Annotated in this window: 99 protein-coding genes, 2 tRNA genes, 3 pseudogenes and 1 riboswitch; of the genes and pseudogenes, 51 read left to right on the forward strand and 53 right to left on the reverse strand. The window is 64.8% G+C overall.

What is annotated here, in order from left to right:
- Both H1B27_RS26090 and H1B27_RS26095 read right to left on the reverse strand, forming a co-directional pair.
- On the reverse strand, nucleotides 1–393 hold a 393-nt coding region (locus H1B27_RS26090), incomplete at its 3' end, for an NUDIX hydrolase (protein WP_197968016.1).
- Between the two features lie 9 nt (nucleotides 394–402).
- Nucleotides 403–912 (reverse strand): hypothetical protein, encoded by a 510-nt coding sequence (locus tag H1B27_RS26095; protein WP_061878457.1) that lies wholly within the window; start codon nucleotides 910–912, stop codon nucleotides 403–405.
- A 63-nt stretch (nucleotides 913–975) separates the two neighbouring features.
- Between H1B27_RS26095 and H1B27_RS26100 the strand changes: the two genes are divergently transcribed.
- Entirely contained in the window at nucleotides 976–1,734 is a 759-nt protein-coding gene (locus H1B27_RS26100; RefSeq protein WP_197968017.1) for an SOS response-associated peptidase, read from the forward strand.
- A gap of 196 nt (nucleotides 1,735–1,930) precedes the next feature.
- Here H1B27_RS26100 and H1B27_RS26105 read toward each other — a convergent pair whose 3' ends face one another.
- The 6 genes from H1B27_RS26105 to H1B27_RS26130 form a co-directional block, all read right to left on the reverse strand.
- Nucleotides 1,931–3,124, reverse strand: coding sequence for a CaiB/BaiF CoA transferase family protein (locus H1B27_RS26105; RefSeq protein ID WP_197968018.1), 1,194 nt, complete (start codon nucleotides 3,122–3,124; stop codon nucleotides 1,931–1,933).
- 35 nt (nucleotides 3,125–3,159) lie between these two features.
- Nucleotides 3,160–4,089, reverse strand: coding sequence for a glycine reductase (locus H1B27_RS26110; protein ID WP_197968019.1), 930 nt, complete (start codon nucleotides 4,087–4,089; stop codon nucleotides 3,160–3,162).
- Nucleotides 4,090–4,339: 250 nt separating this feature from the next.
- Nucleotides 4,340–4,921, reverse strand: coding sequence for an NUDIX hydrolase (locus H1B27_RS26115; protein WP_197968020.1), 582 nt, complete (start codon nucleotides 4,919–4,921; stop codon nucleotides 4,340–4,342).
- Nucleotides 4,922–4,930: 9 nt separating this feature from the next.
- Entirely contained in the window at nucleotides 4,931–5,386 is a 456-nt protein-coding gene (locus tag H1B27_RS26120) for a GNAT family acetyltransferase (protein ID WP_197968021.1), read from the reverse strand.
- Complete coding sequence (locus H1B27_RS26125; RefSeq protein ID WP_197968022.1) at nucleotides 5,383–6,810, reverse strand: FAD-binding oxidoreductase; 1,428 nt, start codon at nucleotides 6,808–6,810, stop codon at nucleotides 5,383–5,385. The genes H1B27_RS26120 and H1B27_RS26125 overlap by 4 nt, the downstream gene beginning before the upstream one ends.
- A gap of 23 nt (nucleotides 6,811–6,833) precedes the next feature.
- Nucleotides 6,834–7,823, reverse strand: coding sequence for an L-threonylcarbamoyladenylate synthase (locus H1B27_RS26130; RefSeq protein WP_197968023.1), 990 nt, complete (start codon nucleotides 7,821–7,823; stop codon nucleotides 6,834–6,836).
- 68 nt (nucleotides 7,824–7,891) lie between these two features.
- On the opposite strand from H1B27_RS26130, the gene H1B27_RS26135 reads away from it, so the two are divergent.
- Together H1B27_RS26135 and H1B27_RS26140 are read left to right on the forward strand one after the other, a co-directional pair.
- Nucleotides 7,892–7,968: transfer RNA gene (locus H1B27_RS26135), tRNA-Pro, on the forward strand.
- A 387-nt stretch (nucleotides 7,969–8,355) separates the two neighbouring features.
- Nucleotides 8,356–8,625 (forward strand): annotated as a pseudogene (locus tag H1B27_RS26140) (DUF5131 family protein); the annotation flags it as partial.
- Nucleotides 8,626–8,658: 33 nt separating this feature from the next.
- On the opposite strand, the gene H1B27_RS26145 reads toward H1B27_RS26140, so the two are convergent.
- Together H1B27_RS26145 and H1B27_RS26150 are read right to left on the reverse strand one after the other, a co-directional pair.
- Complete coding sequence (locus tag H1B27_RS26145; protein WP_197968024.1) at nucleotides 8,659–8,985, reverse strand: hypothetical protein; 327 nt, start codon at nucleotides 8,983–8,985, stop codon at nucleotides 8,659–8,661.
- 173 nt (nucleotides 8,986–9,158) lie between these two features.
- On the reverse strand, nucleotides 9,159–9,383 hold the full coding sequence (locus tag H1B27_RS26150; protein ID WP_061878448.1) for a hypothetical protein: 225 nt from the start codon (nucleotides 9,381–9,383) through the stop codon (nucleotides 9,159–9,161).
- 262 nt (nucleotides 9,384–9,645) lie between these two features.
- Between H1B27_RS26150 and H1B27_RS26155 the strand changes: the two genes are divergently transcribed.
- The 4 genes from H1B27_RS26155 (at nucleotide 9,646) to H1B27_RS26170 (ending at nucleotide 14,066) form a co-directional block, all read left to right on the forward strand.
- Entirely contained in the window at nucleotides 9,646–10,605 is a 960-nt protein-coding gene (locus tag H1B27_RS26155) for an N-carbamoyl-D-amino-acid hydrolase (RefSeq protein ID WP_197968025.1), read from the forward strand.
- 1,112 nt (nucleotides 10,606–11,717) lie between these two features.
- Nucleotides 11,718–12,335 carry a TetR/AcrR family transcriptional regulator gene (locus H1B27_RS26160; RefSeq protein ID WP_197968026.1) on the forward strand — a complete coding sequence of 206 codons (618 nt, stop codon included), beginning with the start codon at nucleotides 11,718–11,720 and terminating at the stop codon, nucleotides 12,333–12,335.
- Between the two features lie 56 nt (nucleotides 12,336–12,391).
- Nucleotides 12,392–13,585, forward strand: a complete 1,194-nt coding sequence (locus tag H1B27_RS26165) for an MFS transporter (protein ID WP_061878445.1) — start codon at nucleotides 12,392–12,394, stop codon at nucleotides 13,583–13,585.
- Between the two features lie 283 nt (nucleotides 13,586–13,868).
- On the forward strand, nucleotides 13,869–14,066 hold the full coding sequence (locus H1B27_RS26170) for a hypothetical protein (protein ID WP_061878444.1): 198 nt from the start codon (nucleotides 13,869–13,871) through the stop codon (nucleotides 14,064–14,066).
- A gap of 242 nt (nucleotides 14,067–14,308) precedes the next feature.
- Here H1B27_RS26170 and H1B27_RS26175 read toward each other — a convergent pair whose 3' ends face one another.
- A complete protein-coding gene (locus H1B27_RS26175) occupies nucleotides 14,309–15,286 on the reverse strand; it encodes a LysR family transcriptional regulator (protein ID WP_197968027.1) in 978 nt (325 codons plus the stop codon).
- 120 nt (nucleotides 15,287–15,406) lie between these two features.
- On the opposite strand from H1B27_RS26175, the gene H1B27_RS26180 reads away from it, so the two are divergent.
- The 9 genes from H1B27_RS26180 to H1B27_RS26220 all read left to right on the forward strand — a co-directional run bounded on the left by H1B27_RS26180 (nucleotide 15,407) and on the right by H1B27_RS26220 (nucleotide 24,532).
- On the forward strand, nucleotides 15,407–16,444 hold the full coding sequence (locus H1B27_RS26180; RefSeq protein WP_197968028.1) for a class 1 fructose-bisphosphatase: 1,038 nt from the start codon (nucleotides 15,407–15,409) through the stop codon (nucleotides 16,442–16,444).
- Between the two features lie 12 nt (nucleotides 16,445–16,456).
- On the forward strand, nucleotides 16,457–17,332 hold the full coding sequence (locus tag H1B27_RS26185) for a phosphoribulokinase (RefSeq protein WP_061878441.1): 876 nt from the start codon (nucleotides 16,457–16,459) through the stop codon (nucleotides 17,330–17,332).
- Nucleotides 17,333–17,348: 16 nt separating this feature from the next.
- A complete protein-coding gene (tkt, locus tag H1B27_RS26190; RefSeq protein ID WP_197968029.1) occupies nucleotides 17,349–19,367 on the forward strand; it encodes a transketolase in 2,019 nt (672 codons plus the stop codon).
- A gap of 12 nt (nucleotides 19,368–19,379) precedes the next feature.
- Nucleotides 19,380–20,465 carry a class II fructose-bisphosphate aldolase gene (fba, locus tag H1B27_RS26195; RefSeq protein WP_197968030.1) on the forward strand — a complete coding sequence of 362 codons (1,086 nt, stop codon included), beginning with the start codon at nucleotides 19,380–19,382 and terminating at the stop codon, nucleotides 20,463–20,465.
- 38 nt (nucleotides 20,466–20,503) lie between these two features.
- Entirely contained in the window at nucleotides 20,504–21,964 is a 1,461-nt protein-coding gene (locus tag H1B27_RS26200) for a form I ribulose bisphosphate carboxylase large subunit (RefSeq protein ID WP_197968031.1), read from the forward strand.
- An 11-nt stretch (nucleotides 21,965–21,975) separates the two neighbouring features.
- Nucleotides 21,976–22,383 (forward strand): ribulose bisphosphate carboxylase small subunit, encoded by a 408-nt coding sequence (locus H1B27_RS26205; RefSeq protein WP_197968032.1) that lies wholly within the window; start codon nucleotides 21,976–21,978, stop codon nucleotides 22,381–22,383.
- Between the two features lie 96 nt (nucleotides 22,384–22,479).
- Nucleotides 22,480–23,412 (forward strand): CbbX protein, encoded by a 933-nt coding sequence (gene cbbX, locus H1B27_RS26210; protein ID WP_061878710.1) that lies wholly within the window; start codon nucleotides 22,480–22,482, stop codon nucleotides 23,410–23,412.
- On the forward strand, nucleotides 23,409–24,146 hold the full coding sequence (rpe, locus tag H1B27_RS26215) for a ribulose-phosphate 3-epimerase (RefSeq protein ID WP_061878436.1): 738 nt from the start codon (nucleotides 23,409–23,411) through the stop codon (nucleotides 24,144–24,146). Before cbbX ends, rpe begins: the two co-directional genes overlap by 4 nt.
- A 173-nt stretch (nucleotides 24,147–24,319) precedes the next feature.
- Nucleotides 24,320–24,532: a hypothetical protein gene (locus H1B27_RS26220; RefSeq protein ID WP_061878435.1), complete on the forward strand. Its 213-nt coding sequence runs from the start codon at nucleotides 24,320–24,322 to the stop codon at nucleotides 24,530–24,532.
- Nucleotides 24,533–24,552: 20 nt separating this feature from the next.
- On the opposite strand, the gene H1B27_RS26225 is transcribed toward H1B27_RS26220, so the two are convergent.
- Nucleotides 24,553–25,389 (reverse strand): universal stress protein, encoded by an 837-nt coding sequence (locus H1B27_RS26225; RefSeq protein ID WP_061878434.1) that lies wholly within the window; start codon nucleotides 25,387–25,389, stop codon nucleotides 24,553–24,555.
- A 206-nt stretch (nucleotides 25,390–25,595) separates the two neighbouring features.
- Here H1B27_RS26225 and H1B27_RS26230 point away from each other — a divergent pair, with 206 nt between their 5' ends.
- Nucleotides 25,596–27,143, forward strand: coding sequence for a Do family serine endopeptidase (locus H1B27_RS26230; protein WP_197968033.1), 1,548 nt, complete (start codon nucleotides 25,596–25,598; stop codon nucleotides 27,141–27,143).
- A gap of 268 nt (nucleotides 27,144–27,411) precedes the next feature.
- Complete coding sequence (locus tag H1B27_RS26235; protein ID WP_061878709.1) at nucleotides 27,412–27,774, forward strand: hypothetical protein; 363 nt, start codon at nucleotides 27,412–27,414, stop codon at nucleotides 27,772–27,774.
- Nucleotides 27,775–27,786: 12 nt separating this feature from the next.
- Here H1B27_RS26235 and H1B27_RS26240 read toward each other — a convergent pair whose 3' ends face one another.
- Entirely contained in the window at nucleotides 27,787–28,080 is a 294-nt protein-coding gene (locus H1B27_RS26240) for a DUF6496 domain-containing protein (RefSeq protein ID WP_061878432.1), read from the reverse strand.
- A gap of 84 nt (nucleotides 28,081–28,164) precedes the next feature.
- On the reverse strand, nucleotides 28,165–28,359 hold the full coding sequence (locus tag H1B27_RS26245; protein ID WP_197968034.1) for a DUF3072 domain-containing protein: 195 nt from the start codon (nucleotides 28,357–28,359) through the stop codon (nucleotides 28,165–28,167).
- Nucleotides 28,360–28,474: 115 nt separating this feature from the next.
- Between H1B27_RS26245 and H1B27_RS26250 the strand changes: the two genes are divergently transcribed.
- Nucleotides 28,475–28,693 (forward strand): hypothetical protein, encoded by a 219-nt coding sequence (locus H1B27_RS26250; RefSeq protein ID WP_197968035.1) that lies wholly within the window; start codon nucleotides 28,475–28,477, stop codon nucleotides 28,691–28,693.
- Nucleotides 28,694–28,813: 120 nt separating this feature from the next.
- Here the strand turns inward: H1B27_RS26250 and H1B27_RS26255 are convergent, their stop codons facing one another.
- Nucleotides 28,814–29,056: a hypothetical protein gene (locus H1B27_RS26255; RefSeq protein ID WP_028176958.1), complete on the reverse strand. Its 243-nt coding sequence runs from the start codon at nucleotides 29,054–29,056 to the stop codon at nucleotides 28,814–28,816.
- A 94-nt stretch (nucleotides 29,057–29,150) separates the two neighbouring features.
- Nucleotides 29,151–29,408, reverse strand: a complete 258-nt coding sequence (locus H1B27_RS26260) for a hypothetical protein (RefSeq protein WP_061878430.1) — start codon at nucleotides 29,406–29,408, stop codon at nucleotides 29,151–29,153.
- 140 nt (nucleotides 29,409–29,548) lie between these two features.
- On the opposite strand from H1B27_RS26260, the gene H1B27_RS26265 reads away from it, so the two are divergent.
- Nucleotides 29,549–29,770 carry a hypothetical protein gene (locus H1B27_RS26265; protein ID WP_197968036.1) on the forward strand — a complete coding sequence of 74 codons (222 nt, stop codon included), beginning with the start codon at nucleotides 29,549–29,551 and terminating at the stop codon, nucleotides 29,768–29,770.
- Here the strand turns inward: H1B27_RS26265 and H1B27_RS26270 are convergent.
- The 3 genes from H1B27_RS26270 to H1B27_RS26280 form a co-directional block, all read right to left on the reverse strand.
- Nucleotides 29,767–31,254 carry an HWE histidine kinase domain-containing protein gene (locus H1B27_RS26270; protein WP_197968037.1) on the reverse strand — a complete coding sequence of 496 codons (1,488 nt, stop codon included), beginning with the start codon at nucleotides 31,252–31,254 and terminating at the stop codon, nucleotides 29,767–29,769. The genes H1B27_RS26265 and H1B27_RS26270 overlap by 4 nt on opposite strands.
- A gap of 13 nt (nucleotides 31,255–31,267) precedes the next feature.
- Complete coding sequence (locus H1B27_RS26275) at nucleotides 31,268–37,564, reverse strand: HAMP domain-containing protein (protein ID WP_061878429.1); 6,297 nt, start codon at nucleotides 37,562–37,564, stop codon at nucleotides 31,268–31,270.
- A gap of 424 nt (nucleotides 37,565–37,988) precedes the next feature.
- Nucleotides 37,989–38,501 carry a DUF4142 domain-containing protein gene (locus H1B27_RS26280; RefSeq protein WP_061878428.1) on the reverse strand — a complete coding sequence of 171 codons (513 nt, stop codon included), beginning with the start codon at nucleotides 38,499–38,501 and terminating at the stop codon, nucleotides 37,989–37,991.
- Nucleotides 38,502–38,594: 93 nt separating this feature from the next.
- Here H1B27_RS26280 and H1B27_RS26285 point away from each other — a divergent pair, with 93 nt between their 5' ends.
- The 3 genes from H1B27_RS26285 to H1B27_RS26290 all read left to right on the forward strand — a co-directional run bounded on the left by H1B27_RS26285 (nucleotide 38,595) and on the right by H1B27_RS26290 (nucleotide 39,313).
- Entirely contained in the window at nucleotides 38,595–38,789 is a 195-nt protein-coding gene (locus H1B27_RS26285) for a hypothetical protein (RefSeq protein WP_061878427.1), read from the forward strand.
- Between the two features lie 117 nt (nucleotides 38,790–38,906).
- Nucleotides 38,907–39,038, forward strand: a complete 132-nt coding sequence (locus H1B27_RS40865) for a hypothetical protein (protein WP_256439311.1) — start codon at nucleotides 38,907–38,909, stop codon at nucleotides 39,036–39,038.
- Between the two features lie 71 nt (nucleotides 39,039–39,109).
- Nucleotides 39,110–39,313, forward strand: a complete 204-nt coding sequence (locus H1B27_RS26290) for a hypothetical protein (RefSeq protein ID WP_061878426.1) — start codon at nucleotides 39,110–39,112, stop codon at nucleotides 39,311–39,313.
- 132 nt (nucleotides 39,314–39,445) lie between these two features.
- On the opposite strand, the gene H1B27_RS26295 is transcribed toward H1B27_RS26290, so the two are convergent.
- The gene (locus tag H1B27_RS26295) at nucleotides 39,446–39,694 is read right to left on the reverse strand and encodes a hypothetical protein (protein ID WP_061878425.1); all 249 of its coding nucleotides are present in this window, start codon (nucleotides 39,692–39,694) and stop codon (nucleotides 39,446–39,448) included.
- 174 nt (nucleotides 39,695–39,868) lie between these two features.
- Here H1B27_RS26295 and H1B27_RS26300 point away from each other — a divergent pair, with 174 nt between their 5' ends.
- Nucleotides 39,869–40,048: a hypothetical protein gene (locus H1B27_RS26300; RefSeq protein ID WP_197968038.1), complete on the forward strand. Its 180-nt coding sequence runs from the start codon at nucleotides 39,869–39,871 to the stop codon at nucleotides 40,046–40,048.
- Nucleotides 40,049–40,058: 10 nt separating this feature from the next.
- On the opposite strand, the gene H1B27_RS26305 is transcribed toward H1B27_RS26300, so the two are convergent.
- From H1B27_RS26305 to H1B27_RS26330, 6 genes are all read right to left on the reverse strand, one after another.
- A complete protein-coding gene (locus H1B27_RS26305) occupies nucleotides 40,059–40,538 on the reverse strand; it encodes a DUF3147 family protein (protein ID WP_197968039.1) in 480 nt (159 codons plus the stop codon).
- Nucleotides 40,538–40,885: a DUF3147 family protein gene (locus H1B27_RS26310; RefSeq protein WP_197968040.1), complete on the reverse strand. Its 348-nt coding sequence runs from the start codon at nucleotides 40,883–40,885 to the stop codon at nucleotides 40,538–40,540. The genes H1B27_RS26305 and H1B27_RS26310 overlap by 1 nt, the downstream gene beginning before the upstream one ends.
- Nucleotides 40,882–41,469 carry a phosphatase PAP2 family protein gene (locus H1B27_RS26315; RefSeq protein ID WP_197968041.1) on the reverse strand — a complete coding sequence of 196 codons (588 nt, stop codon included), beginning with the start codon at nucleotides 41,467–41,469 and terminating at the stop codon, nucleotides 40,882–40,884. The genes H1B27_RS26310 and H1B27_RS26315 overlap by 4 nt, the downstream gene beginning before the upstream one ends.
- A 138-nt stretch (nucleotides 41,470–41,607) precedes the next feature.
- Complete coding sequence (locus H1B27_RS26320; RefSeq protein ID WP_061878706.1) at nucleotides 41,608–42,159, reverse strand: DUF4142 domain-containing protein; 552 nt, start codon at nucleotides 42,157–42,159, stop codon at nucleotides 41,608–41,610.
- Nucleotides 42,160–42,241: 82 nt separating this feature from the next.
- On the reverse strand, nucleotides 42,242–42,472 hold the full coding sequence (locus H1B27_RS26325) for a hypothetical protein (protein ID WP_061878420.1): 231 nt from the start codon (nucleotides 42,470–42,472) through the stop codon (nucleotides 42,242–42,244).
- A gap of 8 nt (nucleotides 42,473–42,480) precedes the next feature.
- Complete coding sequence (locus H1B27_RS26330) at nucleotides 42,481–44,268, reverse strand: thiamine pyrophosphate-requiring protein (protein WP_197968042.1); 1,788 nt, start codon at nucleotides 44,266–44,268, stop codon at nucleotides 42,481–42,483.
- 145 nt (nucleotides 44,269–44,413) lie between these two features.
- Here H1B27_RS26330 and H1B27_RS26335 point away from each other — a divergent pair, with 145 nt between their 5' ends.
- Both H1B27_RS26335 and H1B27_RS26340 read left to right on the forward strand, forming a co-directional pair.
- Entirely contained in the window at nucleotides 44,414–44,788 is a 375-nt protein-coding gene (locus H1B27_RS26335; RefSeq protein ID WP_061878418.1) for a PRC-barrel domain-containing protein, read from the forward strand.
- Between the two features lie 17 nt (nucleotides 44,789–44,805).
- Nucleotides 44,806–44,967, forward strand: coding sequence for a hypothetical protein (locus H1B27_RS26340; protein ID WP_197968091.1), 162 nt, complete (start codon nucleotides 44,806–44,808; stop codon nucleotides 44,965–44,967).
- 167 nt (nucleotides 44,968–45,134) lie between these two features.
- Here H1B27_RS26340 and H1B27_RS40330 read toward each other — a convergent pair.
- Nucleotides 45,135–45,245 (reverse strand): annotated as a pseudogene (locus tag H1B27_RS40330) (winged helix-turn-helix transcriptional regulator); the annotation flags it as partial.
- A gap of 123 nt (nucleotides 45,246–45,368) precedes the next feature.
- Between H1B27_RS40330 and H1B27_RS26345 the strand changes: the two are divergent.
- The 4 genes from H1B27_RS26345 (at nucleotide 45,369) to H1B27_RS26360 (ending at nucleotide 49,539) form a co-directional block, all read left to right on the forward strand.
- A complete protein-coding gene (locus H1B27_RS26345; protein ID WP_197968043.1) occupies nucleotides 45,369–46,370 on the forward strand; it encodes an NAD(P)H-dependent flavin oxidoreductase in 1,002 nt (333 codons plus the stop codon).
- Nucleotides 46,371–46,479: 109 nt separating this feature from the next.
- Nucleotides 46,480–46,899: a hypothetical protein gene (locus tag H1B27_RS26350; protein WP_197968044.1), complete on the forward strand. Its 420-nt coding sequence runs from the start codon at nucleotides 46,480–46,482 to the stop codon at nucleotides 46,897–46,899.
- A gap of 118 nt (nucleotides 46,900–47,017) precedes the next feature.
- The gene (locus H1B27_RS26355) at nucleotides 47,018–48,574 is read left to right on the forward strand and encodes an alkaline phosphatase D family protein (RefSeq protein WP_197968045.1); all 1,557 of its coding nucleotides are present in this window, start codon (nucleotides 47,018–47,020) and stop codon (nucleotides 48,572–48,574) included.
- Nucleotides 48,575–48,720: 146 nt separating this feature from the next.
- A complete protein-coding gene (locus H1B27_RS26360) occupies nucleotides 48,721–49,539 on the forward strand; it encodes an aldo/keto reductase (RefSeq protein WP_197968048.1) in 819 nt (272 codons plus the stop codon).
- 60 nt (nucleotides 49,540–49,599) lie between these two features.
- Here the strand turns inward: H1B27_RS26360 and H1B27_RS26365 are convergent, their stop codons facing one another.
- Nucleotides 49,600–49,830 carry a hypothetical protein gene (locus tag H1B27_RS26365; protein ID WP_197968049.1) on the reverse strand — a complete coding sequence of 77 codons (231 nt, stop codon included), beginning with the start codon at nucleotides 49,828–49,830 and terminating at the stop codon, nucleotides 49,600–49,602.
- 173 nt (nucleotides 49,831–50,003) lie between these two features.
- The gene (locus H1B27_RS26370) at nucleotides 50,004–50,453 is read right to left on the reverse strand and encodes a hypothetical protein (RefSeq protein ID WP_246515723.1); all 450 of its coding nucleotides are present in this window, start codon (nucleotides 50,451–50,453) and stop codon (nucleotides 50,004–50,006) included.
- A gap of 161 nt (nucleotides 50,454–50,614) precedes the next feature.
- Here H1B27_RS26370 and H1B27_RS26375 point away from each other — a divergent pair, with 161 nt between their 5' ends.
- Complete coding sequence (locus H1B27_RS26375; protein ID WP_061878412.1) at nucleotides 50,615–50,887, forward strand: helix-turn-helix domain-containing protein; 273 nt, start codon at nucleotides 50,615–50,617, stop codon at nucleotides 50,885–50,887.
- A 2-nt stretch (nucleotides 50,888–50,889) separates the two neighbouring features.
- On the opposite strand, the gene H1B27_RS26380 is transcribed toward H1B27_RS26375, so the two are convergent.
- Both H1B27_RS26380 and H1B27_RS26385 read right to left on the reverse strand, forming a co-directional pair.
- Nucleotides 50,890–52,122, reverse strand: a complete 1,233-nt coding sequence (locus H1B27_RS26380; RefSeq protein ID WP_197968051.1) for an aminotransferase-like domain-containing protein — start codon at nucleotides 52,120–52,122, stop codon at nucleotides 50,890–50,892.
- Nucleotides 52,123–52,174: 52 nt separating this feature from the next.
- The gene (locus tag H1B27_RS26385) at nucleotides 52,175–52,702 is read right to left on the reverse strand and encodes a DUF3124 domain-containing protein (protein WP_197968053.1); all 528 of its coding nucleotides are present in this window, start codon (nucleotides 52,700–52,702) and stop codon (nucleotides 52,175–52,177) included.
- 67 nt (nucleotides 52,703–52,769) lie between these two features.
- Between H1B27_RS26385 and H1B27_RS26390 the strand changes: the two genes are divergently transcribed.
- From H1B27_RS26390 to H1B27_RS26405, 4 genes are all read left to right on the forward strand, one after another.
- Nucleotides 52,770–54,500 (forward strand): cation:proton antiporter, encoded by a 1,731-nt coding sequence (locus H1B27_RS26390; RefSeq protein ID WP_197968059.1) that lies wholly within the window; start codon nucleotides 52,770–52,772, stop codon nucleotides 54,498–54,500.
- Nucleotides 54,501–54,689: 189 nt separating this feature from the next.
- Entirely contained in the window at nucleotides 54,690–55,766 is a 1,077-nt protein-coding gene (gene ribB / locus H1B27_RS26395) for a 3,4-dihydroxy-2-butanone-4-phosphate synthase (protein ID WP_197968061.1), read from the forward strand.
- Between the two features lie 131 nt (nucleotides 55,767–55,897).
- Nucleotides 55,898–57,112 carry an acyl-CoA dehydrogenase gene (locus H1B27_RS26400; protein ID WP_028135001.1) on the forward strand — a complete coding sequence of 405 codons (1,215 nt, stop codon included), beginning with the start codon at nucleotides 55,898–55,900 and terminating at the stop codon, nucleotides 57,110–57,112.
- Nucleotides 57,113–57,248: 136 nt separating this feature from the next.
- The gene (locus tag H1B27_RS26405) at nucleotides 57,249–58,166 is read left to right on the forward strand and encodes an MBL fold metallo-hydrolase (RefSeq protein ID WP_197968062.1); all 918 of its coding nucleotides are present in this window, start codon (nucleotides 57,249–57,251) and stop codon (nucleotides 58,164–58,166) included.
- 60 nt (nucleotides 58,167–58,226) lie between these two features.
- Here H1B27_RS26405 and H1B27_RS26410 read toward each other — a convergent pair whose 3' ends face one another.
- Both H1B27_RS26410 and H1B27_RS26415 read right to left on the reverse strand, forming a co-directional pair.
- Nucleotides 58,227–59,081 (reverse strand): DUF1499 domain-containing protein, encoded by an 855-nt coding sequence (locus H1B27_RS26410; protein WP_197968064.1) that lies wholly within the window; start codon nucleotides 59,079–59,081, stop codon nucleotides 58,227–58,229.
- Nucleotides 59,082–59,329: 248 nt separating this feature from the next.
- On the reverse strand, nucleotides 59,330–60,958 hold the full coding sequence (locus H1B27_RS26415) for a fatty-acid--CoA ligase (RefSeq protein ID WP_061878405.1): 1,629 nt from the start codon (nucleotides 60,956–60,958) through the stop codon (nucleotides 59,330–59,332).
- A gap of 64 nt (nucleotides 60,959–61,022) precedes the next feature.
- Between H1B27_RS26415 and H1B27_RS26420 the strand changes: the two genes are divergently transcribed.
- Nucleotides 61,023–62,105 (forward strand): extensin family protein, encoded by a 1,083-nt coding sequence (locus tag H1B27_RS26420; RefSeq protein ID WP_197968065.1) that lies wholly within the window; start codon nucleotides 61,023–61,025, stop codon nucleotides 62,103–62,105.
- Between the two features lie 36 nt (nucleotides 62,106–62,141).
- Here the strand turns inward: H1B27_RS26420 and H1B27_RS26425 are convergent, their stop codons facing one another.
- A complete protein-coding gene (locus tag H1B27_RS26425) occupies nucleotides 62,142–62,828 on the reverse strand; it encodes a L,D-transpeptidase (protein ID WP_061878403.1) in 687 nt (228 codons plus the stop codon).
- 331 nt (nucleotides 62,829–63,159) lie between these two features.
- Between H1B27_RS26425 and H1B27_RS26430 the strand changes: the two genes are divergently transcribed.
- Both H1B27_RS26430 and H1B27_RS26435 read left to right on the forward strand, forming a co-directional pair.
- Nucleotides 63,160–64,137: a magnesium transporter CorA family protein gene (locus H1B27_RS26430; protein WP_061878401.1), complete on the forward strand. Its 978-nt coding sequence runs from the start codon at nucleotides 63,160–63,162 to the stop codon at nucleotides 64,135–64,137.
- A gap of 205 nt (nucleotides 64,138–64,342) precedes the next feature.
- Nucleotides 64,343–64,561, forward strand: a complete 219-nt coding sequence (locus H1B27_RS26435; RefSeq protein ID WP_061878400.1) for a hypothetical protein — start codon at nucleotides 64,343–64,345, stop codon at nucleotides 64,559–64,561.
- An 85-nt stretch (nucleotides 64,562–64,646) separates the two neighbouring features.
- On the opposite strand, the gene H1B27_RS26440 is transcribed toward H1B27_RS26435, so the two are convergent.
- Genes H1B27_RS26440 through pdxH form a run of 3 tightly spaced genes read right to left on the reverse strand, consistent with a single transcriptional unit; the run spans nucleotide 64,647 to nucleotide 66,778 of the window.
- On the reverse strand, nucleotides 64,647–65,318 hold the full coding sequence (locus H1B27_RS26440; RefSeq protein WP_197968066.1) for a class I SAM-dependent methyltransferase: 672 nt from the start codon (nucleotides 65,316–65,318) through the stop codon (nucleotides 64,647–64,649).
- Nucleotides 65,319–65,333: 15 nt separating this feature from the next.
- On the reverse strand, nucleotides 65,334–66,086 hold the full coding sequence (locus H1B27_RS26445) for an SDR family NAD(P)-dependent oxidoreductase (protein WP_197968068.1): 753 nt from the start codon (nucleotides 66,084–66,086) through the stop codon (nucleotides 65,334–65,336).
- A gap of 50 nt (nucleotides 66,087–66,136) precedes the next feature.
- Nucleotides 66,137–66,778, reverse strand: a complete 642-nt coding sequence (pdxH, locus tag H1B27_RS26450) for a pyridoxamine 5'-phosphate oxidase (RefSeq protein ID WP_197968069.1) — start codon at nucleotides 66,776–66,778, stop codon at nucleotides 66,137–66,139.
- A 119-nt stretch (nucleotides 66,779–66,897) separates the two neighbouring features.
- On the opposite strand from pdxH, the gene H1B27_RS26455 reads away from it, so the two are divergent.
- Both H1B27_RS26455 and H1B27_RS26460 read left to right on the forward strand, forming a co-directional pair.
- On the forward strand, nucleotides 66,898–67,299 hold the full coding sequence (locus H1B27_RS26455; RefSeq protein WP_210343504.1) for an RT0821/Lpp0805 family surface protein: 402 nt from the start codon (nucleotides 66,898–66,900) through the stop codon (nucleotides 67,297–67,299).
- Nucleotides 67,300–67,405: 106 nt separating this feature from the next.
- Nucleotides 67,406–68,371 (forward strand): DnaJ C-terminal domain-containing protein, encoded by a 966-nt coding sequence (locus tag H1B27_RS26460; RefSeq protein ID WP_197968071.1) that lies wholly within the window; start codon nucleotides 67,406–67,408, stop codon nucleotides 68,369–68,371.
- 318 nt (nucleotides 68,372–68,689) lie between these two features.
- Here H1B27_RS26460 and H1B27_RS26465 read toward each other — a convergent pair whose 3' ends face one another.
- The gene (locus H1B27_RS26465) at nucleotides 68,690–69,460 is read right to left on the reverse strand and encodes an anti-sigma factor family protein (RefSeq protein WP_197968072.1); all 771 of its coding nucleotides are present in this window, start codon (nucleotides 69,458–69,460) and stop codon (nucleotides 68,690–68,692) included.
- Nucleotides 69,461–69,565: 105 nt separating this feature from the next.
- Entirely contained in the window at nucleotides 69,566–70,054 is a 489-nt protein-coding gene (locus tag H1B27_RS26470) for a sigma-70 family RNA polymerase sigma factor (RefSeq protein ID WP_028180365.1), read from the reverse strand.
- 172 nt (nucleotides 70,055–70,226) lie between these two features.
- Here H1B27_RS26470 and fabI point away from each other — a divergent pair, with 172 nt between their 5' ends.
- The 4 genes from fabI (at nucleotide 70,227) to H1B27_RS26490 (ending at nucleotide 74,253) form a co-directional block, all read left to right on the forward strand.
- The gene (fabI, locus tag H1B27_RS26475) at nucleotides 70,227–71,042 is read left to right on the forward strand and encodes an enoyl-ACP reductase FabI (protein WP_028180364.1); all 816 of its coding nucleotides are present in this window, start codon (nucleotides 70,227–70,229) and stop codon (nucleotides 71,040–71,042) included.
- 12 nt (nucleotides 71,043–71,054) lie between these two features.
- Nucleotides 71,055–71,654 (forward strand): histidine phosphatase family protein, encoded by a 600-nt coding sequence (locus H1B27_RS26480; protein ID WP_197968074.1) that lies wholly within the window; start codon nucleotides 71,055–71,057, stop codon nucleotides 71,652–71,654.
- Between the two features lie 205 nt (nucleotides 71,655–71,859).
- Nucleotides 71,860–72,948 (forward strand): chorismate synthase, encoded by a 1,089-nt coding sequence (aroC, locus tag H1B27_RS26485; protein WP_061878393.1) that lies wholly within the window; start codon nucleotides 71,860–71,862, stop codon nucleotides 72,946–72,948.
- Nucleotides 72,949–73,062: 114 nt separating this feature from the next.
- Entirely contained in the window at nucleotides 73,063–74,253 is a 1,191-nt protein-coding gene (locus tag H1B27_RS26490) for an adenylate/guanylate cyclase domain-containing protein (RefSeq protein WP_197968076.1), read from the forward strand.
- Nucleotides 74,254–74,257: 4 nt separating this feature from the next.
- Here the strand turns inward: H1B27_RS26490 and clpS are convergent, their stop codons facing one another.
- From clpS to H1B27_RS26505, 3 genes are all read right to left on the reverse strand, one after another.
- Nucleotides 74,258–74,563 carry an ATP-dependent Clp protease adapter ClpS gene (gene clpS / locus H1B27_RS26495; protein WP_061878702.1) on the reverse strand — a complete coding sequence of 102 codons (306 nt, stop codon included), beginning with the start codon at nucleotides 74,561–74,563 and terminating at the stop codon, nucleotides 74,258–74,260.
- Between the two features lie 135 nt (nucleotides 74,564–74,698).
- Nucleotides 74,699–75,082, reverse strand: a complete 384-nt coding sequence (gene crcB / locus H1B27_RS26500; RefSeq protein ID WP_197968078.1) for a fluoride efflux transporter CrcB — start codon at nucleotides 75,080–75,082, stop codon at nucleotides 74,699–74,701.
- Between the two features lie 28 nt (nucleotides 75,083–75,110).
- On the reverse strand, nucleotides 75,111–76,313 hold the full coding sequence (locus H1B27_RS26505) for an MFS transporter (protein ID WP_197968089.1): 1,203 nt from the start codon (nucleotides 76,311–76,313) through the stop codon (nucleotides 75,111–75,113).
- Between the two features lie 122 nt (nucleotides 76,314–76,435).
- Nucleotides 76,436–76,513: riboswitch (Fluoride riboswitch) on the reverse strand.
- Nucleotides 76,514–76,841: 328 nt separating this feature from the next.
- Between H1B27_RS26505 and H1B27_RS26510 the strand changes: the two genes are divergently transcribed.
- Nucleotides 76,842–77,711, forward strand: a complete 870-nt coding sequence (locus tag H1B27_RS26510; RefSeq protein WP_061878390.1) for a DUF1194 domain-containing protein — start codon at nucleotides 76,842–76,844, stop codon at nucleotides 77,709–77,711.
- Between the two features lie 164 nt (nucleotides 77,712–77,875).
- Nucleotides 77,876–78,511: a hypothetical protein gene (locus tag H1B27_RS26515; protein ID WP_061878389.1), complete on the forward strand. Its 636-nt coding sequence runs from the start codon at nucleotides 77,876–77,878 to the stop codon at nucleotides 78,509–78,511.
- A 4-nt stretch (nucleotides 78,512–78,515) separates the two neighbouring features.
- Here the strand turns inward: H1B27_RS26515 and H1B27_RS26520 are convergent, their stop codons facing one another.
- Nucleotides 78,516–79,361 (reverse strand): nucleotidyltransferase domain-containing protein, encoded by an 846-nt coding sequence (locus H1B27_RS26520; protein ID WP_061878700.1) that lies wholly within the window; start codon nucleotides 79,359–79,361, stop codon nucleotides 78,516–78,518.
- Between the two features lie 108 nt (nucleotides 79,362–79,469).
- Here H1B27_RS26520 and H1B27_RS26525 point away from each other — a divergent pair, with 108 nt between their 5' ends.
- The gene (locus H1B27_RS26525; protein ID WP_197968080.1) at nucleotides 79,470–80,069 is read left to right on the forward strand and encodes a hypothetical protein; all 600 of its coding nucleotides are present in this window, start codon (nucleotides 79,470–79,472) and stop codon (nucleotides 80,067–80,069) included.
- Here H1B27_RS26525 and H1B27_RS26530 read toward each other — a convergent pair.
- From H1B27_RS26530 to H1B27_RS26565, 8 genes are all read right to left on the reverse strand, one after another.
- A complete protein-coding gene (locus H1B27_RS26530) occupies nucleotides 80,066–81,145 on the reverse strand; it encodes an Acg family FMN-binding oxidoreductase (RefSeq protein WP_311976990.1) in 1,080 nt (359 codons plus the stop codon). The genes H1B27_RS26525 and H1B27_RS26530 overlap by 4 nt on opposite strands.
- 104 nt (nucleotides 81,146–81,249) lie before the next feature.
- A complete protein-coding gene (locus H1B27_RS26535) occupies nucleotides 81,250–82,497 on the reverse strand; it encodes a class I SAM-dependent RNA methyltransferase (protein ID WP_197968081.1) in 1,248 nt (415 codons plus the stop codon).
- Nucleotides 82,490–83,224, reverse strand: coding sequence for a TlyA family RNA methyltransferase (locus tag H1B27_RS26540; protein ID WP_197968082.1), 735 nt, complete (start codon nucleotides 83,222–83,224; stop codon nucleotides 82,490–82,492). The genes H1B27_RS26535 and H1B27_RS26540 overlap by 8 nt, the downstream gene beginning before the upstream one ends.
- 27 nt (nucleotides 83,225–83,251) lie before the next feature.
- A complete protein-coding gene (locus tag H1B27_RS26545) occupies nucleotides 83,252–83,806 on the reverse strand; it encodes a nucleoside 2-deoxyribosyltransferase (RefSeq protein ID WP_197968083.1) in 555 nt (184 codons plus the stop codon).
- Nucleotides 83,807–83,991: 185 nt separating this feature from the next.
- Nucleotides 83,992–85,920: a 1-deoxy-D-xylulose-5-phosphate synthase gene (dxs, locus tag H1B27_RS26550; RefSeq protein ID WP_061878697.1), complete on the reverse strand. Its 1,929-nt coding sequence runs from the start codon at nucleotides 85,918–85,920 to the stop codon at nucleotides 83,992–83,994.
- A gap of 615 nt (nucleotides 85,921–86,535) precedes the next feature.
- A complete protein-coding gene (locus H1B27_RS26555; RefSeq protein WP_008132970.1) occupies nucleotides 86,536–86,787 on the reverse strand; it encodes an exodeoxyribonuclease VII small subunit in 252 nt (83 codons plus the stop codon).
- A gap of 74 nt (nucleotides 86,788–86,861) precedes the next feature.
- A complete protein-coding gene (locus H1B27_RS26560) occupies nucleotides 86,862–87,791 on the reverse strand; it encodes a histone deacetylase family protein (RefSeq protein WP_061878385.1) in 930 nt (309 codons plus the stop codon).
- A 122-nt stretch (nucleotides 87,792–87,913) separates the two neighbouring features.
- On the reverse strand, nucleotides 87,914–89,563 hold the full coding sequence (locus H1B27_RS26565) for a bifunctional metallophosphatase/5'-nucleotidase (RefSeq protein ID WP_197968084.1): 1,650 nt from the start codon (nucleotides 89,561–89,563) through the stop codon (nucleotides 87,914–87,916).
- A gap of 354 nt (nucleotides 89,564–89,917) precedes the next feature.
- On the opposite strand from H1B27_RS26565, the gene H1B27_RS26570 reads away from it, so the two are divergent.
- The gene (locus tag H1B27_RS26570) at nucleotides 89,918–91,144 is read left to right on the forward strand and encodes an MFS transporter (protein WP_197968085.1); all 1,227 of its coding nucleotides are present in this window, start codon (nucleotides 89,918–89,920) and stop codon (nucleotides 91,142–91,144) included.
- Between the two features lie 74 nt (nucleotides 91,145–91,218).
- Here the strand turns inward: H1B27_RS26570 and H1B27_RS26575 are convergent, their stop codons facing one another.
- Entirely contained in the window at nucleotides 91,219–92,997 is a 1,779-nt protein-coding gene (locus H1B27_RS26575; RefSeq protein ID WP_197968086.1) for an acyl-CoA dehydrogenase family protein, read from the reverse strand.
- Between the two features lie 254 nt (nucleotides 92,998–93,251).
- Between H1B27_RS26575 and H1B27_RS26580 the strand changes: the two genes are divergently transcribed.
- The 3 genes and pseudogenes from H1B27_RS26580 to H1B27_RS41255 all read left to right on the forward strand — a co-directional run bounded on the left by H1B27_RS26580 (nucleotide 93,252) and on the right by H1B27_RS41255 (nucleotide 94,242).
- Nucleotides 93,252–93,326, forward strand: a tRNA-Gln gene (locus H1B27_RS26580).
- A gap of 159 nt (nucleotides 93,327–93,485) precedes the next feature.
- Nucleotides 93,486–93,653: pseudogene (locus tag H1B27_RS41395) on the forward strand (IS256 family transposase); the annotation flags it as partial.
- 292 nt (nucleotides 93,654–93,945) lie between these two features.
- Nucleotides 93,946–94,242, forward strand: coding sequence for a hypothetical protein (locus H1B27_RS41255; RefSeq protein WP_376709000.1), 297 nt, complete (start codon nucleotides 93,946–93,948; stop codon nucleotides 94,240–94,242).
- A gap of 84 nt (nucleotides 94,243–94,326) precedes the next feature.
- Here H1B27_RS41255 and H1B27_RS26595 read toward each other — a convergent pair.
- On the reverse strand, nucleotides 94,327–94,611 hold a 285-nt coding region (locus H1B27_RS26595; protein WP_197965649.1), incomplete at its 5' end, for a transposase.

Consider the following 94,611-nt stretch of genomic DNA (forward strand, 5'->3'; position numbering starts at 1 on the left):
CAGCCCGCCGGTCAGCTTGAGGTCGCCGAGGCTCGCCAGGGCGTCCGGCGCGATCCAGCGGTAATCGTCGAGCTCATCGTTCAAGGCCGGTTTCCCGGCCGCCCAGCGGGCGGCAAAGGACATGATCAGGTAATGGCCGGCGCCGGGCGCGGCCGGCAGTACCTCGCGCCAGCCGGCGAGGCCAATGATCTCGATACGAAGGCCGGTCTCTTCGTCAACCTCGCGGCTCAGGGCCTGATGCAGCGATTCGCCGAATTCGACCCGGCCGCCGGGAAGCGAATAGAACCCCTTGGCAGGCGAACGGGCGCGTCGGACCAGCAGCACCTTGCCGTCGCGGAAGATGGCTGCGCTGACGGCGAGCTGGGGGTGGGTGGGCTGGACGACCGCGGGCAATCTCGTCACCTATCCGGCCGAGTTCGCCATGATGGTGTCGACGTCGGCTTCCGCGCCGCCATTGATGATCCCGCCGCAAGCCGCGATCAGCGGCTTGACCCAGAGGGTGGCCTGCTCGGCGAGGCGGACGCGGGTGGTGTCCTTCTCGACGTCGCGCATGGCCGAGCCGACCGCGGTCAGGATCGATGTCATGGTGTCCGTGATGTGGTCGAACTGGGCGCGCACGTTGGGATCTGCCTTCTCATAGGCCTCGATGGCCAAATCCCGTGCCTTGAAATTCGACGCCGTGAAATGCTCGGCATAGGACAGCGGCGTCCAGGTCAGGAAGTCGTCGGCGCATTCCGGCATGTCCGGGACCATTTCGAGCAGCATCACGGCTTCATTGAAATGGTTGAGATAGTCGGTGGCAAGCCCGGTCCGCGGGTTGATATTGGCCACGCGCAGGCGCTCGGCCCAGGCCTCGGCCTCGGGGCCCGTCTGTACATGCGTCCGCGCGGGTTGGGAGGCCGTTGAGCTCATCTGCCGCAGTGTTAGCATTCTGGGTTAAAAGGACCTGAACGGACCTTATATAGACGCGCAGGCATGTGTGGACGCTTCGTCATAACTTCGGCCCCCGCGGCTTTGCGGCAACTGTTCGGCTATGTCGAGCAGCCGAATTTCCCGCCCCGGTACAATGTCGCCCCGACGCAACCGATTCCGGTCGTGTTGGTCGAGAACGGCGCGCGGCATTTCCGGCTGATGCGTTGGGGCCTGTTGCCGGGCTGGGTCAAGGATCCCCGCGGATTTGCGCTCCTGATCAACGCGCGTGCCGAGACGGTGCTGGAGAAGCCCGCCTTCAAGAAGGCGATTCGCCGCCGGCGCGGCCTGATTCCGGCCGATGGCTATTACGAGTGGAAGACGGAAGGCGGCCGCAAGCAGCCGTTCTTCATCCACCGTGCCGACGGCGAGCCGCTCGGCTTCGCCGCGGTGTTCGAGACCTGGGTCGGGCCGAACGGCGAGGAGCTCGACACGGTCGCGATCGTCACGGCGGCAGCAGGCGAGGACCTCGCCGCGCTGCATGACCGCGTGCCCGTCACCATCAGCCCGCGCGATTTCGAGCGCTGGCTCGACATCGGAGGCGACGAGGTTGACGCGATCCTGCCGCTGATGACCGCCCCACGCATCGGCGAATTCGCCTGGCACCCCGTTTCCACCCGCGTCAACCGCGTCGCCAATGACGACGAGCAGCTCGTGCTGCCGATCAGCGCGGAGGAGATCGAGGCGGAGGCGGTGAAGCCGAAAAAGGCGGCGCGGAAGATTGCTGCTGCGCCGGCAGATGACGGGCAGGGCTCGTTGTTCTAATCTAGCCAAACACTCCGTTGTCGTCCCGGACAAGCGCGCCCGAAGCGCGCGCCGATCCGGGACCCATAATCACAGGGAGCAGCTTGGCGCGAGCTGGCAACTGCGAGTCATCGCAAAACATCGCCCTGTGGGTATGGGTCCCGGATCAGCGCTGACGCTTGTCCGGGACGACGATCGAGTGTGTAGCTACCAGCCGTCACACAACCTCCCGTGCCCGCAGCCGCGCGACCTCCGCCGCATCGAATCCCAGCTCGCCCAGCACCGCATCCGTATCCGCGCCCAGCTCCGGCGCCATCCGGTCCAGCCTGCCGCCGCCGTGTGCCAGCTTGAAGCCGCTGCCGGCGAAGCGGAGCCTGCCGTAGGGCGTGTCCAATTGCTGGATAGCACCTCGCGCGGCAATCTGCGGATGGTCGATGACCTCCTCAATCTTCCAGATGCTGGCACAGGGCGCGCCGGCGTCTTCCAAAATGGTCTCCCATTCACGCGCCGGCCTTTTCGCCAGCGCCGCCTCGATGATGGCGCGGAGCGCGCCCTCGTTGTCGTTGCGCGCGAACCAGTCGGCAAAGCGCGGGTCGGTGAGCGTGTCCTCGCGGCCGAGCGCGCCCATCAGCGCGCGGTACTGCTTCTCGTTGTTGACGGCGAGCAGGATGTAGCCGTCGCCGCATTTGAACAGGTTGGCGGTGGCCCTTCGGCTCACCGCCTGGTTGCCCGACAGCTGCTGGCGATGGCCGGCGACAGACCAGTCCGCGATCTGCCCTGAGAGAAACGCCAGCGTCGCCTCCAGCATGGAGACGTCGATCAGTTGCCCCTTGCCGGTGCCGTCGCGCTGGTAGAGCGCGCTCGAAACGCCGAACGCGGCCGTCGCGCCCGAGAGCACGTCGCACACCGCAAAGCCCGCGCGCGTCGGCCCCGTCTCGGGGTGCCCGGTGATCGCCATGATGCCCGACAGCGCCTGCATCTTGCCGTCATAGCCGGGCCGCAGGCGGTCCGGGCCGGTCTGGCCGAAGCCGGAGACCGCGCAATAGATCAGCCTTGGGTTGATCGCGGACAGCGCCTCGTAGCCGATGCCGAGCTTGTCCATCACGCCCGGGCGAAAATTCTCCATGACGACGTCGACCTGGCTCGCGAGCCTCTTCACGATCGCGATCGCGTCCGGCTTCTGCAAATCGAGCGTGAGGCTGCGCTTGTTGCCGTTGACGGCCTGGAACGCCGGCGCCAGCCCGCGCTCGGCCCATTCGCGGGAAAGCGGCGTACGGCGCATGTCCTCGCCCTCGCGCCGCTCGACCTTGATGACGTCCGCGCCCAAGAGCGCGAGCTGGTAGCTTGCATAAGGGCCGGCCAGCACTTGCGTGAAGTCCAGGATCTTCACGCCTTCGAACGGGCGCGTCACGTCTCTCTCCCTTTATTTGTTGTTGTCGGAGGACGTCAGGCGGCGCGGTTGCCGCGCGCGATCTCCTTCTGCTTGTCGAATTCGGCGCGCCGCCGCGCCAGCTCTTCAGGGCTGAGCTGCGCGACGTTGTTGTAGTCGAGCTTCCAGGAGGCGTCCTCGCTCCAGCGCAGCGGCGACTGCATCGTGGTCTGCGGACCGCTTGCAGTCTCCAGCAGCTTGAGCGCGAGCTCCAGCGTCTGCGCCTGCGAGGCGATGTCATGCGGCTTGCCGGCGGAATTGCCGAGCGGGAAGTCGCTGAACAAGAAGCGCGGCACCGCCGCGTGCTCGATGATGTCCTTGGCGCAGCCCATGATCACGGTCGCAATGCCGTTCCGCTCCAGATGCCGCGCCACCAGCGCCGTGGTCTGGTGACAGACCGGGCAGTTCGGCACCAGCACGGCGACGTCGACCGCATCAGCGATGCAGCGCGAAAGAATTTCCGGCGCGTCGGTATCGAGCGTGACGCGATGGCTGCGGTTGGTCGGCGCGCCGAAGAAGCGCGGCGCGACTTCGCCGATGCGTCCTGCGGCGCTGGCCTTCAGGAGCTGCGGCAGCGGAAACCAGGTGCCGCTGTCGGTGGCCGAGGTGTGCTTGCGGTCGTAGCCGATGTGCGAGATGCGCAGATCGTGCTGTTTCGACGTGTCGCCGTCATAGACCTGGTAGAATTTCGCACCGCCATTATACGCTGCGCCAGGGCCCTGGTCGCCCTTGGCCGGATCGAACGGCGCGGCCGTGGTGATGATGGTGACGCGCGACTGCGCCAGCGGCTTCTTCAGCGGCTGGAACGGCGCCGCGGTGTGATGCGCCCAGCGATACGGCGTGGTGTAGCCGATCGCCGCGTAATAGTCCCGCGTCCGCTGCATGTAGGGGACGGGGGAGTCGTAGTCGGGCGCAAAGCCGAATTCGTCGTCGCGCGGAGCGGACATGGGCGCGTCTCCTGGTTCTTGGTTGGGGCCAGACTAGAGATAGTTTTGGGGTTGCTCAACGGGGAGCGGAAGGACGCAGGACAGAATTGCAGCGCACGATAGCTCGCCCCGCTTGCGGGGAGAGGGTTGGGGTGAGGGGGAGTCTCGGCGAGGGCGCTGACAGTGAGACTCGCGGAGGCTCCCCCTCACCCGGAATTTGCTTTGCAAATTCCGGCCTCTCCCCGCACGCGGGGAGAGGCGAAGAAATCACCTACCTGAACAGATGCAGCGCCGCGTATTGCAGCAGCATGATCGCCTTGGCGTCGATGATGCGGCCGTCGGTGATCATCGCCAGCGCCTCGTCGATGGAAAGCTCCAGCACCTCGATGTCCTCGCCCTCGTGTTCGAGGCCACCGCCGTCGCTGACCCGCATCTCGGGCTCGTATTCGGCGACGAAGAAATGCAGCTTCTCGGTGATGGCGCCGGGGCTCATGAAGGCCTCGAAAACCTTGTGGACGTGGTGCAGGCGGTAGCCGGTCTCTTCCTCCGCCTCGGCGCGGATGCGCTCCTCGGGCTCGGCGTTGTCGAGCACGCCGGCGGCGGCCTCGATCAGGAGATCGTCGTAGCCGCGGATGAACGCCGGCAAGCGGAACTGGCGCACCAGGATCACCGTGCGCCGGGCGCGGTTGTAGGGCAGCACGGCAGCGGCATTGTCGCGCTCATAGGTCTCGCGGTGCTGCGTCTGCCACGCGCCATTGGCGCGCCGGTACTCGAAGGTCGTGGTCTTCAGCGTGGTCCAGCCGTCCGAGAGCACGCGGACGTCCTTGATGCGGACGCGGTCGGAAATGGTCATGGCTCGCTCTCAGTTGCTTGGCGTGGTGGTGCGGCCGTCGAGCCACTTCTGGAACATCACGGACGTCGATAGCTCGAAGCCCAGCGAGTCATAGAACGCATTGGCCTGCGCGTTCTCGCGGCGGACCAGGAGCTGGAGCTTTGCGATATCCGCACGCCGCAGCCAGTTCTCGGCGGCTGCCATGATCTCGCGGCCGTAGCCGCGCTTCTGGCAATCAGGATCGACCGCGACGTAATAGACCCAGCCGCGATGGCCGTCATGGCCGACCATCACGGTGGCGACGATCGCGCCGTTGTCGCGGCCGACCAGCACGGTGGAATTGTCGCGCCGCCGCGCTAGCGCGATGTCGGCATGCGGATCGTTCCAGGGCCGCGTCAGGCCGCAGCGCTGCCACAGCGCGACGACCTTCTCGACGTCGGCATCCGCGATCGCGCTGATCGCGAGCGCAGCAGGGGCCACGCTCACAGCACCTTCCCCGGATTCATGATGCCGAGCGGATCGAGCATCGCCTTGATGGAGCGCATCAGCTCGATCGCGGTCCTGTCCTTCACCTCCGGCAGCTCGTCGCGCTTGAGCACGCCGATGCCGTGCTCGGCCGAGATCGAGCCGCCCATGCGCAGCACGATCTCGAACACCACGGCGTTCATCTCGTGCCAACGCGCCAGGAAATCCGCCGTATCGGCGCCGATCGGCTGGCTGACATTGTAGTGCAGGTTGCCGTCGCCGAGATGGCCGAACGGCACCGGCCGCGCGCCGGGGATCAGCTTCACCACGGCGGCGTCGGCCTCGGCGATGAAGGCGGGCACCGCCGCGACGGGCACGGAGATGTCGTGCTTGATCGAGCCGCCCTCTGGCTTCTGCGCCGCGGACATCTCGTCACGCAGCTTCCAGAACGCACCGCGCTGGGTGAGGTTGGCGGCGATCACGGCGTCGTCGACGATCTCATCCTCCATGGCCCGGGTCAGGATCGTCTCCAGCGGCGTGCGGGCGTCCTCGCTCGGCGAAGACAATTCCATCAGCACGTACCAGGGATGCTTCGCCTGAAGCGGATCGCGCACGTCGATGCCGTGCCGCACCGAGAAATCGACCGCCATCTCCGACAGCAGCTCGAAGCTCGTCAGCGCATTGGCGGCTTCTCCTTGCGCGATCGTCAGCAGCTTCAGCGCCGCCGCCGGCGATTTCAGCCCGACGAAGGCGGTCTCGACCGCCCGCGGCTTCGGAAACAGCCTCAAGGTCGCCGCCGTGATGATGCCGAGCGTGCCTTCGGCGCCGATGAAGAGGTTGTGCAGATTGTAGCCGGTGTTGTCCTTCTTCAGCTTCGAGAGAGAATTGAGCACGCGCCCGTCGGCGAGCACCACCTCGAGGCCCAGCGCCATCTCGCGCGCGACGCCATAGGCGAGCGCCGCGGTGCCGCCGGCATTGGTCGAGAGATTGCCGCCGATGGTGCAGCTGCCCTCGGCGCCGAGCGAGAGCGGAAACAGCCGGTCCACCTCCGCCGCCTTCGCTTGCGCGATCTGCAGCACCACGCCGGCCTCGCAGGTCATGGTGTTGGAGGCGGTGTCGACCTCGCGGATCTTGTCGAGCCGGCGCAGCGACACCACCACCTCGCCATTGTGCGGCGTCTGCCCGCCGACCAGCCCGGTGTTGCCGCCCTGCGGCACCAGCGCGATGCTGTGCGCGGAGGCGAGCTTGCAGATTGCGGAGACCTCGGCCGTCGAGCCCGGGCGCAGCACCAGCGGCGAGCGGCCGTGGAACAGGTTGCGCTCCTCGGTGACGTAAGGCTCGATGTCGGTCGCATCGGTGATGGCGTGGCGGTCGCCGACGATCTTGCGGAATTGGGCGATCAGCTCGGGCGCAAGCGGCGGGGTGGCGGATTTATCGACGTTCATTCTCGTGTCTCTTCTCAGGCTTCTTATCGGGCAAACGCAGCCCGGCGCAGCCGGTCATTGATCGCCTCGCCAAGTCCCTGTTCGGGGATCGCCATCACCGCGATCGCGCGTGGCGCCCGGGCATCGAGGCTACGAAGATAGCCGAACAGATTGGCGGCGGCTTCATCGAGATCGCCGGTGGGCGACAGATTCATGACGGCCGCGGCAGCATCGACGCCCGGCAGCCGCGCGGGGCCGAACGCCAGCAGCGCTTCGCCCGGCGCGACCTCGCGCGCATTGAGCCGCACATGGGCGCGCGGCGCGTAATGCGAGGCCAGCATGCCTGGCGCCAGCGGCTGGCTGTCGCTGAGCTCGGCCTCCACGGGCGGCCGCGCCAGCGGCGCGCCCAGCACCGCCTCGATCCGTTCGCGTGACAGTCCGCCGGGGCGGAGCAGCATTGGCGCCTCGAAGCAGCCGACAATGGTCGATTCGACCCCGACCGCAACGGGCCCGCCGTCGACGATCAGGTCGATCCGCCCGGCGAGGTCGCTTTCGACATGGGCGGCCAGCGTCGGCGAGACGTGGCCGGAGATGTTGGCGGACGGCGCCACCACGGCGCCGCCGAACGCACGCAGGATCGCCTGCGCCACCTTGTGGGCGGGGATGCGAATCGCGACGGTATCGAGGCCCGCGGTGGCGAGATCCGCCACCGGGCAATCGTCCGTCTTCGGCACCACCAGCGTCAGCGGCCCCGGCCAGAACGCTTCCGCGAGCTTCAGCGCGCGCGCATCGAACCGCCCGATCCGCCGCGCGGCCGCGATATCGGCGACGTGCGCGATCAGCGGATTGAACGCCGGCCGCCCCTTGGCGGCGTAGAGATGGGCGATCGCCGTGGCGTTGGCGGCGTCGGCGCCGAGCCCGTAGACCGTCTCGGTCGGAAACGCGACCAGCCCGCCGGCGGCCAAGGCCCTGGCGGCGGCTTCCGCGCCGGCCTCGCCGGCCGGCAAAATCAGCGTTTCAAGACCCGTTTTCACTAGGGCAAAATTCCTCGGCTCGGCCGCTTGCAGTGCGTCAAACCCGACGCTATAAGCCGCCTTCTTGTCGGAGTGTGGCTCAGCCCGGTAGAGCACTGCGTTCGGGACGCAGGGGTCGCAGGTTCGAATCCTGCCACTCCGACCATTCTTCCAAAAGTCGACGTTTTCCAGAGACTTGGCGGACCGGCCGCCCGCGCCCCGTGGGCGCCTTTTAGCAACGATCTTCGCGGCGGGTCCACGGCCGATTTGGCGGGGCAGGGGCGCTTGCCGCGGCGGCATGGCTCTTCATTTGAAGCAGCAGCGGCGGGAATTAGGCGTTCATTCGTCATCCGCATTGTCTTTCAACCCGCAGTAGTGCGATGGTGCCGTCTCCTCTGGGGGGAGTGGTGTCGTGGCGAAGGTGGAGAATGATCCCGATGATCATCTGATGGTCGACGTCGTCGGGCCTTGGGTGACCGAAAAGCATCAACGGTTGAGTGAATACATCAAGCTGGCGCGCGGCGCTCGGGCCAACTTCGTGCCGCCCAAGGGGATAACGGCTGCCGTGCGCTTTATTTCATTCGAGCCGCTATTGGGGTCGGTAGCTGGCGCCAATCTCGCAGGGATTCAGTGGGTGATTGTGGGGGGAGAGAGCGGACCGCATGCACGGCCAATGGTCGAGGAATGGGTGGACGAGATCGAGGCTGCGTGTCGCAAAGCCAACACAGCATTCTTCTTCAAACAATGGGGCGGCGTTCGAAAGAAGGCGACCGGGAGGACCTATCGGGACTCCACTTTCGACGAAATGCCTGTCGTGGCCTAAGCACAGGGCGTGTTTTCAATCCTGGCGCCGAGACTACCTTCGCGCCACCAGCACACCCACCAGAAACGCCACCATCAGCGACGGCAGCGGGGCCTCGCGCACCATGCCGCGCACGACGTCTTGCCAGCGCTGCTCGGGGACCAGCCTCGGCGATCGCACGTTGGGCGCCGGTTCGATGCCCCAGCTTGATGCGAGCTCGGCGATCTCGCTTTGCGCCAGACGTACATCGTCACGGACCCGGAAGACGGCGGCCTCGGATCGCTCGCGCGGCGCGAGCAGCATCAAGGTCTCGACGGCCGTGCGCAGCGTCATCTCGCCGTAGCCCTGCAGCCGCACCGACTCCTCGGGGTCCGATGTCATGCGAAATCCCTTACAGCGCCAGATTCTTCATAACGCAAAGTCGCGTGCGATGGTGAAGGCGGCGGCCGCGCGCGAGACGGGCTTGCCTGCTCATGATCTGCCTCCATGCTCTGCATGGAAATGGCGGCGGCGGAACTTGGTTCCCTGCGCGCGATGCGAATCGCGGGCGCCAGCTACTTCCGCAACAGCTCGCTCAACGCCGCCGTGGCCTCGGCGCAGCGGATGTCGTCGATCTCGCGCGACAGGCTGAGCGCGATCGCCCTCAGCTCTTCCAGCGTCCCGCTATCCGAATGCTGGTTTTCGAGCTGGCCGAGACGCTTGTTCAGATCGTCCAGTCTCGATTGAAGCTGCCCGATGCTGGCGGCTCCATTCACTTTCCAAACGCGTTGTGCACGCATCGTCGTTCCCCTGATAGTCTCACGGCCTTGTGAGAGCGGTTCGTGGCCGGAATGGGAGTTTGTTTTGTCCGGCTTCAGATCGCGGGGAACCGTTGCAGATCAGCAACGAAGTTCCGGAACTAAGGCGCGCGCTCGCCCGGCGCCCCGCACGATGATACCCGCAGGCATGGAATTTGATTGTGCCATCAGGATGATGGGCCGAGGCGGCCCGCGTGGGCGGAGGCTCGAGCCCGACGCACCCGGAAAAACGAAGGAATGACGCGTGGCGAGATTTGTGACGATTGCAGCCGGCCAGCTCGGCCCGATCGCGAGGAGCGAGACCAGGACCGCGGTGATGGCGCGGCTGATGGCCCTGATGCGCCAGGCCCGGGCCTGCGGCTGCGACCTGATCGTCTATCCCGAGCTGGCGCTGACCACGTTCTTTCCGCGCTGGTATTTCGAGGATCAGGCCGAGATCGACAGTTTCTTCGAGCGCGAGATGCCGGGCCCGGAAACGCAGGAGCTGTTCGATCTCGCGCGCGAGCTCGGGATCGGCTTTTGCCTCGGCTATGCCGAGCTGGCGGTCGAGGCCGGACTTGTCAGGCGCTACAACACCTCCATTCTCGTCGACAAGAGCGGCGCGATCGTCCTGAAGTATCGCAAGGTGCATCTGCCCGGCCATGCCGAGCACGAGCCGTGGCGCGAGTTTCAGCATCTGGAGAAGCGCTATTTCGAGCCGGGCAGCGGCTTCGGCGTGACGGAAGCCTTCGGCGGCGTGATGGGCATGGCGATCTGCAACGATCGCCGCTGGAGCGAGACCTATCGGGTCATGGGCCTGCAGGGCGTCGAGATGGTGCTGATCGGCTACAACACGCCGGTGCACAATCCGCCCGCGCCCGAGCATGACGATCTCTCGCTGTTTCACAATCATCTGGTAATGCAGGCCGGCGCCTACCAGAACGGCACCTTCGTGGTCGGCGTCGCCAAGGCCGGCATCGAGGAGGGCGTCGACCACATCGGCGGCAGCTGCATCATCGCGCCCTCGGGCGAGATCATGGCCGCCTGCACCACCAAGGGCGACGAGATCGCGCTGGCGCGCTGCGATCTCGATCTCTGCAACTCCTACAAGCGCACCACCTTCAATTTCGATGTCCACCGCCAGCCGCGGGCCTACGGAATGATCGTGGAGCGGAAGGGCGTGACCACCATGGCGGATGGGACGCCGGTGCCGCGCAAGGGGTGATCGTTGTCTCGCCCGTCATTCCGGGGCGATGCGCAGCATCGAGCCCGGAATGACGCCGGGAAGCTCGGTGTTTCGCTCCCGTGTCAATCCTATCGCGCGAAAATATTCCACTTTACCGAAATTCGGAAATTGCGTATGTGTCGCCCATCCCGGCTCATTCTTGAGGGGCGATCATGAGGTCGTCATTGTCGCGAGCCGGGCTTGCGGTGGACGCGGCAGCGTCGGGCGCGAAAGGTGCGGGCAGGGAGGGTAGTCCCCGGTGAGCCCGTGGCCGCGCGCGGACGAACGGCGCTGCCAGGCTTCGTCTCGCCTGTAAGTTTCCGGCTCCGTCGACTGGGCTGGGAAAACTGCGGCGAAATGGCGGGCCGTGCGTACGGCAAAACCGTGTGGTCCTGGCCGTCGTTGCTACGGTCAAGCTCTTGCGGATGCGGCAGTCGCGTCAACCGGCGCGGCGCCGGTGAATTTCGCGAGGGTGAGGGAGGCCAGAGGGAATTCGGCTCCCAGGAGAGCGCGGCATAAGCCGTCCGACCATCGCGCAGGGAAGGCCGAGTGATTGGCACCACCTGTATGCTGCTGTGCGGTCTCTTTGCGCTACATCTTCGCGCAGCGGACCGCGGGTGCGAGGTCAGCACCCGGTCTTCCCTGCGCCCTCTTGGTTCGAGAGGGTGGAGCGACGAAGCAAAGCTCGGGCGAATTCCGCCGCGAGAACGGGAAAACGTGTCCGCAAGCGAGATGTAGCCGAAGAGCGTGCTGTTGCGTCGTACTCCGTCATTGCGAGCGGAGCGAAGCAATCCAGAATCTCTCCTCGGAGCAACTCTGGATTGCTTCGTCGCAAGGGCTCCTCGCAATGACGCGGAGGAGAGAGCGTGCGCCAAACTCCATTCTCGTGCCCCGGACGCAGCGCAGCGTCTCTTCGACGGTGCGCTGCTGAGCCGGGGCCCATGCTGAGGCATCGTGCTCTGGGTCCCGGCGCTGCGCCGCAACGCTGTCGCGTTGCAGCTTGTCCGGGACACGAGCGAGAGCCGCATCGCCAGAACCTTCGAATCCTGCTCCTCGACCCGCTCACAACCACGTGTCTTTATTCGGGAACAATCATTCCCTATTATGCCGCGATGCAAAAGACTGCCCGCCGATCCCGGTCTGCCCGTCGTCCCGGCCGCCCCCGGGAGTTCGACATGGACACCGCGCTCGACCGCGCCGTGCGCGTGTTTCGCGAGCGGGGTTACCATGCCACCTCAATCGGCGACCTCACCGCGGCGATGCGGCTCGCCACCGGCAGCGTGTACAAGGCATTTCGCGACAAACATGCGGTGTTCCTCGCCGCCTTCGAGCGCTACACGGCGCTGCGCCAGGAGCAGACCCGCAGCGCGGCGGCGCGGGGCGCAAACGGCCGCGAGCAGATCCGCAACGTGCTGCTGTCCTATGTCGAACACTCCCAGGGCGTCGAGGGACGGCGCGGCTGTCTCGTGGTCGGCAGCGCCGTCGAGCTGTCCGCGCATGACGCGATGGTCGCGGCCCGCGTCAGTACGCAGCTTGCGACCAACGAAAACTTCATCGCCGGCCTCATCCGTGACGGGCAGGCCGACGGCTCGATCCCCCGCCATGTCGCAGCTGACGACACCGCGCGGCTGATGCTCTGCATCACGCAAGGAATGCGCGTCGTCGGCAAGGCGCGCCTGCCGCTCGACGGGATACGCCTCGTCGGCGTCGCGATGAAGCTGCTCGCCTGAATTTTTTGTCATAATAGGGAATGGTCATTCCCTAAACCTATCTGGAGTCCATGCGAATGACGATGAATGCCACGATCGAGACCGCACCCGAACCGGGTGCGGTGTCGCAGCGCCTGACCTTCGTGCTTGCCGCGGCCTGTGGCATGATCGCCGCCAACATCTACTATGCGCAGCCGCTGATCGCCCCGATCAGCGCCGCGCTCGGCCTGTCGCATGCCGCGGCGGGACTGATCGTCACCATGACGCAGATCGGCTACGGCACCGGGCTGCTGCTGATCGTGCCGCTCGGCGATCTCGTCGAGAACCGCGCGCTGATCTGCTCAGTGATCACGCTCGGCGCCGCAGCACTGCTCGCCGCCGCGTTCGCCACCCATGCGCTGCCGTTCCTGATCGCCGCGCTGTTCATCGGCCTCGGCTCGGTGGCTGTGCAGATCATCATTCCCTATGCGGCGCATCTGGCGCCTGCAGCCATCCGCGGCCGCGTCGTCGGCAACGTCTCGACCGGCCTGATGCTCGGCATCATGCTGGCGCGTCCGGTGTCGAGCTTCGTCACCGCGGCGCTGTCGTGGCACGCGGTGTTCTTCTGCTCCGCCGCGCTGATGATCGTGCTCGCGATCGCGCTCTGGATGACGCTGCCGAAGCGCAAGCCGGTGACGCGGATGCACTACGGCGAATTGCTGCTGTCGATGCCGCATCTGGTGCGGGCCACGCCGCTGCTGCGGCGCCGCGCGCTCTATCAGGCGAGCCTGTTCGGCGCCTTCACCCTGTTCTGGACGGTGGCGCCGCTCCAGCTCGCCGGCGAGTTCGGCTTCTCCCAGCGCGGCATCGCGCTGTTTGCGCTGGCCGGCGTCGCCGGCGTGTTCGCCGCCCCGATCGCCGGCCGCCTCGCCGACCACGGCCATAGCCGCGTCGCGACGCTGGTCGCGATGCTGCTCGCGGCCGGCGGCTTCCTCGTGACCTATGTCGGCGCGCCCGGCTCGATGCTGAACCTCGCCTGTCTGGTGGTGGCCGCGATCGCCATCGATATCGGCGTCCAGGGCAATGTCGTGCTCGGCTTCCGCGCCATCTTCGCGCTCGGGCACGAGCACCGCAGCCGCCTCAACGGCCTCTACATGGCGACGTTCTTCGCAGCCGGCGCGGCCGGCTCCGCGGTCGGAGCCTTCGCGTTCGCGCAAGGTGGCTGGGCACTCGCATCGGCCATTGGCCTTGCGTTGCCCGTCATGGGACTGATCTATGCGGCGACCGAATAGAAGCCGGCACGGCCCACAATGGAATGGTGCGATGCGGCCTGTTTACCAACCCCGCGCCGACGCAATCTGCAGTGCGACGGTGACGATCGTCAGAAGTGGCGGGCTGAATTTTTCGGACGAGAGCGCGGCAACGAATTCGCAATAAATCGGCCTGGCAGGACCGCGCGCGTTGCGGACGGGCAACAGTCCGGCAACCATCCGCGAACTTGCCGCGCGCCGCTAACTTTTCGAAAAAGATTTGGCCGCAGTTTCTCCCGCGGGATTGACGAGGGAGTTTTCGGACATGAACGGTCACGCCATCTTGGAGAACGTGCGCCGCTACCGCGGCATCGCATCGCTCTATCGCCAGACCGCAGCATTCCGCCCGGGCCAGAGCTGGTCGCTGCTGGAGCAGGCGAGGGAGTGGGAAGCGCGGGCGCTGTCGGAGCTGGAGGCCTATTTCGCGGCACGCACGGACCGCACCGCCCAGCTCGCGGCCTGATCGCCGGCCATCGGCGCGGCCGGCAACCGGCTCGCCGAAGGTGCGATCGCCCACGGGACAATTACGGAGTTGTCTCCGCATCCTTGTGTGCTAGCAACGGGCCGATCGAGATCTCCTTCACGTCGGCCGGGGCAAGCGATGACCACCTTCAACCGCATCTTCACGACCGAGCGTCTGCTCCAGATCATTGTGATTCTGGCGGCGACCGTCGCCATGAAGCTGATGAGCTGAGCGCCGGCCTTCTATCGCCCGCCGAGTTCGGGCACGTCGGGCAGATAGTTCGACCCTTCCGACCCCAGAAAATCGAACATCGCCTGCGCGGGCGGCAGCAGCACCTTGTCGCTGCGGCGGATCACGTACCATTGCCGCACGATCGGCAGGCCCGCGACATCAAGCACGACGAGCCGGCCCTCGGCGAGCTCATGCGCCACGGTGTGGGCCGAGATGAAGGCGATGCCCAGCCCGGCGATGACCGCCTGCTTGATGGTCTCGTTGCTGCTCATCTCCATGCCGATGATCGGCTCGAGATCCGACTTCTGGAACAGGCCCTCCATCAGCGTCCGCGTGCCCGAGCCGGGCTCACGGGTGAGGAAGGTCTCGTGCACGAGGTCGGTGAGGTTGAGGCCGGAATCCTTCTCCAACCAGTGGCCCTTGCGCGCGACGATGATGTGCGGATTGCGCCCGAGCTGGCGGACGTCGACGGTGACGTCGGCCGGTGGCCGACCCATCACCGCGAAGTCGAGGTCATAGCCGTGCATGGCCTCGCGGATCTCCTCGCGATTGCCGATGGTCAGCTTGATCTCGATCTTGGGGTAGCGCTTGGAGAACGCCGCGATTGCATGCGGCACGAAATATTTCGCGGTCGAGACCGCGCCGAGCTTCACGGTGCCTCCGGTCCGCCCCGCGAGCAGGTCGAGCGCGCCCTGGCAATCCGTGATCGCGGCCTCGACCCGTTCGGCCAGCGCCAGAACCTCCTTGCCCGCTTCCGTCAGCAGCATGCCGTCGCCGGTCCGCTGCACCAGCGGCAGGCCGGCGAGGTCCTGCAGTTGCCGGAGCTGCTGGGTCACGGCCGGCTGGGTCAGCCCGAGATGGCTGGATGCCGCCGTCACGCTGCCCTTGGCCGAAAGCGCCGCAAGCGAGCGCAGCTGCCGGATCGTCAGATGCCGGAACTGGGCCGCTGCATGGCCGGGGCCATTATAAGAACATTCTTTGAGGCTCATTATAAATAGAAATTTTCCTTATTAACTCGCCCCTGTCAATCTCCTGATGCCGGGACTGACCGCACCGACCTCCAGCGGGGAGGAAACTGGATGCGGCGCCGACGGAGGGGATGGACGCAGATGACCGGGCAACTCAGGCTGGACGACCACCTTCAACGGTATTCGGAGACCGCACCCCACGCGCTGGCGGTGGCGGGTGCGGTGGATGCCATCGCGGCAGCGGCGATCGAGATTGCCGATCTCATCGCATCCGGCGATCTCGCCGACGCCTCGGGCCTGACCACGGGCCGCAACAGCGATGGCGATCTCCAGCGCGATCTCGACGTCCAGGCGGACGCGATCCTGCGCCGCTGCCTCAGCCGGCTGCCGATCGCGGCGCTGGCGTCGGAGGAGATGCGCGAGGCTCAGATCGTTGATCGTCAGGGGCGCATCTGCATCGCGATCGATCCCCTCGACGGCTCCTCCAACATCGACATCAACATGACCGTCGGCACGATCTTCTCGATCCTGCCGGCGCCCGATGACCTCTCGCTCGCCTTCCATCAGCGCGGCTCGGCGCAACTCGCTGCCGGCTTCGTCACCTACGGCCCGCAGACCTCGCTGGTGCTGACGCTCGGCGACGGCGTCGACATCTTCACGCTCGACCGCAAATCCGGCTGTTTCCGCCTCGCGCGCAGCGTGGTGCAGATCCCGGAGGCCTGCGAGGAGTTCGCGATCAACGCGTCGAATCGCCGGCACTGGGATCCGCCGGTGCGCGCCTTCGTCGACGAGTGCCTCGCCGGCGTCGACGGGCCGGCCAACCACGATTTCAACATGCGCTGGATCGGCTCGCTGGTCGCGGAAGCCTATCGCATCCTCACCCGCGGCGGCGTGTTCCTGTATCCTTCCGATGCGCGCCCCGGCTATGGCGACGGCCGCCTGCGCCTCACCTACGAGGCGCATCCGATGGCCATGATCATCGAGCAGGCCGGCGGCTCGGCCTCGACCGGGCGCGAGCGCATCCTCGAACTGTCTGCGCAGAGCCTGCACCAGCGCGTCCCGCTGATCATGGGCTCGAGCAACGAGGTCCGGCGCGTCGAGGAACTGCATTGCGATCCGCTGCTGGTCGCCAGCGTCTCCGCGCCGCTGTTCGCGCGCCGCGGCTTCTTCCGGCTCTGAGCGAGGCGCGCCATGTCCAGGAAGCATCCGATCATCTCCATCACCGGCTCCTCCGGCGCCGGCACCACCTCGGTCAAGAAGACCTTCGAGCAGATCTTCTTCCGCGAGAAGGTCAACGCCGCCTACATCGAGGGCGACGCCTTCCATCGCTACGACCGCGCCGAGATGCGCGCGCAGATGGCCAAGGAGGCCGAGCGCGGCAACAAGCATTTCAGCCATTTCAGCCCCGAGACCAATTTGTTCGAGGAGCTGGAGCGCGCATTCCGCGATTACGGCGAGACCGGCACCGCGGTGACGCGGCACTACGTCCACGATGCCGAGGAATCGGCGCTGCACGGCGCGGCACCCGGCACCTTCACCGACTGGAAGCAGCTGCCGGAGAACTCCGACCTGCTGTTCTACGAAGGCCTGCACGGCGCCGTGGTCACGGACAAGGTGAATGTCGCGCGCTATGCCGATCTGAAGATCGGCGTCGTGCCTGTCATCAATCTCGAATGGATCCAGAAGCTGCACCGCGATCGCAGCGCGCGCGGCTATTCCACAGAGGCCGTTACCGACACCATCCTGCGGCGGATGCCGGACTACATCCACTACATCTGCCCGCAATTCACCGAGACCGACATCAACTTCCAGCGCGTGCCGACGGTGGACACCTCCAATCCGTTCATCGCGCGCTGGATCCCGACGCCGGACGAATCGATGGTGGTGATCCGCTTCAAAAACCCGCGCGGCATCGACTTCCCCTATCTGCTCTCGATGCTGCCGCAGAGCTGGATGTCGCGCGCCAATTCGATCGTGTGTCCGGGCGCCAAGCTCGACCTCGCGATGCAGCTGATCCTGACGCCGCTGATCATGCAGCTGATCGAGCGCAAGCGAAACCTGAAGTGAACGAGGAGAGAATCCGATGAACATCTCCGTCCACGCCGAAGCCGACGTCACGGCGGTCACGCACCACGATCTCGCCAACGCTGTCCGCTTCCTCGCGGTGGACGCCATCGAGACCTCGCAGTCCGGCCATCCCGGGCTGCCCATGGGCATGGCCGATGTCGCGACCGTGCTGTTTTCGCGCTTCCTGAAATTCGATTCGGCGCATCCCAATTGGCCGGACCGCGATCGTTTCGTGCTCTCGGCGGGCCACGGATCGATGCTGCTCTATGCGCTGCTGCATCTGACCGGCGGAGACGTCAGCCTCGACGACATCAAGGCCTTCAGGCAGTGGGGCTCGAAGACGCCGGGCCACCCCGAATATGGTCACACGCCCGGCGTCGAGACCACGACGGGCCCATTGGGGCAGGGCATTGCAACCGCGGTCGGCATGGCACTCGCCGAGCGCATGGCCAATGCGCGGCATGGCGATGGGCTCGTTGACCACTTCACCTATGTCATCGCGGGCGACGGCTGCCTGATGGAAGGCATCAGCCAGGAGGCGATCTCGCTTGCCGGCCATCTCGGGCTCGGCCGGCTGATCGTGCTGTTCGACGACAACGGCATCTCCATCGACGGTCCGACCTCGCTCGCGACGTCGGACGATCAGCTCGCGCGCTTCGCCGCCTCCGGCTGGTCGGTGCGCCGCGTCGACGGCCATGATCCCGAAGCGGTGGCACAGGCGATAGCGGAGGAGCGGGAGACCCCGAAGCCGTCGCTGATCGCCTGCCGCACCATCATCGGTTATGGCGCGCCTGATAGGCAGGGCACGGAGAAGGCGCATGGCGCGCCGCTCGGCACCGAGCAGACGGCGGCGGCGCGCCGGAATCTGGGTTGGGACTACCAGCCCTTCGTGGTGCCGCTCCCGATTCAGAAGGCCTGGCGGATGATCGGGCAACGCGGGCAGGTCGACCGGCTCGCCTGGCTCGATCGCTATGAGCGTGCGACGCCGGAGCAGCGCGACCTGTTCGTTGAGGGCAAGGCCGTCGCTTTGCCCGCTGCCTATGCACTGGCCGCCGCAAAATTACGCGAGCGTTTCGCATCCGAGCGTCCGAAGCTCGCGACGCGGCAGGCCTCGCAACAGGTGCTCGACGGCATCGCCGGGACCATCCCCGGCCTGGTCGGCGGCTCCGCGGACCTCACGCATTCGAACCTCACGCATGCCAAGGCGCAGGCTCCCGTCAAGCGAGGAGCGTTCGGCGGCGATTACATCCACTACGGCATTCGCGAGCACGGCATGGCCGCTGCGATGAACGGTCTCGCATTGCATGGCGGCTTCATTCCCTATGGGGGCACGTTCCTGGCCTTCTCCGATTACAGCCGGCCCGCGATCCGCCTTGCCGCGCTGATGCGCGTGCGGGCCATCCATGTGATGACCCACGATTCCATCGGCCTCGGCGAGGACGGCCCGACGCATCAGCCGGTCGAGCATCTGGCGGCGTTGCGCGTGATTCCGAACCTCCTGGTGTTCCGTCCCGCGGACGCCGTGGAGACGCTGGAGGCCTGGGACTGCGCGCTCAGCTCCGAGAACCGTCCATCCGTGCTGTGCCTGTCGCGCCAGGCGCTGCCGACCTTTCGCAGCGATGCGCGCGGCAGAAACCGTGTCTCACGCGGTGCCTATCTCGTCGTCTCGCCGGAGGGCGGGCGCGACGTGACGCTGATCGCAACCGGCTCGGAAGTGGCGATAGCCCTGGACGCCGCCCGCCTGCTCGCGACCGAACACATCCGTGCGGCCGTGGTGTCGGCGCCGTGCTTCGCCCTGTTCGAGGAACAGCTGGACGATTACCGCGCCGCCATCCTCGGCACCGCGCCGCGCGTCGGCATCGAGGCGGCGGTGCTGGGCGACTGGCCACGCTGGATCGGCACCGACGGCGAGTTCGTCGGCATGCGCGGCTTCGGCGCCTCGGCGCCGGCACCAGTGTTGTACCGCGAATTCGGCATCACGCCGCAGAGCATTGCGGAAGCCGCCCGCCGGGCGATTGCCCGCAAGAGACAATAAGGAGGACGTCCCGTGGCCCGTATCACACTTCGCCAGCTGCTCGATCATGCCGCCAGCCACGGCTATGCCGTGCCGGCATTCAACATCAATAACATGGAGCAGGGCATCGCGATCATGCAGGCGGCGGCCGAGGTCGATGCGCCCGTCATCATCCAGGCCTCACGCGGCGCGCGCAGCTATGCCGGCGATCTCATGCTCTCGCACATGATCGACGCGCTGGAGCGGACTTATCCCGACATCCCGCTCTGCATGCACCAGGACCACGGCAATGACGAGGCGACCTGCGCCTCCGCGATCGCCCACGGCTTCACGTCGGTGATGATGGACGGCTCGCTCAAGGCCGACGCAAAGACGGCGGCCGACTACGACTACAACGTCGCGATCACCCGCCGCGTCGTCGATCTCGCGCATTGGGTCGGCGCGTCCGTCGAAGGCGAGCTCGGCGTGCTCGGCTCGCTGGAGCACGGCGGCGGCGAGCAGGAAGACGGCCACGGCGTCGAGGGCAAGGTCAGCCACGACCAACTGTTGACCGATCCTGATCAGGCCGTCGATTTCGTCCGCGCAACGAAGGTCGACGCCCTGGCGATCGCGATGGGCACCTCCCACGGCGCCTACAAGTTCAGCCGCAAGCCCGATGGCGACATCCTGGCGATGCGCGTGGTCGAGGAGATCCATCGCCGGCTGCCGAACACCCATCTGGTCATGCACGGATCCTCCTCGGTGCCGCAGTCGCTCCAAGACATGTTCAACCAGTTCGGCGGCGAGATGCCGCAGACCTGGGGCGTGCCGGTGGACGAGATCGTCCGCGGCATCAAGAGCGGCGTGCGCAAGGTCAATATCGACACCGACTGTCGGCTGGCGATGACTGCGGTGTTTCGCAAGGTGGCGGCGCAAAGCCGCAGTGAGTTCGATCCACGCAAATTCCTCAAGCCCGCGATGGACGCGATGCGCGAGCTCTGCCGCGAGCGCTTCGAGCAGTTCGGCACCGCAGGTCACGCGAGCAAGATCAAGGTGGTTCCCTTGAACGAGATGGCGCGGCGCTACCGCGCCGGCGAGCTCGATCCGCGCGTCGACGCCCGCGAGTCCGTGGCGGCCTAGTTAATCGGAAAGAGCAGAGAAAAGAGCAGGAGAGAGACATGAACGCACATGCAGGCACGGTCCGCGGCAAAGAGCGCTATCGCTCCGGCGTGATGGAATACAAGCGCATGGGCTATTGGGAGCCCGATTACACGCCAAAGGACACGGATGTCATCGCGCTGTTTCGCGTCACGCCACAGGAGGGCGTCGATCCGATCGAGGCCTCGGCTGCGGTGGCCGGCGAATCCTCGACCGCGACCTGGACCGTGGTGTGGACCGATCGCCTCACCGCCGCGGAGAAATATCGCGCCAAGTGCTATCGCGTCGATCCGGTCCCGGGCTCGCACGGCTCGTATTTCGCTTATATCGCCTATGACCTCGACCTGTTCGAGCCGGGCTCGATCGCAAACCTGTCGGCCTCGATCATCGGCAATGTGTTCGGCTTCAAGCCGCTGAAGGCGCTGCGCCTGGAAGACATGCGCTTCCCCGTCGCCTATGTGAAGACGTTCCAGGGGCCGGCGACCGGCATCGTGGTCGAGCGCGAACGCCTCGACAAGTTCGGTCGGCCGCTGCTGGGCGCAACGGTGAAGCCGAAGCTCGGTCTATCCGGGCGCAACTATGGCCGCGTGGTCTATGAGGCGCTGAAGGGCGGGCTCGACTTCACCAAGGACGACGAGAACATCAACTCGCAGCCCTTCATGCACTGGCGCGACCGTTTCCTCTACTGCATGGAGGCGGTGAACCGCGCGCAGGCCGCCTCGGGCGAGGTGAAGGGCACCTACCTGAACATCACCGCGGGCACGATGGAGGACATGTACGAGCGCGCGGAGTTCGCGAAGGAACTCGGGTCGTGCATCGTCATGATCGACCTCGTGATCGGCTACACCGCGATCCAGTCGATGGCGAAGTGGGCGCGCCGCAACGACATGATCCTGCATCTGCACCGCGCCGGTCACTCGACCTATACGCGGCAGAAGAGCCATGGCGTATCGTTCCGCGTCATCGCCAAATGGATGCGCCTTGCCGGTGTCGACCACATCCATGCCGGCACGGTGGTCGGCAAGCTCGAAGGCGATCCCAACACCACGCGTGGCTACTACGATGTCTGCCGCGAGGACTTCAACCCGACCAAGCTCGAGCACGGCCTGTTCTTCGACCAGTTCTGGGCGAGCCTCAACAAGGTGATGCCGGTCGCCTCCGGTGGTATCCACGCCGGCCAGATGCATCAGCTGCTCGACCTCCTGGGCGAAGACGTCGTGCTGCAGTTCGGCGGCGGCACCATCGGCCATCCCATGGGCATTGCCGCCGGCGCGATCGCCAACCGCGTGGCGCTGGAAGCCATGATCCTCGCCCGCAACGAGGGCCGCGACTACATCCACGAGGGCCCGGAGATCCTGGCCAGGGCGGCCGAGACCTGCACGCCGCTGAAGGCGGCGCTCGAAGTCTGGAAGGACGTGACCTTCAATTATCAATCGACCGACACGCCGGACTTCGTGCCGACCGCGCTCGAAACCGTTTGAGGAGATTTGACATGAAGCTGACTCAAGGCTGCTTCTCGTTCCTGCCCGATCTCACCGACGATCAGATCACCAAGCAGGTGCAATATTGTCTGACCAAGGGTTGGGCGGTGAACATCGAGTTCACCGACGATCCGCATCCCCGCAACACCTATTGGGAGATGTGGGGGCTGCCGATGTTCGACCTTCAGGACGCCGCCGGCGTGATGATGGAGCTCGCCGAATGCCGCAGGGTGTACGGCGACCGCTACATCCGCATCAGCGGCTTCGATTCCAGCCATGGCTGGGAATCGGTGCGGATCTCCTTCCTCGTCAACCGGCCGCCGAAGGAAGCCGAGTTCGAGCTGGTGCGGCAGGAAGTCGGCGGCCGCGCGATCCGTTACACCACGATGCGCAAGCCGGCCCCCCACGCCGCTCAATAACCATTCTCCTCCGCGCGGAGCTCTCCCTGCTCCGCATCCTTGGCGGACCACTGCTTCGCCGCTCCCGGCGGCGAAGCTCTTTTCTTCGAGGTGCCGATGCTCGATGTTCCCCATGCAACGACGACTGAACAGAACGAGACTCGTTTCGATCTCCGCAAGGAGGCCGAAGCGGCCGGGATCACCGATACGCTGCAACAGCTCGATCAAGAGCTGATCGGGCTCAAGCCGGTGAAGGACCGCGTGCGCCAGATCGCCTCGCTGCTGCTGGTCGAACGTATCCGGCAGCGGGCGGGACTGGCCTCCGCGCCGCCGACGCTGCACATGTCGTTCACGGGCAATCCCGGCACGGGCAAGACGACCGTGGCGCTACGCATGGCCAAGATCCTGCACGGCCTCGGCTTCGTGCGGCGCGGTCAGGTGATCTCCGTGACGCGCGACGACCTCGTCGGCCAGTATATCGGCCACACCGCGCCGAAGACCAAGGAGATCCTGAAGAAGGCGATGGGCGGCGTGTTGTTCATCGACGAGGCCTATTACCTGCATCGTCCCGACAACGAGCGCGACTATGGCCAGGAATCGATCGAGATCCTGCTCCAGGTGATGGAGAACCAGCGCGAAGACCTCGTGGTGATCCTTGCCGGCTATGGCGAGCGGATGACGAGCTTCTTCGCCTCCAATCCCGGCTTCCGCTCGCGCATCGCCCATCACATCGAATTTCCTGACTATGCCGAGGCCGAACTGCTCGTCATCGCCGAGCTGATGCTGAAGGAGCGCGGCTATCGCTTCTCGGCGGCCGCGCGCGAGGCTTTCGAGAAGTACATCGAATTTCGCCGGACCCAGCCGTTCTTCTCCAACGCCCGTTCGATCCGCAACGCCGTCGACCGCATTCGTCTGCGGCAGGCCGATCGCCTGGTGTCCGATCTCGACCGTATGCTCGATGTCGCCGACCTCGAGACCATTGATCCCGCGGACGTCCTTGCGAGCCGCGTCTTCAGCGGCGGCACTGAAGCGCGGAGTGCAAAGCCATGAGCGGAGACATCCTTATCGCCCCCTCGATCCTGGCCGCGGATTTCGCCCGTCTCGGCGAGGAGGTCGCGGCGATCGATGCGGCCGGGGCCGACTGGATCCATTGCGACGTCATGGACGGGCATTTCGTGCCGAACATCAGTTTCGGTGCTGACGTCATCAAGGCGATCCGGCCGTTGACGAACAAGGTCTTCGACGTGCATTTGATGATCGCGCCGACCGATGCCTATCTCGAGGCGTTCGCGAGAGGCGGAGCGGACCTCATCACGGTGCACGCCGAAGCCGGCCCGCATCTCGACCGCTCGCTCCAGGCGATCCGCTCGCTCGGCAGGAAGGCTGGCGTCAGCCTGTGTCCGTCGACGCCGGAGGCGACGATCGAATACGTGCTCGACCGTATCGATCTCGTGCTGGTGATGACGGTCAATCCGGGCTTTGGTGGCCAATCATTCATCGGGTCGCAGATCGAGAAGATCAAGCGGATCAGGACCATGATCGGCGAGCGGCCGATCCGTCTCGAAGTCGATGGCGGCGTCACGCGCGACAATGCCGCTGCCGTGGCTGCAGCGGGCGCCGATACGCTGGTCGCGGGTTCCGCCGTGTTTCGCGGCAGGGGCGCTGCCGATTATGCCGCCAATATTGAAGCCATTCGCGCCGCCGCCGAGGCCGGCCGAGTTCCGCACCTGCAAAACAGTTCTGCGCAGCGGATGCGTGTGAGCGAGGGAGGCCTCATCCGGTAGACTACAGGAGACCGAGGTCCCCCTTGGCGCCATTTGGAACTTGACCCGCGTACGCATTTTCCAAGAACGAGCCGAGATCAGGCGCGGGCGGGGCGCAGCAAATCTTTTGCACAATCGCCATCGGCCTGACGTAAATTAAGACAATAACCTCGGCAGATGCGAGGGAGGGTCTCATGGAGAACGTACGTCGCTACCGGGCGCTGGCGTCCCTCTGTCGTCAGCAGGCGGCCTACCGGCCGCTCCAGACTTGGGAACTCCTCGGCCAGGCCGAACATTTCGAACACCTCGCCGAAGTCGAACTCAAGGCGCATTTCGACGCGTGCAATGTGCAACGCGACGGGGACGCTGCCGCATCCCCGCCCTGGGAGGCTCCCGTCGCGGCGTAATGGCGCCAAGCCGGCTCGGCTCAATGCGACATCAGCGTCGGCACTGTCATGGCTTCCAGCATGGCGCGGGTGACGCCGCCGAGAATGCGCTCCTGCAACCGCGAATGGCCATAGCCGCCCATCACCAGGAGATCGAGGCTCTCGTCGGCCGCCAGCGACAGGATGGTCGGCTGAATGTCGGCGCGCGTCGCCGACAGGCTGACCGTGCGGGTCGGCAGTCCGCGCCGGCCGAGATGTTTTGCCAGACTGCTCGCTGAAGCTTCGCCGGAGACGGCGTCGGCCTCGTTGATGGTGATGATCACGATCTCTGCGGCGCGCGCCAGGAACGTCGCTGCGTCGCGCACGGCGCGGGCAGCGAGGCGGCTGCCGTCCCAGCAGATGCCGATCCGGTTCGCCTTGAAGGCTCCACGGAAGGTGTAGGGCAGGAACAGCACCGGGCCGCCCGCCTGAAACAGGATCTCGCTCGGCACGTCGTTGTCGAACGCGCCCTGAGCCGGATCCGGCTGGAGTACGATGCTGAGGTCGTGCAGTCGCGCCATCTCGCCGAGCGAGACGGCTGCATCCGCCGGGATCGCGCCGAGCGCGTGGCAGGCATAGGAGATGCCGGCGTTCGCCGCTTCGCTCCTGAACACCGCGAGCGCGGCCTCGGCCCGCTCCACGGCCCGCTCGCGCTCCAGTTCGAACACGGCCGCCACCGCCGCGCCGCCCTCCATCACGTAAGCTGCACTGGTTGCGACATAGCCGACCGCGACCGCGTCGAGATGAGCGTTGAGGTGCGCCGCGAGCGAGATCGAACCCTCGATCGCGGACCGCATGGGACGTTCGGTGGGAATGTGGACGAGAATGTCTTTGTACATGGCGCGCCTCCGGTGGACCTCATAGGCGCAGTTTTTCACTGCGCGAAGCGCCCGTGTTGAGCTGCATCAAATGGGCGGCGACGATCTGCCTGCTGCACCTGCTCTCCCGTTCTTTGCCGAGATTTAATCGGATGGACGGGACGCCGTAAGGTGGAAGCGACCATGTTGGGGGCAAGGCGACACCAGCTCAACATGGATATTTCGACATGAACGATCGCGTCAATTCCGACACCACCACGTCCCGCAAGATCTTGAGGCCGCGCCGGCTCGCGCTGCTCGGCACCGTGGCCGCGCTGGGCGTGGCCGCCCTGTCAATGGCGCCAGGCTCCGCGCCGTTCGGTACGAACTCCTTCATTGCGCCGGCTCACGCTGCGGAAGCCGCCGTGACGCCGCCGGGCTTCGGCGATCTGGTCAGCAAGGTCAAACCCGCGGTGATCTCGGTGCGGGTGAAGATCGACCAGGACAGCGACAAGACCGCGATGCTGCAGCAGAACCGGATGGACTCGGACGAGAATACGCCGTTCGACCAATTCTCGCGACAGTTCGGCTTCCGCTTCCCGGGCGGCATGAACGGCATGCCGCGCCAGCGCCATCAGGTGATCACGGGCGAAGGCTCCGGATTCTTCATTTCCGCCGACGGCTATGCCGTGACCAACAACCACGTCGTCGACCACGCCGAGTCCGTGCAGGTGACGATGGATGACGGCACGACCTACACTGCGAAAGTCGTCGGCACCGATCCGAAGACCGATCTCGCGCTGATCAAGGTCGATGGCAAGAAGGACTTTCCGTTCGTCAAATTCTCCGACCAGAAGCCGCGCATCGGCGATTGGGTGGTCGCCGTCGGCAATCCCTTCGGTCTTGGCGGCACTGTGACCGCGGGCATCGTCTCGGCCAGCGGCCGTGATATCGGCAATGGTCCCTATGACGACTTCATCCAGATCGATGCGCCCATCAACAAGGGCAATTCCGGCGGCCCGGCCTTCGACATGAACGGCAACGTGATCGGCGTGAACACTGCGATCTTCTCGCCCTCGGGCGGCTCGGTCGGCATCGGCTTCGACATTCCGGCCTCGACCGCCAAGCTCGTCGTCGCCCAATTGAAGGACAAGGGCGTGGTCACCCGAGGCTGGCTCGGCGTGCAGGTGCAGCCCGTGACATCGGATATTGCCGACAGCCTCGGCCTCAAGGAGGCGCGCGGGGCGATCGTCGACAATCCGCAGGACGGCAGCCCGGCGGCGAAGGCCGGCATCGAGGCGGGGGACGTCATCACCGCCGTCAACGGCACCACGATCAAGGACTCCCGCGACCTCGCCCGCACCATCGCCACCTTGGCGCCGGGCACGTCCGTGAAGCTCGATGTCTTCCGCAAGGGCGACAGCAAAACGGTGACCCTCGCGCTCGGCGAGCTGCCGAACGAGCGGCAAGCCAAAGGAAATGGCAATTCCGACGAGGGCAAAGGGCAGCCGAATGCCGGCACGCCGCGCCTCGGCCTCAGCTTGGCGCCGGCAGGTGACGTCCAGGGCGCGGGCCAGAAGGGTGTCGTCGTCACCGAGGTCGATCCGCAAGGGCCGGCGGCACAACGCGGCATTCAGACCGGCGACGTCATCCTCAATGTCGGCGGCAAGGCGGTCGCCAATGTCGGCGACGTCCGTTCGGAGCTGGCGCAGGCCAAATCGTCGGGCAAGCGCAGCGTGCTGTTGCAGGTCAGAAGCGCGGAGGCGACGAGATTCGTCGCAGTTCCGCTAGCGTAGAGTCGCGCGCATCGATCGACCCACGTCAAAAAAGGCGGCCCTCGGGCCGCCTTTCCTGTTCAGCCTCGAAATTCCCGTTGGGCTATTGATAACATTCTCGTTAACCACAGGAATGGTGACGCAGTTCGTCCGAAAAAGCCGTGTTCGTTCATCACAGTTCCAACATCTGCGGCAAGGAGGCCGCAAAGGTGGATTGCAGGCGTGGAACTTCGAGCCTGCCGCCGCTTTGTGGAACTTGCTGGCGGTTCGCATTTTGATCGGTGCCGACATGGTTCGATTGAAGCTCTCGCGGAGGAGTGCACTGCTCGCAGCGTCATTGGTGCTCTGGGGCGGAAACGCGCTCGGGCGAGATGACGGCCGCTACGCGAACTCACCCCTGAAGCCATGGTTCGACAGTCTGCGCAGCCAGCTCGGCCCGTGCTGCTCGGATGCGGATGGATTTGCCGTCGCCGATCCCGACTGGGAGTCGCACAACGGGCGTTACCGCGTGCGTCTGGACGGGCAGTGGATAGATGTGCCGGACGAAGCCGTCATCACCGAGCCGAACCGGGCCGGCCGCACCATGGTGTGGCCGGTGAAGACGGCGTTCGGGATTTCGATCCGCTGCTTCATGCCGGGCAGCATGACCTGAGACGGGTCAGCGTCAGCGCTTGCTGGATTTGCGCTTGGACGACTTCTTTGACGACTTGCTTGACTTAGACGATTTTCTCGACGTCTTCTTGGCGCTGTTCCGCTTCGATGCCTTCTTCGGGACCTTCTTGCCCTTCTTGCGTGCCTTCGACAGTCCGATCGCGATTGCCTGCTTGCGGCTCTTCACGCGGCCGCCGCGTCCTCCGCGCCCGCTCTTCGCGGTACCCTTTTTGTAGCGCCGCATCTCGCTTTCGACATCGCTGCCGGAGCTGCGCGAGTAGCGACGTTTCTTTGCCTTGCGTGCCATGCATGCTCTCCCTTGGCGAGGAGAACCATTCGGCTCAGCCATGGTTCCGGCAGCGCATACACAACGTGCAGGCGCGCGCCGCAGTTAGAAGGAGTTCGCCAAGTCGATCTCCGCCTCCAGCGCCTGGATGCGCCGTGCGGCCTCACCGAAGGACAGGTCCCGTGCAAATTGGGCGGGTTGATAGGCCTCTTCGCTCAGCCGCTTCAGCCTGAGACCCTGTGCCCGCGTCATCTGCTCGCCGAGAAGAACCCTGGCGTCGTATTTACCTTGAACCTGCATCCGCGTTCTCCGTTCTGAAATCGTGACTTGACTATATGTTCTTATTTTGTTCTAACAAGCCATGGACAACAGAATTAATGAAATTCGACGTAAAATCAGAGTCTTGAGGCTCGAAATGGCCGACGTCGAGGCGTCGGTGCGCGATCTCGTCGAGCGCGGCTGCGATTGCACGGAAAGGGCCCTGGCGCAGATGGATCTGCGCCGGAGAATCAACCTCCTGATCGGCGAATGGAAGGCAGCTGGCGGCAGCGACGTTCTGCCTGACGTCCGCGACCGGGTCCGCCTTCGTCCCGCGAAGACGGGCAATCCTGCGCGCGCGAGCGGGCCCCGCTGAAATCGGGGAGCGCGCGGTGGAGAAGGGACCCGGACGCGTACCGGATTTGAAACTGCGCACGAGCCCCAAGAGAAAGGGCCCCGCAACGGGCGGGGCCCTCGATGGATTCCAGGGAGTGGCCTATTTGGTGTTGGTCATGCCGCCTTTGTTCGTCATGGTGCCGCCCTGATCGGAGCCGGGGCCGGAGCCGCCTTGGCCGGAAGGATCAGCGCCCTTGGAAGACTTGGTGTTGGCGCCGGTGGTCTGTGACGATGACATCGAGGATCCATGCTTGGCCTTGTGTGACTTGGCCTGCACGGCGAACGGCGCGGCGGCAAGGCCGGTTGCCAACATTACGGCGAGAGCGAGCTTGGTCGTCTTCATGCGGGAAACTCCCTGAGTTAATTTGACGCAGGCAGCCAACCGTTCTTCGCCGCAGGAGTTCCCGACAAAGCACCTCCCGCGGGTCACGCGCGCTTCAAGTTTGCTTGTCCTCCTCAATGATGAACACGACGCCGGTGAGCGTCGCACCGATCGCGAACGTCGTCACCAAGGTGAGAGTGAAGACCAGAATGGCCTGGCTTCCGCCGTTATTGAGCAGGTTGGCCACGGCTGGATTGGACAGGACGAGCGTAAGGCTGAAGGTGAGGCCGAGGGCCGCGCCCATCATTGCATGCGTCATCAGCTTTATAAGTCCGCTGGCAGAGATCAGGTCAGACGACTTCTTCGTGCGCATGGGAGTGCATCCCGAATTGGCATGCAAACACCCGCGCGGTTGTCTGGTTCCATTCGGTTGAAATAATTGTCATCGCCCGCTTCATCCGACGTTCATGCCGGGCTTGCAAGGATGAGCGCCATCAAAACGGGAACATGGATATGGGTAAGGTAGTCTTTCTTTACCGCTCGCTGGCCTATCGCAACGCGGCTGCAGACATCCTGCGCAAGGCCCGCAGGCTGCCGCGCGGAGCAGAGCGAAGCGCGGCGCGTCGCTACGCCAGGGCCCTGCGCGATCTCGCCCGAACGGAAGCCTGGCTGGAAGGGCGAGTCCCGCGCGAACCGCGGGTGGCTCAGCGCATGACGAGCGCAGCCTCCGGTTAGCCGGACGCGCGCTGCAACTCTGCGGAGCCGCCGGTGTCGAACTTGCCGGGTCCGGCGGTGGCCGTCCGGCGCTTCAGCGGCACCTCCAGGCGGCACAACAGGCCTTCAGCGCGCCAATCGAACTGCGCCTGTCCGCCAAGCTGGGACTCGACGCTCGCAAGCAGGCTTCGCGTTCCAAAGCCGCGAGATTTCGGTGTCATGACCAGCGGACCGCCGGATTCCTCCCAGCTCAGCGTGAGCAGCTCGTCCTCGACCCGCCAATCGATCGCGAGCCGCCCCGATCGAGTCGAGAGCGCGCCATACTTGGCCGAGTTGGTGAAGAGCTCGTGCAGCGCGAGCGCCAGCGTCTGGGCCGTCGCCGGCAGCAACTGAACTTCGGGACCGGCCAATCTGATCTGGTCGCCGAGCGAATAGGGCGCAAGCTCCTCGTCAATCAGCCTGGAGAGCTCGGCGCCCTCCCAGCTCGACAGCGACAGGATGGTGTGCACGCGCGCCAGTGCATTGATACGTCCCTCGACGGCGTTGACATAGTCCTTGACCTCGTCCGCCCGGGTGAGGCGCACGATCGATTGCGCCAGTGCCAGCGCGTTCTTGGCGCGATGATCGACTTCTCGCGCCAGGAGATTCTGCCGCTCCTCGGCACGCTTGCGCTCGGTGATATCGACGGTGACGCCGCTGACGCGCACCACGCGCCCGCTCTCGTCGACCGTCGCCGCCGCCGTGCCGACGCACCAGCGCACCTCGCCGTCGGGCCGCACGATGCGGAACTCAGTTTCATAGGCGCGCGTGCCCTTGTTGAATTCGGCGATCGCCTTGCGCAACTGATCGACGTCATCGGGATGCAGCAGCGCCTGGACGTTGGCCGGATTGACTTCGAAGCTCTCGGGGCCGACGCCGAAGATTCGGTATTGCCCCTCGTCCCACATCCAATCGCCGCTGATCCAGTCCCAGTCCCAGGATCCCATCTTGCCGGCAGCGATCGCCATGCTGCGCCGCTGCTCGCTCTCGCGCAGCTTCGCGGTGGAGCTCTCCAGTTCCGCAGTGCGTGCGCGGACGCGGTCCTCGAGCTCGTGGTTCAGCCGTTCGAGCTCGCGCGTCTTGCGGTAGAGCTCGGCAAATACCCTGATCTTGGCGCGCAGCACTTCCGGCACGACCGGCACCGGCACGTAGTCGACCGCGCCCATCTCGTAGCCGCGCAACCGGTCGATGTCGCTGACCTGGATGGCCGAGATGAAGATCATGGCGGTCTTCTGGAAACGCGGATGCTCGCGGATCATCGCGGCGAGCTCGAAGCCGTCGAGTTCGGGCATACAGACGTCGACCAGGATCACCGCGATCTCGGTCTTGAGCAGCACCTCCAGCGCCTCGCGTCCCGAGGAGGCGATCACGAGGTTCTCGCCGAGATCCTTCAGGATCACCTCATAGGCGAGCAGCTTGGCCGGCTGGTCGTCGACGAGCAGGATGTTGACCTTTTCCTGGTCCATACGCGGGCCCAACTCAGCGGTGCAGCCACATGCGGATCGCAAGCAGCAATTGGTCGGTGTTGACCGGCTTGGCGAGATAGTCGGACGCGCCGGCTTCGAGGCATTTCTCCCGATCGCCCTTCATCGCCTTGGCGGTCAGCGCGATGATCGGAAGACGGGCGAAGGCCGGGTTCTCGCGGATCACGCCGATGGTCTGATAGCCATCCATCTGCGGCATCATGATGTCCATCAGCACGATCGCGATCTCCGGATTGGATTCGACCAGTGTCACAGCCTCGCTGCCGGTCGTCGCCGTCAGCACTTTCATGCCGCGCCGTTCCAGCACGCTCGACAGGGCGAATATGTTGCGGGCATCGTCGTCAACGAGCAGGGCTGTCTTGCCGATCAAGTCCTCGTCGGAACTGTTCAGCTTCTCCAGCATACGCTGCTTCTCGATCGGCAGCTCCGTGATCACGCGGTGCAGGAACAGTGCGGTTTCGTCGAGCAGGCGTTCCGGCGATTCCACGCCCTTGACCACGATGCTGCGCGCCATGGTGTGGAGTTCCGCGTCCTCCTCCGCCGAAAGCTCGCGGCCGGTGAAGACCACGACCGGGATGTTCGACAGTCGCTCGTCGTTGCGGATCTGGTCCAGCACCTCGAAGCCGCTCATGTCGGGCAGCCGGAGATCGAGTACCACGCAGTCACACGGCTGCTCGCGCAGCGTCGAAAGTGCCGCCGCGCCGGTGGCCGTCGACACGATCTCGATGTCGTCGTGGTACAGCAGCTCGCGGATCGAAAGCTGCTCGGCTTCGTTGTCCTCGACGATCAGCAGCCGCTTGCGCCGCGGCCGCGCATATTCCTTGATTTGCGTCAGCGCGGCTGAGACGCCTTCAGGCGTGGTCGGCTTGTTGACGAATGAGAACGCGCCACGCGCCAGCGCATGCTGGCGGTCCTCATCGAGCGTGATGATCTGCACGGGGATGTGGCGGGTCAACGGATTGTGCTTGAGCTGGCTCAGCACGGTCCAGCCGAGCATGTCGGGCAGGAACACGTCGAGCGAGACTGCTCTCGGCTGATACTGCTTGGCGAGCTCCAGCGCCTCCGCGCCCCGCGCGGCGACCAGAACCTTGAAGCCCTTGTCGCGCGCGAGGTCGACCAGCACACGCGCGTAATGCGGGTCGTCCTCGACGATCAGGAGGATGCTGTCGCCAGGCTCGAGGTTCAAGCGGTCGTCGGGAAGCTGCTCGATGACGCGCTGCTGCTCCGGCGCGGCCGGCTGCAGCGCAGGCGGCTGGCTGTATTGCTGCGGCGCCGGCGCGGCCCGCGGCGCGAGCGTCGGGCCGGAATATTTCAAGGGCAGATAGAGCGTGAAGGACGAGCCCTTGCCCGGTGTGCTGCGGAGATGGATCTCGCCTCCGAGCAGGCTCGCGAGTTCGCGGCTGATCGCGAGCCCGAGGCCGGTGCCGCCGTATTTCCGGCTGGTGCCGGCATCCGCCTGCTGGAACGCCTCGAAGATCAGCTTCTGCTTCTCCAGGGGAATGCCGATGCCGGTATCGGACACTTCGAACGCGATCACGGCCGGCGCGGAGTTCAGCACCGGGTGATCCGTCCCCCAGCCGCCGATCGCGCCGGCGACCTTCAGGCGCACTTCGCCTTCGGCGGTGAACTTGAAGGCGTTGGAGAGCAGGTTTTTCAGGACCTGTTGCAGGCGCTTGGAGTCGGTGACGATGCTGCGTGGCAGGTTCGGATCGACGTCGATCTTGAACGACAGGTTGCGGTTGTCCGCCTCGTGCCGGAATGGGCGGCCGACGGTCTCGAGCAGGTTCGCGGTCAGGATCTCCTCGGCGTCGACCGTGACCGTGCCGGACTCGATCTTGGAGAGATCGAGAATGTCGCTGATGAGGTTGAGCAGGTCGGTGCCGGCGCCGTGGATGGTGCGGGCAAATTCGACCTGCTTGGCCGAGAGATTGCCGTCCGGATTGTCGGTGAGCTGCTGGCCCAGAATCAGGATCGAATTCAGCGGCGTACGCAGCTCGTGGCTCATATTAGCGAGGAACTCGGACTTGTATTTCGAGGTCAGCGCAAGCTCGGTCGCCTTCTCCTCGAGCGCGCGGCGAGCCTGCTCGATCTCCTGGTTCTTGCGTTCCACCTCGACGTTGCGTTCGGCGAGCTGCTGCGCCTTCTGCTCGAGCTGGTCGTTGGTCTGCTGCAATTCGCGCTGCTGGGTCTGCAGCTCGCCGGCGAGCTGCTGCGACTGCTTGAGCAGGCCTTCGGTCTGCATCGTCGCCTCGATCGAGTTCAGAACGATGCCGATGGAGTCGGTGAGCTGTTCCAGGAACGTCATCTGCGACGTCGTGAAGGAGACGAGGGAGGCGAGCTCGATCACCGCCTTGACCTGGCCTTCGAACAGGACAGGCAGCACGACGAGGTTTTTCGGTGCGACGCGGAACAGCGCCGAGTTGATCGGCACCACGTCGGATGGAATGTCGGAGACCATGCGCGGCCGCTTGTCGAGGGCGCACTGGCCGATCAGGCCTTCGCCGAACTGGAGCACGCGCTGATAGGGATAGATGCCGTCGCTGGCGTAGGATGCGAGCAGCAGCAGCTGGGAATTGTCCTCGTTCTCGACCTGGTAAATCACGCCGGTATGGGCGTTCACCAGCGGCGACAGCTCGGTGAGCAGCAGCCGGCCGACCGTGGTGAGATCGCGCTGGCCCTGGAGCATGTTGGTGAACTTGGCGAGGTTGGTCTTCAGCCAGTCCTGCTCGGTGTTCACGTCCGTCGTCAGACGGAGATTCGTGATCATCGTGTTGATGTTGTCCTTCAGCTCCGCGACTTCGCCGCGGGCGTCGACCTGGATCGATCGCGTCAGGTCGCCCTTGGTCACGGCAGTCGCCACTTCCGCGATGGCGCGCACCTGAGAGGTGAGGTTGGCAGCCAGAAGGTTCACGTTGCCGGTGAGATCCTTCCAGGTGCCGGCAGCACCGGGCACGTTGGCCTGGCCGCCGAGCCGGCCTTCGACGCCGACCTCGCGTGCAACCGACGTCACCTGGTCGGCGAAGGTCGCGAGCGTCTCGGTCATGTTGTTGATGGTGTCGGCGAGAGCGGCGACCTCGCCGCGCGACTTCATCGTCAGGTTCTGCTTGAGATCGCCGTTGGCGACCGCAGTCACCACCTTGACGATGCCGCGCACCTGCTCGGTCAGGTTCGCAGCCATCAGGTTCACGGTGTCGGTGAGGTCCTTCCAGGTGCCGGCGACGCCGGGCACTGCAGCCTGGCCGCCGAGCTTGCCCTCGGTGCCGACCTCGCGGGCGACGCGTGTGACTTCGCCGGCGAAGGCGTTGAGCTGATCCACCATCGTGTTGATGGTGTTCTTCAGCTCGAGGATTTCGCCCTTGACGTCGACGGTGATCTTGCGGGAGAGGTCGCCGCGCGCCACGGCCGTGGTCACTTCGGCGATGTTGCGGACCTGCGTGGTGAGGTTCGCCGCCAGGAGGTTGACGTTATCGGTGAGATCCTTCCAGGTGCCGCCGACGCCGGGCACGACGGCCTGACCGCCGAGCCGGCCTTCGGTGCCGACCTCGCGCGCCACGCGCGTGACTTCGGCGGCGAAGGAGCGGAGCTGCTCGACCATGGTGTTCAGCGTGTCCTTCAGGAGAAGGATCTCGCCGCGCACGTCCACCGTGATCTTCTTCGAGAGGTCGCCGCCGGCGATCGCGGTCGCGACCTCGGCGATGTTGCGGACCTGGGCCGTTAGGTTCGAGGCCATGAAGTTGACATTGTCCGTGAGGTCCTTCCAGGTGCCGGCGACGCCGGGCACTTCGGCCTGGCCGCCCAGCTTGCCTTCGGTGCCGACCTCGCGCGCCACGCGCGTGACCTCGCCGGCGAAGGCGTTGAGCTGGTCCACCATGGTGTTGATCGTGTTCTTCAGCTCGAGGATTTCGCCCTTGACGTCGACGGTGATCTTGCGGGAGAGGTCGCCGCGCGCCACGGCGGTCGTCACTTCCGCGATGTTGCGGACCTGGGCGGTGAGGTTGCCCGCCATCGAATTGACGCTGTCGGTGAGATCCTTCCAGGTGCCGGCGACGCCGGGCACGTTGGCCTGACCGCCGAGGCGCCCTTCGGTGCCGACCTCGCGCGCCACGCGCGTCACCTCGCCCGCGAAACGGTTGAGCTGATCGACCATCGTGTTGAGCGTTTCCTTCAGCTGCAGGATTTCGCCGCGGACGTCGACCGTGATCTTGCGCGACAGGTCGCCGCCGGCGATTGCGGTCGCGACCTCGGCGATGTTGCGGACCTGGGCGGTCAAATTGCCGGCCATCGAGTTCACGGAGTCGGTCAGGTCCTTCCAGGTGCCGGCGACGCCGGTGACCTGGGCCTGACCACCGAGCTTGCCGTCGGTGCCGACCTCGCGCGCGACGCGCGTGACTTCGCCGGCGAAGGCGTTGAGCTGGTCGACCATGGTGTTGAGCGTCTCCTTCAGCTGAAGGATTTCGCCTGAGACGTTCACCGTGATCTTCTTGGACAAGTCACCTTTCGCCACCGCGGTTGCGACCTCGGCGATGTTGCGGACCTGGCCGGTGAGGTTCGAGGCCATCGAGTTGACGCTGTCGGTGAGATCCTTCCAGGTGCCGCCGACGCCGCGCACGACGGCCTGGCCGCCGAGCTTGCCTTCGGTGCCGACCTCGCGCGCCACGCGCGTCACTTCGCCGGCGAAGGCGTTGAGCTGGTCCACCATGGTGTTGATGGTGTCTTTCAGCTCCAGAATCTCGCCGCGCACGTCCACGGTGATCTTTTTCGAGAGGTCGCCGCCGGCGACCGCCGTCGTCACCTCCGCGATGTTGCGGACCTGCGCTGTCAGGTTGGAAGCCATCGAGTTGACGCTTTCGGTCAGGTCCTTCCAGGTGCCGGCGACGCCGAGCACGTTGGCCTGGCCGCCGAGCCGCCCTTCGGTGCCGACCTCGCGCGCGACGCGTGTCACCTCGCCGGCAAAGGCGTTGAGCTGGTCGACCATGGTGTTGAGCGTCTCCTTCAGCTGAAGGATCTCGCCGGAGACGTTCACCGTGATCTTCTTCGAGAGGTCGCCGCTCGCGATGGCGGTGGCGACGTCGGCGATGTTGCGGACCTGCGCCGTCAGGTTCGAGGCCATGAAGTTGACGTTGTCGGTGAGGTCCTTCCAGGTGCCGGCAACGCCAGGCACCTGGGCCTGGCCGCCCAGCTTGCCCTCGGTGCCGACCTCGCGGGCGACGCGCGTCACTTCCGAGGCGAACGAGTTGAGCTGGTCCACCATCGTGTTGATGGTGTCCTTCAGCTCCAGGATCTCGCCGCGGACGTCTACGGTGATCTTGCGGGAAAGGTCGCCGCGCGCCACGGCGGTGGTGACGTTGGCGATGTTGCGCACCTGAGCGGTCAGGTTGCCGCACATGGCGTTGACGCTGTCGGTCAGGTCCTTCCAGGTGCCGGCGACGCCCGGCACGATCGCCTGGCCGCCGAGCTTGCCGTCGGTGCCGACCTCGCGCGCGACGCGCGTCACTTCCGAGGCGAAGGAGCGGAGCTGGTCCACCATCGTGTTGATGGCTTCCTTGAGCTGCAGGATCTCGCCGCGGACGTCGACCGTGATCTTCTTCGACAAATCGCCGTTGGCGACCGCGATCGTCACCTCGGCGATGTTGCGAACCTGGTTGGTCAGGTTGTTCGCCATCGAGTTGACGCTCTCGGTCAGGTCCTTCCAGACGCCGGTCACCTCGGGCACCTGGGCCTGACCACCGAGCTTGCCCTCGGTGCCGACCTCGCGCGCCACGCGCGTCACCTCGGAGGTGAACACGCCGAGCTGCTTGATCATGGTGTTGACGATGTTCGCCGACTGCAAGAACTCGCCGCCGAGCGGACGGCCATCGACGTCGAGCTTGACGGTCTGGAGCAGGTCGCCTTGTGCGACGGCGGCGACCGCGCGCGTCACCTCGCGCGTCGGCCACAGCAGGTCGTCGATCAGAATGTTGACCGAACCTTCCATGTCGGCCCAGGAGCCTGACGCGAGGCCGAACTTGACGCGCTGGCGGGTCTTGCCTTCGCGCCCCACCACCTGGCCGACCAGCTCGAGTTGGTGCGCCATGCGCTGGTTGGCGGCGATGATTTCGTTGAGCGTGTCGGCGATCTTGCCGTCGATACCGAGGTAGTCGCCGCTCATGCGCACCGAAAAGTCACCGCTGCGCATCGCCTGCAAGGCGAGCAACAGTTCCGCCCGGGAATCCGACTCCGACGTACCGTTGGTTTTGGGCTTTGGGACGCGACGACCGGAGCCTGATGCAGTTCCGGGATCGAGGTCGCTCATACTGATTCCCCCGCAGGCGTTCGCCGAATCCGCGGCACGACGCGTTTGGTCGAAATGAAATAGAGCGTCAGCCAAATTCGAAATCAAGCGCCAAGGTGCGGCGCGAGGAATTGGAACCCGCTTTGCTCAGCCCGACTGAACTAACGAGGGTCCCCGGAATTGGTTCCATGCTTTTCAGAACGATCGTGGGGCCGCCGCTTTGCTCGTCCCGCGCCCGGCATTCATCCTTTGGCACGGAGCCAGCCCACGCGCGGAAACACCGACCACCGGAACGGCCAGCCGGTCCAATCCGAGCGGCAGCGGCACGTCATCTTCGGGCGGCAAGGACGACAATGGCGAGGCTGGTCGTGACAAGATGCCGGAGAGCGATCGCACCGTGCGGTCGCAGAGCCAGCAACGTCATCCCAACGACAAGTAGAAGCGGCTACTTGTCCGCCATGGTACGCTCGGCGTCCCTGACCTGCGAGCGCAACATCGGGAGCTGTTCGCGCGCGAACGCTGCGAGCGCTGCATTGTCGGGCGCCTTCAGATAGCGCTCGAGCAGTCCGATGACCGATTCATACTCGGGAATCTGCGCGGCATAGAAGCTCCTGACGTAGGTCGGACCATCCGACATCTCGGGCTCGACCAGGCTCGCGGTTGAGGATGTTGCCTTGCCGACGCGCGGCTCTGCGCCAATGGCCTCCTGGACCTTCTTCAGGCTCTTGTCGCGCTTGGCCGCTTCCTCGGCGCGCAGGGCGGCGAGGTTCTTGACCTCTGCATTGCCCTTGAGGTCGGTATTCTCGAGAAGACCCTGTTGAAATCGGCTGAAATTGTAGACGCCGCTGATAACCTCGATCGCGGTCGGTGGCCGTTCGCCGGGCTTTCGCTCGCCGGTGCTGTCGGCAAGCGCCGCAGTGTTGATGAACGCCAGGATGAGGACGGCAAGAACTCGCATCGGTATCAATGATGAACACCGTGCGAAGTTCCCTGACCATTACGATCCGGTAAGCGGGTTGCGGCGCGAGAGTTCCGTCCCCACGTCCTCCACATGAAACAGTCTGACATCTACAGGGATAACGCCGACAATTGTCTCCAGCTTGCCGAGCGAGCCGAGGGACAACCCGCCCATAAGCGCTATTCGCGCATGGCCGACGCCTGGACGGCGCTCGCCAACGAGCAGGATTGGCTCGACGGCGAAGTCCCGCCCGTTGCGGTCCGCGCTCCTCCAAAGCGGAAGGCGTGAGCCGCTCGTTCTCGTGAATCTGCGTGTGAGACCGCTCACGGAAGGCAAGCGATAGATTTGCGATCATCCGGGAACATTCGATCGCGTCGATTTCCAGTTCAGAAGGAGGTTTTGGCGATGGCTCCACGTCTGGCTCTTCTCTCCCTCATTCTCGCCTTTGGCGTCTCGGTCGCGTTCGCGACGGTGACGACGTTGCGGCAGGTGCATCTCGAGAACGCATCTGCTGCGGTCCACGCGGTGCGCAGTTAGCACTGCGCCGGAACATTCGACGTCGCGGTGCGTAAGCGTTCCAAGACACGAGAACAAGCGAGAGCCCCATCATGGCCCATCCCGACCAAGGCATCGTCAAGGACAAGCGCGGGGAGGAGCAGCCGCGTGACAAGGAGCGTGCACAGTCCGTGCACAAGACGAACCAGAAAGGCTCGCCTTCGCGTGAAGCGACGCGCGACCCCAAGCTGAACGACAATAGCAAGACGCCAGGCTCCGGCGTGATGCCGGATGGCTCGAGCGACGCGACAGGCTAGTTCTCACGAGGAACGAATCCGCGCGGGAAGAGTCGAAGGATTGCTTCCGGTTGTCATGCCCCCGGTGCGCCGGAAGCAATCTCCAAGGACGGCCCTGGCACGCACCGTGCCAGGGCCGTTTGCTTATGTGCGTCAGCCGCCGGTGCCACTCTCTGGATCGCCCTGAGTATGTCCGTCAGGTCCGCGGCCGAACACGCCAAAGCTGCTTGACTTCACGCCCACGGCGGCATCGACGCCGGCGGCGGCCAGTCCGAACCTGAGGAGTTCGCGGACTGCGGCTGCCCGCGTCGGCATTCGGTGCTTGAACCGGAAATCGTCAATGGCAGCCAACTCTTCCGGCGAGAGCATGACCTGAAGGCGCTCGGCGCGAAGGTCGTTCATGGCGATCACGCAAATTGAGTAGTTTGAGTAGTTTACTCAACGAACCAACTTGGCGGGAGTTCCGCCAGAGTCGACAAAGCCTCTCAATGAGTAAAAATACTCAATAAAATCAATACGTTAATTTTGGAAACATATCCTGCCATGGCGCATTCTTCTCGAAAGGGAGGAGAGGTCATGACGGTCGAAGTCAGGTTACCTCGCAAGCTTTCCGAAGAGCCGGAAGCGTCCAAGGAAGCGTCCAAGCCAGTGCGGCCAAGCCACCAGAAGATCATCGATCAGGTCGAGCGCTGGGCCAACAGCCCGGGGCTCCAGCCGCCGCAATCGCAGACGTCGACGACGTCGAACGCGGGCTAGTTCAAGGGCTTCACGAAGCGGGAGCCCTCTGCCGATGGCGAGTGGAGTGGGCACTGCGATTGTGCGAGACGATGCGAAGCTTGCGCCTGAGCCACCAGGCCGTCACGGAAACGCTGGCCCAGACCGTCAAGGCGGCGATGAAACCGAGTGCGACACTTGCACCGATGGTGGCATGGAAGACGACAGCGAACGCCACGAGGCCGATGCCGCCGAGTGCTGCACCTGCGGCATCGAGCGCTGCGGCCTGCTGCCCGCGACGCCGCCCGCTCAGCCCGGCCTTCTCCTTGGCGTGACGCTCGTGGCTTTCGATCAGGGTCGCGCTCGCACAGAAGATGGCCGGGAGTGCAAGAAAGAGCCCGCCGACAGAAACGCCGAAATGCGCGCCGATGACTCCCGCGAGCACCGTCGCGCAGCCGCCGAGCAGGAAGCGAACGGCGTATTCGTACCACCGCGTCTGTTTCAGCGCCGATGACGACAGCTTCACCAGCATCAGGCGGAACCTCCCAGACCCGCGAGCAGACCGAAGGCAACCCCGAGCCATACGACAAAGGCAAGGACCGTCGCGGGGAGCGCGCCGAGACGGATCCTCATCAGGAGATGGCAGACGACGAGGCTGTAGCAGGCGAGCGCGATCGCGCCATAGATCATCGTCCAGCTCGCGGACGCGGCATATTGCGGGCCGTGCTGGACCACGGCGATGCCAAGGGTGGCCAGCGCGACCGACGGTGCCGCGCCGAGAAGCCCGGCAAAGCTCTTTGGCCGCAGCATGTCACCGAGGATTGCGAAGATGGATACGATCAGCCCGCCGGCGACGAAGCGCACGAGATATTCCGTCATGGCCGTACCCGCGAGGCTTCGGTCCGCTGCTGCGGTGATTTCGCCAGCGTGAGCGGCCTGAACAGTCGCTCGACGACGATGCCGAGCGTGAAGCCTGCCACCACGTCGCTGATCCAGTGCGCCAGCAGCGCCACGCGCGTCAGCGACAATGCCACGGCGAGTGAGCGTGCCACGCGGCGCGAGGCCGGCGGCAACAGGCCGGCCGCCGAGGCGAGGGCGCCCATATGCATGGCGTGACCGGAGGGAAACGCGTCGTGGGGGCGTCCTGAATAGGGAATACCGTGCCGGTGGCCGCTCACGGTGAGCCGGTCAGGCCTCGTCTGGTCGAATACGGATTTCAAGAGATGCGGCACTATCGCCGTGACCAGCGATACCATCAGGACGTGATCGGCAACGGGACGCCGCTGCGGATGCCGGAGGCAGGTGTAGAGCCATCCGGCAGCAGCGAGCGCGAGCAGCACATGCTCGTCGGCGCCCCAGGTCATTGCCTGGGTGGCATGCTCAAGGCCTGGGTTGGCATTGCGTGCGATCTCGTTGGCGATCGCCGTATCGATCCGGGTGGGTTTCACCGTTACGAGCGCCATCGGTCCGCCGGCGAGTTTTCCTCCATGACAGTTCTGTAAAGCCCGGAGACAAAGAAGGTTCCTGAACCTCAATGCGCGGAGACGGTCGTCGTTGCCAAGTGAAGGACGCCGGACGCGCCGGCGTCCTTCAGCAATGTGTTACTTGGTTTGACCGACGCTCGGCGCCTTGCCGAGCTCCTTGGCCATGTCGAGGTGGTGCTTCAGTGCCGGCAGGGTCTTGCCGGCCCAGTCCTTGAGCGCGGCATTGTCGCCGCCCTTGGCATAGCGTTCGAACAGGGAGACGGCATCCTCATGGGCGCTGACCTGATAGGAATTGTAGTCCGAGCTGAAGTCCTTGCCGGTCGCGCTCTTGAGCTTGTCGAGCTTGCTCTGATGGGAGCTGTCGAGCGCGGTCGGTAGCGTCGCCTGCACCTTGCTGCCGTTGACAAGCCCCTTGAGCTCGGTGCTGGTCTTGGTGTGATCGGTCACCATCTGTTGCGCGAAGCTCTTTTCCTGCGCGTTGCCCTTTTGCTGGGCGAGCTTGCTCGATTCGATCTCGAACATGTCGCTGATCGCCACCTGCTTGACGAAGTCGGCAGTGGATGGCGCGACGCCGAGCGCCGAGTTGACGCCGGTCTTTTCGCCGAGCGACTGGGCGAGCGCGGGGCCCGCGAGAGCCACGCAGGCAAGTGCGATGATGGTTCGCTTCATGGTCAGATACCTCCGATAGGTCGCGGGCCGTTTGCCGGCGAATGTGCGCCGACCAACACGTCGCAACAGCCGAGGTTCCTAATCACCGGCCCGCAGGACGGCGACCGGTGCGCGGATTGAGCGGATCGGTCGCCTTTCGCCGCAGCCGCTCCGGAAGGAAAGGCTCCGCCGGCGTGGGGGTCGCATCAGCGCGTACGTCCGCGTGGTGCTGCGCCCGCTCATGCGGCGTGCGGTTGTCGTTGATCTGCCGCTTGACGTCGAGGCCTCCGACCGGATCGTTGACGCCGTGCTGGATGTCGCGGAAGTCACTCATTGTTCACCTCATTGCCTCCCGGGCAGGATCGATTCGAACATCTGGCGCGCCGCTCCCTTGATCATCCCGCTTTCGTTCGGATCGCCCTTCATCAGGGCGAGCGAGAAATTCTTCGCCTGCTGGAGCGTGATGTGCGGCGGCAGCGGCGGCACCTCGGGATCGGTTTTCACCTCCAGCACGACCGGCATCTCGCTCGCCAGCGCCTGCTCCCAGGCCGGGCCGAGCAGCTCTGGGCTGTCGACGAAGATGCCGGTGAGGCCGATCAGCTCGGCGAAACGCGAATAGGAGACATCGGGAATGCGCTGCGAAGCCTCGAATTTGGGATCGCCGTTGATGATGCGCTGCTCCCAGGTGACCTGGTTGAGGTCTTCGTTGTTGAAGACGCAGACGATGAAGCGCGGATCCCGCCACGTGCGCCAGTATTTCGCAGCCGTGATCAGTTCGGCCATGTTGTTCATCTGCATCGCGCCATCGCCGACCAGCGCGATCACCGGCCGGTCCGGCTGGGCGTATTTCGCGGCGAGCGCATAAGGAACCGCGGCGCCCATCGAGGCAAGACCGCCGGACAGCGAAGCCGTCATGCCGCGCCGCATCTTCAGGTCCCGCGCGAACCAGTTGGCACACGATCCGGAATCGCTGGTGATGACGGCGCGGTCGGGCAGGCGCGGGGACAGTTCCCAGGTGACGAGCTGCGGGTTGACGGGCGCCGCGGGCTGATGTGCGCGGTCGTCCAGCGTCTTCCACCATCTCGCAACATCGTCCTCAATGCCGCGGCGCCAGGCGTCGTCAGCCTTGGGCGCGAGTCGCGCCAGCAATGCGCGCAGCGTCTCGGCGGCGTCGCCGACGAGACCGACCTCCATGGGAAAGCGGATCGACAGCATGCTGGCGTCGATATCGATTTGAACGCCGCGCGCGCTGCCTTCCTTGGGCAGGAATTCGGCGTAGGGAAAGGCCGAGCCCACCATCAGTAGCGTGTCGCATTCCATCATCATGTTGTAGCTGGGCTCGGTGCCGAGCAGGCCGATCGAGCCTGTGACCCACGGCAGGTCGTCGGGCAACGCGGCCTTGCCGAGCAGTGCCTTGGCGCAGCCGGCCGACAGCCGCTCGGCAACCGCGATCACCTCGTCGGTGGCGTGAAGCGCGCCGGCGCCGACGAGCATCGCGACCTTCTTGCCGGCGTTGAGCACCTCCGCGGCGCGGTCGAGATCGGCCTCACGCGGCGTGATGCTGGGTGGGCTGTAGCCAATGCCGGAATGCAGCGTGCCGTGTTCACGGGGCGGATCCTCGTAAGGCTCCTCCTGCAAATCGTTGGGCAGGATGATCACGGTCGGGGTCCGCCGCGCCAGCGCAATCCGCACCGCGCGGTCGATCAGGTGTCGCACTTGCGCAGGCGAGGATGCCTGCATGACGTAGGCGCCGGCAACGTCCTTGAACATCGAGAGAAGATCGAGTTCCTGCTGATAGTGGCCGCCGAGGGCGTTGCGCGCCTGCTGGCCGACAATCGCCAGCACCGGCTGGTGATCGAGCAGCGCATCGTAGAGCCCGGTGACGAGATGCGAGGCGCCGGGGCCGGAGGTCGCGATGCAGACGCCGAGTTCGCCCGAGAATTTTGCGTAAGCGGTCGCCATGAACGCTGCCATTTCCTCATGCCGCGCCTGCACGAAGCCGATCTTGCCGCCGGCCCGGTTCATCGCACCGAACACGCCGTTGATGCCGTCGCCGGGATAGCCGAAGATGTGGCGCACGCCCCATTGATGCAGACGCTGGACGATGAAGTCGGAGACGGTCTGGGACATTGCGCGTGGCCCTTGGTTTGTCTGGTGCATGAAACTCAGAGAACGGCTCGTTTGGTGCGATGTTCCTGACCGCTCGCGGAACATGCAACGGAACGATCCCGTGCCTATCCGGTTGGTTTTGCACGTGGCCGAGTGGAGAATTGCGATGTTGAACCAAGACGAACTGGATCGCAGTGAGACGGGCCGTTTGATCGGCAGCGACAAGGTCGAGGGAACATCGGTCTATGGCGCCGATCGCAACCGGATCGGTTCGATCGAACGCGTGATGATCGACAAGATCAGTGGCCAGGTTTCCTACGCCGTGCTCGGTTTTGGTGGATTCCTGGGATTAGGCAACGACCACTATCCGTTGCCCTGGCAGTCGCTGAAATACGACACCGAGCTCGGCGGTTATGTCACCGGCATCACCACCAAGGAGCTGGAAGGCGCGCCCAAATATGGCTCACGAAGCGATTGGAACTGGAGTGATGACGCCGCCGTGCGTGGTATCAACTCCTATTACGGCGTCCCCTTCGCTTGAAGTTTCAGGAAAGTGAGATGATGAGCAAGGAACGGCCCAACGACGATCCCCGGCAGCAGAACGACTGGGGTTCGCATCGACAGACGGACAAGCCCTGGAAGGGCAACCCCGAGAAGGAGCAGGGATCGGACGAGGTCAAACCCGATCTTGAGAAGTGGCACGAGGCCAAGACGCACTGAAGGTGCGTGTGCCCATGGCGACCTCTTGAGCAAGCGCGGCGTCCATGGTGCCGCGTTGCTCCTTTGAGCGGTGCGTTCACGAATGACAGCGCTGCTGTTGCAGGGGCCGGGGAACGCTGGCGCAGACTATCTGGCGCAGCGCCAGCAATTTCACCAGAGCCGCCTGCTCACCCCACCGTTTGGTCCCGCCCCGGCCCCGCATGCACATGCACCTGCCTGGCGTCCAGCGGCTCGCCGCATTCCGGGCACACCATCACGGGATCGAACACCTTGCCGCAGCAGCCTAAGGGCGCCTGGACCTTCGAGATGGAGATCCGCCCGTTCGGAGAGAAATGGTGACCGCGGCGCAATAGTCCGGCTAGACTGATCTGAACATCAAGCAAATTCCGGGAGGACCTTAAGTGAAGACCGCGATCACCGAACTGTTCGGCATCGAGCACCCCATCATTCAGGGCGGCATGCATTTCGTCGGCTTTGCCGAACTGGCCGCCGCCGTCTCCAATGCCGGCGGGCTCGGCATCATCACCGGTCTCACGCAGAAGACGCCGGAATTGCTCGCCAAGGAGATCGCGCGCTGCCGCGACATGACCGACAAGCCGTTCGGCGTGAACCTCACCTTCCTGCCGTCCTTCTCGGCGCCGCCCTACCCCGAATACATTGCGGCCATCGTCGAAGGTGGCATCAAGGCGGTGGAGACCGCAGGCCGCAGCCCGGAAGCCTACATGCCGGCCCTGAAGGCGGCCGGCATCAAGGTCATCCACAAATGCACATCGGTGCGTCACTCCCTGAAAGCCGAACGCATCGGCTGCGACGCCGTCAGCGTCGACGGCTTCGAGTGCGGCGGCCATCCCGGCGAGGACGACATTCCCAACATGATCCTGCTGCCGCGTGCGGCGGAAGAGTTGAAGATCCCGTTCGTCGCCTCCGGCGGCATGGTCGATGGGCGCAGCCTGGTCGCGGCGCTCGCGCTGGGCGCGGCGGGCATGAACATGGGCACGCGTTTCATCGCCACCAGGGAAGCGCCGGTGCATCAGAACGTGAAGAATGCACTCGTTGCTGCGACCGAGCTCGACACCCGCCTGATCATGCGGAGCTTGCGCAACACCGAGCGCGTGCTGAAGAACGCCAATGTCGACCGTCTGCTCGAGATCGAGCGCGATAAGGGCGACAAGCTCACGATCGACGACATCCACGACCAAGTCGCGGGCGTCTATCCCAGGATCATGCTGGACGGCCAGATGGACGCCGGCGCCTGGAGCTGCGGCATGGTCGCAGGCCTGATCCACGACATCCCATCCTGCAAGGAGCTCATTGATCGCATCATGGCAGAGGCGGAGACCATCATCCGCAACCGCCTGCTAGGGTTCCTGGACGGGACGGGAGCGACACGAAAGGTCGCCTGACACCGTCAAACTTCTTAACCACGGCGGCATTTGACCGCTGGAATTGCGCGCGGCGCCTCCTAAATAGGGGTAAATTAGCCCTTTAATAAATCGATTTCAGGAGGCGTCCGTGGTCCTGAAAAACGTTCCCTTCGCAATTGCCCTTGCCCTCGTGATCGCAGGGGGCGGCGTTGCGCGCGCTGACGACTACAAGCCTGACGAATATCTCGGCCTCGATCTCTCCAAGGCCGTTCTGTCGCCGAAGCGTCTCGGGCCGGAGACGCGCTTCGCGCCGCTCGCACTCGAAGCGCGTGGCGGCAACGAGGCGCAGGCTCGGGCTGAGCCTGTCGACGTGCCGAAGAAGGTGGCGGCCGAGCGCGTTCGTGTGGCCGAGCCGAAGGCCGCGCATACCAGGAGCGCACAGGCGCGCGGGGCGGCCCGTGCCAAGCTTGCGCGCCGCCACGGCAATCCGCTCGACGCGCAGGCAATGGATACCCGCATCCAGACTTGGCCATGCCGCTCCGGCGGTATCTGCAACTGGAAGCGTTAGTCGAGGCCAAAGCCGTCATCGCCACGTCGCAAAACCGTAGGCGCAGAGTCAAGAAACCGTAAGCCGGGAGTCAAGGAGCGCAGGCACCTTCCGTCGTGATTCGACGAAGGTTTCCTGAATGGCAACGCTCCGCGCCCCGCGCGCATGGACCCGGCGGCAGTTCCTGGTCCGCTCCGCCTCCAGCCTCGCGATCGCCTCGCTTGCGAAACCCTCCATCAGTCGTGCCGCCGACCGCCCGCAGATCGCGGGCGGGATCCAGTCCGGCGACGTCTCGGACGGCTCGGCCGTGATCTGGGCGCGCGCCGACCGGCCCGCGCGGATGCAGGTAGAGTGCTCGACCGTCGAAAGCTTCAAAACCATCATTGCGTCGGCTTCCGGTGATGCATTGCCCGACGCCGATCTCACCTCAAAACTGCTGCTGACCGATCTGCCACCGGGCCAGGATATCTTCTACCGCTTGCGCTTCGACGACATTGCCACCGGTCTCGCCGGCGAAGGCCGCATCGGCCATTTCCGCACCGCGCCGGCAGCTAGCCAGTCGATTTCGTTCCTGTGGTCCGGCGATACCGCGGGGCAGGGCTGGGGCATCGACGTCTCGCGCGGCGGCTATCGCAGCTATCGGACCATGCTCGACAACCGTCCGGATTTCTTCATCCACTCCGGCGACCACATCTATGCCGACTGCCCGATTCCTTCCGAGTTGAAACTGTCGAACGGCGAGACCTGGCGCAATGTCGTGACCGAGGAAAAGTCCGAAGTCGCGCATACACTGGCGCAGTTCCGCGGCAACTACAAATACAACCACCTCGACGAGCACTTCCGTGCCTTCCACGCTGAGGTGCCGATGTTCGCGCAATGGGACGATCACGAGGTGACCAACGACTGGTCGCCGATCGGGACCTATGACGAGACCGGACACGAGGACGACGGCACCCCGCGCCTGGTCGCGCGGGCCCGCCGCGCCTTCTTCGACTTCATGCCGATCCGGGACATCGGCGCGCGGCAGGGCCGGGTCTGTCGCAAGATCGCCTACGGCCCGCTGCTCGACGTCTTCATGATCGACATGCGCAGCTTTCGCGACGAGAGCTGGAACAAGGGCGACGACCATCGCGGCTGGATCCTGGGCGCCGAGCAGCTCGCCTGGCTCAAGCGGGAGCTCGCCGCCTCGCGCGCAACCTGGAAGGTGATCGCGGCCGACTTGCCGATCGGCCTGGATGCCGTGGCGCTCGGCAACGGGCCGCCCGACCGGCGCGAGCACGAGATCGCGGATCTGCTCTCCTCCATCAAGCGTGCCGGTATCCGCAACATCGTCTGGCTCACCGCCGACATGCACTACACCGCCGCGCACTATTACGATCCGAACAAGGCGCAATTCCAGGATTTCGAGCCGTTCTGGGAGTTCGTCTCCGGCCCGTTGCATGCCGGCAGCTGGGGGCCTGGCGAGCTCGACGACACCTTTGGCCCGGTCGCGATGTATCAGCAGGGCTGCAGCGCAGCGCAGGGCGAGAACCTCGCGCCATGTTTCGGACTGCAGTTCTTCGGGCGGGTCGACATCGATGGCCGCAGCGGTGTGATGACCGTGACCTTGAAGGACGTGGACAATCGTCACCTCTGGTCGGTCGATATCGTGCCGCAGCCGCAGGGGCGGCCGGCCGTGGTGGCGCAGCATTCCTAAGCGCGAACCCGATCTTGATGATTGGCTGGCCGGCGACTCGCGCGCTATAGTCGCTACTCTCGCCGCCTCTTTCCATCACCGAAGAGTCTGCTCACGCGGCATTGCTGCGCGCATCGGCGGCCTGCGATATCTCAGGAGCCTGTTTCATGGACCATCTGAAAACACAGGGCATCAGCCTGCCCAAGCTTGGCCTCGGTACCTTCCGCATGCAGGGCGATGCCTGCCGCGCCGCAGTCGAGAGCGCGCTGTCGATCGGCTACCGCCATATCGATACTGCCGAGATGTATGCCAATGAGGAGCCGATCGGCTCGGCCATCGCGTCGTCCCGCGTGCCGCGCGGCGAGCTGCACGTCACCACGAAAGTCTGGCACGAAAACCTCGCCCCTGACGCGATCCGGCGCGCCTTCGATGCCAGCCTGAAGAAGCTCAGGCTCGACCATGTCGATCTCTATCTCGTGCACTGGCCGTCGAAGGCTGCGGACTGGGGTGCGGTGTTCGAGACCCTGATGAAGCTCAAGGAGGAGGGGCGCACGCGAGCCATTGGCGTTGCCAATTTCACAACGGCACTGCTCAAGGTCGCGGTCGAGGACATCAAGGCGCCGATCGCCTGCAACCAGGTCGAATATCACGCCATGCTCGATCAATCGAAGGTGCTCGGCTATCTCCAGGCCAAGTCGATTCCGCTCGTCGCTTATTGTCCGCTGGCGCAGGGGCGTATCGCCTCGGATCCGGTACTGGCCGAGATCGGCGCCCGGCACGAGGCGACCGCCGCGCAGGTCGCGTTGAAATGGCTGCTCGACCAGGACGGCGTCGCCGCAATCCCGAAGGCTTCGCGCCGCGAGAGCCAACAGGCCAATCTCGACGCGCTCAAGATCACGCTCGACGATTCCGACCGCAAGAAAATCGCCGCGCTGTCGAAGGACAGGCGTTGCGTCAATCCCGGCTTCGCGCCGGCGTGGGATTAGTTCGAGTGCTTGGGCAATAGAAATGGCCCCGTGAGGGGCCATTTTCATTCGCGTTGCGCATTAGTCCCAGTGATGGTGGCGGTGGCTGCGCTTGATCACGACCACGCGGTCTCCGCGATGGTGGCGGTGCCAGCCGCGGTCATGATGGTGCATGCGATATTGGGCGCGGGCGCCGTGCGGACCGTGATGGTGATGACCGCGCTTGATCACCACCGTCTCTGCGCTTGCCAGGGTCGGCGCTGCGATCACGAGCGCACCGAGAGCTGCAACCACATAACCAAGCTTCTTCATGATGTCCTTCTCCAAATGAATGCACATCTAAACCGTGTATTCACGCGAACGTTCCGGAGAAACGGGGAGAGAATTCTGAATGGATGTTCAGGTGAGCATGATCCCGACTCAAAGGGCCACGTCAGCGCAAAGTGTGCGGCGGTTTCCGATCAGATCATGCTTGGGAATGACGGCTAATCGCAGCGTTGCTGCGCGGGCGTTGGTGCGCCGGTGGCGACGTACTTGCCGTCCTTGATCGTGTACTCGCCGCGCTCGCTGCGATTGTAGATCGCGCGCAGGCTGCCATCCTTCTGCAATAGAAGTCCGAATTCGCGAGTCTGATGCAGCGAGGGGAAGAACACCATCACGTCGAGCAGGCCCTCGGCGTCGACTGTGGCCGACACCACCTCGTTCTCGTCTTTGGCTTCGCCGAAATTGCGCCGGTAAATCACCCGGCCATCCTTCCTGATCTCGTAGCTCAGGAGCGCCCCCTTGTCGCGGTCTGGCCGGGCCGCGCAATCCACCGCCCACGAGCCGAGCAGGCCCCATTGCTCGACGGTCGCGGCCAGCGTCTCGGCACCGGCCATGGAGGTGAACGCAACCCACAGCACTACAGCCGCGATCCAGCGGTTCAAACGTCGCATCATGTCCTGAAAAACCCCGCCTCGAAGACTTCCAAACTGTACCATCGCGCCCGCGGCCGTTCCACGGCGGCCGGCGATCACTCGTGAATTTGATCCGCGTCAATGAGGCAGCGCATTTCGAGGGTAGGATGGCATTCCCGAAGGCGAACGTGGATAGACCAATGCTGAATCAAGTCGTGGATTTTGCGGGCGAAGTGCTGCCGGGGAGCTGTGCCGTACCGCCTTATTCCGAGGCCGCGTTTCTGACCGAGCTGGGCGATCGCTTGCGGTCCTCGCGCATGCGCTGCGATCTCTCGCGCCGCGAGCTGGCCCGCCGCTCCGGAATCTCCGAGCGCTATATCGCCCAGATCGAGGCCGGCAAGGGCAACGTCTCGATCGTCCTGTTGCTGCGGCTGGCTTCCGCGATCCACGGCAGCCAGCCCCAGGCGGCCTGATATCAGGCCCGCTTCTCCACATTGGCGCTGCGGGCCGGCACGCCGAACTCCTTGCGGCAGACCTCGGCCAGCACGGCGACGCCCTCGCGGATCTGCTGATGCGTGGGGCTTGCAAAGCACAGCCGCAGTCGCGAGCTGGAATGGCCCCTGTTGGTCGACCATTCCGGCCCCGGATTGATCGAGACGCCGGCGGCAAGCGCGGCCTGATACAGCTTCAGCGTATCGACCTGGTCGGGCAGCTTCACCCACAGGAAGATTCCGCCCTTGGGCTCCTCGAACTCGGCGGCCGTCCCGAACTGCTCGTTGAGCGCTTCCATCAGCGTGTCGAGCTTGGTGCGCAACGCCTTCGTCAGGGCCGGTACGTGGGTCGAAAAATGCGGCCTGCAATAGGTGGCGAGCACCATCTGCTCGAGCGCGCCGGACCCGGCATCTGTCTTCAGCGACAGCATCCGCGACATCACCTCCCAGGGCGCGACGATGAAGCCGACGCGCAGCGCCGGCGCGATCGACTTCGAGAACGAGCCGATATGGATCACGCCGCCGTTCGGACTCATCGCGTAGATCGCCGGCGGCCGCTGCCCTGACCACACGAGGTCGGCATAGCAATCGTCCTCGAAGATGGGGACGCCGTATTCGGCCGCGAGCCGCACCAGCTCAGTGCGCCGGCTCTCGGGCATGATGCTGCCGGTGGGGTTCTGCACCGTTGGAATTGTGTAGATGTATTTCGGGCGGATGCCGCGGCTCTTCAGGTCGGCCAGCGTGGAGGCCAGCACGTCCATGCGCATGCCGTCCTTGTCGAGGGGAATGCCGACGACGTTGACACCGAGCCGCGCCAGGCGGTTCAGCGAGCCCTGATAGCTCTCCTGCTCGAAGATCACGGTGTCACCGCGTGCCAGCAGCGCGGCGTTGACGAGATCGAGCGCCTGGAGGGAGCCCGAGACGATCAGCAGATCGTCCACCGTGCAGGTGATACCGGCATCGCGCTTGAGCTTCGTCACCAGGAATTCGCGCAACGGGAGGTAGCCCTGCGGACCGTGTGCCAGACCGTAAGTGGCGAGCGAGCGGCCCTCGCGCCGCAGCACCGTGTTGGTCGCTTCGATCAGCTCGTCGAGCGGCACCTGTTCGGAATCATTGTTGCCGCCGACGAAGCTGTATTTGGCAAGGCCCGTCCAGCGCGCAGAGGGGGCCGGCAGCCCTGCCGGAAACAGGGGTGCGAAATCGAAGCTGGACGTCATGGGAGCGTTCCTCGTTTTGTTCTTGTTGAGCGGCGGCTTTGCACCGGCCGCCTTACTTCTTGCCGGCCGTCCTGGTTGGGCGGCCCTGGCTGATGAAAGCGTAATGCGCATTGGCGATGCCGCCAACCATGAGGGCCTCGACCACCGGCTCGGCGATCTCCCCCGTGGCGGCCCAGTCGACCAGGAAGTTGGCCCCGGTCCCGCCGCGCACGTCATCGGTCGGAATGAAGATCGAGACGGTGGCGAGCGGCCTCAACGCCACCGGCGCCTTCAAATAGCTCTCGACCTGCTTGCCTGCGGTGTCGAAATAGGCGATGCGTTTGACGACCAGCGGCTGGGTCTCGGAGGCGTTGTGCACGCTCAAGGTCACCGAGAAATCGACGCGCAGCTTGCCCTGGCTCATCGCGACGCTGGAATAGGCGGGCACGTAGAACCCACCGGAAACGGCGAGGTCCTCCTTCGGCAGAGCGGTGAGCGAATCGGCAAAGTTTTGTTCGATATTGACCTTGGATTGCGCTGTGAGCGAATCGGCGAAGGCGAGGGGACCCAGCAGCATGGCTGCGACGAGCCCTCTCCGCATGTGACGAATTGCTCGCTTGCCGCACCGCAACCCGCCTCTAGGGTGCGGCAAAACGGACCAATTAGGCATGCACGAGCTCATTCGCGACATCACTCTCTCAATCCTGTTTGCCTGGATGCTGGGCCTGCTCGCCCATTTCTCCCGGCAACCGCTGATCCTGGCCTACCTTATCGCCGGCTTCTGCATAGGTCCATTCGGCGCCGGCTGGGTCCATTCGCAGGAATCGATCAGCGTCATCTCCGAGCTCGGCCTGATTTTCATGCTGTTCATGATTGGGCTCGAAATCGACCTGAAGAAGATCGTGCGGGCAGGGCGGGTGATCCTGTTCGCGGCGGGCAGCCAGCTGCTCGGCGGCTGTCTGCTTGGCGTTCTGTTCTTCGTCGGCATCGGCCTGTCGATCGGCGGCGGGCATTTCGATGCGGTCTATCTCTGCGTCGCCTGCGCGCTGTCCAGCACGGTCATCATCGTCAAGGTGCTCTATGAGAAACGCGAGCTCGATACGCTGCCGGGCCGCATCACCCTCGGCGTCCTGGTGCTCCAGGACATCTTCGCGATTCTATTCCTGGCAGTGCAGCCGAGCCTGGCCAATCTGCAGGTCACCGTCATCCTGCTCTCGATCGGCCGCGTCGCTGTGCTGGTTGCCGCCGCGCTTCTGGTCAGCCGCTACGTGCTGCCGCGCCTGTTCCACCAGATCGCCCGGCGGCCCGAGCTGATCCTGCTCGGCGCGCTGGCCTGGTGCTTTCTCGTCGCCGAAATGGCCGAGCGGCTGTCGCTGTCGCGCGAGATGGGGGCACTGATTGCCGGCGTGTCGCTCTCGACCTTCCCTTACGCCCTCGACGTGACCGCCAAGGTCACCACGCTGCGCGACTTCTTCATCACGCTGTTCTTTGTCGCGCTGGGGATGACCATCCCCGTGCCCGGCCTCTCGGTGATCGGACTTGCCTTGATGATCGCGGCGTTCACGGTGGCGAGCCGCCTCGTCACTACCTTCACCCCGCTCTACCTGATGAAGCAGGGCCTGCGAGCCAGCCTGTTGCCGGCGCTGAACCTCGCGCAGATCTCCGAGTTCTCACTGGTGGTGATCCAGACCGGTATCGCCGACCACCATATCGCCGCGGAGACGGCAAATGCCGCCTCCTTCGCCTTCGTGGTGCTGGCAGTGCTCTCGACCTTCGTGATGACCCGCAGCGACGAGATCACCCGCTGGGCGATCGGCCCCCTGAAGCGGATCGGCCTGCGCGACCTCGACCATGGCAACGGCCATGCCGAGGACGGGCACGAGGGCGGCCATGGCGAAGCCCGCCGCGTCGTGATCCTCGGCTTTTTCCGCGCCGCGAGCGCGCTGCTGGCCGAGATCGAGCGGCAGGCGCCGGTGCTGCTGGAGCAGATCACGGTGGTCGACTTCAACCCCAATGTGTACCAGACCCTGCTTTCGCGCGGCCTGCACGTGATCTATGGCGACATCAGCAATGTCGATACGCTGCTCCATGCCGGCATCGGCAAGTCCGAGATGATCATCCTCAGCGTGCCGGATTCGCTGCTGAAGGGCGCCACCAACGAGAAGCTGGTCCGCCACGTCCGCGCGCTCAATCCGACCGCGCTGATCGTCGCCACGGCCGACCTCCTGGCCGACGTCGGGGCGCTCTACGAGGCCGGCGCCAGCTACGTCACCGTGACCCGGCTCAGCGACGCCCATGAGTTGTTTACCGTGATCGAAGCCGCCCAGGCCGGCCTGCTCGCCGACAAGCGTGCCGAACTCGATCAGCGGCTCGGCGAGCGGCGCGAGGTGCTGCCCTGACGGCGTCCGGCCGCCTTCCTTGCGGGCCCTGCGCGCCTATATCCCTGGTATCTTCGGTGCAAGCCTGAAACCGCGTGGACGGGCCTGTCCCGGGGCATATGCGGTTGCGTCCAGGACACTAGCGCCCCGGGCCAAGTCCAGCTAAGGCGTCCGGCTGAGCCTCCGGCCCATAACCGATAGAGATTGGGAATGCCCGATACCGTCCAGGAAGTCTTGCAGGCCTTTGCCCGGGGGGAGCTCGTGGTCGTCACCGACGACGAGGACCGCGAGGGCGAGGGCGATCTGATCGTCGCAGCCTCGCTCTGCACCGCCGACAAGATGGCCTTCATCATCCGCCATACCTCCGGCATCGTCTGCGCTCCCGTGACGACCGAGGACGCGCGCCGCCTGCGGCTCGATCCGATGGTCGCCCACAACGATTCCGCGCACACCACCGCGTTCACGGTCTCGATCGACTACAAACCCGATGGCGGCACCGGCATCTCCGCCGAGGAGCGCGCCTCGTGCTGCCGCGCGCTCGCCAATCCCAATGTCGGCGCCCACGACTTCGCCCGGCCCGGCCACATCTTCCCGCTGATCGCCAAGGACGGCGGCGTGCTGCTGCGCTCCGGCCATACTGAGGCTGCCGTGGACCTCTGCAAGCTCTCGGGCCTGCCGCCGGTCGGCGTCATCAGCGAGCTCATGAACGACGATGGCAGCGTGATGAAGGGCGAGCAGGTCGCCCGCTTCGCCGCCCAGCACAAGCTCAGGCACGTCACCATCGCGGATATGATCGCCTACCGCCAGGCGCGCGAAAAGCTGATCGAGCGGGTCTCGACCTTCGTCACCGACAGCCCGATCGGCCCCTTGCAGGGCTATGCCTACCGCTCGCCGTTCGATTCCATCGCTCACGTCGCCTTCGTCTATAACGGCGTCGGTGACGGCAAGAACGTGCTGACGCGCTTCCACAAGCCGAACATCGTCAAGGACACCTTCACCGGTCACAAGCGCATGGCGGCCGTGCTCGAACATTTCAAGAAATCGGGCCGCGGCGTGCTGGTCTACTTGCGGGATGGTGCGGCCGGCGTCCCCGTGGCGCCGCTGCCGGACGAGTCGTCGACGGAAGCCGACCGCAACCGCCAGTGGCGCGAGGTCGGCGTCGGCGCGCAGATCCTGCGCGACCTCGGCGTCACCTCGATCCGGCATCTCACCTCCTCGGTGCACGACTACAAGGGTCTGTCCGGCTTCGGCATCGAGATCGTCGCCAACGAGCAGCTCGAAAGCTGACCACAACGTTTCCAGGTTCACGCCGTGGCGCGAGCCGGAATGAACGAAACCAGGATGCAATTGAACTTGTTGCCGCGGCGCTTTAGTTTGTCGGGCAATTATTGACGGAACCAGACGCGAAAGGACGTTTCATGAGCGTGCGCCCTCAGGCCAAGGACAAGCCGGCTGCGGCTTCTTTCCAGTGGGACGATCCATTCCTGCTCGACGAGCAGCTGACCGAAGACGAGCGCATGGTGCGCGATACCGCCCGCGCCTATGCCCAGGACAAGCTGTTGCCGCGGGTTGCCAAGGCCTATCTCGAAGAGAAGACCGATCGCGAGATCTTCAATGAGATGGGCGAGCTTGGCCTGATCGGCATCACGCTGCCCGAGGAATATGGTTGCGCGAATGCGAGCTACGTTGCCTATGGCCTCGTCGCACGCGAGATCGAGCGGGTCGATTCCGGCTATCGCTCGATGAACTCGGTGCAGTCCTCGCTGGTGATGTACCCGATCTACGCCTATGGCGACGAGAACCAGCGCAAGAAGTACCTGCCGAAGCTCGCCAGCGGCGAGTGGGTCGGCTGCTTCGGCCTGACGGAGCCTGACGCCGGCTCCGATCCCGCCGGCATGAAGACCCGCGCGGAGAAGGTTTCGGACGGCTATCGCCTCACCGGCAGCAAGATGTGGATCTCGAACGCGCCGATCGCCGACGTGTTCGTGGTCTGGGCCAAGTCGGCCGCGCACGACAACCAGATCCGCGGCTTCGTGCTGGAAAAGGGCATGAAGGGCCTGTCGGCGCCGAAGATCGGCGGCAAGCTGTCCCTGCGCGCCTCGATCACCGGCGAAGTCGTGATGGATGGCGTCGTCGTTCCGGAAGACGCCCTGCTGCCCAACGTCTCCGGCCTGAAGGGCCCGTTCGGCTGCCTCAACCGCGCCCGCTACGGCATCTCCTGGGGTGCGTTGGGGGCCGCCGAGGACTGCATGCATCGCGCCCGCCAGTACACGCTCGACCGCAAGCAGTTCGGCAAGCCGCTCGCCGCGACCCAGCTGGTGCAGAAGAAGCTCGCCGACATGGAGACCGAGATCGCGCTCGGCTTGCAGGGCTCGCTGCGCGTCGGTCGCTTGATGGACGAGGGCAAGTTCGCGCCCGAGATGATCTCGATCATGAAGCGCAACAATTGCGGCAAGGCCCTCGATATCGCCCGCACCGCCCGTGACATGCACGGCGGCAACGGCATCTCGATCGAATATCACGTGATGCGCCACGTCCATAACCTCGAAACGGTCAACACCTACGAGGGCACCCACGACGTCCACGCCCTGATCCTGGGCCGTGCGATCACGGGCATTCAGGCGTTTTTCTGATTTGGTTCTCCGTCATTCCGGGGCGCGCGAAGCGCGAACCCGGAATCTCGGGCCGCATTATTCCTGTTCAATCGAGATTCCGGGTTTGGCCCTGACGGGCCATCCCGGAATGACGTCAAAGAACAAAGAAGAAGCCATGTCCGATAACGACGACGTCCCGTTCAATCGCAACTTTCCGCTGAAGCCCGGCATCGTCGAGGAGGTCCGCCCCGGCGTGCGGCGCGTGCTCTGCAACAATCCGAGCCCGTTCACCTTCACGGGCACGGTCAGCTACATCGTCGGCGAGGGCAATGTCGCGATCATCGATCCCGGTCCGGACGATGAGGCGCATGCGGCTGCGCTGCTCGATGCCGTGCGCGGCGAGACGGTGAGCCATATCTTCGTCACCCATACCCATCGCGACCATTCGCCGAACACCGCGCGCATCAAGCAGGCGACAGGTGCGCCGGTCTATGCCGAAGGCCCGCATCGCGCCTCGCGCCCGCGCTTCGAGAGCGAGAAGCACAATCCGGAATCCGGCGTCGACCGCGATTTTGCGCCAGACGTCAACCTCGCACACGGCGACGTCGTCGAAGGCGACGGCTGGCGGCTCGAGGCCGTGGCGACGCCCGGCCACACGGCCAATCATCTGGCATTCGCCTGGCCCGAGCGAAAGTTCAACTTCGTCGGCGATCACGTGATGGGCTGGTCGACCTCCATCGTGGCGCCGCCCGACGGCTCGATGATCGACTACATGGATTCGCTGGAGCGGCTCGCGGCGCGCGAGGAGGATCTCTATTTCTCAGGCCACGGCCCCGAGATCCCCGAGGGCCAGCGCTTCGTGCGCTTCCTGATCCGTCACCGCAAGGCGCGTGAGGCCTCGATCCTGCACCGCCTCGCCAAGGGCGAGACCGACATCCCGACGATGGTCCGCGCGATCTATATCGGTATCGATCCGAGGCTGACGACGGCCGCCGGCTACTCCGTGCTGGCGCACCTCGAAGACCTGGTCGCACGCGGCGTGGTCGCGACCGATGGCGATCCCGTGATCGGCGGGACGTATCGGCTGGCCTAGGGGCGAATGGCGAATAGGGAGTGGCGAATTGCGTTTCTCTATTCGCCACTCGCCAATTCGCTATTTTTTCACCGTCTTCGCCGGCGCCTTGGGCGGCGCGACCGGCGTCTTCTTCACCGGCTTGAGCGCGTCGGCATCGGCGGCGGTGTTGAGGTCGTCGATGAACTTCTTGACGCGCGCGGCGTTGCTGCCGAGATCGCTGTCGAAATTGCGCGAGGCGGAGCGCATGTCGACCCGGGAATAATCGCCATCCGGCACGACCCTTATCGAAACGTCCTCGCGAAAACCCATGATCGGCGTGCGCGCCACCGCCTCGATGCGGCCGATGCGGCGCGGCGGCTGCGGCGCGCGCTCGTCGATGACGATCCATTTGCGCTTGTGCACGAGCTGGAGCGCGATTGCATAGGCGCGGTCGACGGAAATCTCGAGCTCGACGGGCACGATTTCGGGATAGAAGCGGCGCTGCTGCTCCGCCGAGTAGAGGCCGGCATAGACCGCGGTATTGGTGCCCTCGCCGGTGCGCAGTCGCGCCATCGCGTCGAAGCGCGGCGGATCGATCGGGTCGGTGGTGATGTCGTAGATGGACGGCAGCTTGCGATATTGAAAGGCCAGATAGGCGGGATAGGCGAGGATCGCGCCGTCGATCAGGAAGGCGAGCAGGATGCGCGCCATGCCCCGCGAGCCGTTCTGCCAGATCGCGGCAAAGCCCGCGAGCCCGAACAAGATCGAGAGGCCTGATATCGCGAGCCCCCCGAAGAAAGTCGCAAGCGCCGGTTTCGGCTCCAGGAAATCGAAGCGGACGACGATGACCGACACCACCACCGCCACCACCGCGAACACGGCCAGATTGCGCGCCCAGCTCGCCAGGCTGGACACGGGCTCCGACTGGTAAGGAGCGGAAAACCTGCGGGCCATCGGGTGAGCTCTGCCGGGGTTGGCGATGCCGGCCGATCTGGCGCGACGATGGTTTGTTGAGACCACGGCGCGGCGGCAAATTCAAGGGAGACCGGACTGTTACTGCCCGTCATTCCGGGGCGATGCGGAGCACTCGAACTCAGGTGCGCCCTCGCGCACCTGAGAATCTCGAGATTCCCCGGTGCGCAATTGCGCACCTGAGGTCTGGTCCTTCGGACCATCCCGGAATGACGTAGCTTGCTGTGCCGCTACGCCGCCGCGTTCGGGAAGCGATAATCCTTGAACTGGTCGCGCAGCGCCGTCTTCAGGATCTTGCCGGTGGCCGTATGTGGGATGCCTTCGACGAAGGCGACGTCGTCGGGCATCCACCATTTGGCGATCTTGCCATCCATGAACTTCAGGATGTCCTCACGTGTGGCCTGCTGGCCCTGCTTGAGCTGCACGATCAAGAGCGGCCGCTCATCCCATTTGGGATGGAATACGCCGATCACCGCGGCTTCCGCCACGGCCGGATGGCCGACTGCGAGGTTTTCGAGGTCGATCGAGGAGATCCACTCGCCGCCGGACTTGATCACGTCCTTGGAGCGGTCGGTGATCCGCATGTAGCCGTCCTCGTCGATCGTCGAGACGTCCCCGGTGTCGAAGAAGCCTTCTTCGTCGAGGATGTTGGTGTCGACCCGGTAATAGGCCTTGGCCACGGCAGGGCCGGAGACCTTGAGGCGACCGAAGGTCTTGCCGTCCCAGGGCAGCTCCTTGCCGGCATCGTCGGTGATCTTCATCTGCACCGCGAAGGGCGCATAACCCTGCATCTGAAGCACGTCGAGCTTGGCATCGCCCGTCGCATTGTGGAACGGAGGCTTCAGCGCCGCGACGCTGCCGATCGGGCTCATCTCGGTCATGCCCCAGGCGTGACGCACGTTGGAGCCCATGTCGAGGAAGGCCTTGATCATCGAGCGCGGCATCGCCGAGCCGCCGCAGATCACCATCTTCAGATCCGGCAGCTTGAGATTGTTGGCGGCCATGTGCTGGAGCAGCATCAGCCACACCGTCGGCACGCCGGCGGTGTGCGTCACCTTCTCGGTCGAGAGCAGCTCATAGACCGAGGCGCCGTCGAGCTTGGCGCCCGGCATGACCAGCTTGGTGCCCTGCGAGGGCGCCGAAAAGGCGATACCCCAGCTGTTGGCATGGAACAGCGGAACCACCGGCAGCATTGTCTCGGACGCGCTGGTGCCGAGCGCGTCGACATTGTTGGCCATCAGCGCGTGCAACACGTTGGAGCGATGCGAGTACAGCACACCCTTCGGATCGCCGGTCGTGCCGGAGGTGTAGCACATCGCCGCCGCCGTGTTCTCGTCAAAGTCCTTCCATTTGAATTTGCCGTCGGCCTGCGCAATCCAGTCCTCGTAGGCGACCGCGTTCTTCAGCGTGGTCTCCGGCATGTGAGCCTTGTCGGTGAGCACGATGTAGCGCTCCACGCTGGGCAGCTTGTCGGCGATCTTCTCCAGGATCGGAACGAAGGTGATGTCGGTCATCACGATGCGATCCTGCGCATGATTGATGATCCAGGCGATCTGTTCGGGGAAAAGGCGAGGATTGACCGTGTGGCAGATGGCACCGATCCCCATGATGCCGTACCAGACCTCGAGATGGCGCCAGGTGTTCCAGGCGATCGTTGCGACCCGGTCGCCGAGCTTGATACCGTCGCGCTCCAGCATCTGCGAGACCTTGAGCGCGCGCTTGTGGATCTCGGCGTAATTGGTGCGATGGATCGGTCCCTCGACCGAGCGCGTGACCACCTCCTGCTTGCCATGAATCCTGGCGGCGTGTTCGATGATCCGGTGGCAGAGCAGGGGCCAATCTTGCATCAAACCAAGCATTCTCACGTTCCTCCGAGAAGTCGCTGGGCGCGTTATCGCTCTCAGCTTGGGCCAAAGAATTGTCATGACTTTTAGCCTGCCGGACTTTCGCCGCAAATGGTCTTGTCGCGGCTATATGTCCGTCGGCGCGGCAATGGTTACCGCCGCGCTGGGGTTGCTGCTCGTGCCTGTCGAGAGGGCAGAGGCGCGGAAATATCCTGCGCCACTCGATATCTTCGGCCTTGGTACACCACGGCCGCGCGCGGCCGTTCGTACCACGAAGATTCCCCTGCCAAAACCGCGGCCAGAAGAGGCCCCCAAAGCGACGGACCAGGCTCCGTCCGAAGCAGAGACAAGGCCATCTCCCGACAAGGCGGGCGCGGACAAGCCCGCCGAGGCCGCGCCGCCACCCCAGAAGCTGGCCTCAGACTGCCGCGTCGCGCTGACGGAGGACATTGCGATCGCGCCCTCGATCCCGGACATCCGCGGCCCCGGCGCCTGCGGCGGCGAGGATCTGGTGCGGCTGGAAGCGGTCGTGCTGCCGGACAAGCGCAAGGTGACGGTCAAGCCGGCGGCCATCCTTCGCTGCACCATGGCGTCCGCGATCGCCGATTGGCTGCGCAAGGACATGGTGCCGCTGGCCACCAGCCTCGGCTCGCCCATCAGCGACCTCGACAATTTCGATTCCTTCGAGTGCCGCGGTCGCAACCGCGTCGCTGGCGCGCTGCTGTCCGAGCATGGAAAGGCCAATGCCATCGACATCCGCGCCATCAAGCTCGCCAATGGGCAGTCGATCGGCCTCACGGACCGCACCCTGTCGCGCGACGTTCGCGAGCGCGTGCTGCACTCGGTCTGCGCGCGCTTTTCCACCGTGCTCGGTCCTGGCTCGGACTGGTACCATGAGGACCACATCCATCTCGATCTGGCGCAGCGCCGCAACGGCTACCGCATCTGCCAGTGGAACGTCTGGGATCCTCTGCCGCAGGTCGCCCCGCTCCTGCCGGTGGAACGCCCCGAGGAGGCGCCGCCGCGCGAGGTCGCGGCCAAGCCTGAGGCGAAGGAAGGTGCTGACGACGAGCCGGCGGAGAAATCGTCTTCACCTGAAGAGAAATCGCCCCCTGCCAAGAAGTCTCCATCGTCCAAGCAGGCAACAAAAAAGCGCCGGTAAAACCGGCGCCTTTTGTTGTCCAGAGATCGTTGGCGATCAGTAGCTGGCCGCCTGGCCGGTTTGGCTGTTGCCGAGCGCCAGTCGCGAATTGTACGGCGAGTCGCCGTGCTTGGGCTCGAGCACCACGACCAGGGTCCCAACCTTGACGCGATCATAGAGATCGATCGCGTCCTCGTTGGTCAGGCGGATGCAGCCTGACGAGATCGAGGCGCCGATATATTCCGGCTGGTTGGTGCCGTGGATCCGGAACAGCGTGTCCTTGCCGCCCGAATAGAGGTACAGCGCGCGGGAGCCCATCGGGTTGTCCGGGCCGGGGGCAACATAGGTCGGCACGCCCAGACGCGAAATTTCGCCGGGGGTGGGGTGCCAGGCCGGCCACTCGGTCTTGCTGCCCACCTTGGCGATGCCCGACCAGGCCATGGCTTCTTCGCCAACGGTGATGCCGTAGCGGATCGCCTTGCCGCCCTCCAGCACGTAATAGAGGTAATGGTTGTCGGAATCGACCACGATCGAGCCCGGCGATTCCTTGCGGTGGTATTCGACGATGGCGCGGCGGAACGGCTCAGCGACCGGGGTGTTCTCGTATTTGACCTTGGCGAGCAGTTCCTTGTCCTTCGGCTTGAAGGACTTGGTGTCGGTCGCCTCATAATGAGTGGCCTGCATGCAGCCCGACAGCATCAGGCCGGCGGCAAAAATCCCCAACATAACTTTCAGCGACGACATGGTTTGGTTCCAATCAAAACAATACCGCACGGACGGCTTGAGCTTGGCGCCCGAGTTCCTCGACTCCGTTAAGCCCATTATCGTTGAAATCTGCCACAATTCCAGCTCTGAAGGTCTTTTCCCGCGCTACGAGAGCCCGGCTGTGGCTTTTCTGCCGCAAATTTTGCGCTGCTATGCGGGTTTTTCGGCAGGAGGCGCCGAACTGTCGATTCCGTGCCACAGTTGAGCCTCGGATCGCCACAGGTCCAAACGCTCCGTTAATGTTGTTGTCATCGTGAACCTGCCAGAATCGCGCTAAGGGCTGGCTGTCGCAGGATCTCTGGAGCTTTTCATGTTTTCGGTGTTTGTTCCCTCCGAGTCCGCCCTCAAGAAGGCTGTCATCGAGGATCTTGCGGCCGTGCCGGAGAACGCTGTCTGGATCGACCTCGTCAATCCGAGCGCGGCCGAGGACAAGGCGGTGGAGCGGCTCGCGGGCATCGCCATCCCGACCCGGGAAGACATGCAGGAGATCGAGATCTCCAGCCGCCTCTATATGGAGAACGGCGCGCGCTACATGACTGCGACGCTGATGTGCCACTCCGATACCGACATGCCCCGGACCACGGCGGTGACCTTCATCCTCGGCGACCATCGCCTGGTGACGGTGCGATATGACCAGCCGAAGCCGTTCGCGCTGGTCGAGGCCAAGCTCGCCCGCTCCTGCACGCCTTCCGTCACGGGCGAGATGGTGCTGATGGAACTGCTGGATGCGGTGATCGACCGCTGCGCCGATATTCTGGAGCGTTGCGGCGCCGAGATCGATCAGGTCAGCCACGACATCTTCGAGCCCGAGAGCGAGCGCCATGGGCAGGCAAAGAGATACTCCCAGATCTTGATCTCGATCGGCCGCAAGGGTGATTTGACCTCGAAGGTTCGCGAGAGTCTGGTGTCGATCGGTCGCGTCGTCACGTTCCTGTCCGCGGTGGTCGAGGGCGTGAAATGGTCGAAGGACATGCGCGAGCAGCTCAAGACCATGCAGCGCGACGTCGCTTCGTTGACCGACCACGCCTCCTATCTCTCCAACAAGATCACCTTCGTGCTCGACGCCATGCTCGGCGTCGTCAATCTCGAGCAGAACAACATCATCAAGCTGTTCTCGGTGATGGCCGTCGTCCTGATGCCGCCGACGCTGATCGCCTCGGTCTACGGCATGAACTTCAAGGTGATGCCGGAACTCGAATGGGTGCACGGCTATCCGATGGCGCTGGTGATGATGCTGGCCGCCGCGGTCGTCCCGTACTGGATCTTCAAATGGAAGAAGTGGCTGTAGGAGTCGCGCTCGAGCGAAGATACCTACCGAGACCTTACGCCGCTCGCGGAGACACAATAGAACGTGTCGCAGAATAGATCGGGATTGAGGCGGTGCCGTGATGTCCGCGCCGTGCCGCAATTCCTCCGGTAAAATTTGAGCGGTGGGCTGAACGTTTGCGCGAAACTTGTCTGCGATAAGCAGTGCGTAGCCGCGAGGAACAGCCATGGTTGAGAAACACATAACGACGCCCCGCAACGTCATCGATCTGGCGAACTATCGCCAGGCGATGACGAGCGGCAAGGCGCCGTCGATGTCGGCACGCATGTGCCGGCACTGTGGTGCTCCGCTGCTCGATGGTGAGAACGACGACGACTGCTCGACTGCATTCAGCACGGCCGCTCCGCGGCCGCGCGAGAGGTCGCGTCGGATTCGACTCGATTGAGGAACGGAAGGTAAGGGCGATCCAGGCCTTGCGGCGGCGTTGTCTGGATCGCCTTGCTTCCACTCTTCGGCAAATCTGCTAGGGCTTAACTATCTGCGCCGTCGAGACGATGGTCTCTTCGATCGCATAGTCGCGGCCGCTTCGCCAAATCGTGCAGGCCGACCAGATGGCTGGTCTCGACGGTGACAAGCTCGGCGAACTGCAACGGGCTGCCGTGGAAGAACGCGGAAAGGTCGCGATGTGTCCGCGTGCCCCGTCCTGCCTCCTCCCAGAGCTGCGAAGGCGACCAGCGACGGCGAATTTCGTTGTAACCATCGAGCCATGGGTTACGGCCGTCGGTAGCCGAGAACGAAGCGCAGATCGCGATCGCGCCCCCGTGTGCAACCAGCTGGCCGAGTTGGGCAACCGTCGCATTGCGATCCATCCAATGCAACGCACGGCCGATCGTGACGATGTCGAAAGTGCCGATATCGGGTGGAAGCGTCTCTGCCTTGCCTTCAATCAGCGTGACATGTCGACCCGCGCCCGAAGCGGCAAGCCGCGCGGCGTCGAGCATCGCAGGCTCCGGATCGACTCCGACGACACGGCCGACATAGGGGCCGAAGCCGAGCGCCAGCAGCCCGGGTCCGGTACCGAGATCGATCAGGCTGCTCTGGTTGGTGAGACCGAGTTTTTGCGCGACGCAGCGGAAGAATTCGCGCGGATACGGCGGCCGCAAATGCTCGTAGAGTGAGGCGGTGCTTGCGAACCGGCCCATGCTTTCGTGCCCTGCCTACACGTGCTGGCCGCCGTTGATGTGAATCTCGGCGCCGTTGACGTAGGAGCTGGTATCGGTGCACAGCACGTAGATGATCTTGGCCACTTCGTCGGGCGTGCCGAGGCGGTGCATCGGGATCTGCTGTTCGACGATCTTCTCGGTGCCCGGCGACAGGATCGAGGTGTCGATCTCGCCCGGGGCGATCGCGTTGACGCGGACGCCGATACGGCCGAAATCGGACGCCATCTCGCGCGTCAGCGAGGCGAGCGCGGCCTTCGAGGTGGCGTAGGCGGCGCCCGCGAACGGGTGCACGCGCGAGCCCGCGATCGAAGTGACGTTGACGACCGAGCCCTTGGCCGCCTTCAATTCCTCGATCAGCCCGCGTGCCATCATGATCGGCGCGAAGAAGTTGACATGGAAGACATGCGTCCAGGTGTCGAGGTCAGTGTCGACCGAGCCGAGCCGGGAGCCGCCCGGGCCCTTCGGCGAGATCGCGGCGTTGTTGACCAGCGCATGCAGCATGCCGCCCTCCAGCCGGTTGCGGATCTCGGAGATCGCGCGCGCCGTATCCTGGGGATCGCCAAGGTCGACCTGGATGTGGTCCTCGGGCCCTGCGTCCCACGGGCAGTCCTCCGGGAAAGGATGCCGCGAGCAAGTGATGACGCGCCATCCCGCCGAGGAAAAGCGGATCACCGTGGCGTGGCCGATGCCGCGGCTTGCTCCGGTCAGGAGCAGCGTGCGGCGCGGCGTATTGGACGAATGCGGCATGGACATCTTTCAGGTCGACCCAAAGCTCGAGACTAGGTTGAAGACAGGGATCAAGGGTACATCCGCGTCTTGGACCATTTCTGGCCAGCGGCGTCGCGGCGAAATTCGATGCGGTCGTGCAGGCGGAACGGGCGGTCGTGCCAGAACTCGATACGCATCGGCGTGATGCGCCAGCCGCTCCAGCCCGGCGGCCGCGGCACTTCGCCGATGACATATCTGGCCGCAACCTTGGCGATGGCCTGCTCGAAGGCGAAGCGGCTCTCAAGCTCTTGCGACTGCTTGCTCGCCCAGGCGCCGATCTGGGCCTGCTTGGGGCGGGTGGCGAAATAGGCGTCGGCTTCAGTGTCGGTCACCGGCGTCACGTTGCCGCGGATGCGGACCTGACGGCGCAGCGACTTCCAGTGAAACAGTAACGCTGCCTTAGGATTTGCGGCGAGTTCGCGGCCCTTCTGGCTGGCGATGTGGCTGTAGAAGACGAAACCTTCGGTATCGAAGCCCTTCATCAGCACCATGCGGACGTCCGGCAGTCCGTCAGGGTCGACGGTTGCGAGCGCCATGGCATTCGGGTCGTTCGGCTCGCTCTTGGTCGCCTCGTTCAGCCAGACCTCAAACAGCGCAAATGGCTCGTCGGCGGCGGTGAAATCACCGGATGTTAAGGGTGTCTGGTGTTTCATCGAGGTCGTGTCGGTCATGTCTGGAGTCCGAGTTGCGTCCCGCGGCCCAAAATGCGTCCTTGTCCGCTACCGCCCTATATAGGGCATGGGATCGCGTTGGCCTATCGGCGATCCGGCCCTCCGGCCTCGCCGTGACGATGATTCTGGTCGGGCTCGGCGCCGGCGGCTGCAGCTTTTCCCGCAATGACACGAGTGCCTACGCCAAGACCGACGACAGCGATCTCACCGGCTCGATCGCGCGGTCGGCGAGAGACGCGGCGCCCACCGAGACCGATCTCGCCTTCGCGCGTAATGCCGCCTCCGACGTGCTCAGCAAGGGCGACAAGGATTCCAGCCAGCACTGGGAGAATCCGGAGACCGGGGCGCGCGGCTCTGTGACGCCGATCGCCCAGTCCTATGCCGCCGAGGACGGACGCAGATGCCGCGACTTCCTGGCGAGCTATGTCAACGGCACCACCGAAAGCTGGCTTCAGGGCGCCGGCTGCCAAAGGAGCCGTGGCCGTTGGGAGATTCATACGCTAAAGCCGTGGCGGAGCTAAGTTCAACACGCTGCTAGTTGCAAAAATGCCACTCTCTTCCCACATGGTCCGCAGGTGGGGCGGGGAGCCCTTTGAACAATTCGATTTCTTGAAGGAGACGTGACGAATGCGCGACCCCTATGAGGTCTTGGGGGTGCCGCGGAGCGCCAGCGCTGCCGCGATCAAGAGCGCCTATCGCAAGCTGGCCAAGAAGCATCATCCGGACAGCAACAAGGGTGATCCGAAGGCTGCCGAGCGCTTCGCTGAGATCAACTCGGCCAACGAGATCCTCGGCGACGAGGACAAGCGCAAGCAGTTTGACCGCGGCGAGATTGATGCCGAGGGCAAGCCACGCTTCCAGGGTTTTCCTGGCGGCGGGGGGCCGCGCGGCCGCGCGGGTCCCGGCGGGTTCGAGAGCTATACGTTCCGGAGCGGCGGGGCGGGGGGCGGCGCGGGCGGCGGCGCGTTCGAGGATATCCTCAACAGCATGTTCGGCGGCGGGGTGCGCGGCGCCCGGCCTGGGGCCGGTGGCGGCGCCCAGTTCGAATTCGATACCGGCGGCATCGGGCTCGATCTTGATGTCAATGTCGCCATGTCCGTCTCGCTGGAAGAGTCGGCCAAGGGTGGCGAGAAGCGCGTCCGGCTGCCGACGGGCAAGGAGCTCAACGTCAAGATTCCGGCCGGCGTCACCGAGGGCCAGCAGATTCGGCTCCGGGGGCAGGGCGAGAGCGCGCAGGGCCATCCGCCCGGCGATCTCCTGATCACCATCAACATCGCGCCGCACCCGTTCTTCAAGGTCGAGGGCGCCGACCTCAGGATCGACCTGCCGGTGACGTTGTATGAGGCGGTGCTTGGCGGCAAGGTCCGTGTGCCCACCCTCGGCAATGCCGTGGAGCTTTCGGTCCCGAAGAACACCTCCAGCGGCCGGACCTTCCGCCTCAAGGGCAAGGGCTTGCCGAAAGCTGGTGGAACCGGGGATCTCTTCGTGACCATCAGGATTATGCTACCGGACGGGAACGACGCCGAGCTCGAAGCATTGATGGAGAAGTGGCGGGACCACCACCCCTACAATCCGCGTAGCGGGCTCGGCTAGGGCGCTATCCGAGGCCACCTCGACGATCGGAGCATTCTCTTCCCGAAAGGATGATGCTCAACTTGGGTCTGAAGCGCAGCGCGCTTCGGCGCTGACTTCAAGACATGTCGGCTGTCCGGCGGGCAGCCGAGAATAAGGTGCGGCCTCGAGAGGGGGACCAGCGCGGTACCAAAAGCCCCAATCGAGGCCGCCCGCGTCGATCGGCGGATCGAACGCTGCTCATTTTCGCGTGAGCATCCGGTGCGATAATGAGACGCGCCGATGTCTTGATTCCAAATTTTCAATGTCGGAATCTGGGCATCGCGCTTATGCGCTTGCTCAGGTGCCGTGTTTCTCCGCTTGGTCGTACACGGCCTGCGCCACCTTGTTCAGCCGCTCGCGATCGCCGCCGCCGCTGACGACGTAGCCGACGCCGCGTTCGGCCCAGAACAGCGCTCCGTCCTTGTCCGTCCTGGCGTAGCGCATCTGCGTCGCACCATTGTCGGTCTTGGTGGCGTAGATCGTGTACCGCTCACCCGAAGCGCCCTCATACATCAGGAACGACGCCGGACCGTTCGGCCCGGGCAGAAGCCGGCCGCCGACGAGCTTCAGACCGCTCGCCTCCAGGTTCGGAGCGAACACCGTCCAGCCGCAGCGCCGGGTCAGCCAGGCCTGCAGATGGTCACGCTCGTTGCCGCCGACTTCGACGGGATGGCGGACCTCGACGACGTAGAGGCGGTGGGCATCGAGCGCGTCTGCCGTAAGGCTCTGAAACGTGGAGGGCGCGTTGGCGGCGCCATGTGCCACCCAGCCGGCCGTGCCGCCGGCAACGAAAGCAGCCAGCACGGCTGCGGCGGCGCCGTAGAACCATTGCCGCGGGCGGCGCTCCAGCCGCTCCAGCTCCAGCCGCGCCGGCACGGGCTCCTGCGCGACGGAATCGTAGCGGGCGTGCAGCATCTCGGCCATGCTCCGCCAGGATTGGACCCGCTCGGCCTCGTCAGGGTGGGCGGCGAGCCAGGCCTCGACATCGGCGCGACGTTCTGCCGGCAGCTCGCCGTCGACATAGGCGTGCAGCTCGTCTTCGGTCACTGGGATATTGCGGTCGTTCATATCGGTCGTCTCTGGCTCTGCGGCCCAAAAAATCGTTCGTGGCTCAACTTCGCTCGCGTCCTCGGCTGGCTGCGGGCGGACGATGTGCGATGCATCACGCTGTCCTCATTTCACCCGCCTGAGCGCCGGGCGCTCACCCTCCAGCGAGGCTTTAACGTGGGCCCGTGCGCGTGCCAGGCGCGACATCACGGTGCCGATCGGCACGCCCTGGATGTCGGCGACCTCGCGATAGCTCATGCCTTCCAGCATCACCAGGAGCAGCACCGAACGCTGTTCCTCGACGAGGGTGGCCAGCGCCTTCTCGATGTCACGTCCTTCGGCCTCGGTCCCGCTGGCATCCGGGTTGTTCTCCGTCAGCGGCATGAATTGCGGCCGCCTTGCCAGTGAGCGCCGCCGGTTCTTGTTGAGGTTGGTCAGGATCGTATAGAGCCAGCTCCTGACGTCGCCCCCGAGAAACAGGCGTTCCGAACGCAGCGCGCGCACCAATGTATCCTGCACCAGATCGTCGGCCGCATCCGCATCGCGCGTGAGCGCGCGGGCGTAACGCCGCAACGCCGGGATCATGACTTCCACACTCTGGCGAAACGCGTTCATTGCAGTCTTGAAGTCCTAGCGTTCGGCGCGAGCGCCTCAACGATCATAACACCCGAGTGGAACGGCTATTCCGACACTCGAAACAGCGTTAACGCCGCGTATTAGGGCTGTACCGCAGGGGAGGGCTGGTGTACCTCCAGACCTCAACGAGAGCTTCGACGGGACGTTCAAAATGGCGCAGAATTCAGGTCTGATGCAAGGCAAGCGCGGAGTGATCCTCGGCGTTGCCAACAACCGCTCGATCGCCTGGGGCATCGCCAAGGCATGCCACGCCGCGGGCGCCGAGCTCGCCTTCACCTATCAGGGCGATGCGCTGAAGAAGCGCGTCGAGCCGCTTGCCGCCGAGATCGGCGGTCTCGTGCTCGGCCATTGTGACGTCACGGATGCCGCGACCATCGACGCTGCCTTCGCAGTGCTGAAGGAGAAGTGGGGCAAGATCGACTTCCTGGTGCACGCGATCGCCTATGGCGAGCAGCTCGACGGCCGCTACGTCGACACGACGCAGGAGAATTTTTCGAAGTCGATGCTGATCTCCTGCTATTCATTCACCGCGGTGGCGCAGCGCGCCGAGAAGCTGATGACGGATGGCGGGTCGCTCATCACGCTCAGCTACTACGGCGCCGAGAAATGGATGCCGCATTACAACGTGATGGGCGTCGCCAAGGCGGCGCTGGAGGCCAGCGTGCGCTATCTCGCCGCCGATCTCGGCGAGAAGAACATTCGCGTCAACGCCATCTCGGCGGGACCGATCAAGACGCTCGCGGCATCCGGCATCGGCGACTTCCGCTATATCCTGAAGTGGAACGAATACAACGCGCCGATGCGGCGCAACGTCTCGACCGAAGACGTCGGCGGCAGCGCGCTGTACTTCCTCTCCGACCTCTCGCGCGGCGTCACCGGCGAGGTGCATCACGTCGATTCCGGCTACCATGTGCTCGGCATGAAGCGGCCGGATGCGCCGGACATCTCGCTGGGCGGGAAGGACTAGCCCTGAGCCGGAATGCCCGTGCCCACGATCTACTTCCTTCGCCATGGCGAGACCGAGTGGAACGCGCTCGGGCGACTCCAGGGCACCAGGGACGTCCCGCTGAATGCGCGTGGCCGGGCCCAGGCCGTGCAGGCGGCCGGCATTCTGGCCGATCTGTTCAGGCGCGAGGGCAGGGACAGGGCGGCGCTGCCTTACGTGTCGAGCCCGCTCGGCCGTGCGCGGCAGACCATGGAACTCGCGCGCGAGACGCTTGGATTGTCGGCTTCGGACTATTCGCTCGACGATCGCCTGCGTGAGATCGGCTATGGCGTCTGGGAGGGGCTGACGCTGGCCGAGAGCGAAGCCTCCGATCCGGATGTCTATGCGAGTCGCCTCGCCGACAAATGGACCGTCGCGCCCGCGGGCGGGGAGACCTACGCGGCCGTGCAGTTGCGCATGCTCGACTGGTACGAGTCGCTTCTGGTCGATACGGTGGCCGTCGCCCATGGCGGCACCTGCCGGGCCCTGATGGTGGCCCTGGGCGTCGAGACCCCTGTCAGCGCTGCGGAGCTCTTTATCGAGCAGGGCGCGGTCTACGTGTTCCGCGACGGCCGGCTGGAGAAGTTCAGTTAACGGCAGCGCCACATCCTCCGCCGTCATGCCCGGGCTTGTCCCGGGCATCCACGCGCTTTTTGCCCGACGTGACCGAGACCGTGGATGGCCGGGACAAGCCCGGCCATGACGGCTGTGGGGACCATTTGACCCCCAATTCAGATCGCGTTACGTCACGTTGACATTCAACATAGTTGTTGCAAGTCAGCGTTAGGCGGCATCCGCGATGTCCTTCAACACCTTCGGCCACATGTTCCGCGTCACCACCTTCGGCGAGAGCCACGGGGTCGCGATCGGCTGCGTGGTCGATGGCTGCCCGCCCATGATCCCGCTCACCGAGGCCGACATCCAGCGTGATCTCGATCGCCGGCGGCCGGGCCAGTCGCGCTTCACGACGCAGCGTCAGGAGCCGGATCAGGTGAAGATCCTGTCCGGCGTGATGGCGCATCCGGAGACCGGCGTGCAGGTGACGACGGGCACGCCGATCGGACTCCTGATCGAGAACACCGACCAGCGCTCCAAGGACTATTCCGAGATCAAGGACAAGTTTCGTCCGGGCCATGCCGACTTCACTTATGAGGCCAAGTACGGTCTGCGCGACTATCGCGGCGGCGGGCGCTCCTCGGCGCGCGAGACCGCGATGCGCGTTGCCGCCGGCGCGATCGCGCGAAAAGTCCTGCCCGACGTGAAGGTGCGCGGCGCCTTGGTGCAGATCGGCCCGCACAAGATTGATCGCGACAAGTGGGACTGGGACGAGATCGCCAAGAATCCGTTCTTCTGTCCCGACAAGGACAAGGCCGCATTCTTCGAGACCTATCTCGACGGCATCCGCAAGAGCGGATCCTCGATCGGCGCGGTGATCGAGGTCGTCGCCGATGGCGTGCCGGCAGGTCTCGGCGCGCCGATCTATGCCAAGCTCGATTCCGATCTCGCGGCCGCGATGATGAGCATCAACGCTGTGAAGGGCGTCGAGATCGGCGCCGGCTTCGGCGCGGCCGAGCTCACCGGCGAAGAGAACGCCGACGAGATGCGCACCGGCAATGACGGCACGCGGTTTCTGTCCAACCATGCGGGCGGCGTGCTGGGCGGTATCTCCACCGGACAGCCGGTGGTGGTGCGCTTCGCGGTGAAGCCGACCTCGTCGATCCTCCAGCCGCGTCTCACCGTCGATCGGCAGGGAGCCGAGACCGAGATCTTCACCAAGGGCCGCCACGATCCTTGTGTCGGCATCCGTGCCGTCCCGGTCGGCGAGGCCATGATGGCTTGCGTGCTGGCGGATCACTTCCTGCGCGATCGCGGGCAGGTGGGACGGTAGTTGCTTCACCTCTCCCCGCTGGGGAGAGGTGAAGACCTGCCGCGAGCGTTCATGTCGCGGTACTAGCCGACCGCGCAGCTTGACGACTCCGCAACTTCGTTCGCAAATGCGCCCATGAACAGCTCCGAGCTTCAGCGCATCTGCGACTGGCTGATCGACGGCACCTGGGCGGCCCAGGAGCCGGCGGTAGGGATTGCCGATTTCTGCGAGCGTCTGGTCGCGGCCGGCCTGCCGCTGTGGCGGTTCGGCATCTTCATCCGCACGCTGCATCCCGAAGTCTTCGGCCGCAACTTCATCTGGCGGCAGGGCCAGGGAGTTGAAATCGGTGCCGTCGATTTCGAGGTTCTGGAGACGCCCCAGTTCGCACGCAGCCCGCTTCGCGTCGTGTTCGAGCAGGGCATCGAGGTCCGGGGACGCGCAAACGACCCCGACAGCAAGCGATTTCCGTTCCTCGGGGACATGCACGCAGAAGGCGCGACCGATTATATCGCGGTGCCGGTGCCTTTTCTCGATGGCTCCATCCACGCGACGAGCTGGATCACGCAGCGTCCCGATGGCTTCAGCGACGACGACATCGCGGCCATCCGAGCTCTCATTGCACCGCTTGCGCGCATCAGCGAGATCATCAGCCTGCGCCGCACCGCCGAGATGCTGCTCGACACCTATGTCGGCAATCGCGCCGGCGCGCGCATCCTCGGCGGCCAGATCCGCCGCGGTCACAACGACACCATGCAGGCCGCGATCTGGCTGTCGGACCTGCGCGGCTTCACCGCGCTGTCGGACCGGCTGCCGGCCGAGACGGTGGTCGAGATCCTCAACCAATATTTCGACTGCCAGGTCGCCGCGATCCGCGGCCATGGCGGCGAGGTGCTGAAATTCATGGGCGACGGCCTGCTCGCCGTGTTCCCGATCGACGAATATGTCGGCGATGCCGCCCATGTCTGCGCGCGCGTGCTGGAGGCCGCGCGCGAGTCCCGCGCCAGCGTCGAGGCGCTGGCCTTTCCGGTCGGCGAGGCCGTCGAGCGATTCCGCTTCGGCGTCGCGTTGCATGTCGGCAACATCCTTTATGGCAATATCGGCGGCGGTAACCGTCTTGATTTCACCTGCATCGGCCCGGCGGTCAATCTCGCCGCAAGGCTGGAGAAGATCACGGGGCGCCTGGGGCGGACCGTCGTCGCCTCGGAAGGTTTTGCCAATGTCTGCCGCCATGATTGGCACCAGCTCGGCGAGTTTCCGATCGCGGGATTTTCCAAGGCGCAGCGCGTCTACGGGCTCGCGGAAGAAGCGCACGTGCAGGCCGGCTGAACCGCTACTCCTCCGGCTCGGTCGTGAACAGCAGCGGATAGCCCTTGGCGCGGCCGGCGTCGGTGGCGCGCGTCGCCTTGGTCTCGGCAACATCCTTGGTGAACACCGCGACGACGCAGGCACCCAGCTTGTGCGCGGTGATCATCACCTTGTAGGCCTGATCCTCCGTCATGCGGAATTCGGCCTTCAGCACCATGGTGACGAATTCGCGCGGCGTGTAGTCGTCGTTGATCAGGATGACCTTGTGCAGCCGCGGCCGCTCGACCTTGGTCTTTGTCCTGGTTTTCGGCTTGGTGACGGTGTCGTTCATCGTTTCCTGAAACCCGGCCCTGATGAGCTCCAGCCCTCTGATCATATTGCAGGCGCCCGGGCTTCTCCAAGGTGGTCGGCGCGCCGCCATCATGTCGTTGCAGACGGGCAGGGATGCGCTGGTCGCGCTGAGCCCCTACGGAAGAGTGCGAACAAACTGCATTGCGGCGATCAGCGCCCCCACGGACAGCACTACCGATGCAATCATGTAGACGGCCGAGGTGACGGTCTGACCGCGCTCGATCAGATACCAAGCATCCAGCGAGAACGTCGAGAATGTGGTGTATCCGCCACAAATCCCCACCGTCAAGAACATCCGGGCGGTCTGCGGCAGGTTCCATCTCGTCGCGAACAGCGCGGCGAAAATGCCGATCAGGAATGATCCCGTCACGTTGATGATCAGGGTGCCCCAAGGAAAGTTGGTGCCGAAAGCGCGGCCCGAACCGATTGCAACGAGGTAGCGCACGACCGCGCCGAGCGCTCCGCCGGCGGCTACAGCCAGAATGTATTGGATGTTCAACGTCTCGTTCCCTGGTTTGTGACCTGCACTATCCGTCCTTTGCCGCCAGCCCGTTGCCGACCGTGAGCAGCCCGACGAGCGAGACCAGCGCGAAGCCGAGCCCTGCGAGGAACGTGCCTTGGGGACCATATGCGTCCCAAAGCGCGCCGGCGATCACGCTCGCGGCCAGCAAGGCAAGTCCCGTGAACAGGTTGAAATAGCCGAATGCAGTGCCGCGCAGGCTCGCTGGCGCAGCGTCGGCGACGAGGGCCGAGAGCAGCCCTTGCGTCAATCCCATATGCAGCCCCCATAGCACGACCCCGAGCGCAAGGCCGGCCAGATTCGGCAGCAGCGCCAGCGCGAGGTCGGCGCCGGCGAGGAAGACGAGGCCGAGGGCGAGCAGGCCGGTCCGGTTGATCCGGTCCGACAGCACGCCGGCCGGATAGGCCGACAGGGCATAGGCGATGTTCATCAGCACCAGCACCGCCGGCACCCACATCACATTGAGTCCGATGTTCTGCGCGCGCAGGATCAGGAAAGCCTCGCTGAAGCGCGCGAGGGTGAAGACGATTCCGACCGCCACGACACGCCAATAGACCGCTCCGAGCTGCCGCATGGCGGCGAGATTGAGCGGGTTTTTTGCACGTGTCCGGCTTGGATCAGGCTCCGGCTCGTTCACCGCGAAGGCGATCAAACCAAAGGACAGGAACGCCGGCAGCACCGCCACCCAGAACACGAGGGCAAAATTGTCCGCCGTCCACCACATCAGGCCGATCGCCACGAGCGGTCCGACGAAGGCGCCGATCGTGTCGAGCGATTGCCGCAGGCCAAAGCTCGCGCCGCGCAGGCCGACCGGCGCGATGTCGGCGATCAGCGCATCGCGCGGTGCGCCGCGAATGCCTTTGCCGACGCGGTCGATGAAGCGCGCCGCCACCAGCCATTCGACGCTGGGCGCGAGCGGGAACAGCGGCTTGGTGAAGGCGGCCAGCCCGTAGCCGAGGGCGGCGAGCAGCTTGCGGCGGCCGAGCCAGTCCGACAGCGCACCGGAGAAGATCTTCGTGATCGAGGCGGTAGCCTCCGCAATACCCTCGATGAACCCGACGGTGAGCGTGGAGGCGCCGAGCACGGTGACGAGATAGATCGGCAGCAGCGCATGGATCATCTCGGAGGAGATGTCCATCAGCATCGAGACGAAGCCGAGCACCCAGATTCCTCTGGGCAGCATCGTGCGCGCAGCATTCGGTGTCGGCATCGTCACGTCGTCGTCTTCTCCTGGCCTTCTCCGGCTGGCCTTCGTTACAAGGCAACAAAAAACCCGCCATCGGCGGGTATGTCCATGCTCCCGCCAAAGGCAGAGGCCTTGAGATTGCCTCTCCTCGAGCAGGAGTCATCAGCCAAGCACGGTCATCGACCGCCGGGCGGTTGTCGGGGGACTCCATCCCCATCTGTGCGACCAACCCTAGCATGGAAATCGTGCCGGACAAGTAGGCGCGGCGTGCACTCCAGGCTCGCCGCCGCCATTCCAGGGGCTCGCGAAGCGAGAACTCCGGCGCGCCCTTGCACGCCTGAGAATCTCGCCATTACGGCTTCGGCTCTTCGAGCCGCCCCGGATTGATGAATCCTGTAATCGCGCGTCTTCCGGTGACGCAAGCGCGGCGACACGGCGGCGGTTTCGCGCTGGCACGCAAGTTCTTAACTCGAATGTGAAGCACAAGCGATCTTCGGCCTTTGCGGCAAGGCAATTGCATGTCACCATCGCGTCATACGACGGGAGACTGCGATGCGTTTGCTGTTCTCGATCGGGGCTGTGCTGGTGGCCGGCATGCTTGCCGGAGGGGACGTCGCGAGCATCGCGGCACCGGGACCCAAATTCGAATCGCCCGGCAGTCGATCTCAATCGCAACGGCTGGCGGCCGACAAGGACGCGCAGACGGTCGACGTCGAATTGATCCTCGCGGTCGACGTGTCCTACTCCATGGACATGGACGAGCTCGCGGTCCAGCGCGAGGGCTATGCGCAGGCAATCCAGTCGAAGGAGTTCCTGCAGGCGCTGAAGTTAGGTCCGAACGGCCGGATCGCAGTGACCTATTTCGAGTGGGCCGCCTCCAGCGACCAGAAGATGATCATCCCCTGGCGCCTGGTCGACGGACCGGAGACGGCGGACGCAGTTGCCGCCGAGATCATGAAAACGCCGATCCGGCGCGCCTCGCGCACATCGATCTCCGGTGCGATCACGTTCGCGATGCCGCTGTTCGACGAGGATCCCTATCGGGGCTTGCGCCGCGTCATCGACATTTCCGGCGACGGTCCCAACAACAATGGCGGCCCGGTCACGGTGGCGCGCGATGCTGCCCTGGAGAAGGGCATCGTCATCAACGGCCTGCCGATCATGGTCAAGGAGCCGTCCTATTCGACCATGGATATCGACAATCTCGATTTATACTATGAGGACTGCGTCATCGGAGGTCCCGGCTCTTTCGTCATCACGATCAAGGATCGCGACAAGTTCAAGGAAGCGATCCGCACCAAGCTGCTGATGGAAGTCGCCGGCCGCACGCCCGAGCGCCCCGTGATGCGCGTTGCCGACAAGGAGCCGCGCGTCAACTGCCTGATTGGCGAGAAGATCTGGTCGGACCGCTGGGGACGTTAACGTCCCGGCTGAGACCTTTTGCCCATCCCAACCGGCAGTTGAATTTAACTGCCCGTTAACCGGTGCATGGCCCTAATCAGACTGTTTCCTTCTGTTTCCAGCCGGCATCCCGGCATTGCTGGAGCGAACGAAAGCGGGTTTTCCAACCTGCCTTTGAGCAAGCCATGGCCATCGTCACGTCGAGCACCAACCAGATTTCGCCCGCCAACGAGCGGATGTATCGCCAGAGTGCTCTGGTCGGTGACTGGAAGGGCAATTGGGTGGGCAACAACCAGCCGGTCGGCTTCAAGGTTGTGAACATCCGGGGCGCCCGGGCGCAGGTCGAGTACACCCATAACGGTCGCACCGAACGCGGCTTTGGCGAGGTCAACGGCACGCTCATCACCTTTGGCGGAGTCACGGTCGGCACCAAGGATGGGAAGAGCATGGTGCTGCTGTTCTCGGTGGGCGGCGCTGGCAAGCAGACCGCGAATCTCGAGAAGCAGGAGCCGCCGGCTTCCGACAGCCGTCTCATGGGAAGCTGGGGTGGCTATTCCAGCGACAACGGCAAGAGCGCGAGCTTCAAGGTGCTCTCCGTCAACGGCAAGGAAGCGCAGGTCAGCGTCACCACCGACGGCATCACCCGCCAGGGCACTGGCATCGTCTACAAGAACGTCATCATGTTCGGACAGACGCAGATCGCGACCGATGACGGACAGAACGGCAAGGTCATCTATCAGGTCGGCACCAAATCCTTCATGGTGCCGGTGACGAAATATCCGCCGGCGGATTCGTCGTCATCCGTCGACAAGACGGCATAGCCGTTCACAGCGGCGTCCCGCCGGATCGTGTCAGCGCCTTCAATTGCTGATCGACCTGCCGCAGGATCGCACAAGCCTGCGCCAAATCGCCATCCCCGATCAGCCGCCAGATTTCGTCGGACTGTTCCACCAGACGGGGAATCGTGAGGGGCAAGCCGGCCGTCTCGATGAGTGCGCCCTTTTCGTTGATGAGATATCGACGGTTCAATGCAAACAGCACCTGCGCGATGCACGCGAGCGCTCTGTAGACGCAGCCCGCGACGTGGGTCCGCTCGTCGCGAGCTGTCGCAAGTTCCGCATTGTCGATGCTGAACAGGATTTCCCACTGAAAGCGCCGCAACAAGGCGCGGCCCAGATCCTCCGGATAGGGGAGCGCGATTGCTTTGAGCCGCGCGATCAGGCCCTTCGGATCGTGCAGAGGCTGACAATATGCGATCTCGCCCATCCAGATTGCCGAGCAGAAGCCGTGTGGATGGCCGGGCTGGTAGGCCATGAGGACTGTACCGTTTCGGCAGTCCATCATGACTCTCTCGACATCGTCGGCGTGACGGTAGAGCAGATCGACCTTTTGTCCCTCGACCGACAGCCATGCGCCGCCGATGATCCATGGCCCCCATTCGCCATATCTCGTTACGGTCGCAGTGCCGGGATCGTCGGCGATTTCCGCCACGACGGTCAGGAGCCGATCCGTATCGAGCGGGGCCGCGCTCGAACAATACAGCCCGATGTCGTAGTCGGACGAGGGATGCGCGCTGCCCCGCGCGCGTGAGCCGCCGAGCACGACGGCGTGAACACCCGGTACGTCGGCAAGAACGGATGTCAGGCGGGTGAGCAACGGATCGTGCGGCATCAGGTGCAGTTCCCTGGGGACCTGCAGCCGTGACACCGACGCGGTCGCTCCGCTGGCATTGATGATGTTCGCGGAGTATAGTTTGCGAAATTGTCGACGGTAGTCTGAATGTTCAAGCCTGCACTTTCATGTGCTCTTGCAGCTCTCGCAGCGCTCTGCCTCGGCGGAGAGCCGGTTCATGCGCAAGTCGCGCCGCTGAGATATTGGATTCCCGGCGGACCTTTCGGCCTCGGCGGCAGTGCCGGCCAGAGCTCGGACAGCTACGGCAACTTCGCGAGCTTCAATGCCGGCGATGCCGATTGGCGCGCCAGCTCTGCGAACGGTTTCTTCGTCGGCAGCCAACGCGGCAATCTTGGTTTGAGCGGCTTCAGTCAGGCGGGCGCGATCGGCAATTTCAGCGCGCTCTCTTATGACAGCACGCAGTTCGGCTATAACATGAAGACTGCGGGTGGCATGCCCGTCACGTTCTTTGCCGGTTTCGATACGCTGAAGTTCGGCAACGGCATCGGCAGCTCGCTGGCGCCGCTCACCTCCAGCGCTGCGCCCGGCTATGGCGGGTTTGCGGGTGTCGAATTCAAGCCGACCTCCAACCTCAGCCTGTCGTTCGGGGCCGGGTTCATCCAGCAGCAATCGGGACTCATGGACAGTGACATCAACTCGTCGATGCTGCCCGGCGAGTCTCCTGCGCTGGGCGGCCTTCGGCGCTAGGATTGGATCACCAGCTCCGGCGGACGCCGCAGCGATTTCGGCAGGTCTGGACCGGTTCCGAAACGCATCACGATATCGGGATGCCGTTCGCCGAGGCCGAGTGAGGCCCCGAATTGCTGCCTCAGCGCCGCCACCTCGACCGGCTGGTTGATGAAGGAATATTTGAGTCCGAGCGCGGTCGCCTGCAATCCGAAGCGCTGGCAGGCGCGTCCGACCGCGATCCAGTGCGACTTGTCGCTGCGATCGGCAGCGAGCACGACGACGCCCGCAGAGCTGTCGAGTTCTTCGCGGTATTTCTTATTCTCCCCGCTCTCGGTGAAGAAGAGCTTGAGAAGCGGCCGCGCCACCCACGAGGGCAGCGAGGGGTTTCCGGACGCGGGCGAGAACAGCCCGTCCATGGTTGCGAGTGCCTCCGCCTCGTTGAAGCGAATCCAGCTGACGAGCTCGCGCATGAAGGCCTTGTCGCGCATCTGCGCCGAGTTGCCTTCGAGCACGTAGTCGGTGACCCCGGCGATCGCGGTGCGTTCGGTCATCAGGATCGCAGCGACGTTCGATTCGCGACAGGCCTCCTCGAGCCGACGCAATGTCTCGGGTGCGGCCGGCCTGCCGTCGAACGCTGCGCGGGTGCATTGCCTGATCGGAATCGCGGCCGCCAGTGCCGATGTGCTCTGCGGGGCCTCCTCGAGCGTGATCACGATGCGGTTGCCGTCGACGGCGGCATCGGCGTGCCAGCCCAGCGTGGACGCGGCGAGGATGAGATTTTCGGCGGCACAGCCGAGACTGACGAAGAGATGATGATCGTCCGGATCGACGGCGGGACAGCGGCGCTTGAAGTCAGGCGCAATCGCGATGACGTTGCTGCGGACCGAGAAGATCCACGGCTGGGTGTTGTGGCTGTTGGCTGCGAGGGTGGCAAAGCGCACGAGTTCGCGATCCCGCGGCACGGCTTGCAGCGGAGCCCGTGACGACTTTACCGTCTCGTCATAGGTGTTCGCCGCCGCTGCGGCAGAGGGGCTGGTGATGGCCGCCGCGGACAGCCCCAGCGAAGTCGCGATGAATTGTCGTCGGTCGAGCACGAACGTCCGCTCCGCGTCTCACGGCACGGAACGCTTTTAGCGGCAGCGGAGGGCAGAGCGATTGACCGGTATCAAGGTTGTCGGCTCGATGGGGATTTCGCAGCCTATCGCGCAAACCGCGCCACCAGCTCGACATGCGGCGTGTGGCGGAACTGATCGACCGGCACCACCGCCTCCAGCCGGTAGCCGCCGTCGACCAGCAGCCGCGCGTCGCGGGCGAAGGTCGCGGCGTTGCAGGACACTGCGATCACGACGGGCACCTTGCTTGCGGCGAGCTTCAGTGCCTGCGCCTGCGCGCCTTGGCGCGGCGGGTCGAACACCACCGCGTCGAAGTCGCGCAGCTCCGGCGGCACCAGCGGGCGGCGGAACAGATCGCGCGGGTCGGCCTTGATCGGCTTCAGGCCCGGTGTGCGCGCGGCCTTCGCGAGGGCCGCGACGGCGCCGGCGTCGCTGTCATAGGCCGTGACGCGGGCCTTCTCGGCAAGCCGCAGGGCGAACGGGCCGACGCCGCAGAAGAGATCGGCGACCTCCTTGGCCTTGCCGACGCGCTCGGCGACCAGTGCGGCGAGCGCCTCTTCGCCCGCCAACGTCGCCTGCAGGAACGAGCCCGGCGGCAGCGTCACCTCCGCGCGGCCCATCTTCACCGTCGGCGGCAGGCGCTGCAGCACCAATTCGCCGTGCCGCGTCAGTCGCGCCAGGCGATGCTGCTCGGCGACACGCGACAGCGCCGTCACCAGCGGGGTCGGCAGCGGGCCGGAGCCGCGCACGTCGACATCGAGGCCGTTGGCGGTGGCCGTGACCTGGATGTCGAGCGGCTTCGTCACCGGCATCCTGGACGTCAGCGGCTCGGCCAGCGCCCAGGCCGCGTCGAGTGCGCCGTCGAGTCCGGGATCGAGGATGGGGCAGCGATGGATCGGGATGACGTCGTGCGAGCTCGTGGCGGAGAACCCGACCTTGAGGATGTCATGCGTGCCGAACCGGCCGTGCAGGGTGATACGGCGGCGGCCCGCGCCATGGGCGTCGACCAGCGGCGCCACCTCGCAATCAATGCCGGCCTGCGCCAGCGTTTCCACCACGATGTTGCGTTTCCAGGCGCGATACGGCTCAGTCGCCCAATGCTGGATGGCGCAGCCGCCGCAGACGCCGAAATGCGGGCAGAACGGCTCGATGCGTTCAGGGCTTGCGACCTCCACCGCGAGCAGCTTGCGGCGGTCGGGATGGTGGCCCAAGACGTGATCGACCTCGACGGTTTCGCCGCCGAGCGTATAGGGCACATAGATGGCTTCGCCGGCGTCGAGGCAGACGCCGTCGCCGCGATGGCCGACATGATCGATCTTGATGCGCTCAACCACGGCGCGCGCCCAGGAAGAATTCGATGTTGCCGTCGCCGCCGGTGATCGGCGAGGGGAATATCTCGATGTTGGTGCAGCCGAGCGAAGCGGCGAAGGCCGCGATATCGGCGCAGACCTCCTGGTGCACGGCGGCGTCGCGGACGATCCCTTTCTTGTTGTGCTTCCGGTCCGCCTCGAATTGCGGCTTGATCAGCGCCAGCAGGCTCATCGGCGCGGCCGCCAGCGACAGCGCCACCGGCAGCACCGTCTTGAGCGAGATGAAGCTGACGTCGATCACGACGACATCGGGCCGCGCCGGCAGGCGCTTGCCCTCATAGCTGCGGATATCGGTCTCTTCCATCGACACGATCCTGGGATGATCGCGCAGCGAGGGATGCAGCTGGCTGCTGCCGACATCGATCGCGAACACCAGGCTCGCACCGTTCGCCAGCAGTACCTCGGTGAAGCCGCCGGTGGAGGCGCCGACGTCGAGGCAGACATGGTCCTCGATTTCGATCGGGTAGCGCTCCAGCGCCCCGGCGAGCTTGACACCGCCGCGGGAGACGTAGGGATATGCCGGCTCGGCCTGGATCATCGCGTCCTCGGAGATCGTCTCCGACGGCTTTGAAACCTGCTTGTCGTCGGCCGTGACGAGGCCGGCCTCGATCGCCGCGCGCGCCCGAGCCCGGCTCTCGAACAGGCCGCGCTCGACCAGCAGGACATCCGCGCGCTTGCGGGGAGGGGGCATCGAAACTCCGAAGGACGACTGAAGAGCTTATGTAGCGATCAATCGCGCGGCCGCCATCCGGACGCAAGCCTCGAACGCGGCGAGGTCGTGCCAGACGTCGATTGGCATCTTGGCCGGTGTTACCAGCGGGCAGCCGCGCAGCTCCAGCGCATGGATCATCATGAGGTTGTCGACGAGGCCAAAGTCCTCGACTATCAGCCCCTGTGCATCGACCAGCCGTCCCTCTTCGGAGGTGACCTCCATGAAGCGCGAGACGCGGTCGGCATAGGCGGCGCCATCGTTGGAATAGGCGAGACAAAACTTGCCGCGCCCGGCCATGTAGCCAAGCTCATAGACGGTGCCGGGATCGGCGCCGGCGCCGCGGAACGGCGTGAGATTGGCGATGATGGCATCGGCCGCGTCCATCATCGCCTCGTTGCCACAGAAAATCTGCCGCGAGGCATCGCGCGCGGTGAGGTCGATCGCGTTGTCGAGGGGGTAGAGCCCGGTGAGGCCATGAGCGGCACAGATCGCAACCTTCTGCCGACCGATCTCGACGGCATCCGACAGGAATACGTCGGGGCCTGCCAGATAGATATTCATGGCGTGAGTACCGGAAAATTTGGGTCGAGGTGCAAGCAGCAGCCTGCAGTCTGCTCTCTCCCCCGCCTGCGGGGGAGAGTTGGGGAGAGGGTGTCTCCGCAAGCGAGAACCCCCAAGAGGCGAAAGCCCTCACCCGACGCTTCGCGTCGACCTCTCCCGCAAGCAAGCGAGAGAGGTGAACCAGCTCAAGCCAGCTTGACCGTCTCGGTCTTCACGTCCTTGCCGAGCGCTTCGAACACTTTGGCAACAATACCCTTGGCGTCGAGGCCGGCGCGGGCGTACATCGCGGCCGGGGTGTCGTGATCCTGGAACACGTCGGGCAGCACCATCGTGCGGAACTTGATCATGCCGGTGTCGAGCGCGCCCTGGTCGGTCAGGAACTGCGCGACATGCGAGCCGAAGCCGCCGACCGAGCCTTCTTCGATCGTGATCAGGATCTCATGGTCGCGCGCGAGCTTGAGCACCAGCTCGGTATCCAGCGGCTTCATGAAGCGAGCATCTGCGATCGTGGTCGAGAGGCCGTGGGCGGCAAGCTCGTCGGCGGCCTTCTCGCATTCGGCGAGGCGCGTGCCGAAGGAGAGCAGGGCGATCTTGCTGCCCTGACGGATCACGCGGCCCTTGCCGATCTCGAGCGGAACGCCGACGTCGGGCATCTCGACGCCGCGGCCTTCGCCGCGCGGATAGCGCAGCGAGCTCGGACGGTCGTCGATCGCGACCTGAGTCGCCACCATGTGCACGAGCTCGGCCTCATCCGCCGCGGCCATGATCACCATGTTGGGCAGGCAGCCGAGATAGGCGTTGTCGAACGAGCCGGCATGGGTCGCACCGTCGGCGCCGACGAGGCCGGCGCGGTCGATCGCGAAGCGGACGGGCAGGCTCTGGATCGCGACGTCGTGCACGATCTGGTCGTAGCCGCGCTGCAGGAAGGTCGAGTAGATCGCGCAGAACGGCTTGTAGCCTTCGGTCGCAAGGCCGGCGGCAAAGGTCACCGCGTGCTGCTCGGCAATGCCGACGTCGAAGGTGCGGTCGGGGAAGGCCTTGTTGAAGATGTCGACGCCGGTGCCCGACGGCATCGCCGCGGTGATGGCGACGATCTTGTCGTCCTTCTGCGCTTCCTTGACGAGGCTCTGGCCGAACACGTTCTGGTAGGCCGGCGCATTCGGCTTGGCCTTGGCCTGGGTGCCGGTCGCGACGTCGAACTTCACGACGGCGTGGTACTTGTCGGCGGAAGCTTCCGCCGGGCCGTAGCCCTTGCCCTTCTGCGTCACGACGTGGACCAGGATCGGGCCTTCTTCCATGTCGCGGACGTTCTTGAGCACCGGCAGAAGATGGTCGAGGTTGTGGCCGTCGATCGGGCCGACATAATAGAAGCCGAGCTCCTCGAACAGCGTGCCGCCGTCCATCATGAAGCCGCGGGAATATTCCTCGACGCGGTTGGCGCGGTTGGCGAGGATCTTGGGCAGACGCTTGTTGATCTGCTTGGCCGCATCGCGCAGCGTGCGATAGGTCTTGCCGGAATAGAGCCGCGACAGATAGGCGCTCATGGCGCCGACCGGCGGGGCGATCGACATGTCGTTGTCGTTGAGGATGACGATCAGGCGCGAGTTCATCGCACCCGCATTGTTCATGGCCTCATAAGCCATGCCGGCCGACATCGCGCCGTCACCAATCACGGCGATAACGTTGTTGGTGCCGCCGGAGAGGTCGCGCGCCACGGCCATGCCGAGGCCGGCGGAGATCGAGGTCGAGGAATGCGCCGCGCCGAACGGATCGTAGTCGCTTTCGCTGCGCTTGGTGAAGCCGGACAGGCCGCCGCCGGTGCGCAGCGTGCGGATGCGGTCGCGCCGGCCGGTGAGGATCTTGTGCGGATAGGCCTGGTGGCCGACGTCCCAGATCAGCCGGTCGCGCGGCGTGTCGAAGACGTAATGGATCGCGGTGGTGAGCTCGACCACGCCGAGGCCCGCGCCGAAATGACCGCCGGTCACCGAGACGGCATCGATGGTCTCCTGCCGCAGCTCGTCGGCGACCTGGCGAACCTGCTCGACCTTGAGCTTGCGCAGGTCTTCCGGCGTCCGGATGGTGTCGAGAAGCGGCGTCTTACTGTATGCGTTCACGGCGATTTCCAATTTGTCAGCGCCCGAAGGTCATTCCGGTGCGCGATGGGTTTGCACAATATCGGCGCAGCGCGAGTCCTCAAACCGTCGGAGCCACCTGCATGGGGCAAGGCCCCCGTCTTCAAGCTTAGGTAAGCTTAAGTGCGCTCCGGTTCAGTCTCTGTGATCCCTGTCACTCAGATCGGCTTCGTCCGTCCCAAGCCAATTTCATTAGCAGTTTGAAGCGCTTGTCGTCGGCAATCGGTGCCCACGCAAGGCTTGCAAAAAGCCACACTCCGCGCAGCTTTACACCAAAGCTTGGGCCAAAGCCAACCCGCCGCACCGATGAGTGGTATGCAGGTGCAACTTGCGGGCCGGATTGGTTAACCTTGGCCCGGGATGAGGGGTTCCGGCCTTGCTCGGTTCCGCGGCATGCTTTTTTGCCTGAATGAGAGCCTTTTTGCCCTCAGCGGCCGAATCTCGAACGGGTTTGGTATTGGCCCACCCGCCCGAAACTGCGGAGTTCGGTGGAAACAGCCGTGCGATCATGAAAGCGACACAGGAACCACGCCCCGCGAAGACATTTTGCGGGGCGCCGGTCCTCAGGCGACCGAGCCGGGAAAGTTCCCCGCGGACTTACTGGACGTCGAGCGGCGCAGTGCCGGTGGCCTGGCCGCTGGCATCGGTGGTGATCTTGTCGACGCGCGCCTCGGCCTGACGCAGCAACTCTTCGCAGCGCCTCTTCAGGGCCTCGCCGCGTTCATAGATCGTCACGGATTCTTCGAGCGGGACCTTGCCGTCTTCGAGCCGCTTCACGATCGTTTCGAGTTCCTCGATCGCGCGCTCGAAGGTGAGCCGGGAGACGTCGACTTGAGTATTTTCGGCCATATCCGTTTCCGATTGCCCGATTCGCTTGCCTTACAGTGAAGGCTGGTTTTGCGGGCTTAATGTGGCGGGCGTCGTCAGGCGCCCATCAAGGCGCCGACATGCGCCGTAACAGATTCTTTCAGTCCTTGCAGGTCATAGCCGCCCTCGAGCACCGAGACAACGCGGCCGCCTGCGGTCCTGTCGGCGAGGTCCATCAGCTTGCGCGTCACCCAGGCATAATCCTCGGCGCGCAGGTTCAGCGAGGCCAGCGGGTCGCGGTAATGCGCGTCGAAGCCGGCGGAGATGACCACCAGCTCGGGGCTGAATTTTTCGAGCTGCGGCAGGATCAGGTTCTCGAACGCGGAGCGGAATTCCGGCCCGCCGTCTTCGGAAGCGAGAGGCGCGTTGACGATAGTGTCGTGATCGCCGCGCTCGCTCTTGGCGCCGGTGCCTGGAAATAGCGGCATCTGGTGCGTCGAGCAGTACATCACGGTCGGGTCCGACCAGAAGATGTCCTGCGTGCCGTTACCGTGATGCACGTCGAAGTCGACGATGGCCGCGCGCTTGATGCCGTATTTGCGCTGCGCGTGGCGCGCCGCGATGGCGACGTTGTCGAAGAAGCAGAAGCCCATCGGCTTGCCAATCTCGGCGTGATGACCGGGTGGGCGGATCGCGACGAATGCGTTGCGGTGCTCGCCCGCCATCACCGCCTCGGTCGCCGCGACTGCGCCGCCGACGCCGCGCATCACGGCTTCCCACGTGCCCGGTGACATCGAGGTATCGCCGTCGATATAGATCTGTCCGCTGGACGGGGCGATGTGGCGCAGCTCGGTGACGTAATGCTCGTTGTGGCACAGCGTGACGAGATCGAGATCGCCCTCCGGCGCCTCCTCGCGCACCAGGAACTGGAAACGCTCATGCGACAGCGCTTCTTCCACCGCGCGCAGACGATCCGGCCTCTCAGGGTGTCCCGGCGGCGTGACATGGTCGAGGCAGGCCTTGTGGGAAAGGAGAAGCGTGCTCATCAGGTCGGCCTCATGGGATGCGGACTTTTGACGTCGTTGGCGCATCCAGCGCCAAAACGCAATGCAAAACCCAATCTAAGCGCTTGGCCGGGAATGGCAAAGCGCCGGCGGTTTGATCCGGATCAATTCACGCGCAGGATGCGGATCGGCGGCAGCGGACCGATCGGGCCGTGTGCCCGGAAGAACGCGAACAGCGCGTCCGCATCGTAGCCGCCATATTGCGGCGCCGTGCCCTGTTTGGCGACGGTAAACCCGTCCCCGCCGACGGCGAGGTAATCGTTGAGCGTGACGCGGTAGCCGCTTCCAGGTTCGACCGGCCTGCCGTTGAGCGTGATCTTCTCGAGGCCGACGCGCTCGCCGAATGGCTTCGATGCGTCCCAAGTATAGCTGAACCCGTTCGACACCTGGAGAATCCGTGGCCGCTTCGGGTCCAGCCATTGCTGCTCGAGCAAGTCCTTGAGCTGGCTGCCCGTCAGCGTCATGGTGACGAGGCGGTTGCGGAACGGCTGGCTGGCGAAGACATCGCCGAACGTGATCGCGCCATTCTCCTTCGGAACGATGTCGGTGCGGATGCCGCCGGGATTGGTGAGCGCGATGACAGCGCTGCCATCTTTCGCGTCGCGGGTTGCGAGCAATTGCGCGTCGGCAATGATATCGCCAAGCGCGCTCTCGCCGGCCTCGTTCGGCACGCGCGACAGCGTCTGCGTCACCGAACCGGCCGGCCGATTGGCGATCGGCGCGGAGAGCTTGTCGTAGGCGTCGATCAATGCGGTCTGCTCGGGATCCTTGGCCAGCGAAGCGTTGGCGACGATCACATTTTCGGCTTCGGCACTGACGATGTCGCGCGTTGCGGGATCGAGCTTGAGGTCGATCGCGGTGACCAGCGTGCCGTATTTGTCGCCGCTGGTGACGAGCCGCCCGTCGATATCGCAGACATAGGCGCGGTGGGTGTGGCCGCTGACGACGACGTCGACGGCACGATCGAATTTCTTGACGATGTCGACGATCGGCCCCGCGATGGCAGGGCATTCGTTGTAGTCGCCGGCGGGCTCGCCGCCCTGGTGGATCAACACCACGATCGCTTCGACGCCGCGCGCTTTCAGCTGCGGCACCAGCGCGTTCACCGTCTCGGCCTCGTCGCGGAATTCGAGCCCGGCAATGCCCGCTGGCGAGACGATGCCCGCGGTCTCCTTCAAGGTCAGCCCGATGAAGGCGACGGGGATGCCGTCGAATTCCCGGATCTCGTAGGGCGGCAGCACGCTCTTGCCGGTTGCGGTCTCGACCGTGGACGCCGCGAGGTAACGGAACTTGGCGCCTGTGAAGGAATGCGGTCCCTGGCAGCCGTCGACCGGATGGCAGCCGCCGTTCTGCATGCGCAGGAGCTCGGTCTTGCCCTCATCGAATTCGTGATTGCCGACCGAGCTGATCGCAAGGCCCATCATCGAGAGCGACTCGATCGAGGGCTCGTCGTGGAACATCGCCGACAGGAAGGGGCTTGCGCCGATCAGATCGCCGGCGGCGACGAAGATGGTGTTGTTGCGCCCCTCGCGCAGCTGCTTCACCAGCGTCGCCATGTACTCGGCGCCGCCGGCCGCCACCATTACCTTCTTGGTCTTGTCCTCAGGGTCATTGATGCGGATGCCGCCCGGTGGCGGGCGCAGATTGCCGTGGAAATCGTTGATCGCGAGCACGCGCAGCTCGACCGGAGCGGCGGGCTGCGCCGAAGCAGGGACGGCGGCGAGGATGGTCAGGATCAGAAAGACGTATCGCATGGGACAAGACTAGACGCCGCGCGCGAAGATTTCACGATGCTTTGTCGTGAACACGCGTGTCGACACGTATGAAATCCTTGATGTCGGCCGTGCAGACGCCGGAGCCGCCGGGGATGATCATGCCGCGGATATCGTGCGCCGCGACGCTCGCGGGTCTTTGCGAAGCATCAGCCCACATCATCTCGCAGGCGTGCCAATGCGCCGCTCAACCTTTTCGACGCGGGCGTCCCACAATTCTCATGCATGGTACCCGCTGCCGTCACGTGTCGCAACAATTAGCTACAACGTTTCATTTGAATAACCTTTGGTTGTGGTGCATGATCTCGTGCCGTTCCATGGCCGACCGCCCGATTGATGATTGCCGCAACCCGGATTGACGAATCCTCGCTGCACTATCGTGGCTGGCGTGTCGTGCTGGCCTGCTTCCTGATGGCCTTCTTCATGTTCGGCTTCGGTCTCTACGGCCAAGGTGTCTATCTTGCCGAGCTTCAGCGCGCCCACGGCTGGCCGGGCACGCTGGTCTCCGCGGCAAGTACCTTCTCCTTTCTCCTGAGCTCCGTCCTCGTCATCTTCACCGACGATCTGCTCGAGCGCATCGGGCTGCGCTCGCTGATCCTGAGCGGCCTGACGGCGCTCGGCGCTTCGACCGTGCTGCTGGCGTTGATGCAGACGCCTTGGCAGCTCTATCTCGCCTATGCGCTGATGTCGGTCGGCTGGACCGGCATGGGGACCGTGGTGATCGCGACCGTGCTCAATTCCTGGTTCGAGCGACGCCGCGGGCTCGCGCTCAGCCTTGCCTTCAACGGCGCGACCTGCGGCGGCATCATCCTCGTCCCGCTGCTGCTGTCGCTGACCGGCAGCATCGGCTTCCGTTCCGCCATGTTGGCGGCCACGCTCGCGATGATGGTGCTGCTGTTGCCGGTGGTCGTGACCTTCATCGGCTGGCCGGCCCGGATGTCACCGGCATCGGACGGAGGCCGGACCGCTGCCGGCGCGGCCGCGCGAGGCCATTCCCGCAAGGCGCTGCTCGCCAACGCGGCGTTCTGGACCATGGTGCTTCCGATCGCGATGGCGCTGCTGGCGCAGATGGGCTTCATCATCCACCAGGTGACGTTTCTCGAACCGCTGATCGGCCGCTCCGCGGCAGGGCTCGCGGTCACCATCATGGCGGCGATGGCGGTGGTCGGGCGCCTGTCGCTTGGCCTGTTCGTCGACCGGCTCGATCCGCGTCTCGCCTGCGCTGCGTCGATGACGAGCCAGGCGGCGGCGTTGTTCGTGCTTCTCCAAAGCACGAATCCGACCGTACTGCTGGCCTGCTGCGCCGTCTACGGCTTCTCGATCGGCAACATGATCACGTTCCCGCCCTTGATCATCCAGCGCGAGATCGGCTCTACCGCCTTCGCCGCCGCGATGGGGTTGGGCACATCGATCAGCGGCATCGTCAGCGCCTTTGGCCCGGGCATCGTTGGCGTCGTGCGGAGCTTGACGGGCAATTACACCACGGCGTTCGCGCTGTGCGTCGTGCTCGATCTCATCGCGACGGGCATCGTGCTGTGGCGGCCGGGAAAGAGCGCAGCCTGAATCTCCGCAAGCCAAGGCCAGACTAAGGGGAAGGCTCGCGCAAGGTATTCGAGGTCGTGGCGAGCCGATCCGACTTACCCCAGCAGCACCGCATCCGCCGCCGCGACCGACTCTGCGCTTGCTGTCACCGTGCGCTCGAGCGCTCCCGCCTGCACCGTGATGTTCTCGGCAAAGAAGCGCGCCAGCGCGACGTAGCGCGCAGCGTCCGCGTTGCCGTCGGCCTTGGCGGCGAGCGCCTCGGAGGCGAGCAGGCAGCCGCCGAGCGTGGCGCCGAACTGCTGCAAATAGGGCGTCGCGCCGGCGAGCGCGTCGTTCGGTGCGGAGGCAACGCGCTCCAGGAGCCATTTGCTGGTGCGCCTCAAGGCGTCGAGCGCCTCGCGCAGCTTTGCACCCGTGGTGCCGAAGCCGGGATCGTTGGAGGCTTCGACCTGGCTGATGGTCGCTGCGAGCTCGTCGAGCAGCGCCCACACCGACGCGCCGCCATTGGCTGCGAGCTTGCGCGTGACGAGATCGATCGCCTGGATGCCGTTGGTGCCCTCGTAGATCGCGGTGATGCGGGCATCGCGGTAGTGCTGAGCCGCGCCGGTCTCCTCGATGAAGCCCATGCCGCCATGCACCTGCACACCGAGATAGGCGACCTCGTTGCCGATGTCGGTGGAATAGGCCTTGGCCATCGGCGTGAGCAGCGCCGCGCGTGCGGCCGCTTCAGTGCGCACCTTCGGGTCCTTGGCGCGCGTCGAGACGTCGATCGCGACGGCGGTCGCATAGCAGATGGTGCGCGCGGCCGCGGTCTGTGCCCGCATCCGCATCAGCATGCGCTTGACATCGGGATGCACGAAGATCGCATCGGAGCCTTCGCCCTTCTTGCCGACCGCGCGGCCCTGCTTGCGCTCCTGCGCATACGACAAGGCCTGCTGGTAGGCGCGGTCGGCAACGCCGACGCCCTCCAGGCCGACGCCGAGGCGGGCCTGGTTCATCATCGTGAACATGCAGCGCATGCCCTGGTTCTCTTCGCCGATGAGAAAGCCGATCGCGCCGCCATGATCGCCCATGGTCATGGTGCAGGTCGGGGAGGCGTGCATGCCGAGCTTGTGCTCGACGCCGGAGGCGTAGATGTCGTTGCGCTGACCCAGCGAGCCGTCCGCATTCACCATGAACTTGGGGACGAGAAAGAGCGAGATGCCCTTGGTGCCGGCGGGCGCATCCGGCAGACGCGCCAGCACGAAATGCACGATGTTGTCGGTCATGTCGTGCTCGCCATAGGTGATGAAGATCTTGGTCCCCTTGATGCGATAGGTGCCGTCGGCCTGCCTTTCGGCGCGGGTGCGCAGCGCGCCGACGTCGGAGCCGGCCTGCGGCTCGGTCAGCTGCATCGTGCCGGTCCATTCGCCGGAGACGAGCTTTTCGAGATAGATCTTCTTCAACTCGGCGCTGCCATGCGCGTCCAGCGCCTCGATCGCCGAGGCTGTCAGCAGCGGGCAGAGGCCGAAGGCGACGTTGGCGGCGCTCCAGATCTCCGTGCAGGCGGCGTTGATCGCGAGCGGCAGGCCCTGGCCGCCAAAATCTTCCGGGCCGGACACAGCGTTCCAGCCGCCCTCGGTCCAGCGCTTGTAGGCGTCCGGCCAGCCGGGTGCGGTCGTGACCTTGCCGTCGCTGAGCTTGATGCCGTGTTCGTCGCCGATCTTGTTGAGCGGCGCCAGCACGTCGGATGCGAACTTGCCGGCTTCCTCCAGCACGGCGGCCGCGAGATCGGCATCGAAATCGCCATAATGGCCGGCCTCCACGGCGGCCTTGAGGCCCGCGCCATGGTTGAGCGACAGCAGCATGTCAGAAATCGGCGCGCGGTAGGTCATGGCTCACTCCCGGGGGGACAAATATTGACGCCGTATTCTCACGAAACGGAGGCAGTCTCAATGGTCGAGAGGTGGGCAGAGGCCGGCCGGAAACGGAGCCGATGCGGGTCATAGAGCATCAAGCGCGGCCGATCCCGGGCTGCGGTATTTTGCCCCTCCAGACGGTTGAAATGCTGCCCCGCTCCCTATAGACCGGCTGCGACTGGAGAGAATTCGCGGTAGCCCGATCTTCCGCCATTCCGTCAGTCGCCTGGTGGGGCGTAGCCAAGCGGTAAGGCAGCGGATTTTGATTCCGCCATTCGGAGGTTCGATCCCTCCCGCCCCAGCCAAGCAGTCGCGTCCCCGGAGGTGGTGTAGCTCGGTAGAGCAAAGCCGCCCGGACATGCGCCTTCAACAGCGCCGTAGCGGGCGGGCGGCTTTGCGGTGGTCGCCGGCAGTTCGCCGGTAGGGTCGGGTTGCTGACACCAACCTGATTCGAGGAACCACCGCTGACCGATGAGATGATGAAGCTTCGCACGTTCACGTTCGTGGAGAAGACTCCTGGCGCCGATCTGTTGCGCGAGATGATTGGCCTTGCTGCCCAGCGCCTGATGGAGCCGGAAGTCGAAGGCCAGACCGGCGCGGCCTATGGCAAGAAGAGCCCTGAGCGCCTGACGGTGCTGAGCTCCCACCCTGGCGCTCACATCGATCTGCACCTGACGAACGTCCTCATCCGCTCCTACTCGCTGCTGAACGACCAGCGCGAGCGGCATCGTTACGCGGTTGCGGTCAACAAGGATACGGCAAGTCGCGGCGGCTCCACTTTCATTCACGACCAGATCCGTGCGGGATACGGTCACCGCGTCCGGTCCGCGCAACAACTTCGCGCTCGTCGAGCACGGGGATCATTCGATCCTGATTGCGGGCGGGATCGGCATCAGCCCGCTGCTCGCCGCGAGCTCTTCCTGCATGGAAGGCGTCTGCGGCACCTGCGAGACGCGCGTCCTGGAGGGCATACCCGACCATCGCGACCCAGTTTCTCAGCAAGGAGGAACAGGCGACGAACAAGACGATGATGATCTGCTGTTCGGGCGCGAAGGCAGCGCGACGGCATTTTTGCTGAGGACAAGTCAGGAGCAACGCGCACCAAGCGCGAGGGCAGCTGTGGATCACCGGCCGAACGATTCTGCTTGTCGGATGCCTCGCTCAGCGCGAGTCGCACGGTGCAGGTGCAATCTGTCGTCCTCCAAGGTCGCCAAAGCCTAGTCTTTGACAATTGCAAATCGGACGCTTAAAAATCCAACATATACGAACAATCGTTCGGTAATCGAACGATGAGCTAGTCGTCCGTTAAGAAGCCGAATTGAGCGGGGCCGGACAGGCGCGCGTGCGCCAGAGCTGGATCAGGAACAGGCACAAGAGTTCTCTGATCCAGGCGAGGATGCGGCGGAAGTTGTGGCCGACGGCTGAGAGGATGACGTTGGCCGCATCGCCGGCGCGGCCTTTGAGGTAGCAGCGGCCGAGGTGGCCATCGGTCTTCAGGTGTCCGATGATGGGTTCGATGGCGGAACGGCGGCGCAGCTCGCGCTTGATGACACCGAAGACGCCGCGCTTCTGGCCAGAGATGAAGATTCG

Source organism: Bradyrhizobium diversitatis, from assembly GCF_016031635.1.
Lineage (GTDB): Bacteria > Pseudomonadota > Alphaproteobacteria > Rhizobiales > Xanthobacteraceae > Bradyrhizobium > Bradyrhizobium diversitatis.

Bases quoted from the DNA above. Each gene is read 5' to 3' on its own strand.
- H1B27_RS26360 (WP_197968048.1), top strand. From the start codon at position 48,721: ATGGACCATCTGAAAACACAGGGCATCAGCCTGCCCAAGCTTGGCCTC.
- H1B27_RS26275 (WP_061878429.1), bottom strand. From the start codon at position 37,564: ATGAGCGACCTCGATCCCGGAACTGCATCAGGCTCCGGTCGTCGCGTC.
- H1B27_RS26290 (WP_061878426.1), top strand. From the start codon at position 39,110: ATGGCCCATCCCGACCAAGGCATCGTCAAGGACAAGCGCGGGGAGGAG.
- H1B27_RS26455 (WP_210343504.1), top strand. From the start codon at position 66,898: ATGATTCTGGTCGGGCTCGGCGCCGGCGGCTGCAGCTTTTCCCGCAAT.
- H1B27_RS26480 (WP_197968074.1), top strand. From the start codon at position 71,055: ATGCCCGTGCCCACGATCTACTTCCTTCGCCATGGCGAGACCGAGTGG.
- H1B27_RS26315 (WP_197968041.1), bottom strand. From the start codon at position 41,469: ATGGCGCTCGTAACGGTGAAACCCACCCGGATCGATACGGCGATCGCC.
- H1B27_RS26540 (WP_197968082.1), bottom strand. From the start codon at position 83,224: ATGCCCCCTCCCCGCAAGCGCGCGGATGTCCTGCTGGTCGAGCGCGGC.
- H1B27_RS26365 (WP_197968049.1), bottom strand. From the start codon at position 49,830: ATGAAGAAGCTTGGTTATGTGGTTGCAGCTCTCGGTGCGCTCGTGATC.
- H1B27_RS26250 (WP_197968035.1), top strand. From the start codon at position 28,475: ATGGCCGACGTCGAGGCGTCGGTGCGCGATCTCGTCGAGCGCGGCTGC.
- H1B27_RS26095 (WP_061878457.1), bottom strand. From the start codon at position 912: ATGAGCTCAACGGCCTCCCAACCCGCGCGGACGCATGTACAGACGGGC.
- H1B27_RS26320 (WP_061878706.1), bottom strand. From the start codon at position 42,159: ATGAAGCGAACCATCATCGCACTTGCCTGCGTGGCTCTCGCGGGCCCC.
- H1B27_RS26185 (WP_061878441.1), top strand. From the start codon at position 16,457: ATGTCCAGGAAGCATCCGATCATCTCCATCACCGGCTCCTCCGGCGCC.
- H1B27_RS26300 (WP_197968038.1), top strand. From the start codon at position 39,869: ATGACGGTCGAAGTCAGGTTACCTCGCAAGCTTTCCGAAGAGCCGGAA.
- H1B27_RS26295 (WP_061878425.1), bottom strand. From the start codon at position 39,694: ATGAACGACCTTCGCGCCGAGCGCCTTCAGGTCATGCTCTCGCCGGAA.
- H1B27_RS26325 (WP_061878420.1), bottom strand. From the start codon at position 42,472: ATGAGTGACTTCCGCGACATCCAGCACGGCGTCAACGATCCGGTCGGA.
- H1B27_RS26520 (WP_061878700.1), bottom strand. From the start codon at position 79,361: ATGCCGCACGATCCGTTGCTCACCCGCCTGACATCCGTTCTTGCCGAC.
- H1B27_RS26470 (WP_028180365.1), bottom strand. From the start codon at position 70,054: ATGAACGCGTTTCGCCAGAGTGTGGAAGTCATGATCCCGGCGTTGCGG.
- H1B27_RS26180 (WP_197968028.1), top strand. From the start codon at position 15,407: ATGACCGGGCAACTCAGGCTGGACGACCACCTTCAACGGTATTCGGAG.
- H1B27_RS26240 (WP_061878432.1), bottom strand. From the start codon at position 28,080: ATGGCACGCAAGGCAAAGAAACGTCGCTACTCGCGCAGCTCCGGCAGC.
- H1B27_RS26125 (WP_197968022.1), bottom strand. From the start codon at position 6,810: ATGAACGTCGATAAATCCGCCACCCCGCCGCTTGCGCCCGAGCTGATC.
- H1B27_RS26170 (WP_061878444.1), top strand. From the start codon at position 13,869: ATGAACGGTCACGCCATCTTGGAGAACGTGCGCCGCTACCGCGGCATC.
- H1B27_RS26160 (WP_197968026.1), top strand. From the start codon at position 11,718: ATGCAAAAGACTGCCCGCCGATCCCGGTCTGCCCGTCGTCCCGGCCGC.
- H1B27_RS26410 (WP_197968064.1), bottom strand. From the start codon at position 59,081: ATGGCCCGCAGGTTTTCCGCTCCTTACCAGTCGGAGCCCGTGTCCAGC.
- H1B27_RS26505 (WP_197968089.1), bottom strand. From the start codon at position 76,313: ATGCCGACACCGAATGCTGCGCGCACGATGCTGCCCAGAGGAATCTGG.
- H1B27_RS26380 (WP_197968051.1), bottom strand. From the start codon at position 52,122: ATGACGTCCAGCTTCGATTTCGCACCCCTGTTTCCGGCAGGGCTGCCG.
- H1B27_RS26415 (WP_061878405.1), bottom strand. From the start codon at position 60,958: ATGCTTGGTTTGATGCAAGATTGGCCCCTGCTCTGCCACCGGATCATC.
- H1B27_RS26305 (WP_197968039.1), bottom strand. From the start codon at position 40,538: ATGCTGGTGAAGCTGTCGTCATCGGCGCTGAAACAGACGCGGTGGTAC.
- H1B27_RS26310 (WP_197968040.1), bottom strand. From the start codon at position 40,885: ATGACGGAATATCTCGTGCGCTTCGTCGCCGGCGGGCTGATCGTATCC.
- H1B27_RS40865 (WP_256439311.1), top strand. From the start codon at position 38,907: ATGGCTCCACGTCTGGCTCTTCTCTCCCTCATTCTCGCCTTTGGCGTC.
- H1B27_RS26435 (WP_061878400.1), top strand. From the start codon at position 64,343: ATGGTTGAGAAACACATAACGACGCCCCGCAACGTCATCGATCTGGCG.
- H1B27_RS26235 (WP_061878709.1), top strand. From the start codon at position 27,412: ATGGTTCGATTGAAGCTCTCGCGGAGGAGTGCACTGCTCGCAGCGTCA.
- H1B27_RS26145 (WP_197968024.1), bottom strand. From the start codon at position 8,985: ATGACATCGGACCCCGAGGAGTCGGTGCGGCTGCAGGGCTACGGCGAG.
- H1B27_RS26400 (WP_028135001.1), top strand. From the start codon at position 55,898: ATGAGCGTGCGCCCTCAGGCCAAGGACAAGCCGGCTGCGGCTTCTTTC.
- H1B27_RS26425 (WP_061878403.1), bottom strand. From the start codon at position 62,828: ATGTCGTCGCTGAAAGTTATGTTGGGGATTTTTGCCGCCGGCCTGATG.
- H1B27_RS26445 (WP_197968068.1), bottom strand. From the start codon at position 66,086: ATGCCGCATTCGTCCAATACGCCGCGCCGCACGCTGCTCCTGACCGGA.
- H1B27_RS26285 (WP_061878427.1), top strand. From the start codon at position 38,595: ATGAAACAGTCTGACATCTACAGGGATAACGCCGACAATTGTCTCCAG.
- fabI (WP_028180364.1), top strand. From the start codon at position 70,227: ATGGCGCAGAATTCAGGTCTGATGCAAGGCAAGCGCGGAGTGATCCTC.
- H1B27_RS26100 (WP_197968017.1), top strand. From the start codon at position 976: ATGTGTGGACGCTTCGTCATAACTTCGGCCCCCGCGGCTTTGCGGCAA.
- H1B27_RS26565 (WP_197968084.1), bottom strand. From the start codon at position 89,563: ATGCGATACGTCTTTCTGATCCTGACCATCCTCGCCGCCGTCCCTGCT.
- H1B27_RS26245 (WP_197968034.1), bottom strand. From the start codon at position 28,359: ATGCAGGTTCAAGGTAAATACGACGCCAGGGTTCTTCTCGGCGAGCAG.
- H1B27_RS26220 (WP_061878435.1), top strand. From the start codon at position 24,320: ATGGAGAACGTACGTCGCTACCGGGCGCTGGCGTCCCTCTGTCGTCAG.
- H1B27_RS26370 (WP_246515723.1), bottom strand. From the start codon at position 50,453: ATGCGACGTTTGAACCGCTGGATCGCGGCTGTAGTGCTGTGGGTTGCG.
- H1B27_RS26225 (WP_061878434.1), bottom strand. From the start codon at position 25,389: ATGTACAAAGACATTCTCGTCCACATTCCCACCGAACGTCCCATGCGG.
- clpS (WP_061878702.1), bottom strand. From the start codon at position 74,563: ATGAACGACACCGTCACCAAGCCGAAAACCAGGACAAAGACCAAGGTC.
- H1B27_RS26165 (WP_061878445.1), top strand. From the start codon at position 12,392: ATGACGATGAATGCCACGATCGAGACCGCACCCGAACCGGGTGCGGTG.
- H1B27_RS26175 (WP_197968027.1), bottom strand. From the start codon at position 15,286: ATGAGCCTCAAAGAATGTTCTTATAATGGCCCCGGCCATGCAGCGGCC.
- H1B27_RS26270 (WP_197968037.1), bottom strand. From the start codon at position 31,254: ATGGACCAGGAAAAGGTCAACATCCTGCTCGTCGACGACCAGCCGGCC.
- H1B27_RS26330 (WP_197968042.1), bottom strand. From the start codon at position 44,268: ATGTCCCAGACCGTCTCCGACTTCATCGTCCAGCGTCTGCATCAATGG.
- H1B27_RS26205 (WP_197968032.1), top strand. From the start codon at position 21,976: ATGAAGCTGACTCAAGGCTGCTTCTCGTTCCTGCCCGATCTCACCGAC.
- H1B27_RS26335 (WP_061878418.1), top strand. From the start codon at position 44,414: ATGTTGAACCAAGACGAACTGGATCGCAGTGAGACGGGCCGTTTGATC.
- H1B27_RS26230 (WP_197968033.1), top strand. From the start codon at position 25,596: ATGAACGATCGCGTCAATTCCGACACCACCACGTCCCGCAAGATCTTG.
- H1B27_RS26460 (WP_197968071.1), top strand. From the start codon at position 67,406: ATGCGCGACCCCTATGAGGTCTTGGGGGTGCCGCGGAGCGCCAGCGCT.
- H1B27_RS26515 (WP_061878389.1), top strand. From the start codon at position 77,876: ATGGCCATCGTCACGTCGAGCACCAACCAGATTTCGCCCGCCAACGAG.
- H1B27_RS26355 (WP_197968045.1), top strand. From the start codon at position 47,018: ATGGCAACGCTCCGCGCCCCGCGCGCATGGACCCGGCGGCAGTTCCTG.
- aroC (WP_061878393.1), top strand. From the start codon at position 71,860: ATGTCCTTCAACACCTTCGGCCACATGTTCCGCGTCACCACCTTCGGC.
- H1B27_RS26420 (WP_197968065.1), top strand. From the start codon at position 61,023: ATGACTTTTAGCCTGCCGGACTTTCGCCGCAAATGGTCTTGTCGCGGC.
- H1B27_RS26150 (WP_061878448.1), bottom strand. From the start codon at position 9,383: ATGCGTGCACAACGCGTTTGGAAAGTGAATGGAGCCGCCAGCATCGGG.
- H1B27_RS26385 (WP_197968053.1), bottom strand. From the start codon at position 52,702: ATGCGGAGAGGGCTCGTCGCAGCCATGCTGCTGGGTCCCCTCGCCTTC.
- H1B27_RS26465 (WP_197968072.1), bottom strand. From the start codon at position 69,460: ATGAACGACCGCAATATCCCAGTGACCGAAGACGAGCTGCACGCCTAT.
- pdxH (WP_197968069.1), bottom strand. From the start codon at position 66,778: ATGACCGACACGACCTCGATGAAACACCAGACACCCTTAACATCCGGT.
- H1B27_RS26255 (WP_028176958.1), bottom strand. From the start codon at position 29,056: ATGAAGACGACCAAGCTCGCTCTCGCCGTAATGTTGGCAACCGGCCTT.
- H1B27_RS26260 (WP_061878430.1), bottom strand. From the start codon at position 29,408: ATGCGCACGAAGAAGTCGTCTGACCTGATCTCTGCCAGCGGACTTATA.
- H1B27_RS26510 (WP_061878390.1), top strand. From the start codon at position 76,842: ATGCGTTTGCTGTTCTCGATCGGGGCTGTGCTGGTGGCCGGCATGCTT.
- H1B27_RS26110 (WP_197968019.1), bottom strand. From the start codon at position 4,089: ATGTCCGCTCCGCGCGACGACGAATTCGGCTTTGCGCCCGACTACGAC.
- H1B27_RS26265 (WP_197968036.1), top strand. From the start codon at position 29,549: ATGGGTAAGGTAGTCTTTCTTTACCGCTCGCTGGCCTATCGCAACGCG.
- H1B27_RS26375 (WP_061878412.1), top strand. From the start codon at position 50,615: ATGCTGAATCAAGTCGTGGATTTTGCGGGCGAAGTGCTGCCGGGGAGC.
- H1B27_RS26405 (WP_197968062.1), top strand. From the start codon at position 57,249: ATGTCCGATAACGACGACGTCCCGTTCAATCGCAACTTTCCGCTGAAG.
- H1B27_RS26390 (WP_197968059.1), top strand. From the start codon at position 52,770: ATGCACGAGCTCATTCGCGACATCACTCTCTCAATCCTGTTTGCCTGG.
- H1B27_RS26280 (WP_061878428.1), bottom strand. From the start codon at position 38,501: ATGCGAGTTCTTGCCGTCCTCATCCTGGCGTTCATCAACACTGCGGCG.
- H1B27_RS26490 (WP_197968076.1), top strand. From the start codon at position 73,063: ATGAACAGCTCCGAGCTTCAGCGCATCTGCGACTGGCTGATCGACGGC.
- ribB (WP_197968061.1), top strand. From the start codon at position 54,690: ATGCCCGATACCGTCCAGGAAGTCTTGCAGGCCTTTGCCCGGGGGGAG.
- H1B27_RS26555 (WP_008132970.1), bottom strand. From the start codon at position 86,787: ATGGCCGAAAATACTCAAGTCGACGTCTCCCGGCTCACCTTCGAGCGC.
- H1B27_RS26340 (WP_197968091.1), top strand. From the start codon at position 44,806: ATGATGAGCAAGGAACGGCCCAACGACGATCCCCGGCAGCAGAACGAC.
- H1B27_RS26525 (WP_197968080.1), top strand. From the start codon at position 79,470: ATGTTCAAGCCTGCACTTTCATGTGCTCTTGCAGCTCTCGCAGCGCTC.
- H1B27_RS41255 (WP_376709000.1), top strand. From the start codon at position 93,946: ATGGAAGGCGTCTGCGGCACCTGCGAGACGCGCGTCCTGGAGGGCATA.
- H1B27_RS26115 (WP_197968020.1), bottom strand. From the start codon at position 4,921: ATGACCATTTCCGACCGCGTCCGCATCAAGGACGTCCGCGTGCTCTCG.
- H1B27_RS26200 (WP_197968031.1), top strand. From the start codon at position 20,504: ATGAACGCACATGCAGGCACGGTCCGCGGCAAAGAGCGCTATCGCTCC.
- H1B27_RS26560 (WP_061878385.1), bottom strand. From the start codon at position 87,791: ATGAGCACGCTTCTCCTTTCCCACAAGGCCTGCCTCGACCATGTCACG.
- H1B27_RS26440 (WP_197968066.1), bottom strand. From the start codon at position 65,318: ATGGGCCGGTTCGCAAGCACCGCCTCACTCTACGAGCATTTGCGGCCG.
- H1B27_RS26545 (WP_197968083.1), bottom strand. From the start codon at position 83,806: ATGAATATCTATCTGGCAGGCCCCGACGTATTCCTGTCGGATGCCGTC.
- tkt (WP_197968029.1), top strand. From the start codon at position 17,349: ATGAACATCTCCGTCCACGCCGAAGCCGACGTCACGGCGGTCACGCAC.
- cbbX (WP_061878710.1), top strand. From the start codon at position 22,480: ATGCTCGATGTTCCCCATGCAACGACGACTGAACAGAACGAGACTCGT.
- rpe (WP_061878436.1), top strand. From the start codon at position 23,409: ATGAGCGGAGACATCCTTATCGCCCCCTCGATCCTGGCCGCGGATTTC.
- H1B27_RS26570 (WP_197968085.1), top strand. From the start codon at position 89,918: ATGATTGCCGCAACCCGGATTGACGAATCCTCGCTGCACTATCGTGGC.
- H1B27_RS26575 (WP_197968086.1), bottom strand. From the start codon at position 92,997: ATGACCTACCGCGCGCCGATTTCTGACATGCTGCTGTCGCTCAACCAT.
- H1B27_RS26430 (WP_061878401.1), top strand. From the start codon at position 63,160: ATGTTTTCGGTGTTTGTTCCCTCCGAGTCCGCCCTCAAGAAGGCTGTC.